The 92,700-nt window shown below is 48.6% G+C and carries 84 protein-coding genes, 3 tRNA genes, 3 pseudogenes and 1 riboswitch; of the genes and pseudogenes, 19 read left to right on the top strand and 71 right to left on the bottom strand.

The genetic code is table 11. The features are described 5' to 3' along the window. Positions 1 to 64 precede the first annotated feature (64 nt). From ACE99V_RS06800 to ACE99V_RS06690, 23 genes and pseudogenes are all read right to left on the bottom strand, one after another. Positions 65 to 202, bottom strand: a pseudogene (locus ACE99V_RS06800) (Zn-dependent hydrolase); the annotation flags it as partial. 45 nt (positions 203 to 247) lie between these two features. Continuing rightward, on the bottom strand, positions 248 to 754 hold the full coding sequence (locus ACE99V_RS06795; RefSeq protein WP_420998377.1) for an L-2-amino-thiazoline-4-carboxylic acid hydrolase: 507 nt from the start codon (positions 752 to 754) through the stop codon (positions 248 to 250). 16 nt (positions 755 to 770) lie between these two features. Then, a complete protein-coding gene (locus ACE99V_RS06790) occupies positions 771 to 1,478 on the bottom strand; it encodes an ABC transporter ATP-binding protein (protein WP_400490305.1) in 708 nt (235 codons plus the stop codon). Positions 1,479 to 1,501: 23 nt separating this feature from the next. Beyond that, positions 1,502 to 2,275 carry an ABC transporter ATP-binding protein gene (locus ACE99V_RS06785; protein ID WP_400490304.1) on the bottom strand — a complete coding sequence of 258 codons (774 nt, stop codon included), beginning with the start codon at positions 2,273 to 2,275 and terminating at the stop codon, positions 1,502 to 1,504. 8 nt (positions 2,276 to 2,283) lie between these two features. Further along, positions 2,284 to 3,234, bottom strand: coding sequence for a branched-chain amino acid ABC transporter permease (locus ACE99V_RS06780; RefSeq protein ID WP_400490303.1), 951 nt, complete (start codon positions 3,232 to 3,234; stop codon positions 2,284 to 2,286). A 9-nt stretch (positions 3,235 to 3,243) separates the two neighbouring features. After that, complete coding sequence (locus tag ACE99V_RS06775) at positions 3,244 to 4,116, bottom strand: branched-chain amino acid ABC transporter permease (RefSeq protein WP_400490302.1); 873 nt, start codon at positions 4,114 to 4,116, stop codon at positions 3,244 to 3,246. 69 nt (positions 4,117 to 4,185) lie between these two features. Further along, positions 4,186 to 5,328, bottom strand: a complete 1,143-nt coding sequence (locus tag ACE99V_RS06770; RefSeq protein ID WP_400490301.1) for an ABC transporter substrate-binding protein — start codon at positions 5,326 to 5,328, stop codon at positions 4,186 to 4,188. 238 nt (positions 5,329 to 5,566) lie between these two features. Next, the gene (locus ACE99V_RS06765; protein ID WP_400490300.1) at positions 5,567 to 7,255 is read right to left on the bottom strand and encodes a sigma-54 interaction domain-containing protein; all 1,689 of its coding nucleotides are present in this window, start codon (positions 7,253 to 7,255) and stop codon (positions 5,567 to 5,569) included. Positions 7,256 to 7,670: 415 nt separating this feature from the next. Further along, a complete protein-coding gene (locus ACE99V_RS06760; RefSeq protein ID WP_400490299.1) occupies positions 7,671 to 8,429 on the bottom strand; it encodes a LamB/YcsF family protein in 759 nt (252 codons plus the stop codon). A 16-nt stretch (positions 8,430 to 8,445) separates the two neighbouring features. Further along, positions 8,446 to 8,691, bottom strand: a complete 246-nt coding sequence (locus ACE99V_RS06755; RefSeq protein ID WP_400490298.1) for an acetyl-CoA carboxylase — start codon at positions 8,689 to 8,691, stop codon at positions 8,446 to 8,448. 28 nt (positions 8,692 to 8,719) lie between these two features. Beyond that, a complete protein-coding gene (locus ACE99V_RS06750) occupies positions 8,720 to 9,688 on the bottom strand; it encodes a 5-oxoprolinase subunit C family protein (RefSeq protein ID WP_400490297.1) in 969 nt (322 codons plus the stop codon). Next, the gene (locus tag ACE99V_RS06745; protein ID WP_400490296.1) at positions 9,681 to 10,568 is read right to left on the bottom strand and encodes a 5-oxoprolinase subunit B family protein; all 888 of its coding nucleotides are present in this window, start codon (positions 10,566 to 10,568) and stop codon (positions 9,681 to 9,683) included. The genes ACE99V_RS06750 and ACE99V_RS06745 overlap by 8 nt, the downstream gene beginning before the upstream one ends. Then, positions 10,528 to 11,202, bottom strand: coding sequence for a nucleotidyltransferase family protein (locus tag ACE99V_RS06740; protein ID WP_400490295.1), 675 nt, complete (start codon positions 11,200 to 11,202; stop codon positions 10,528 to 10,530). Before ACE99V_RS06740 ends, ACE99V_RS06745 begins: the two co-directional genes overlap by 41 nt. Continuing rightward, positions 11,199 to 12,353 (bottom strand): XdhC family protein, encoded by a 1,155-nt coding sequence (locus tag ACE99V_RS06735; protein WP_400490294.1) that lies wholly within the window; start codon positions 12,351 to 12,353, stop codon positions 11,199 to 11,201. The genes ACE99V_RS06740 and ACE99V_RS06735 overlap by 4 nt, the downstream gene beginning before the upstream one ends. 74 nt (positions 12,354 to 12,427) lie before the next feature. Continuing rightward, positions 12,428 to 13,285 (bottom strand): FAD binding domain-containing protein, encoded by an 858-nt coding sequence (locus ACE99V_RS06730; RefSeq protein ID WP_400490293.1) that lies wholly within the window; start codon positions 13,283 to 13,285, stop codon positions 12,428 to 12,430. After that, positions 13,282 to 15,630, bottom strand: a complete 2,349-nt coding sequence (locus tag ACE99V_RS06725; RefSeq protein ID WP_400490292.1) for a xanthine dehydrogenase family protein molybdopterin-binding subunit — start codon at positions 15,628 to 15,630, stop codon at positions 13,282 to 13,284. The genes ACE99V_RS06730 and ACE99V_RS06725 overlap by 4 nt, the downstream gene beginning before the upstream one ends. Before the next feature lie 2 nt (positions 15,631 to 15,632). Beyond that, positions 15,633 to 16,163 carry a (2Fe-2S)-binding protein gene (locus ACE99V_RS06720; protein ID WP_400490291.1) on the bottom strand — a complete coding sequence of 177 codons (531 nt, stop codon included), beginning with the start codon at positions 16,161 to 16,163 and terminating at the stop codon, positions 15,633 to 15,635. Between the two features lie 25 nt (positions 16,164 to 16,188). Beyond that, positions 16,189 to 16,641 carry an SRPBCC family protein gene (locus ACE99V_RS06715; protein ID WP_400490290.1) on the bottom strand — a complete coding sequence of 151 codons (453 nt, stop codon included), beginning with the start codon at positions 16,639 to 16,641 and terminating at the stop codon, positions 16,189 to 16,191. Positions 16,642 to 16,861: 220 nt separating this feature from the next. After that, on the bottom strand, positions 16,862 to 17,101 hold the full coding sequence (locus ACE99V_RS06710; protein WP_400490289.1) for a hypothetical protein: 240 nt from the start codon (positions 17,099 to 17,101) through the stop codon (positions 16,862 to 16,864). Then, the gene (locus ACE99V_RS06705; RefSeq protein ID WP_400490288.1) at positions 17,089 to 17,520 is read right to left on the bottom strand and encodes a hydantoinase/oxoprolinase family protein; all 432 of its coding nucleotides are present in this window, start codon (positions 17,518 to 17,520) and stop codon (positions 17,089 to 17,091) included. Before ACE99V_RS06705 ends, ACE99V_RS06710 begins: the two co-directional genes overlap by 13 nt. A gap of 15 nt (positions 17,521 to 17,535) precedes the next feature. After that, the gene (locus ACE99V_RS06700; RefSeq protein WP_400490287.1) at positions 17,536 to 18,318 is read right to left on the bottom strand and encodes an MBL fold metallo-hydrolase; all 783 of its coding nucleotides are present in this window, start codon (positions 18,316 to 18,318) and stop codon (positions 17,536 to 17,538) included. A 149-nt stretch (positions 18,319 to 18,467) separates the two neighbouring features. Then, a complete protein-coding gene (locus tag ACE99V_RS06695) occupies positions 18,468 to 19,241 on the bottom strand; it encodes an AMP-binding enzyme (RefSeq protein WP_400490286.1) in 774 nt (257 codons plus the stop codon). After that, positions 19,202 to 20,344, bottom strand: a complete 1,143-nt coding sequence (locus tag ACE99V_RS06690; protein WP_400490285.1) for an AMP-binding protein — start codon at positions 20,342 to 20,344, stop codon at positions 19,202 to 19,204. Before ACE99V_RS06690 ends, ACE99V_RS06695 begins: the two co-directional genes overlap by 40 nt. Between ACE99V_RS06690 and ACE99V_RS06685 the strand changes: the two genes are divergently transcribed. Beyond that, positions 20,308 to 21,330, top strand: coding sequence for a sigma-54 interaction domain-containing protein (locus ACE99V_RS06685; RefSeq protein ID WP_400490284.1), 1,023 nt, complete (start codon positions 20,308 to 20,310; stop codon positions 21,328 to 21,330). The genes ACE99V_RS06690 and ACE99V_RS06685 overlap by 37 nt on opposite strands. A gap of 163 nt (positions 21,331 to 21,493) precedes the next feature. Here ACE99V_RS06685 and ACE99V_RS06680 read toward each other — a convergent pair whose 3' ends face one another. The 18 genes from ACE99V_RS06680 to ACE99V_RS06595 form a co-directional block, all read right to left on the bottom strand. Next, entirely contained in the window at positions 21,494 to 22,330 is an 837-nt protein-coding gene (locus tag ACE99V_RS06680) for a 1,4-dihydroxy-6-naphtoate synthase (RefSeq protein ID WP_400490283.1), read from the bottom strand. After that, a complete protein-coding gene (locus tag ACE99V_RS06675; RefSeq protein WP_400490309.1) occupies positions 22,327 to 22,980 on the bottom strand; it encodes a futalosine hydrolase in 654 nt (217 codons plus the stop codon). Before ACE99V_RS06675 ends, ACE99V_RS06680 begins: the two co-directional genes overlap by 4 nt. A 192-nt stretch (positions 22,981 to 23,172) precedes the next feature. Beyond that, positions 23,173 to 24,789, bottom strand: coding sequence for an ATP-binding protein (locus ACE99V_RS06670; protein ID WP_400490282.1), 1,617 nt, complete (start codon positions 24,787 to 24,789; stop codon positions 23,173 to 23,175). 161 nt (positions 24,790 to 24,950) lie between these two features. Further along, positions 24,951 to 25,490 carry a 1,2-dihydroxy-3-keto-5-methylthiopentene dioxygenase gene (locus ACE99V_RS06665; RefSeq protein ID WP_400490281.1) on the bottom strand — a complete coding sequence of 180 codons (540 nt, stop codon included), beginning with the start codon at positions 25,488 to 25,490 and terminating at the stop codon, positions 24,951 to 24,953. A 175-nt stretch (positions 25,491 to 25,665) separates the two neighbouring features. Further along, a riboswitch (SAM riboswitch) is annotated at positions 25,666 to 25,774 on the bottom strand. A gap of 113 nt (positions 25,775 to 25,887) precedes the next feature. Then, positions 25,888 to 26,889, bottom strand: coding sequence for an MBL fold metallo-hydrolase (locus ACE99V_RS06660; RefSeq protein WP_400490280.1), 1,002 nt, complete (start codon positions 26,887 to 26,889; stop codon positions 25,888 to 25,890). A 68-nt stretch (positions 26,890 to 26,957) separates the two neighbouring features. Next, positions 26,958 to 27,848, bottom strand: a complete 891-nt coding sequence (locus ACE99V_RS06655) for a DMT family transporter (RefSeq protein WP_400490279.1) — start codon at positions 27,846 to 27,848, stop codon at positions 26,958 to 26,960. Positions 27,849 to 28,033: 185 nt separating this feature from the next. Next, positions 28,034 to 29,197: a tryptophan synthase subunit beta gene (gene trpB / locus ACE99V_RS06650; protein WP_400490278.1), complete on the bottom strand. Its 1,164-nt coding sequence runs from the start codon at positions 29,195 to 29,197 to the stop codon at positions 28,034 to 28,036. A 61-nt stretch (positions 29,198 to 29,258) separates the two neighbouring features. Next, positions 29,259 to 30,164 carry a putative beta-lysine N-acetyltransferase gene (gene ablB, locus ACE99V_RS06645; protein WP_400490277.1) on the bottom strand — a complete coding sequence of 302 codons (906 nt, stop codon included), beginning with the start codon at positions 30,162 to 30,164 and terminating at the stop codon, positions 29,259 to 29,261. 6 nt (positions 30,165 to 30,170) lie between these two features. After that, the gene (locus ACE99V_RS06640; RefSeq protein ID WP_400490276.1) at positions 30,171 to 31,007 is read right to left on the bottom strand and encodes a creatininase family protein; all 837 of its coding nucleotides are present in this window, start codon (positions 31,005 to 31,007) and stop codon (positions 30,171 to 30,173) included. Next, a complete protein-coding gene (locus ACE99V_RS06635) occupies positions 31,004 to 32,209 on the bottom strand; it encodes a M20 family metallopeptidase (RefSeq protein ID WP_400490275.1) in 1,206 nt (401 codons plus the stop codon). Before ACE99V_RS06635 ends, ACE99V_RS06640 begins: the two co-directional genes overlap by 4 nt. 16 nt (positions 32,210 to 32,225) lie before the next feature. Continuing rightward, a complete protein-coding gene (locus tag ACE99V_RS06630) occupies positions 32,226 to 33,218 on the bottom strand; it encodes an ABC transporter ATP-binding protein (RefSeq protein ID WP_400490274.1) in 993 nt (330 codons plus the stop codon). Next, positions 33,211 to 34,176 (bottom strand): ABC transporter ATP-binding protein, encoded by a 966-nt coding sequence (locus tag ACE99V_RS06625; protein ID WP_400490273.1) that lies wholly within the window; start codon positions 34,174 to 34,176, stop codon positions 33,211 to 33,213. The genes ACE99V_RS06630 and ACE99V_RS06625 overlap by 8 nt, the downstream gene beginning before the upstream one ends. 3 nt (positions 34,177 to 34,179) lie before the next feature. Continuing rightward, positions 34,180 to 35,097, bottom strand: a complete 918-nt coding sequence (locus tag ACE99V_RS06620) for an ABC transporter permease (protein WP_400490272.1) — start codon at positions 35,095 to 35,097, stop codon at positions 34,180 to 34,182. A 13-nt stretch (positions 35,098 to 35,110) separates the two neighbouring features. Beyond that, a complete protein-coding gene (locus ACE99V_RS06615) occupies positions 35,111 to 36,079 on the bottom strand; it encodes an ABC transporter permease (protein WP_400490271.1) in 969 nt (322 codons plus the stop codon). 7 nt (positions 36,080 to 36,086) lie between these two features. Next, positions 36,087 to 37,922: an ABC transporter substrate-binding protein gene (locus tag ACE99V_RS06610; RefSeq protein WP_400490270.1), complete on the bottom strand. Its 1,836-nt coding sequence runs from the start codon at positions 37,920 to 37,922 to the stop codon at positions 36,087 to 36,089. Positions 37,923 to 37,940: 18 nt separating this feature from the next. Continuing rightward, positions 37,941 to 38,897, bottom strand: a complete 957-nt coding sequence (locus ACE99V_RS06605) for a S66 peptidase family protein (RefSeq protein ID WP_400490269.1) — start codon at positions 38,895 to 38,897, stop codon at positions 37,941 to 37,943. 15 nt (positions 38,898 to 38,912) lie between these two features. Beyond that, the gene (locus ACE99V_RS06600; RefSeq protein ID WP_400490268.1) at positions 38,913 to 39,674 is read right to left on the bottom strand and encodes an IclR family transcriptional regulator; all 762 of its coding nucleotides are present in this window, start codon (positions 39,672 to 39,674) and stop codon (positions 38,913 to 38,915) included. 190 nt (positions 39,675 to 39,864) lie between these two features. Beyond that, positions 39,865 to 41,229, bottom strand: coding sequence for an aspartate kinase (locus ACE99V_RS06595; protein WP_400490267.1), 1,365 nt, complete (start codon positions 41,227 to 41,229; stop codon positions 39,865 to 39,867). Positions 41,230 to 41,447: 218 nt separating this feature from the next. Here ACE99V_RS06595 and ACE99V_RS06590 point away from each other — a divergent pair, with 218 nt between their 5' ends. Next, positions 41,448 to 42,677: an MFS transporter gene (locus tag ACE99V_RS06590; RefSeq protein WP_400490266.1), complete on the top strand. Its 1,230-nt coding sequence runs from the start codon at positions 41,448 to 41,450 to the stop codon at positions 42,675 to 42,677. Here the strand turns inward: ACE99V_RS06590 and ACE99V_RS06585 are convergent. Next, positions 42,631 to 43,326 carry an oxidoreductase gene (locus ACE99V_RS06585; protein WP_400490265.1) on the bottom strand — a complete coding sequence of 232 codons (696 nt, stop codon included), beginning with the start codon at positions 43,324 to 43,326 and terminating at the stop codon, positions 42,631 to 42,633. The two genes, ACE99V_RS06590 and ACE99V_RS06585, sit on opposite strands and share 47 nt — an antisense overlap. A 170-nt stretch (positions 43,327 to 43,496) precedes the next feature. Between ACE99V_RS06585 and ACE99V_RS06580 the strand changes: the two genes are divergently transcribed. Further along, positions 43,497 to 45,104 (top strand): SWIM zinc finger family protein, encoded by a 1,608-nt coding sequence (locus ACE99V_RS06580; RefSeq protein WP_400490264.1) that lies wholly within the window; start codon positions 43,497 to 43,499, stop codon positions 45,102 to 45,104. Then, on the top strand, positions 45,101 to 47,935 hold the full coding sequence (locus ACE99V_RS06575; protein ID WP_400490263.1) for a DEAD/DEAH box helicase: 2,835 nt from the start codon (positions 45,101 to 45,103) through the stop codon (positions 47,933 to 47,935). Before ACE99V_RS06580 ends, ACE99V_RS06575 begins: the two co-directional genes overlap by 4 nt. A gap of 179 nt (positions 47,936 to 48,114) precedes the next feature. Here the strand turns inward: ACE99V_RS06575 and ACE99V_RS06570 are convergent, their stop codons facing one another. After that, positions 48,115 to 48,303: a hypothetical protein gene (locus ACE99V_RS06570; RefSeq protein WP_400490262.1), complete on the bottom strand. Its 189-nt coding sequence runs from the start codon at positions 48,301 to 48,303 to the stop codon at positions 48,115 to 48,117. 200 nt (positions 48,304 to 48,503) lie between these two features. On the opposite strand from ACE99V_RS06570, the gene ytvI reads away from it, so the two are divergent. Continuing rightward, complete coding sequence (gene ytvI, locus ACE99V_RS06565; protein ID WP_400490261.1) at positions 48,504 to 49,535, top strand: sporulation integral membrane protein YtvI; 1,032 nt, start codon at positions 48,504 to 48,506, stop codon at positions 49,533 to 49,535. Positions 49,536 to 49,594: 59 nt separating this feature from the next. On the opposite strand, the gene ACE99V_RS06560 is transcribed toward ytvI, so the two are convergent. Together ACE99V_RS06560 and ACE99V_RS06555 are read right to left on the bottom strand one after the other, a co-directional pair. Continuing rightward, a complete protein-coding gene (locus tag ACE99V_RS06560) occupies positions 49,595 to 51,181 on the bottom strand; it encodes an S-layer homology domain-containing protein (RefSeq protein WP_420998357.1) in 1,587 nt (528 codons plus the stop codon). Between the two features lie 267 nt (positions 51,182 to 51,448). Continuing rightward, entirely contained in the window at positions 51,449 to 51,658 is a 210-nt protein-coding gene (locus ACE99V_RS06555) for a hypothetical protein (RefSeq protein WP_400490259.1), read from the bottom strand. A 135-nt stretch (positions 51,659 to 51,793) separates the two neighbouring features. On the opposite strand from ACE99V_RS06555, the gene ACE99V_RS06550 reads away from it, so the two are divergent. From ACE99V_RS06550 to ACE99V_RS06525, 6 genes are all read left to right on the top strand, one after another. Beyond that, on the top strand, positions 51,794 to 51,994 hold the full coding sequence (locus ACE99V_RS06550; protein ID WP_400490258.1) for a cold-shock protein: 201 nt from the start codon (positions 51,794 to 51,796) through the stop codon (positions 51,992 to 51,994). An 86-nt stretch (positions 51,995 to 52,080) separates the two neighbouring features. Further along, positions 52,081 to 52,278, top strand: a complete 198-nt coding sequence (locus ACE99V_RS06545; RefSeq protein WP_400490257.1) for a cold-shock protein — start codon at positions 52,081 to 52,083, stop codon at positions 52,276 to 52,278. A gap of 65 nt (positions 52,279 to 52,343) precedes the next feature. Next, on the top strand, positions 52,344 to 52,820 hold the full coding sequence (locus ACE99V_RS06540; RefSeq protein ID WP_400490256.1) for a hypothetical protein: 477 nt from the start codon (positions 52,344 to 52,346) through the stop codon (positions 52,818 to 52,820). Positions 52,821 to 52,980: 160 nt separating this feature from the next. Further along, the gene (locus tag ACE99V_RS06535; RefSeq protein ID WP_400490255.1) at positions 52,981 to 54,318 is read left to right on the top strand and encodes a cytochrome ubiquinol oxidase subunit I; all 1,338 of its coding nucleotides are present in this window, start codon (positions 52,981 to 52,983) and stop codon (positions 54,316 to 54,318) included. A 27-nt stretch (positions 54,319 to 54,345) separates the two neighbouring features. Next, the gene (locus ACE99V_RS06530; RefSeq protein ID WP_400490254.1) at positions 54,346 to 55,377 is read left to right on the top strand and encodes a cytochrome d ubiquinol oxidase subunit II; all 1,032 of its coding nucleotides are present in this window, start codon (positions 54,346 to 54,348) and stop codon (positions 55,375 to 55,377) included. Positions 55,378 to 55,454: 77 nt separating this feature from the next. Continuing rightward, positions 55,455 to 55,658 (top strand): hypothetical protein, encoded by a 204-nt coding sequence (locus ACE99V_RS06525; RefSeq protein ID WP_400490308.1) that lies wholly within the window; start codon positions 55,455 to 55,457, stop codon positions 55,656 to 55,658. Positions 55,659 to 55,859: 201 nt separating this feature from the next. Here ACE99V_RS06525 and ACE99V_RS06520 read toward each other — a convergent pair whose 3' ends face one another. The 8 genes from ACE99V_RS06520 to ACE99V_RS06485 form a co-directional block, all read right to left on the bottom strand. Next, on the bottom strand, positions 55,860 to 56,822 hold the full coding sequence (locus ACE99V_RS06520) for an L-threonine 3-dehydrogenase (RefSeq protein ID WP_400490253.1): 963 nt from the start codon (positions 56,820 to 56,822) through the stop codon (positions 55,860 to 55,862). After that, positions 56,819 to 58,012 carry a glycine C-acetyltransferase gene (locus tag ACE99V_RS06515; protein WP_400490252.1) on the bottom strand — a complete coding sequence of 398 codons (1,194 nt, stop codon included), beginning with the start codon at positions 58,010 to 58,012 and terminating at the stop codon, positions 56,819 to 56,821. Before ACE99V_RS06515 ends, ACE99V_RS06520 begins: the two co-directional genes overlap by 4 nt. Positions 58,013 to 58,457: 445 nt before the next feature. Continuing rightward, on the bottom strand, positions 58,458 to 60,557 hold the full coding sequence (locus tag ACE99V_RS06510) for a glycoside hydrolase family 3 protein (RefSeq protein ID WP_400490251.1): 2,100 nt from the start codon (positions 60,555 to 60,557) through the stop codon (positions 58,458 to 58,460). Positions 60,558 to 60,571: 14 nt separating this feature from the next. Then, entirely contained in the window at positions 60,572 to 62,278 is a 1,707-nt protein-coding gene (locus ACE99V_RS06505) for a serine hydrolase domain-containing protein (protein ID WP_400490250.1), read from the bottom strand. A 6-nt stretch (positions 62,279 to 62,284) separates the two neighbouring features. Next, positions 62,285 to 63,547 (bottom strand): exo-beta-N-acetylmuramidase NamZ family protein, encoded by a 1,263-nt coding sequence (locus tag ACE99V_RS06500; RefSeq protein WP_400490249.1) that lies wholly within the window; start codon positions 63,545 to 63,547, stop codon positions 62,285 to 62,287. Positions 63,548 to 63,836: 289 nt separating this feature from the next. Further along, positions 63,837 to 64,784 (bottom strand): DMT family transporter, encoded by a 948-nt coding sequence (locus ACE99V_RS06495; protein WP_400490248.1) that lies wholly within the window; start codon positions 64,782 to 64,784, stop codon positions 63,837 to 63,839. Then, the gene (locus tag ACE99V_RS06490; RefSeq protein WP_400490247.1) at positions 64,784 to 65,056 is read right to left on the bottom strand and encodes a GntR family transcriptional regulator; all 273 of its coding nucleotides are present in this window, start codon (positions 65,054 to 65,056) and stop codon (positions 64,784 to 64,786) included. Before ACE99V_RS06490 ends, ACE99V_RS06495 begins: the two co-directional genes overlap by 1 nt. 457 nt (positions 65,057 to 65,513) lie before the next feature. Further along, positions 65,514 to 66,419 (bottom strand): C40 family peptidase, encoded by a 906-nt coding sequence (locus ACE99V_RS06485; protein WP_400490246.1) that lies wholly within the window; start codon positions 66,417 to 66,419, stop codon positions 65,514 to 65,516. Positions 66,420 to 66,779: 360 nt separating this feature from the next. Here ACE99V_RS06485 and ACE99V_RS06480 point away from each other — a divergent pair, with 360 nt between their 5' ends. Further along, a complete protein-coding gene (locus ACE99V_RS06480) occupies positions 66,780 to 68,360 on the top strand; it encodes an ATP-binding protein (RefSeq protein ID WP_400490245.1) in 1,581 nt (526 codons plus the stop codon). 54 nt (positions 68,361 to 68,414) lie between these two features. On the opposite strand, the gene ACE99V_RS06475 is transcribed toward ACE99V_RS06480, so the two are convergent. The 9 genes and pseudogenes from ACE99V_RS06475 to ACE99V_RS06435 all read right to left on the bottom strand — a co-directional run bounded on the left by ACE99V_RS06475 (position 68,415) and on the right by ACE99V_RS06435 (position 72,275). Continuing rightward, positions 68,415 to 69,041 carry a fumarylacetoacetate hydrolase family protein gene (locus ACE99V_RS06475; RefSeq protein WP_400490244.1) on the bottom strand — a complete coding sequence of 209 codons (627 nt, stop codon included), beginning with the start codon at positions 69,039 to 69,041 and terminating at the stop codon, positions 68,415 to 68,417. Positions 69,042 to 69,062: 21 nt separating this feature from the next. Continuing rightward, entirely contained in the window at positions 69,063 to 69,422 is a 360-nt protein-coding gene (locus ACE99V_RS06470) for a winged helix-turn-helix transcriptional regulator (protein WP_400490243.1), read from the bottom strand. A 199-nt stretch (positions 69,423 to 69,621) separates the two neighbouring features. Further along, positions 69,622 to 70,134 carry a hypothetical protein gene (locus ACE99V_RS06465; RefSeq protein ID WP_400490242.1) on the bottom strand — a complete coding sequence of 171 codons (513 nt, stop codon included), beginning with the start codon at positions 70,132 to 70,134 and terminating at the stop codon, positions 69,622 to 69,624. A 75-nt stretch (positions 70,135 to 70,209) separates the two neighbouring features. Beyond that, positions 70,210 to 70,836, bottom strand: coding sequence for a DsbA family oxidoreductase (locus ACE99V_RS06460; protein WP_400490241.1), 627 nt, complete (start codon positions 70,834 to 70,836; stop codon positions 70,210 to 70,212). A gap of 84 nt (positions 70,837 to 70,920) precedes the next feature. Continuing rightward, positions 70,921 to 71,181, bottom strand: a complete 261-nt coding sequence (locus tag ACE99V_RS06455) for a GIY-YIG nuclease family protein (RefSeq protein ID WP_400490240.1) — start codon at positions 71,179 to 71,181, stop codon at positions 70,921 to 70,923. Positions 71,182 to 71,194: 13 nt separating this feature from the next. Further along, positions 71,195 to 71,592 (bottom strand): annotated as a pseudogene (locus tag ACE99V_RS06450) (DUF2087 domain-containing protein); the annotation flags it as partial. A 412-nt stretch (positions 71,593 to 72,004) separates the two neighbouring features. Beyond that, positions 72,005 to 72,091, bottom strand: a tRNA-Leu gene (locus tag ACE99V_RS06445). A 10-nt stretch (positions 72,092 to 72,101) separates the two neighbouring features. Next, a tRNA-Thr gene (locus ACE99V_RS06440) sits at positions 72,102 to 72,177 on the bottom strand. 21 nt (positions 72,178 to 72,198) lie between these two features. Continuing rightward, positions 72,199 to 72,275: transfer RNA gene (locus ACE99V_RS06435), tRNA-Asp, on the bottom strand. Between the two features lie 204 nt (positions 72,276 to 72,479). On the opposite strand from ACE99V_RS06435, the gene ACE99V_RS06430 reads away from it, so the two are divergent. Continuing rightward, entirely contained in the window at positions 72,480 to 73,397 is a 918-nt protein-coding gene (locus ACE99V_RS06430; protein ID WP_400490239.1) for a C40 family peptidase, read from the top strand. A gap of 159 nt (positions 73,398 to 73,556) precedes the next feature. Continuing rightward, the gene (locus ACE99V_RS06425; RefSeq protein ID WP_400490238.1) at positions 73,557 to 74,492 is read left to right on the top strand and encodes a hypothetical protein; all 936 of its coding nucleotides are present in this window, start codon (positions 73,557 to 73,559) and stop codon (positions 74,490 to 74,492) included. Here the strand turns inward: ACE99V_RS06425 and ACE99V_RS06420 are convergent. The 6 genes from ACE99V_RS06420 to ACE99V_RS06395 all read right to left on the bottom strand — a co-directional run bounded on the left by ACE99V_RS06420 (position 74,489) and on the right by ACE99V_RS06395 (position 82,093). After that, positions 74,489 to 75,847 carry a nucleotide sugar dehydrogenase gene (locus tag ACE99V_RS06420; RefSeq protein WP_400490237.1) on the bottom strand — a complete coding sequence of 453 codons (1,359 nt, stop codon included), beginning with the start codon at positions 75,845 to 75,847 and terminating at the stop codon, positions 74,489 to 74,491. The genes ACE99V_RS06425 and ACE99V_RS06420 overlap by 4 nt on opposite strands. Positions 75,848 to 75,879: 32 nt before the next feature. Continuing rightward, on the bottom strand, positions 75,880 to 76,704 hold the full coding sequence (locus tag ACE99V_RS06415) for a response regulator transcription factor (protein ID WP_400490236.1): 825 nt from the start codon (positions 76,702 to 76,704) through the stop codon (positions 75,880 to 75,882). Between the two features lie 19 nt (positions 76,705 to 76,723). Then, positions 76,724 to 78,145 (bottom strand): glycosyltransferase family 2 protein, encoded by a 1,422-nt coding sequence (locus ACE99V_RS06410; protein WP_400490235.1) that lies wholly within the window; start codon positions 78,143 to 78,145, stop codon positions 76,724 to 76,726. Between the two features lie 25 nt (positions 78,146 to 78,170). Further along, positions 78,171 to 79,331, bottom strand: a complete 1,161-nt coding sequence (locus ACE99V_RS06405) for a HEAT repeat domain-containing protein (protein ID WP_400490234.1) — start codon at positions 79,329 to 79,331, stop codon at positions 78,171 to 78,173. Between the two features lie 31 nt (positions 79,332 to 79,362). Beyond that, positions 79,363 to 81,582, bottom strand: coding sequence for a hypothetical protein (locus ACE99V_RS06400; RefSeq protein ID WP_400490233.1), 2,220 nt, complete (start codon positions 81,580 to 81,582; stop codon positions 79,363 to 79,365). A 322-nt stretch (positions 81,583 to 81,904) separates the two neighbouring features. Further along, on the bottom strand, positions 81,905 to 82,093 hold the full coding sequence (locus ACE99V_RS06395) for a hypothetical protein (protein WP_400490307.1): 189 nt from the start codon (positions 82,091 to 82,093) through the stop codon (positions 81,905 to 81,907). A 1,102-nt stretch (positions 82,094 to 83,195) separates the two neighbouring features. On the opposite strand from ACE99V_RS06395, the gene ACE99V_RS06385 reads away from it, so the two are divergent. Continuing rightward, positions 83,196 to 83,525: a helix-turn-helix domain-containing protein gene (locus ACE99V_RS06385; RefSeq protein WP_400490232.1), complete on the top strand. Its 330-nt coding sequence runs from the start codon at positions 83,196 to 83,198 to the stop codon at positions 83,523 to 83,525. Between the two features lie 475 nt (positions 83,526 to 84,000). On the opposite strand, the gene ACE99V_RS06380 is transcribed toward ACE99V_RS06385, so the two are convergent. From ACE99V_RS06380 to ACE99V_RS06370, 3 genes are read right to left on the bottom strand one after another with little or no spacing between them, the layout of a single operon-like run. After that, complete coding sequence (locus tag ACE99V_RS06380; RefSeq protein ID WP_400490231.1) at positions 84,001 to 84,732, bottom strand: LolA family protein; 732 nt, start codon at positions 84,730 to 84,732, stop codon at positions 84,001 to 84,003. A 21-nt stretch (positions 84,733 to 84,753) separates the two neighbouring features. Beyond that, positions 84,754 to 85,764 (bottom strand): DUF4179 domain-containing protein, encoded by a 1,011-nt coding sequence (locus ACE99V_RS06375; RefSeq protein ID WP_400490230.1) that lies wholly within the window; start codon positions 85,762 to 85,764, stop codon positions 84,754 to 84,756. Then, positions 85,757 to 86,281, bottom strand: a complete 525-nt coding sequence (locus ACE99V_RS06370; protein WP_400490229.1) for a sigma-70 family RNA polymerase sigma factor — start codon at positions 86,279 to 86,281, stop codon at positions 85,757 to 85,759. The genes ACE99V_RS06375 and ACE99V_RS06370 overlap by 8 nt, the downstream gene beginning before the upstream one ends. A 734-nt stretch (positions 86,282 to 87,015) precedes the next feature. Here ACE99V_RS06370 and ACE99V_RS06365 point away from each other — a divergent pair. From ACE99V_RS06365 to ACE99V_RS06350, 4 genes and pseudogenes are all read left to right on the top strand, one after another. After that, positions 87,016 to 87,771: a hypothetical protein gene (locus tag ACE99V_RS06365; protein ID WP_400490228.1), complete on the top strand. Its 756-nt coding sequence runs from the start codon at positions 87,016 to 87,018 to the stop codon at positions 87,769 to 87,771. A gap of 51 nt (positions 87,772 to 87,822) precedes the next feature. Then, the gene (locus ACE99V_RS06360; protein WP_400490227.1) at positions 87,823 to 88,263 is read left to right on the top strand and encodes a hypothetical protein; all 441 of its coding nucleotides are present in this window, start codon (positions 87,823 to 87,825) and stop codon (positions 88,261 to 88,263) included. Between the two features lie 614 nt (positions 88,264 to 88,877). Then, a pseudogene (locus ACE99V_RS06355) lies at positions 88,878 to 91,844 on the top strand (Tn3 family transposase). Next, positions 91,841 to 92,548, top strand: coding sequence for a tyrosine-type recombinase/integrase (locus ACE99V_RS06350; RefSeq protein ID WP_400490226.1), 708 nt, complete (start codon positions 91,841 to 91,843; stop codon positions 92,546 to 92,548). The pseudogene ACE99V_RS06355 and the gene ACE99V_RS06350 overlap by 4 nt, the downstream one beginning before the upstream one ends. Positions 92,549 to 92,700 lie beyond the last annotated feature (152 nt).

Below are 92,700 nucleotides of genomic sequence, written 5' to 3'. Positions count from 1 at the left end.
AAAAACGAAGCAACGGGGGCTTAGTTTGCTATTGCCAAAAAGGCCTGTTCTAAGTCACTTAGATTTTCAGGGTAGAAGCTACCAAGTCCTTTGCCTGCCTCTCTTCTCTCGTGAAAGACAAGCGAGTAATCCCACCCTCTGCCTGCTTTCCAATGTGGCTTAACTGAAACAATCGGTCCCAGAGTCTTTCCTGGTTAATCACATCGTACCCCCCTGTCACATGGGACATGTCTATCTCTTGCAGAATTTACTTGCTTGTTTTTTCCCCGTCTTCTTTCATTTGAAAGCGAAAATGACAGGTTCCCTCACGCAAGATATATTGGTCATGTACCACTTCAAAATTTGGATTGAATCCTCGTGCAATCGCCGGATCAATCATGTGACAATAGAGAATTCCATACTCTTCCATTCCGTCTTTTTTCCATTGTTCAGCAAATGCGCATTTTGTGAACGTTTGTTCGATTTCTTTCGGATGATAGATGGTTTCGTATTCAAAAAGCTCGCTTCGTCCCATATCATAGTTTGGCAGATAGTTTTCTATTTCATTTGGTTCACCGACTGCTGCTGCACGTCGGGCAATATCGCGTCCGCGTTCTTCCCCGAACGTGCGAACCCCTTCCATTACTGCTTCACGTCCTTCATCGCCAAAACGATCAACTACCGCTTTGGAAACATGAGCAAACAGTTTTGCCATGATCGCATACATCGATACCGGTTCCAATCGTTCTTTTTCTTCTTTGACGTCATGACTCATTTGAATACCCCTCTCTTTAGTGAATTCCTAAATAAATTTTTTGAATCATATCGTTGTTCCGCAATTCCTCAACCAACCCATGAGCAACCATTTCACCTGTTTCCAGCACATACCCACGGTGAGAAACGGAGAGAGCCATTTTGGCGTTTTGCTCCACTAATAGAATCGTGGTCCCTTCTTCGTTGATCTTTTTAATAATCTTAAAAATTTCCTTAACCAGGATCGGAGCCAGGCCCATCGAAGGTTCGTCCAGCAGAAGGAGCTTTGGTCTGGACATGAGAGCGCGACCAATCGCCAACATTTGTTGTTCGCCTCCGCTTAGAGTCCCGGCAAGCTGGTTCTTCCGCTCCTCAAGACGTGGAAAATATCGAAATACTTCCTGTATGTCATGTTGAATGCCATCCTTGTCTTTGCGAATGAATGCCCCCAAGCGCAAATTTTCAAGTACGGTCAATTCAGTAAAAACGCCACGTCCTTCCGGGACATGGGAGATTCCCATCTCTACAATTTTATGTGGATCCACTTTTGTAATATCGATCCCGTCGAAAAAAATGCTCCCTTCGTTTGGCTTTACAATCCCCGAGATACCGCGAAGCGTAGTACTCTTCCCGGAACCGTTCGTTCCAATCAAACTCACGACTTCGCCTTTTTTTATATTCATGTTAAGATTTTTCACTGCAGGTATCATTCCGTAGTGAATGGACAACCCTTTTATTTCCAACATATCCCTTTTCTCCCGCTCTGCCGTTATGTTGCCAATTCCTCTCCAAGGTAAGCCCTGATTACGTTGGGGTCATTCTGCACTTCCGCTCCGGACCCTTCGGCTATTTTTTCCCCGTGATCCAAGACTACGACGCGATCCGCGATACTCATGACCAAACGGATATCGTGTTCAATCAAAACGATCTCAATTTGAAACAATTGAGATATATGGCGGATCAGGTTCACCAAGTTTTGCTTCTCTGTGGAGTTCATGCCAGCAGCAGGTTCGTCTAGCAGCAACAATTGGCATTTGGTAACCAATGCTCGGGCAATTTCCAATAGGCGTTGCTCACCGTATGGCAAGTTTTTGGCATATTCGTTACTCTTTTTTTCAAGCCCAATGATCTTGAGTATTTCCCTACTCTCTTCCACGATTTTCGCGCGCTTTTCGTAAACCTTTTTCGAAGGAAAGAGGGACTCCCAGAGTCTTTCGGAGTTACAATCCCGATGAGCAACCAAGACATTCTCCAATACCGTCAAATTTTTAATCAGGCGAATGTTTTGGAAGGTTCTTGCAATGCCCATCTTTACTCGATCAGATGCTTTTACCTGGTTTATCTTTTTTTGTTGATAGAAGATGCTTCCTGAAGTGGGAGCATAAATTCCTGTGAGCAAATTAAACAATGTGGTCTTTCCGGCTCCATTCGGGCCAATCAGTGCAACGATTTCGCCTTTGTTTACATGAAAGTCGACTTGTTTTACCGCTGACAGACCTCCAAATTGAACGGATACTCCCTCTAGTTTTAACACCGGTTCCACGTCTCGGATCACCTCCTTGCCATACCATACATGTTGCGGTGTCGACGATTTTCTCCCCAAAATCCCGACGGTTTAAAAACCATCATGAGGACGATGGCTAGCCCGAGCAGCATCATGCGATAATCACTAACAAAGCGAAGCAGTTCCGGGGTGATCGTTAATATTGTGGCGCCTAGAATGGAGCCGGCAACCGTCCCCATTCCCCCTAAAATCACCATGGAGAGGATGGTTACAGAATCGAGATACTGAAACGTATCCGGGCTGATAAACGAAATGTAGGATGCCCAAAATGCTCCGGCAATTCCGGCAAAGAAAGCCCCGATTGTAAATGCCAGCAATTTCAGTTTCGCTGGACGTAATCCCATTGATTCCGCCGCAATCTCATCTTCGCGGACAACCAAAAGGCTTAACCCGATCCCGGAATGAACGATTCGATGAATAGCAAAGACTGTGATGACTACCAGAACCAAAATCAAGTAGTAATAATCCAGCTTTTGATGAAAGCTGTAACCAAACAATTCGGGAGAAGGAATCCCCGGAATTCCCATCGGACCTTTGGTGACATCGACCCAGTTTACAAAAATCAAGCGGACAATTTCACCAAAGCCCAAAGTAACAATTCCCAGGTAATCTCCCTTTAAGCGCATAACGGGACTGCCCAACAAGAGACCGAACCCCCCCGTGACGATCGCCGATATGGGCAATGCCAACCAAAAAGAAATTCCATAATTAACCATAAGAATAGAGGCAACGTACGCTCCTATTCCGTAAAAAGCTGCGTGTCCCAGCGCGAACTGTCCTGCGTAACCAACGATCACGTTAAGACTGAGCGTCAAAATGATATAGACACCGATCGTAATCACGATATGAACAAGATAATCATTGAATGATTGCAACCACAAGGGCAGTAGCAACAAAAAGACGGCAACCAACAGTTTTGCAATACTTGTTATTTTCACTGCTACCACCTACACTTTGTTGATCTCTTTCTTTCCGAGAATTCCCCTTGGTCTGATCATTAACACAAGAACAAGAATACTGAATGCAATGATGTCCTGATAACTGGAGGAAATATACGCAACGCCCAGGTTTTCGGTGATTCCAAGGATAATGCCGCCCAACAGAGCGCCTGGAATGCTTCCGATTCCCCCAAGAACTGCGGCCGTAAAAGCCTTTAGCCCTGCGGTATATCCCATCGTTGGGTACACGGCGTCATAATAGATGCTAACCATGATACCGGCACATGCGGCGAGAGCAGAGCCAATGGCAAACGTCAGCATGATCATCTTGTTGGTATCAATTCCCATCAGAGTGGCATTTGTAATGCTCTGAGAAGTGGCGCGAATTCCCGTTCCGATACGAGTATGGTGAACGAACAGATGCAGTCCGATCATTAAAGCGACGGATAAAATCAAAATAAAAATCTGTATGGAAGAGATCGTGACTCCCCCAAAGTTGAACGTTTTCCCTTCAAAAGCTTTGGGAAACGAGTGAGTTTCGGTGCCCCACACTTTTTGGGCAAAACTGGTCAAAAAAATCGAGACACCTACCGCACTAATTAATGGTACGATCCGGTCACTCATGCGAAGAGGCCGATAGGCAAAGCGCTCTATGATAATCCCAAGGACTGCGGTGACGACGGCTGCGCAAATCAAAGAGACAAAAAATGGAAGTTGGACGTTGCGAACGAAAAACAACCCGAAAAAACTCCCCATCATCAATATGTCGCCATGGGCAAAATTGACGATTTTAAGGATGCCATACACCATCGTATAGCCAAGTGCGATTAGCGCATAGATCAGTCCAATCGTAATTCCATTCACAAGCTGTTGTGATAACACAGAATTCCCCCCCCTTGGTAAATAACTTCGGGTAAGAGGGGAAATGCCTGTCTCTTACCCGAAGGCTTCTTACTGCTTATACGGTTGGAATTTCCCATCCTTCACAACAAGTCTCTCTGGTTCTTTAAGGACATCCCCGTTTGGATCAAAGTCATGGACGCCAGTAGCGCCTTTGTATCCTTTCAAAGTCGTGAGGTATTCTTTAATCGTTTCACGATTTGCCCCTTTTTGCTTGATGGCTTCCAAGACAATGGTAGTGGCATCAAATGTGTAAGCGGCATACGTTCCAGGTTCCTCGTTGTAAACTTTTTTATAAGCTTCTACAAATTCTTTGGTCTTCTCGTTTTGGCTGTTCGGGTTAAAGAAGCCGGGCAGCATTACTCCTTCAACGGCATCCCCGCCCAGTTTAATCAAAGCGTCAGAATATAAGGAATCGACTCCGATGAAACGAACATCCAGACCAAGTTGTTTTGATTGTTTGGCGATCAAAGCAGCTTCATTGTACAAGCCGCCAATGAACAGAAGTTCCGGCTGCTTTTCTTTGATCTTGGTCAAGATGGATGCAAAGTCTTTTGTTTGGCCGGCAACATAAGCTTCGTTTGCAACGATCTCAATGCCGTTTTCTTTTGCAGCTTTGCTGTACACATCGGACAAGCCTAAGCCAAAATCCGTTTGTTCATAAATAATGGCTGCTTTCTTGAAGCCTTCTTCTTTTGTCCAATCGGCGACATATTGTGCTTGAAAGGCATCTGTTGTAATCACACGAAAAGTATATTCCCCCGCATCGGTAACCTTCGGAGAACTGGAAGATGGTGATATCTCTACCATCTTGTTCTTGTTGTATATGGGAGCAGCGGCCAAGGTAGCCGAACTGTTAAAATGTCCGACGACCGCAAGAATCGACTTGTCGGATGCGAATTTATTTGCTGTATTTGCTGCCTCCTTGGGATCTCCCTTGTCATCTTGGATATCCAACTCTACCTTTTTTCCATTGATTCCGCCTGCATCATTCACCAGTTTGACTGCAAGTTCGGCTCCTTTTTTGAATTGTTCACCATATTCAGCCGAAGATCCTGAAAGAGGAGCGGCTAACCCTATTTTTACTGATTCGTTGTTACTTGAACCTGTCGTTGATGACCCTCCATTTCCACAACCAGTCACCAAGGCCGTCATCAAAGAGAAGACGGCAAATCCTTGCATAAACTTTCTCATGGTTTTCCTCCCCTAAGATGTTCGCTACGTCATTTCTTTCTCGAGAAAAGTGTATAAACCCATTTACTTACTCGGAATAAAATGAATTCTAACACTTTATAATTTTCATTTCAATATTTTTTACACCTTGGCGAAGTCCGCTGATGCAAAAAAAAAATACTAACGATAAACAATGCATCGTTAGTACCAAATTCCATCCATACGGGATATGAAATACACCCCCCTTTCGTGTCCTCCCTTACTGCAAATGCTTCTGCAATCGACGGCTAACCGTGGCAGGGCTCACTCCCAGGATTTTTGCGACCTTGGCAGCCGTTCCGTACTTTTTCAAGGCAAGCGATATGAGTTGGCTTTCGACTTCTTCCACGGCTTCCTTAAGCGGCATGATCTCTTGAACCATCGGTTTTTTCTCTGTGATTTGCACGTCAGACCGATACAATTTTTCCCACACATCCTGGGCCGTAATACTGTCTCCTCTAATCGTCACCACGAGCCTCTCTATGACGTTGTGCAGCTCACGCACATTCCCCGGCCACGCATATCCTTCCAATATGTCCAAAGCCTCTCTGGTAATGGTTTTATTCAGTTTGTACATGTGATTGAAATGCTGTAAGAAGTGGATCGTCAGGGGAACAATATCCAACGTTCGCTTTCGCAGTGGAGGGATTTCAATCGGGATCACATGAAGCCGATAATACAAGTCCTCACGGAACTTGTGCTGACTGACAAGCTCACGAATATTCCGATTGGTTGCGGCTATGACACGGATGTCAACGGGTGTGGTTCGTACACCTCCGACCCGCATGATTTCTTTTTCCTGCAGGACCCGAAGAAGTTTGACCTGCATGTTGTACTGCAGCTCGGTTACTTCATCCAGAAAAATGGTGCCTTTATGAGCCAATTCAAAAAGTCCCGGTTTCCCTTTTTGATCCGCTCCCGTAAAGGCTCCTTTTTCATAGCCAAAAAATTCGCTTTCCATCAGGTTTTCAGGAATGGCACCACAGTTCACGCGGATAAAGGGCTCGTTTTTTCGCAGGCTAAAGTCATGAAGGGTCTGAGCAAATACTTCCTTTCCCACCCCGGACTCTCCCATGAAGAGGACGGTTGAATCTACCTTGGCAACATATTTCAGCTCATCAACCAAACGCTCCATGATGGTTGAACGATAGATCAATTTATTGGAAGCATCCTTTTTGTTGATCTTTTCACCCGGTTCAACCTTGGATTCTTCCGTTTTTCGCAGATCATAGACGGATCTTCCCAGCTGTTCACGCAGAGTAAAGAGATGCACCATTCCCATGATCTTCTCATTCTCGAACAGCGGAGAAAAATGGCCGCAAATCGGTTTTACATGAAGCGAGCTGTTTACACTGATGAGATGCTTTCCGGTCAACACCTCTTCCAAATCATGCTCCATGTCCAGCATGGTCCTGTAGTTTTGATACAGCATCGTATGTTTTGGAACGCCTGCGATGCGCTCTGCAGCTTCATTCATAAACGTGATAGAAAAGTCAGAGTCTGTGGTAATCAGACCGATACCAGACGTATTCAAAATGTCGTTGAGTTTTTGCAACTTGTACTTGCTAAGCTGGGATTTCGCTTCCTTGGTTGTCGTAAAACCTGCAATCGTGCCATCCTCTTCCAGAGCAAGAACGACGGTGATATTGTGAAAAAAAGAAATGGGGGTATGGGCGGGTACTTGTATGAAATCTGTTTTGTAATCAATCGGATGATGGAGGTCCTGAACATGCTTGATCTGTTGCAAGAGCGAGTGGCGGTCCAGATAGCCAACGATTCTCCTCTCAGGATCCTTGACCCATAATAATGCAAAGTCACTTTCTACGAAGGAAGTCAATGCCTCCAGTAAGGTGCTTCCCTTTGGCAAGTAAACAGACACCGGTTGCAATATGTCTTTCCATACGAGCAAGGTCCCTCCCTCCTTCGGCGAACGAAATCAATTTTTAATTTTCTAACAATTTTATTTTACCATAATTTATCTGATTTGGAAAAGCACACTGTCCTTAGAAAACTCGGCGACCTCCGCGCTTCTGGCGATGGCGGAGCCGTAGTTGCGACGCACAGGATGTGCTAGTGTCGTCGATGCCTCAGGACGAGGTGTTATCGTCGACCACTTATGCAGATAGGTACAATTTTATAAATTCCTATCTGCTAAGAAAACCCACCCGGCATTAGCTAACGCTTCGCCGGGCGGGGCCCCGAACACTTTTCTAGCGGCTGTATGGGATGTCCAAATTTATAAATTCTTATACACCAAAGAAAAGCTGACCGCTCTCACAACGGTCAGCTTTCTTTCTATCTTCCCCTGCTTTTTACAACAAATTTCAGATTTTCTGAACCGGCGCCACCGTAATTCCCGCCGACTGGAAAGCTGCATGGATCGCCTTCGTCAATTCGACCGCTCCCGGTGTGTCTCCATGAATACATATCGTATCCGCGCGCACCACAGCATCCCGGCCATCCGGTGTACGAACCTTTCCTTCCCTTACCATGCGTACGACCCGCTCTGCCATTTCATGAACATTCGCAATCGTAGGACCAGACCTGGTAAGGACAATAGAGCCATCTTCCGTGTGTTCCCGATCGGCGTATACCTCTCTTGCCACCGGGATCCCCATTTGTTGTCCAACAGCCTCAACTGCCGACCCATTTAAGGCAAATACGATCATCTTTTCCGATATCATCGCCAAACCTTCCAATATCACGCGAGCAATCTTTTCATCCGACATTGCCATCATATACAAGGCACCATGAGGTTTACAATGCTGCAGCTCCATCTGATAGGCTTTGGCAAACTCCCGCAAGGCTCCGGTTTGATACAGGATATAATCTCTAATCTCTTCCGGCGTACAGGTCATGAATCTTCGCCCGAAGCCCATCATGTCCGGGAATCCAGGATGGGCGCCGATACGAACGCCATGCTCTTTTGCAAGCTGGACTGTTCGACGCATCACATGAGGGTCCCCTGCGTGAAAGCCGCAGGCGATGTTGGCAGAAGAGATGAGTTTCATCATTTCTTCATCATTTCCCATTTGATAGAGTCCGAAGCTTTCTCCCATATCGCAATTAATATCGACTCTCATGGTTCCTCCCTGCCCATCATTTTTTCAGCATGATGATCTCTTGGCCGGCATCGACGAGCTCTTCATTATTTGCTAGAAACTGATCGACAATCCCATCTTCTTCTGCCTTGATCTCGTAAAAATTTTTCATGACTTCAATTAACCCGACCACATCACCCGCGTGAATAGAGTCGCCCTCTTGTACATATTCCGGCATTTCAGGGCTTGGTCTGCGATAAAAGATCCCCGGCAGCGGGGAGTGAATTGCTTTTTTCTCAGCCATTTCCTGCTCCTCCTTCATCCTCCATGTTTTAGATGGCCTCAGCGATCCTACTCAGTCTTTGCTGCACTTCTCGTCTGGCTTGCAGGGCATCATTCAGCGTAACCGGGACAAAACGTACTTTTTCATTGGTCTTAATTTGCGCCATGCGATCCAGGTCTGAGCTGATCACGGTTGCAATCGTTGCATACCCGCCTCCTGTAACGGCATCATGAAGGAGCACGATCGGTTCCACCCCGTCCGGAACTTGGATTGAGCCGATTGGATAACCCAGATCCGTGACGTTGGACGGATTGCTTCCTGCGCCAAAGGGCTGTTCACGCTCGACAAACTGCAACCGTTCCCCCCTGTGGCGATACCCGATCCGATTGGCCTCCGGGGTAACTGTCCATTCCGTTCCAAGGAATGTCTGTTTACTTTCCTCCGTCAATCTATAGCTGCACAGCCCCACCACGACCCGAATCTCATGCGTTTTGCTGTACGTTGGAACCAAGCTGGTGTCTATCCGGGTTCCGACTGGTACGTTTTTTTCCTTCATGTCCGCGAGGGGGAGAACATCTCCTTCTGTTAACGCCCTTCCCTGGTAACCTCCGATTCCAATCAGGGTGTAGGTAGAGCGGGAATTCATCACGAGAGGCACGTCAATGCCGCCCTCCACCGCCAGATAGACCCTGGCTCCAAGCTGTACGAAATCAAATGAAAGTTGGTCCCCTTCCTGAACCTCAAGTGTTGTCCACATCGGCACTGCCTGACCGTTGATCCGCGGCGGGATCTGCCCTCCTGTCAGACTGATCCGCATCCTTCTGCCAAACTGAAGCACCGGCCCAAGATAGGTAATCTCCAGTGCAGCGGCATTCGGATGATTGCCGACCAGGAGATTGGCTGCGGTAAAGGCATACTTGTCCATGGCACCTGAAGGAGGCATGCCGATTTCGTAATATCCGATACGGCCCCTGTCCTGAACGGTCGTCTGCAAGCCCGGTTTAATCACCTTAATCATGGTACAACCTCCTTAGTGCCTTCTCCGCAAAGGATTCCAGGTCCGCCAAGACCTCTCCGGGTGTAAAATGAATTTCTTTTTTATGATAGACAAAACTTCCATTCTCCACCTGCTCCCGGATCTCATCGTATTCATCAGACGAGATACTGCGGTAACGGAATATGTCCCCCTGCTGCGGGAAAACAATGGATTGCTGAAAATCCGGCAGTGTCTGCTCCTTTTGGTAAATCGGTGCAGGTGCAATTCCATAGAGCTGATATCCGCCTGCTCCTTGTACAGGATAAATGACCGCAAACGCGCCGCCAAAACCGAACGCGCGCTCCGGCGTATACGTGCGGGGACGAACATATTTTGGAACCTCAATCTGTTTGGTGCGGGGCACCATTTGGAAACACCAGGGCAATCCGGGAACGAATCCGATCATCGACACGAGAAACGGAGCGCTTGTCATCGCTTCGATAAAGTCTTCCTTACTGGAATACCCGTTGATTTTCGCGGAATATTCCAGGTCCGTCGAGTCAGGTGCCTGATGACGATCACGAAAACGCATCAAGGCCTCATGAGTCCATGGATCATCGAAATACACAGGCACATCAACCAGACGGGACGTGATCACGATGTCGTCCAGTCCCTGAACGGAGTTTTCAATGTGCTGAAGCTCCTTGAGCAACACATCCGCCGATAGCACATCAGGGTCGAAGCGCACCATATAGGAGGCATTAGAAGGACAGATATCGAGAATCCCTTCCATCTCTTTTTCCTTCAGCTTGCGCGTAATGGCCATTCCTTTGAAGTTGGCTTCCAGACTCATTTCTTCGGAAAGCTGCACAAAAATAAATTCATCTCCGCCGTACTCGTATCGTGTCTGTAAATGGCTCACTTCCTTCACCTCCATCAGCATGCGAAAACCCGTTTTTCTTCAAATCCTCATAGATTTGAGGCGTATCGATATCGAGAACAATCCCTTCATCTTCCACAGCGATCCGAATTTGATGATTCATGGTTCGGATAATCGGCTTCATCCCCTGATCACCGTCCAGTCTATCGTACAGCCCTTTCTGAACATTTCCAAAAAAGACAGGATGCCCCGGTTTTTCTCGAAAGACAGGCTGTACGACAAAAGGGCTCGGTACAGTCTCAAGCAGGTCTTTTCCTGAATGCAAAATGGTTTTGACCGTCTCCTCCTTCCACAGGGGAAGATCTCCCGGAAATACCATGACAGCCGCTTGCTGATCGACTGCCCGATCGAGGCCGAGTCTCACCGAAGTGCTCTGCCCGGATAAATACGATTCATTGCGTACCCACTGAAAACGCGGATCGCGAATCCGGATGAGATCTTGAATCCGTTCAGCATCATGGCCGATTATCGCGAAAACATGGCTGAAGTCATAAAGTAATACGCGATGGACGACGTGCTCCAGCAGATAGCTGCCATTCCAATCCAACAGTTGCTTACTTTTGCCCATTCTGGTCGACATGCCTGCTGCGAGGATGCATGCGCATACCGGCTTCATCCACTGTGACTCCGAAGCAACGGTTGTTTTGACAATCCTTGATGGATGCTTCCTCTCTCCCGCAAAAAGCCTCCGTCATGTTGGTTTCGAACTGCCAGGATTTCTGCCATGATGCTGAGGGCGATCTCCTCCGGGGAGTCGGCGCCGATGTCCAGCCCGATAGGATTGTACAAGCGGGCTAACTGGTCATCAGTAAACAATATTCCCTCCGCTAGAATCGCATTCATGATCCGATCCTGACGTTTTCGCGGTCCCAACATGCCCACATATGGAGCTCTCGAACATAAAGCCAGCTTGAGTGCCTCCTTGTCCCGTTCCAAATGATGGTTCATGATCACTACATACGTTCGGCGCCCGATTTGGAGTTGCTCTGCCAGCCCACAGGTTGGATCAAGCAGAACGTGTTTTGCTCCGGGAAAACGATCCTCTGTGTTATACGCCTGGCGCGGATCGACGAGCGTAGCGGAAAATCCGAGTGATTGGCTTATTCTGGCAAGCGGCAATGCATCATGCCCTGCGCCAAAGATCATCAGTTCAACCGGTGGCACATAGGCATCCAGGAAAACGCATTGGGTACTTCCATGTACCGCCCGGGCCATTGATTTTGGATGCTGGGCCGTAAACAAATCACGGGACCACTCAATGGCTTGTCGATTCCAGCGATGATCGCCAAGATGTCCAATAGGTTGACCTTCCTCAGGAATAAACAACCTTCCCGGTGGTGTATCATATACGTCGGACTCTTGATTGATCATCGTGCAGAGAATCCCGGCACGACCTTCCTTAATCGCTGACATCCAGCTATGAAAAACATCGCCTTCCAGCACTCGTCCCGGCAAAGGCTCAATATAAATGTCGACCGTGCCCGGACAACCAAGTCCAAGCCCCCAAACCAGTTCTTCATCCATCACATATCGTTTTCGCACCGGTTTCCCCGTATGGATCACATGACTGGCTACCTCTGCCACATCTGCTTCCAGACACCCCCCGGAGATCATTCCTGCCGTGTTCCCCTCTTCATCAATGAACATCTTGGCTCCTTCACGTCGATAAGCGGAGCCGATAACCCCTACGACAGTGGCAAGTGCGCCTCTTCTATAAGTCTGTTGAGCTAGCTCGATCGCTCTTACGATATCAACCTGTTCCCGCATCCACTCACCTCCATTAGGTAGGAAAAGGACCCATTCTTTCCCCAAGAGTGGGTCCTGTATGTGGTGTTATCTGATTAGAGCAGGATTTCTTTTAATGCTTTTTCGGTATAGACGCTGCAGATATGACGGCGATATTCCTCCGATGCGAATAGATCGCTTCCGATCTGCCCATCATCCGCAGCGCAGGCAGCAGCTTCTCTAATTCGGTCTGGGGTAAGGATCTGCCCGAGCAGTTTTTCCTCCACGCTTCTTGCCCGATATGCAGTGTCCCCGACCCCGTTGATTCCGATGCGAATATAGGAGACACGCCCGTCCGGACCTTTTGCGGCAATGGCACAAATGCCAACAACCGCATATCCGGAAGCGGGATGAGCATATTTCAGATAAATGCTCTTTGCATCAACGGGAGGGATGAGAAACGAAACGGATGTCAGGACACTTGTTTCCGGCAGTGCCGTAACAAGCGGTCCTAAAAAGAATCCGTCTGCCTCGATCAGCTCGGCTCCGTCCTCTCCATGTATTTCCAGCATGGCGTCAAGGGCAAGCGCTACACCAGGGAGATCTGCTGCAGGATCTGCGTGGGCAAGATTTCCTCCAATGGTTCCGCGATTGCGCACTTGTATGTCTCCAATCTGCCGTGCAGCCTCTGCGAGGACGGGAATATGCTCCTGCACAAGGGGATCACTCAACACCTGCCGATGAGTAGTTAACGCTCCCACTACCAAGCGATTCCCCTCTTTCCGAACGCCGCGCAGCTCGGAAAGATGGCCGATATCGATCAATGTTCCTGGCGTTGTCAAACGGAATTTCATGAGCGGAACCAAGCTATGGCCGCCGGCGAGCAATTTCCCTTCCCCATTGCTTGCTTGCAATAGATGGATTGCTTCGTCCACGGATTGCGCCCGTACGTATGAAAATGTGCTTGGAATCATCCGTTATCCCTCCCGCTACGAATGGCCCGCCATACCTTTTCGGGCGTGAGGGGCATATCAAGATCTTTGACACCAAACGGTTTCAATGCATCCATAACGGCATTCACGACAGCCGGCGGAGCGGCAGTGGTCCCTGTTTCTCCAATTCCCTTGGCCCCCAGCGGGTTGACAGGCGAGAGGGTTTCCGTAAATGCGGTTTCAATGGTGGGAAAGAATCGCGCTTTCGGCATGGTGTAATCCATAAACGTGCCCGACAGCAGCTGCCCATTTTCGTTATAGACGGCCTCTTCCCACAGGGCCTGACCGACTCCCTGTGCGATGCCGCCATGCACCTGCCCTTCGGCAAGCAGCGGATTAATGACACGTCCCACATCGTCAACTGCCACATATCGCTTCAACATGACTTCCCCTGTCTCTGCTTCAACCTCAACGACACAGATATGAGTGCCAAACGGATAGACGAAGTTGGGCGGATCGAAGAACGATTGTCCCTCCAGTGACGGCTCGACACCTGCAGGCAAATTCCACGCAAAGTTGGCTGACCTGGCGATTTCCTGGAAGGTCCTGCGTCTTTCCAAATCTCCTTTTACGTGAAAGACGCCAGAGACGAACTCCACTTCATCGACGGTCGTTTCCAATTCATGTGCGGCTATTTTTTGCGCTTTTTCAATCACTCGATCAGTGGCAAGAGACACGGCGGCACCGCCAACAGCCGTAGCCCGCGAGCCGTATGTACCCCAGCCCATCGAAACGATTTGTGTGTCCCCATGCACGACTTCGATGTCATCAATCGGAATTCCCAGTTTATCCGCTACCACTTGGGAAAAAGAAGTGACCGTTCCTTGGCCGTGAGGTGAAGTTCCCGTAAAGACGGTTACTTTTCCGCTTGGATGTACTCGGACCGTGCTGTTTTCCCATACCCCTCCCTGGAACCCGATCGCCCCAGCCACGGCAGACGGTCCGAATCCGCACAACTCCACATAGCTGGAAAAACCGATGCCGATCAGCCGTCCTTGTTTTCTCAGCTCTTCCTGTTCTTTTCGAAAAGCCTGGTAATCCAGCATTTCCAATGCTTTGTCAAGCGTCAAATGGTAATCACCGCTGTCGTACGATACTCCCATGGCACTGCCATAAGGGAATGACTCCTTCGGCACAAAGTTTTTTCGGCGAACCTCCACAGGGTCCATCCCGATTTCATTTGCAAACAGATCGACGGCGCGCTCGATTTGGAAGGTTGCTTCCGGCTTCCCCGCCCCACGATAGGCATCTGTCGGGGTGGTATTGGTGTACACTCCGTAGGTGACAACTGATGCCTGAGGAATTGCATACGCTCCGGTGACCATCAGACCGAAGTCAATCGTGGGGCACCCTGCTCCAAACGTCGACAAGTACGCTCCGAGGTTCGCGGTATTCTTGACCCGAAGCGCTGTCATCGTACCATCTTTATTGCCAGCCAGTTCCACTTCGATTACCTCATCACGAGCGTGGGTGGTCGCCATAAAATGCTCTTTTCGCTCTTCCACCCATTTCACCGGTTGCTTCAATTCTCGGGCTGCGCAGGCAATGACTGCTTCTTCGGAATAGGTGGCAATTTTTGAGCCGAATCCCCCGCCAACATCAGGCGCGATGATTCGGAGCTTGGATTCCGGGATCCCTAACACATCGGCATAGATCATTCGATGAATATGCGGATTCTGTGAGGTGCACCAGATCGTCATCTCCTCGCTGCCGGGATTATACTGGGCGACAGCGCCACGTGTTTCCATCGGATTGGGAATGACTCGTTGATTATAAAGGCGCTGTTTGACGACTACTTCTGCATTTGAAAATACCTCATCCGGTATTTCCCCAGCTTTCCATAACAAGGCGAGATTGTTCGGTACGTCGTCATGCAGCAGGGGAGCCCCCTCTTTAAGGGCAGCTTCTTGATGAACAACCGCAGGCAGCACGTCATATTCCACCTCGATTGCATCAAGAGCGTCTCTGGCTGCATAACGATCCACAGCCACGACAAGCGCGACGGCTTCGCCCGCATAGCGGACCTTGTCGATTGCCAATGCCGGTCGATCTTTCGGCTTCAAATCGCAGCCCGGCAAAAACCACATAGCTGGAACCGCTTTCATTTTTCCCGTTAACTCTTTACCCGTGAATACAGCTACCACTCCGGGCCATTGTCGAGCTCTGCTCACATCCAATCGCTTTAGTACGGCATGGGCATGCGGGCTGCGTAAAAATGCCGCATGCAGCATACCGGGGAGCTTGATATCATCGGTGAAGCAGCCGTTACCTGTAATCAGGCGCGGGTCTTCCTTTCGTTTGACAGGACTTCCAATCAGGCTGGCCATTGTTACCGTCCCTCCCCTACCTTCAACGCATCGGCATCCGACGCTTTCTCTTCAGCAGCTTCCGCCATAACTTGAGCCGCATGTTTGACTGCGTCTACGATGAACTGGTATCCCGTACAGCGGCAAATCACACCTTCAAGGGCATCGCGGATTTCTTCGTCGGAAGGGTTTGGATTCTCGTTCAGCAATGCAATGGATGCGATCATTACGCCAGGCGTGCAAAAACCGCACTGCAAGCCATGCTTTTCCCAAAAGCTTTGCTGGATGGGATGCAGATCTCCTACTTCTCCAATTCCTTCGACAGTGGTGATAGCGCTGCCATCTGCTTGCACCGCCAATACCGTGCAGGATTTCACTGCTTCCCCGTTCAACAACACGGTACAGGCACCGCATTGACTGGTATCACATCCAATATGTGTCCCCGTCAGATTCAGTTCGTCACGCAGACAATGGACCAACAGCATTCGTGGTTCGATCTGAATGCTCCTGTCAGTGCCGTTGATCGTCATAGACACATTCACTTTATTCGTCATCGTCACACCTCCTAAAATCGAAAGCCTACAACCGCGATGCCAACTGCCTCATTTCTGTGTCTGCCGACTTGAAGAATTGTCCCAAAACGAGTTTGGCCACCCCACCCATTACCCTTTGTCCAACCGATGCAAGAACGCCTGTCACCATCACCTCCGTTCTGCAGTTAACGATGACACCGCCGTTTGACTCTTCCAGATTCATATGGGCAGTGGCGTCGATTTCTCCCGGCATTCCTTTTCCTTTCATCAGAAGTCGATAGTAGGAGGGCTCCATTTGATGTTCCATCCGAACCTGACCGGTAAATACACCTTTGACGGGTCCAACGCTTAGCCCCATCTCTACATGATAGATATCATCGTCTCCGCGAATAAATGACTTGCACCCAGGTATGGACTTTTTCAACACTTCTTCTTCCTGAATCAGCTTCCACACCGTCTCTCGAGGAATATGGAACTTATGTGAATACTCAATTTGCACGAACATCTCCCCTTTGCCTCGAAGTGAACACGGAATATTTGAAAAAATATTCAGAAAACCAAATTTATGAAAAAGCAATTTTTGTGCCATATCATTCATGCTTGATATTCAGAGATACGCTTGCCAATGTTTCAATATTGAACAGAGACCTTTCATTTTTGAAATAAAACCTCTATTTAAAAAGAAAAAAGGGCAGCCATATTCGACTGCCTTTCGATCATCAGCTGGGTTGACTCATCGGGCATTTCAACGGGATTTCCTCCGCTTCAATCTTGAGGGTACCAGCTGCCTTTGCTTTCATCCGAATCACATTTGAGGGTACATAGGCAATCGGAACTTCCTCCAGATTGATTAGTTCTACCGTAGAAGGATCCGCTCCCGCATCAATTGCCTTTTGTTTGGCTTCTTGACTCGCTTCCGAAATCACCTCGTCTCTATTTCGTCCTTCTACCGAAAACATCTTGTCAACCTCATCGCTCCTCCTCCCACAAGAACAACAGGAATATCTCGGCTGCTCGTTTTTATTTTATCGATAACAGAAGTTACTTCCTGATGAATCACTTTGATTGCGTTTTGCCAAATTTCTGGTTTCACTGATTGAACTCTTGTTGGATCGCATTTCGGGTTATCGATCGTTACGAGTCCTGCCGCAAGCAAACAATCCGTCGCAGTTAATGTGTTTCCACCAAACGCGATGCTCTCGTGTACAATACTATAACCCACGCTATCAGGTCCTACCGTAATCTCACCATCCCGTTCTCTAACAATGCTTCCTCCTCCGATACCAATTGAAACGATATCCGGCATTCGAAAATTCGTTCGCACCCCGCCAATATTTACTGCGACCGCGGATTCCGCCTCTTTTACCAAAATGCCCATGAATCCATCCCCTCGTTACCCCATCTCCGTCACAACGGAGCGTACAATATGTTCGGAGTCAAATTGGCCTTCTGAAACAGAAATGATCGGAAGGTCCTTGGGGAACAGTTGGTTCTTGATCTCTGAAATGGAATACCCTTGCTGATGAAGGTGCAAAATCTCACCACATACATTTTCCAAATAATCCAGCTTCATGTGCAGCAGGCGTTTTCCGTCAGGAACGTGGCCCGCATGACAGCAAAACATCGATTGAAAATCATACGTAAGAACACTGCGGATGGAATCCATGATCTTCGGGACGGACTCGTGGCTCATGATAACCTTGGGCTTTGGCGTAAGAAATAAATCCCCTGAAAACAACTGGCCCGTCTCTTCATTGAGCAGTACGACATGATCATCCGCATGACCTGGCGTCTCGATGATCTTCCACACATAATGATTCGAATGGATGGAATCTGGAAGCGGCTCTGCGGCAAATGGCTCTCGTATCCCCCAATAGATCTGGCGATACATGTGATAGGTAATGGGCTTCGAACAAAACTCGATCGAAGTGGGATGAATGTAAATGGGAACATTTTTGTTCTTTTCCAACCAGGCAGCTGTCCCGACATGATCTTCGTGACTGTGGGTCAGAACAACGGACTCGATCGTACTCGACTGATAAAATGGAATAAGGTCCTGCTGCATGTTTTGGGAACAAGTATCGACAAGCATGCCATCAACCAAAAAAAGATAGACTTGCAGGGATTGTCCTCCTTTGACACATACAACGTCTTCGACGGTAGAAACTTCAATCATACTGCCCAGCTCCTCTTTTAAACCGAAATTTTACAATATCGGTAACATCTGTTTTGCTTTCGACTACAGTATACCTTAGAATCGAAAAGCCGCCCTATCGAAAAATGGATAAGGCGGTCTTTCGTTTCCCGTTTCTTCATCTGTTTTTGTTATTCAATCTTCTCCAGACATTGTTGTTGAATTTTCTCAAGAGAGTCCGGATTCTCCAGCGAACTTAAATCTCCCGGATCCTCTCTCAAATAGGCAGCTCGTATCGCCCGACGCATGATTTTCGCACTCCTGGTCTTTGGTAAGTCGGCAACAAAATGGATTTCTTTTGGGCGAAGGGATTTTCCCAGACGAGTTGCTACCATCTGCATCAACTCTGCACCCAAGTCTGGACTGGGAATATATCCTTGATTTAGAACCACAAAGCAAACGGCTGACTCGCCTTTTACTTCATCGGGAACCCCAATCACCCCTACCTCGAGGACAGCCGGGTTGTCAGAAAGAATCGATTCGATTTCGGCAGGTCCCATTCGTTTGCCGGCGACATTCAATGTGTCATCGGATCTTCCAATAATCTCCCAAAAATGATCCTCATCCCTCATCACTGCATCGCCATGAATCCAGGTGTCTTCCCAGACATTCCAGTAGGCGGCTTCATATCGGTCCGGCTCTTTCCAGAATCCGTAAGTCATCCCCAGCCACGGTTTCTTCAAAACCAATTCCCCTGTTTTCCCATAAACGGATTGCTTCTGCGCATCGTACACATCTGCATCCATACCAAGCAAAGCAGTGTTGAATCCTGCCGGTGCAATTGGTTTGAGCAAGGTATTGCTGAGGATGCCGCCGCCAATTTCGGTGCCACCGGAAATATTTAGAATCGGGATTCGCCTGTTCCCTACCTTTTCAAACGACCAGTTCCACGCTCCGGATTCCATGGTTCCCCTGTAGACGCAATGCTCCTCAAGCTGGAAAGTTCGTGTTGGAGAGCCAATCTTTCTCCATGCTGCATGACAGATCTGATTAAGGTAGGAGATATCCCCAACAAGGAAACACGATGATCCTCCACCATCTTCCACAAGCGATTGGGATGAGGATAATCCGGAGATCCTTCGTATAACAGCATGGTAGCCCCATTGAGCAAGGTGCCAAAGAGAACGAGAGGCCCCATAATCCATCCCATATCCGTGACCCAAAACAGCACTTCGCCGGGATGTAAGTCCAGATGAAATCCTGTTTCAAAAGCCGCTCTGATTGGAAAGCTTCCATGGGTGTGAACGGCTCCTTTTGGACGCCCTGTGGTTCCAGAGGTATACGCGATCAGGAAAGGATCCATGCTGCTCATCCCATCACTTGGCATGTCGCGCCTGTCTGTCTCCAACATCAGCCAATCTACGTCCCTGTTCTCCTTCCAGGGAATATCCCTTCCCAAGCGTCGAACGACAACCATTTTTTCGACACATGAGACCATCTCAACCGCTTTATCGGCCTCTTCCTTCATTGGGATCACTTTTCCTCGACGAAGATGTCCGTCTGCCGTAATCAGCATCTTGGCTTGCGCGCTTTCCAAACGCTTGGAGATCGGATCAGCCCCAAATCCTGAATAAGCCGGAGTAAAAATAGCGCCAATTTTGGTAATGGCGAGAACGGCTGCTACGGTTTCCGGAATCATGGGGAGATAAATCCCGACGCAATCCCCCTTCTTAATTCCCTGACCGATTAAACCATGAGCAACTTGATTCACCCAGACCGCTAACTCCCGGTACGTCACCTTCCTGACTTCTCCGTCCTCTCTTTCCCAGATGATCGCCAGCCGTTCCGAACTTGCAGGATCGTGAATCCATTTGTCCAGTGCATTGTGGACCGCATTTAGTTTTCCATGGACAAACCATTCCGGCCACTTCGTCCCTTTGGAGAGGTCAACAACCTGCGTATAAGGTTCAAACCATTCGATTCCGACAACCTTTTCAACTTCGCCCCAGAACCATTCCATATCGCGAATCGATGCAGCATAGAAATCGTCGTAGCTCTCAAAGCCCAACTTCTTCATCCATTGAAACAATCGTGATTTTTGAAAGGTATCTGCTGAGGGAAACCACACCGCTTTTGACATTGCTTTACATCTCTCTCGCATCCAGATTTGCCAAGAATGACTCACCTGTACTTCTTTTGGGAGAATCCGGTGTAGGCAAAGACGTCCTTGCACACTACATCCATAAGCAGAGTGAACGAACAGGTAACTTCATCAAGATAAACTGTGGAGCGATACCCGATCATCTGCTGGAATCTGAATTGTTTGGCTATGAAAAAGGGGCTTTTACCGGAGCGAACAGATCAAAAGAAGGGCTGTTCGAACTGGCTCATGACGGGACCATTTTTCTTGACGAAATTGGAGATCTTCCCTTTGCATTGCAAGTGAAACTGTTAACGGTCCTGCAGGATACGACCATAAGGAGATTAGGCGGAACGGAAGCCCGTGAAGTCAATATGCGAATCATTGCGGCTACAAACAGTGATTTGGAAACCCTGGTTCAACAGAAGAAATTCCGCCATGATCTCTTCTACCGGCTAAATGTATTGACGATCACGATTCCTCCCTTGCGAGAAAGGAGAGAAGATATCCCTACTCTTCTTTTTTACTATCTAAAAAAATTAGAGCAGAAGTACAAGATCGAGAAACGAATGGATCCACATGCACTGGAAAAATGTATGGAGTATGACTGGCCCGGCAATATTCGCGAGTTAAAAAATATAACCGAACGCCTCTATCACATGAGTGAAAACGGCAAAATTTCACTCGATCAATTGCCATCCTCGATCAGAAACTCACAGCGGAACCAGGAACAAAAAATCTGCTCGGTTGCGTATGATAAACCGCTGTCACTTAAACAAGCCGTTGAGGTGTTTGAAAAAGAGTATATTGCAAATGTACTTGCTCGAACTTCGACATTGAGGGAATGCGCGGATAAGCTGGGGGTGAACATCTCTACTCTGGTACGAAAAAAAAGAAGCATGGGAATCAAATAACATGAACTTTGGCTCCATGGCAAGGGCCCTTGCAATCTTCTGCTCGTTTGATCCAATGAATCATGGGAACACCCTCTCCTGAATAAAGAAGGAAGGCTCTTACTGATGTGGGTAACAACACATCGCAAGAGCCTTCTGTTGGATCGTCTATCCGCCGAACGTGTCAGCGCAGTGCCGCCAGATCCACCTTCGGCACTAACCCTTCTTCCGAAGCCCGGCCAAGCAGGGCGGTTATCGCCGCATACCCTTCCTCGCCCAAATTCGCGGAGAACTCGTTCACGTACAGGTCAATGTGCGCTTTCGCAACCTCCGGATCCAGCTCTTGAGCATGTTGCAGCACGTACTCTCGAGATGCCTCCGGGTTTGCCCAGGCGTATTCAACCGACGCGCGAATCCACCCGGCAATCGCCGCCAGATCAAGTGACCGGTGAGCGATGATTGCCCCCAACGGTATCGGCAGGTTGGTGTCGGATTCCCACCAGCTGCCTAAATCCGTCAGGAGGTTTAGCCCATACAAGGGATATGTGAAGCGAGCTTCGTGGATGACCAATCCGGCATCGACAAGACCATCACGCACCGCCGGCATGATTTCGTGAAATGGCATAATGACAATTTCGCCCACGCCCCCTGGCACATTCTGGGCTGCCCACAGCCGGAACAACAGGTAGGCGGTTGATCGCTCACTGGGTACCGCGACCCGTCTTCCGGCCAGTACTGCCGGATCCTTTTCGGTCGTACTGCTTTTTGTCAGAACCAGTGGACCACATCCTCTGCCCAACGCCCCTCCGCAGGGAAGCAGCGCATACTCGGAGAGCACCCAAGGCAGTGCCGCATACGAAATCTTCAGCACTTCCGGTCCGTTGGGGCTAGCTGCCAGACTATTGGTGACGTCGATGTCCGCGTAAGTAACATCAAGTTTAGGCGCGCCCGGGATCAATCCGTGTACCCAGGCATGGAAAATAAAAGTGTCGTTAGGACATGGTGAGAAGGCAATCCTCATTGCAAGACCTCCCGTAATACTGAGCTCGCAGTTTCCAGTACATGCAGAGCCTCTTCAATTCGCCACGAGGCCCGGTCTCGTGGGCCTACCGTGTTCGAGACAGCGCGGATTTCCATGATGGGCACACTTCGAGCATGGGCAGCGGTAGCCACGCCGTACCCTTCCATCGCTTCGGCGGTCGCCCCTGGCACCCGTGCGGCCAGCTCCAAGGCGGCAGCAGCGGTACCCGTTACAGTCGATACGGTAAGCACGGGTCCAGTCGTGACCGGCAGTCCAGCTTCTTGCAGTGCCTGTGTCACCCGGGTTACCAGTTCTGCGTCAACTGGAATACGGGTGGAGCCGAAACCCAGCTCGTCCAGACTGCAGAAACCTTCCGGGGTCTGTGCTCCCAGGTCGGCGGCGACAATCTCGTTTGCCACCACGAGAGAGCCCACTTCAGCTTTTCCGGCAAAACCGCCGCCAATTCCCGCGCTCACCACCAAGCCGTAATCGGCTGCTGCCAACGCTGATGCCGTGCTGGCTGCGGCGGCTGCCGGGCCGACGCCAGCCGCCAGGACGTCAAAATTGCCGGTGCTGCCGACTCCACGCAATACTGCGTCCCTCTCTGCTGCGACAGAGGTAACGACGAGTACTCGCGTTCCTGATTTCAGCGGACCCGTGTTTCTAGGTGATGTTCCCGTGCTTGCATGAAATGTCACTGTACAATCTCCTTCATTTGTTATCCATGATGCTTATCGTTCGAAGCCCTTATTCAAAGGTAACTTGATCTTTACTCTATGTAAAGAGCATAAAAAAGAAGGCACGTCAATGACGTGCGATTCAGGCGATCGATTCGATAAGAATCACGGCGTTAAGGGCAGTACAATATCGACGATCGTCCCTTGCCCGACCTTACTCGTTATTTCGATCTTCCCCTTGTGATTTTGAATGATCCTGTAGCTAACCATTAACCCAAGACCAGTTCCTTTTTCCTTTGTGGTATAAAAAGGTTCTCCAATGGAACGCATCCTTTCTTCCGGGATCCCGCAGCCGTTATCCTTTATTCGTATTCGAATCTGTTGTTGGTTCCACTGCTTTACTTCTATGGTGACCTTTCCGCCGTTTGGCATGGCATCCATGGCATTTTTAATGATGTTTAGGAAGACTTGTTTAACATGATTTTCTTCACACTCAATAAAATACTGTTCACAATCAAACGTATGTTCCATGTTTATGTTGCGTAGATGACAAATGGATTCCATCAGGAAAATCACATGTCGAAGAATGGCACAAATATCTTTTTTCATATAGTTCGACGCTGTTGGTTTTGCCAGCACTAAAAAATCCCCGACAATTTCATTAATCCGATTGATTTCGGAAAGCATGATGTCCGTAAAGATGGCGTTTTGCACTTCTGGCTGTTTCTGCAAGAGCTGTACAAATCCTCTGAGAGAGGTCAACGGGTTTCGAATCTCATGTGCGATTCCTGCAGCTAATTCGCCTAACACAGCCAACTTTTCCGATTTGATGAGGAACTCCTCGCTGTCGCGAATATCTGTAATATCCTCGGCAATGCCCACGATCCGATGAAGTTTCCCATCAACGATTACGGGAAATCCCCGATCTCTGATCCAACGAACCGTTCCATTCGGACGTATGATTCGATATTCCTGGTGAAAAGTTCCCATTGCCAGTTCTTCCTGAGCCTTTACGATTCGCTCTCGATCCTCCGGATGAATGACATTGAACATCTTGTTCGGATCTTGAAAAAACTCTTTACACGATAATCCCCATACTTTTTCATAGGCGGGACTCAGATATAGAAACTTTTGAGTGACAGGATCTGCAATCCAAAACACCTCATCAATGTTCTCAGCAATTTGTCGAAAGCGTTCCTCACTTTCGTGCAGGGCTGACAATGTTTGTTTCAGGGTTGTAATATCGATACACGATGATATGACCTGCACGACCTGCCCATGCTTATAAACGGGGCGAAGCGTTGCCAAATATACGATGTCGTTCATGCATCCTTCATACGCAACATCTTCTTGGCCGTTCCAAGCTCTTTGATAGAAGATTTCTTTTTGGGAAGCAATATGCTGTGGTAAAAAATCGTATAATTCCTTTCCGACTACATCCTCTGGCTTTAAACCGAGTCGATATAGCAGCTTGCCATCGCAAACGGTATGTATAAATCGGTTATTGTCTTTCACAAATGCAAACGTCATTCCTTGCTGTTGGCGCAACAAATTGGAGTAGTCTTCTTTGGTTAATTCCGATACGGCTTTTGTTTTTTTGTAAAGCGGCCTTATGGCCAAAGTAAAACTTGTTGCGTTCGATGCGAAAAGCGTGCCAATGAACAAAAAGAAAAAGAAACAGAATTCTATTATATAGTGATCATGACTCTTTAAAACCGTTAAAATGGAGACAACATATGCTAGAGAAAGAACCAAATAATAGATGTAGGAATTGGTTATCATAATTGCCCCCAAAAAAACAGGAATGTTGAACTACATATTCTTTTCTTTTGTTTCAATTCCTGTGCAACTTTTTGCAAAAATTTTGTTTATTGCCACTGTATCCTGAAAAAATGCAAAAAACGCCCACGATTCGGGCGTTTTGCCGATTCTACGGATGAATGTTACTTTGTAAAAGCAGGGTCCTCATATGGATGAGCAATCCAGCCCTCCGTTTCAATAAACAAACGGACAGCCACTACTCTGCGATTTTCCATCAATGTAAAGAAATGCGGATTGTTTTCCGGCACGGAAATGACATCACCCGCTTCCAGTTCGACGTCGAAATAGCCGACATCGTCTGATCCCTTGATGATGAAGATTCCATTTCCTGCAGTGATCGCACGCACTTCGTCTTCCGTATGTGTATGGACCGCTTCAAACTTTTTGAGCAACTCATCAAGATTGGGGGTTTCCTCGGATAACGCTACGATATCCCAAGTACGGTATCCCCTGCGTTTTGCCAAATCTCGAATTTCTGCATCAAAGGTGGAAAGAATTTGATTTTTTTCTTCGTCGGTTAAAGTAAATTTCTCCCGCAATTCGGCAGGGAGCTTGTTTGCATCCCAGTGCTCGTAAAGAACCCCATGTTTTTCCAAAAACGCCTTCACATTTTCATTCCCCGTAATCCGTTCATTCGTATTGCGAATTCGAACTTGAGCCATTTGTCATCCCTCTTTCTCATGTGGTTGTTATCGGAATATTACTAATACATATTGTAGCAAAGTATCACAAATGTACGCGACTCTCCCCAATCTCACTCCCTTCATGAGTAAAGAAAAAACTCCTTCTGACAGATAGAAGGAGCACACCATATATGCATCAAAGCATGGGGAACACTTCTTATCTGTCAGGATCTCTCCTGTAGGAATTGGCACCTTCACCTGACCGGTCAGAATGGGTTGCCGAGGTTTCATTGGGCCTTTCCCTCCACCTCTCTCGATAAGAAAGAACTGTATTTCATTCACTCATAAATGAATACCTTTTGAATGTTCACATTTTAATATTCAATTCCGACTTTGTCAATAGGATTATCGTTTTAAAAGGATCAACGAGTTCCTATCAGGAAAGGCACCAATGAACAATGGATTCGCGATCGTTCATGCGGGAAGCATTTTCGTGCGCGTCTCGCTTCACTTTCCCTTCAAATTCGAGAAACACGAGATGAGCGAGTGTCTCCGCCATCGCAAAGCGAAGCTGATGAAGATCCAACTGACGCGAGTGGAAAAGTTTCCGGCATATTTGATAGGCTGTTTGTCTGCCATCCTGTTTCAAATACGAAACAATCTCTTCCAATCGCTCATGGTGATGCTGGAGCAACTGTTCGATTCTCATCTGCGCTTGGGTAATGATGGGACCGTGACCCGGAAAAATTCTGTGAATCGGCAATGGTTTCAAAGCCTGCAAGGAATCGATAAACGATTGAAGCGGATTCGGATCAAAGGTTGGCCATAAACTGATATTGGGTGAAATTTTGTCCAGGATCTGATCTCCGCCGATAAGGAAACCGAAGTTTTCGTCATAGAAGACAAAATGTCCGTCACAGTGTCCGCGAGTGTGGATGGCACGATATGTGCCTCCCTTCAGTTCCAACAGATATCCTTCCTCAATCTCAGACATATCAGGCAAAGGTGATAGGTATTTCATGAAGTCTTCCATATGCGTTTTGATCTCATTCCCGTCATGGAGAGGCATTCCGTGAGTAATGAAGAAACTGCTGATCGTCTCTGCGTTTTGCCGATGATTCAGCCACACTTTCTCTGACGCTCTTTTTCCCTCCGAGGAAATCATCACCTCAGCGCCGGTTATTTGATGCAGCCATCCGGCCAATCCTATGTGATCAGGATGGTAATGAGTGATAACGATCTGGCGTACCTCGTTCGTAAAATCGATGTTGTTTTCCCTAAAGGCATTCATCCAGGTCTCTCTTGCTGAAGGCGTATCCAGGCCTGTATCAATGATGACCCATCCATCATGGGTCTGACACAGATACGTGTTGACCGTTTTAAGCGGGATTGGAATGGGAATCTTCACCTGAATCATGGATTCTGCCTGTGCAACCATAAGTACCTCCTGATCAAAAAGTTCTTTCTCGATTTCTTACCCTATGTACAAACACGAAACAAGGGTCCTTACCCAGCAAATTCTGTTGTTTCGTACTCTTTCTGTGAACGAACCGTTGCCACGATCACTCCAGCCACTATCAGCAGTGATCCTGACGCTTGGATATGAGTCACCTGTGAACCAAGCAGAAGGAACCCCACCAACATGGCAACAAACGGCTGCAAATTGAGAAAGATCGCGGCTCTCCCCGTTCCCACTATCATTAACTGCTGATTCCACACAATTCCGCATACACCCTGCATCAGAATCGCAGTCGCAATCAACAGCAACCAAGCCCAAACATCGCGACTTATGGCTGATGATGAGTCAACTGTGAAGAATGCGGCGGGCGTCATGAAAAGAGCACCGACAACGGTCGCATATACGGTTGCGATAAACGGATCCATGCTTTCCGTCCGTTTTCTGATGATAATCATCGATGACGAAAATGTTACCATCGCGATGAAAATAAACAATACACCGAAGGAAACAGTCAAACCTGCGCCGCTGCCAACAACGAAGAATGTACCGATCAGTGCCAACAACGATCCAACGATCATTCTCAGAGTAAACTTTTCCTTTAAAAAAAAGGAGGCCAGTACAGCCGTTACGATCGGGGATAGCGAAAGGATCAAAGAGGCAGTGGTAGCGTCGGTGGTCATCAATCCGGTGAAAAACGCAGTCTGGTTTGCAAGCGTTCCAATCAGGCCGAGTAATAGTAACAATCCCCACTCTCTTCGCCTGATTTTAACAAATTTTTTTGTATACCAGGCATATCCCAGTAAAAACAGAGAGGTAAATAGCAATCGAACATCTGCCAGGAACAAAGGAGGAAATTCCTTGACGAGGATACTGCCGAATACGAAATTGCTCCCCCACAACGTAACGCAAAAAAGGAGCAGCAGGTATGATCGAATCATGGCACAGCCTTCTTTCGCCCAATCCGAAATTGTTCTCAATACATGCGTTATCGTACATGAGGTCCGCGGAAAAGTCCATAAGCTGAAGCTTCATAACGTTGTATGTCATATAGGGTCAAGAAAAAAACCTCTGTTCCGTTCGTTCGGAAGAGAGGTTACCGTCCCCAGTGAATGTGGAAACAAGTCTACTTTTTCAACATGTGAAACACTTGTTCTACGTCCTTATCTCCTCTGCCAGAGAGATTCACAATGATGATTTGGTCCTTGTTCATGGTGGGAGCCAGCTTACATGCATAAGCGATTGCGTGTGAGCTCTCCAAGGCAGGCAGTATGCCTTCCGTTTTAGACAGAACCTGGAAAGCCTCCAAGACTTCTTCATTTGTTACCGTATAATACTCAGCCCGTCCCGATTCTTTTAAAAAGCTGTGCTCTGGTCCCACTCCGGGATAATCCAATCCGGCTGCAATGGAGTAGGTTGGCTGCGGGTTTCCCTCTTCGTCAAGCAGCACCAAACACTTAAAACCATGGATGACAGCGGGAACACCATGTGTCAGCGTAGCCGCTTGATCTGGTTCCACACCAATCAGACGGACCTTTTCTTCGTGCAAATAGTGAGCGAATGCTCCAATCGCATTGCTGCCACCGCCTGTGCATGCTATGACCGCATCCGGCAAACGACCTTCCTTTTCGAGAATCTGACGCTTCGATTCCTCACTGATTACGGACTGAAAGTGTTTTACCATCGTGGGAAACGGATGGGGGCCTACAGCAGAACCGAGAAGGTAGAAGGTATTTTTGTAATTCGCGACCAGGTCGTTTAACGCTTCATCTACAGCCTCTTTCAGTCTGCCCTGTCCCTTTGATACAGCAACGACCTTTGCCCCTAACAGTTCCATCCGAAATACATTCAACGCTTGTCGTCTCGTATCTTCTGCTCCCATATAAATCGTGCAATCCATATTGAACATCGCACATGCCGTTGCGGTTGCCACCCCATGCTGACCGGCACCTGTCTCGGCGATCACCCGCTTTACCCCCATACGCTTTGCCAGCAGGATTTGTCCGATGACGTTGTTGATCTTATGGGCTCCGGTATGATTTAAATCTTCCCGTTTCAAATAGATTTTGGCACCGTTTAACTTCTCAGTCAGGTTTCTGGCGAAAGTGAGTGGATTTTCCCGACCAATGTATTCTTTCAAATAGTAAACATATTCATTTTGAAAGTCCGGATCCTCTTTATACCTTTCGAATTGCTCTGCCAAATAATCCAATACCTCTTGTAATGCCGGCGGAACAAAACTCCCCCCAAACTGACCAAAATAGCCTTTCTCAAACTCCGCATGACTCATACCGGTTCCCCCTCGGATCAGCTTTGTGAAACCCTTCTTTACAGTACATTTTATAGACGGCTCATCCCAAACATGTCATTGTGTTTTTTCGATCCGATAAGTCTTTTATCCAGAGTGACATGTCCTCGTACTTGTCATAGATGATACAGTTCCTGGTCAATCGTCCGCCGTACGTGTATCCCAATTGATGGAACACAGCGTTCATGCCAAATGACAGGGATCGGGCGTGGGAAAAAACACAATAGATTCTCTGTTGGAACAACTCCTTTTCCAGGCATAGAATCAAATGTTTCATGAGCCCCTTTTTCTGATGTTCGGCATCGGTCGCGCAATCCGCGATTTCTGCATGGTGAAGCGCCTGGTTTACGTGCGCGGCGGCCGCGCTGACGATCTGCCCATCCGTTTCAACCGCATGGATGATCACGCCGTCCTTCATCAACTTTGCCAGATACGCAGGCTGGCTGACCGGGGTTGGATAGACAGGAAATGTCGCGGCATACAGCGCGGCCAGTTGTTCGACATCTTCTTTCGTTGCTCTGCGCAAGGAATAATTTGGGGGAAATCCTCTGTCTTCTGCTGATTCCGGCAGTGTCAGCACATGCCGAAGAATATGATCCTCCTTAAGCCAGAGGTCACTGTTTCTTCTCTCAACGGAGTGATATCTGGTCATTGCATAGGCGTCGCTGCCGTTGTAGTATGCGCGATACACACCCTCTATTTCATAGCCCCGGGAAAGGAAGCGATCCACATGTTCCGCCCGCACTCTGACAATCGTTTTGGTATAGGAGAATTGCTGAGCAAGCTCTTCGAGTCGCTCTATCATCCCTTCTACACTGCCTCGATAGTCATCTACCCGGATTCTGCTGCTGACACCGTCCAATCGAACCTGCATTTCGAATCCACGGCCAGTTTCCACGCGGTCCATGACTCTGTCTTCCAAACTCGTGAAGCGGCTCTCGTCTGTCATGATCGTTCACCTGCCTGTAGAGGAACGTTCGTGATGGTTCACACGCGGATGATGCTGCCTTTCTTTGAAAATGCGGATAAATTCTACGAGCCCCTCTACGGCCGCAGCAAGCAGCTTTTCTCCTTTTTCCTTGGTGGCGACAGTCGGATCTCCCAATGTACCTGTTTCCGAGATGGCGCTCCAATAAGGCATCATAATCACCGGTCTGCCTTCTCCACGACCGACCAGATCCAGCCAAAAATACTTGGAGGTTTTGAACTTATCCAAGTCCCGCACCGCTTTATCCATTTGGACCAATTCTTCCTTTATGGCAAGGTACATGGAGGTTTCCAGTTCACAGGCGTGGTTGATCCCCCCGGGGTTCTCTGATTCCCGGATTTGTTCGGCTAGCTCGATGACAGGCTGAAGATCCCAGTGAGAGATGGTTGCACACATGACATCCGGATATTCCAGAATGGTTTGTCGGGCCACTACCTGCAGCAGCGATACGTTGCTTCCGTGCCCATTTAACAGGAGAATCCGTTTAAACCCCTGATGCGCCAAGCTTCTGCACACATCTGTGACGTAATGGATGAATGTTTGCGAACCGATGGAAATGACGCCGGGAAAGTCCATTTGATGCGGAGCGTAGCCGTGGTTGATGGGTGGGATAACGATCATTTCGGACGGAATTTGTTGAGCGGCCCGGATGCAAACTTCATTGGCCAAAACCAGGTCGGTATCTACGGGCAGATGGTGACCATGTTCCTCAATCATGGCTACTGGAACAACTGCAACCCGCTCTTCGTGGATGGCTTGCTGAACTTCCGGCCAGGTCATTTCGGCAAACAGATACTTTTTCATGCGCGTTCCCCCGATTGCGATTGTTTGGTAGATCGGCTTTCTTCAAACTCCTGTTTGATTCTCTTCTGCAAGACCGGACTCTGAATCACCTTATAGGCGGTCAATGCCATCGCTTTGCCTGCCAAAAGCATTACTTCGTATGCATGCTCCGTGTTGCACATGGCTGCAAATTCCGGTGTATGGCCGGGAACCATTTGCTCCGTCAGCGAGAGAACGGGATGAATCGCCGGTACGACGTTGCTAACGTTTCCCATATCGATTGATCCTTTTCCCTCTTGAAACCGTGTTGGATCTGAATATTTCGTCTCTGCCAAAGATTCCTCGAATACCTCCCCCAAAGCCCGATTGCTGTTCATCGCGTCGTAAAAATGGCCAATCGGTTTGATTTCCAGGTCGGTACCCGTACTTACTGCTGCACCTCGTGCACAATTCAGGACGCGCTCGACGACCTCCTCCAAAGTCGTGTTATCTTCGGATCGGATGCAAAACTCTGCAACAGCGCGTTCTGGAACAATGTTTGTAGCAAGTCCTCCTTCCTTGATAATTCCGTGGATTCGCACATCCGGTTTTACATGCTGACGCAAGGCATTTACCGCGTTGAACGTCTGGATGACACCGTCGAGAGCATTTTTACCCTCCCAGGGCTCTGAGGCAGCATGCGCAGGTTTCCCGTGAAAAATAAACTCATAGGAATGAAAAGCCAGAGACTCCACGTGGATGATCGTTTCGTAGCCAGGGTGAAACATCATGCAAATATCCACATCGCGGAATACCCCGGCGTTGATGAGGTCAATCTTGCCGCCGGTGCCTTCCTCATCGGGCGTTCCAATCACAGATACCTTGAACGGAATATCTTCGCCCAAGAGGGTTTTTCCTAACGCAATGCCGGCTGTCACGCTGGCCATGCCGATCAGGTTGTGTCCGCAGGCATGGCCGATTTCCGGAAGGGCGTCATACTCGGCACAGAAGGCGACATGAAATCCACCGGTACCCCTTTCGAGCTGCGCCACGTACGCAGTATCCAGACCGCCTGCTCCTCTCGTCACACTAAAGCCGTTCTGTTCCAGGTACTCACACATGATCGTTGAAGCGAATCTTTCCTGCAAGCCCAGTTCCGGATTGTCAAAAATCCGCTTGCTGATAGAGACAAGGGCTTCTCTTTCTTTTTCGATGATGTCATTCATCTGTTCCAATACTCGCAAAGTCATTCTCCTTTCGTTACACCAAATGACAGGAGACGAGATGGTCTGGATTCACTTCGCGCAAAACGGGTGCTTCCGTACGGCAACGATCCACGGCCATCGGACAGCGGGGATGAAAACGGCAGCCGGCCGGGATTCGGCTGGGATCCGGCGTTTCTCCCGTCAAAACCATCCGTTTTCGGTCTGTTCTCTTTTTCGGTGCAGGCATGACGCTGACCAGCGCCTTGGTGTAGGGATGAAGACACTCGCCGGCTATCAGTTCGGCTGGCCCAATCTCCATGATTTTTCCCAGGTACATGATCGCAATCCGGTCAGAAATCAGCCATGCCAGGGAAAGATCGTGCGTAATGAACAGATAGGATATGTCTTTCTCGTCTCTGAGCTTCACCATCAGATTCAAGATGTCGGCCCGAACGGAAACGTCAAGCATCGAAACCGGCTCGTCGGCAACGATAAAATGCGGATGTAAAACCAAAGCGGCCGCAATCACCACACGCTGGCGCTGTCCGCCGCTCAGCTCGTGCGGGTACCGGTACAGATACTGCTCTCCCGGTTTCAAACCTGCCGATTCCAGAGCCTCCGTTACTTTTTTCAGCTTCTCCTCCTCAGAAGAAAGCAGTCCGTGTACCAGAAGCGGTTCGGCGACGATGTCGATGATCATGTGCTTTGGATTCAGGGATTGGTACGGATCCTGAAAAATCATCTGGGCGCGTTGACGAAACTTCCTCATTTCTTTTTGTGTGATGATCTGATCTTCAAAGGTGATCTCTCCCGCACTCGGAATAACCAGATGCAGCAATGCTTTGCCAAAAGTCGTTTTGCCGCTGCCGCTTTCTCCAACCAGCGAGACAATTTCCCCATTTCGAATGGTCAAATCGATCCCATCAACGGCGGTCACTTTTGTTTGGCTGTTGGAAAACAAGTCTTTTATCAGGCCTTGATGCTTATCGAATGTTACCTGTAGTCCCTTTGCCTGGATCACGACATCTTCTTTTGATGGTTTATTCACTGGTTTCCCCCCTCAGGTGGCAAGCGACAACCTGTCCAGAATCAATCTGCCGTAAAGGGGGCTCACTTATCCGACATGTGTCACTCGCATGCTCACAGCGCGGATGAAAACGGCAGCCGCTGGGAGGCGTCAACAGATTGGGGGGGACTCCGGGAATGGAGGATACCATTTCTCTGCTGCCGTAAGGGTTGGGGAAAGATGTAACCAATTTTTGCGTATAAGGGTGAGCAGGTTGTTCAAGAATTTGTTCGACGGTTCCATACTCTACGATCTTTCCGCCGTACATGACGGCCGCCTTATCGCATGTTTCCCCCATCACAGAAAGATCATGGGTGATCAGAATCATGGCCATCTGCAGGTCTCGGCGCAGTCTTTCCAGCAAGTCCAATATTTGCGCCTGCACCATCACATCCAATGCGGTTGTCGGTTCATCTCCGATGATTAACCGCGGACGGCATGCCAGGGCCATGGCAATCATCACGCGCTGTTTCATGCCGCCGCTGAACTCATGCGGATACTGATCGATTCGCTCAGGATTTATCTCTACGAGTTCCAGCAGGTCTTTGACCCTCTTTCTGGCAGCGTCGTAGGCAGTTTTCTCGTGCAGCATGACTGCTTCCGCAATCTGATCGCCGATCTTCATGACAGGATTCAACGCGTTCATGGCTCCTTGAAAAACGATGGAGATGTCCTTCCAACGGGTTCGCCTTATCTTCTGTGTGCTTTCCTTGGCGAGATCAAGCCCGCGAAAAAGGACCTCGCCGCCGACGACTTCTCCTTCAGGCGGCAGCAAACGGGTGATGGACAGGGCCGTGGTGGTTTTCCCGCATCCTGACTCTCCTACCAGGGCCAAGACTTCTCCTTCCTGTAAAGAAAAGCTTACCCCGTCCACTGCTTTGACGACTCCTTCCTTGGTTCGAAAATACGTCTTCAAATCACGAACTTCCAGCAGACTCATCGCTTACCTCCGTTGCAGCTTGGGATTGAACAGTTCATCAAAGGCGTAACCCAAAAAGGTAAAGCCGAGAACGACGGCCACCACGCATAAGCCGGGAGGGAGAAGAAACCAATACGCTCCCATACTGCCGGCCCCGGATGTAAATGCATAGTGAAGCATCATCCCCCAGCTGGGATGCGTGGGATCTCCCATGCCCAGAAAACTAAGGGATGTTTCCGACAAGATGGCAACGGCCGATACGAGGATGGTGTTTGCGAAAATCAGCGGAAACACATTGGGAAAAATGTGCCTGCGCATGATGGTAAAGTGACTGGCGCCAATTGCGCGGGCGCGCTCAACAAATTGCCGCTCCTTGATGGACAGGGCCTGAGCCCGAACGATTCGAGCCGTGCTGGACCAGCTGGTGATGCCGATGACCAGAATGATGTTCCAGATGCTGGTTCCCAAGAGAGCGGCAAGCACCAGCATCAAGGGAAGCCAGGGCAAAACGAGGAAAATTTCTGTAAACCGCATCAGCAGCGTATCAATCTTTCCGCCAAAGTATCCGGCACAGATGCCGACCAATGTTCCGATCAGCATGGTGATGCCGGTGGCCAGAACTCCAACACCCAGAGACGTCCGCGAACCGGAAATCAAAGCGCCCAGCACATCACGCCCCATATCATCCGTTCCCAGCCAATGCTCCGCACTGGGAGGCTGAAGCACGGCGCCTCCACTGCCAAATTCCATGGGATCGTACGGATAGACAATGGGCCCGATGGTCGAGATGAGCGCGAACAGAAAAAAGAGAAACGCTCCCAGCATGCCGATGCGATTCTCGCGGAAAACCGTCAGCCATCGATGAACCTTGTGCCGCTTTACACTTTTCCTGGAGGACGGATTCGTCTCCAGTGCTGACTGATTCAAGACAGGTTCGTTCATAGCGGTCTCCTTTCTAGGCTTTTATGCGGGGATCCAGGTATCCGTAGAGAACATCAGCCAACAAATTCGCAAAGACCACACAGACACTGATGAAAAAAAAGATCCCCTGCAAAAGCGGATAATCCCGGTTCATCAACGCCTCAAACATCAAGCGGCCAATGCCCGGCCAGGAAAAGACGGTCTCCACCTCAATGGCGCCCGCAATAATGAAGCCAAAATTAATGGAGACGAGGGTAATCAGGGGAAGCATGGCGTTCGGCACGGCATGCCGGCGCAATACATATTTATCCGAGAAGCCCTTTGCTTTGGCCGTCTGGATGTAATCTTCCGTCAGCACATCCAGCAAGGTATTTCGCATGATCAATACATATTGACCAATCAGCACCAGACTGAGTGAGAGCACGGGCAAGAAAAGATGCTTTCCCATATCCAGGAAAAGAGCCGCGGTGTTTTCAAAGCTTTTGCCTGCTGTCACCATCCCTGTTGTGGGAAATGCCATCAAATAGACGCTGAAAAACGCGACAAGCACCACACCCAGCCAAAAGGTTGGCATTGAATAGGTGAGCAGGGAGAAGCCAAGTGCGAAAACATCCACTTTTGTGCCCCGTTTTCGTGCAGACAATATCCCTAACAGTGTCCCGCCCACCAAGGCAATGATGCTTGCCGTCCCCACGAGAAGAATCGTGGGGAGCAGCTTGCCGGCAATGATGTCCATGACGGGTTGTTTGAACATAAAGGATGTCCCCAGGTTCCCTTGGAGCAGTTCCTTCACGTACGTGAAAAATTGAATATACCACGGTTGATCAAGCCCGAACATTTGCTTCATCTGTTCGATGGCTTCAGGTGACATTTTGGGATCGCGGAGAAGCATGGCCAAGGGATCACCCGGCATCACGCGAAACAGAAAGAAATTGATTACAAGCACGAATAACACGGTGATAGCGGCATGAAACGTCTTTTTCAGCAGATAGGCAGTTTTCATCGCGTTATCACTTCTGGTCGAAATCGTCAATGGTCTTTCTTTTCCGGGCAATCAAGACGCCAATCACGGCCATTGCCACGATGGCGAGTCCAGCCCAAATCAATCCGGATTGACCTGAACTTTGTTGCGCCGTTTGAGAGGCAGCAGGCGCAGCATTGGAAGCCGGTGTTTCTGAAGCGGAGGGGTTGCTCGCGGGTGTCGATTTCGGGCTGACAGAGAGATAATTGTAGTGGTTATAACCCTGGAACAAAGCTCCGCCGATCGGTTTCCACCCGTCCCATTTGTCTGTGCGGACCGCCTGCATGCCATGATCCTCCAACAGAATAATGTACGGCACGTCTTCATACACCATTTTCTGCATGTCCTTGATCATCTGTTCTCTCGCGGCCTGGTCGACAATGGTTCCCTGCTCGATCAACATCTTGTCGTATTGTGGATTGGAGTAATAGGTTTCACTCAAGTTGCCAATTTGGTCCGTGCTGACGACGCTCAGAATGGTGGTCGGGTCTACGTCTGTGCCCCATCCCCAAATGAACAGGTCAAAGTCAGCATTGTCGTAAATTTTATCGGTCAAGAGTCCGTCGTCCATGGTTTCTACTTTGGTGCCGATCCCTACTTCCTTGAACATGCCGCTGATCATTTGCCCAGCCTTGACCTCTTCTGCTGTTTCCCCGCGGAGGAAAAGCCGGAACTCCAGCTTCTTTCCCTTTGCATCCTCCCGAATCCCGTCTCCGTCCCGATCGGAAAAGCCGGCTGCTTCGAGCAATTGTTTGGCCTTTTCCGGATTGTACGAGCGCATCTCCTCTCCCTGCGGCTCATAATGCCAGTTGGCAAAGACGGAGGGCACCAGCGTCGTTCCGATCCGGGCCTGACCGGAGTAGGCCACATCGATGACCTGTTGTTTATGAATGGCGTACTCCATCGCTTTTCGCACTTCCTTCATCAAGAGCAACGGATTGCCTTTCGAGTTGGGATCTTTCCACACGTTGATGGCCAGATCGGTAAAATGATTCCCTGGATTGGACACGACCTGAATGTTCTTTTCCGATTGAAGCAGTTTGACCTGGTTCGGGTTGATATTGATGGCGCCGTCAATCTCCCCGATCTTCAAGGACTGGACCATCGTATCGTTGTTGGCGTAAAGCGGGAAAATGAGCTGCTCGATCTTGGGTGCCCCCAAAAAGTAATCCTTGTTTGCTTCCAGCTTCACATACTCGCCTTTTTTCCATTCGACAAACTTGAAAGCGCCAGTCCCAATCGGCTTGTCATTGGGCCACGTTTTCAAATCTTCGAATTTGACGCTGCTCCAGATGTGCTTGGGCAGAATGGGAGCTGTTACCTGAAGCATGTTCGCCTTTGGCTTCTCCGTTTTGATCACGACCGTCAACGGGTCAGGCGTTTCAATGGCTGTAATTCCCTTCAAAAAGTCTGCGTACATCCCTGTTTGGGCTTTCATCAGGGATTCGTATGTAAACTTCACGTCCTCGGAAGTGAATGGCTGGCCATCATGCCACTTTACGCCCTCCGCCAATTTGAACGTCCAGGTGAGATGATCGTCGCTAACCTTCCACTCCTTTGCCAATCGGCCAACCGGCTTGACATCATTGTCATACGCAATGAGGGTATCATACAGCAACAAGTGCAGTTCAAAGGTCACGATCCGGTTGGATATAAATGGACTCAAGCTGTCAGGCTCTGCAGTCCAGCCTACGCGCAACGTCACTGGTTCCTCTGCGGCTTGAGCAGCCCCGATGGTGAAGAAAGGAAAAATGAACAGCGCGACAGACATGCAAAAGGCAAGAAGCGTGAACCTGCTTTTTTTCTCGAAGCGAACCTTGCTCATTTCTTTATCCCCCTTTTTCTATTCAATCGTTGCGCATTCTTCCACGTAAAACTTCCCTCGCGTGGCGTCCAAACGCGCTTGGACGCCGATCGGAAGAGTAGCTAACTCCCGCGTATGACCCAAAGGCAAGCCGTAGAGAACGGGGATGTCCAGTGGCGCCAAACGATCTTCCAGTACGTCCTCGAGGCTGAACGTGACGGGAAAGCCTGGATTGTGCTTGTACGGAACACAATCCTTGCACTCTCCGATGACAATGCCTGCTGCCTTTTGAAGTTTTCCGGCGTTGAACAAGTGTGTCAGCATATGATCGATGACCCACGGTTCCGTGTCCAATTCTTCGAGAAACAGAATCTTGCCTTCCGTTTCGACTTCGTATGGCGTTCCGAGGGATGCGCACAGCAGAGTCAGATTGCCGCCAATCAGTTCACCGCTTGCTTCCCCAGCCTGAATGGTGTGAATGTACTTTTTTTCGTTCTCTTTTTTTATTTCCCCGATTGGTTCGGGGGAAGTTAACGCTTTGAAAAGATATTCTTTCCTGTAATCAGAAAGGTCTTCGGCATTATACCCAGCCATGCCTGGACCATGAAACGTTACCAATCCGGTTCGTTTGTGGATGGCCAGATGCAGGGAAGTAATGTCGCTGTACCCGATCAGAATTTTTGGGTTTTGGCGAATGGCATCAAAATCAAGCAAATGCAGAATTCTGGCACTGCCATATCCGCCCTGGGTAACGAATATGGCATCAATGGAGTCATTTTGAAACATGGCATTCAGATCGGCGGCCCGTTGTGCGTCCGTTCCCGCCAAATATTCATGCCGCTCGTTGACATGTTCACCAACCACAACGCGATAGCCCCACTCTTCCAACGTGCTGATCCCGCGTTTTAGATCACTTCTGTTGTAAAGAGGGCTGGCAGGGGCTATGATTCCGATCGTGTCCCCCTGCTTTAGCCGGCGAGGCTTACATTTGTCCACATTCACTCCCCCTTTTTACAGGCTCCTGTAACCCAGTTCACGGGATATTTGACTTGCAGCTGCAAGCAGTTCTTCAATGAACCTGCCCGTATTTTCTTCAGAAAAATCAGACTTCGGCCCCGAAAGAGAGATGCCTGCGACAGCCCGATTTCCGTGATCAAACAAGGGGGCGGCCAGAGCGGATACGCCAACCGCCAATTCTCCATTGGATACGGCATAGCCTCGCGAACGAATGGTATCCAGTTCTTGTTGCAATGTGTCTTTGTTTGCGATGGTGTGTGGTGTGAAGGGTTCCAAATTACCGAGTAAGGCAGGAATTTGTTCGGGAGGAAGGTTAGCCAGGATTACTTTGGACAGCGCACCAGCATGAATGGGAAGCCGCTGCCCCACTTTGATGCCCATCATAAAGTCTTGCATCGTTTCAATGTTGACCAAACAGAGGGCCTTTCCGTTGTCAAAAATGCTTAAATTCACATTGAGACCGGTTCGTTTCGAAAGGTCTTGCAGATGAGGCGTGGCAACACGGATAACATCAATCCGACTGACAGCCTGTCCGCTGAGGCGCACGATCTGCATGCCTAGGCGGTATTTCCCAGTCCGCGCGTCTTGATCGATATACCCGCGAGAAACCATGGTCTGGACGGAACGATAGGCGGTTGCAAGGGCGAGTCCTGTTCGCACAGAGATTTCCCCTAATGTCAGCTCTGCTTCAGCCGCTAGTGCTTCCAAGATATCGAATGCCCTATCCAGAACCCGAATGCCTTGATGTTTCTCCACGATCGTTATCACTCTCCTTTATTTTCATCCAGTGAAAATGTATTTTCATTTTATGATTTCAGTTTAGCCAGTAAATAGACTGAAAGTCAACAATATTCTTACGATTTCATGCAACATGAAAAAACACAGAACCTCTCTTTCCTGTAAAGGATGAGAGGTTCTTTCGAATAGTCTGGATTTTTGTTTTCTCTTACACGAGAGCTTCGGCAAAAAATTCGTGATAGAGCGCGAGAACCGCACGGTCGGCATCTACCTCCTTCACCCCAAACATCATGCTTACTTCCGATGACCCTTGATTGATCATTTCCAAATTTACTTTTGCTTTCGCCAGGGCGGAAGTAGCTCTCGCCGAAGTCCCGACAGAACGCCTCATCCCTTCCCCGACAATCATCACAAGGGCAAGATCCTGCTCGACAACCACATCTTCCGCATGCAGTTCACGCTGAATTCGTTGAACGACACGTGCCTGGATTTCCTCTGTGAAATCTTTTTTGCGCAAGATCACGGAAATGTTGTCAATACCCGAAGGAGTGTGCTCGTACGACAACCCTTCTTCTTCGAGGATTTGCAGAAGCTTCCGTCCAAACCCTACTTCTCTGTTCATTAAGTATTTGCTGACATAAATGCTGCAAAATCCCTTGTCACTTGCAATACCTGCCACGCGATTTTCGTAGGACTCTCTTTCCGACACGATGATCGTACCCGGCGCACTCGGATTGTTGGTATTTTTGATACATACGGGAATGCCTGCCTGATAGGCCGGAAGCAGCGCCTCCTCATGAAAGACCGAAAATCCGGAATAAGAGAGTTCCCGCATCTCGCGGTAGGTAATGACACTGATTTCCTTTGGCTTCTCGACCAAGCTCGGATTCACCACGTAGACAGAGTCCACATCGGTGAAATTTTCGTACATGTCCGCTTTGAGCGCGGCTGCGAGAATAGAACCCGTAATATCTGATCCGCCACGAGAAAACGTGACCAGAACCCCTTCTTTCGTATATCCGAAAAATCCCGGAAAAACAACAATTCCTTTTCGGTCTTGCAACGTGCGAAGATTTTCATATGCTTCTGGAAGCACTTGGGCGTTTCCCGCTTCATCGGTGACAAACAGCCCGGCTTCAAAAGGATTTACATAGTGGGCCTCTACCCCCAGATTTCGCAAGTAATGAGCAACCAGTTTGGCGCAAGTGTCCTCTCCAGCCGCTTTCGCCTGATCGAGAAAACGGGATGGGTCTGCTCCATGTTTGATCGTCAGCGCTTCGGCAAGGTCAGCCTTCAATTGTTCCATGATCTCTTGTGAGAGGCCAAGGTCCTCTGCGATGTCGATATATCGTTGAAAAATGGCATCCTGTATCTCGCTTGCGTTGCCGCCACTAAGCATTTTCTCTGCGTACATGATCAACAGATCCGTAACCTTGATGTCCTCCTTGAATCGCTTTCCCGGTGCAGACACCACAATGACCCGTCGTTCTGCATCTGACCTGATGATCGCACATACTTTCTTGATCTGCTCAGCACTGGCTAATGATGTTCCCCCGAATTTTGCAACTTTCATCTCCGACTCCTCCAACGGTTTTCTGTCTATTCATGGATATAGGTTAAAATAGTTTCCCTAAAAAGACAAGTGTCCTTTTCAGGAGGACAAAAGCTGTTCTTATTTAAAATCTTCAATATACCTATGTAATTTATCAATTAGTCAAATCATGAAAAGCAGTGTTAGAATCAAAATTGCTAAAATGGTCAGTTTTTTTCTTGCAAAGGTTGTGTCTCTCAATGTCCTTCTCTTGGAAACGAAATCTCATCGTGCTATGGATCGGGGTCTTTTTTTGCAGCACCGCATATTCCATCTCCATCCCCTTTTTACCTATTTTTCTTAACACCTCTCTAGGAGTGGAGGAACATCTGGAAGCGTGGTCAGGAATCTCGTTTGGCATTACGTTTCTGGTAAGCGCGCTGATTTCGCCCTACTGGGGGTCTCTTGCAGACAAGTACGGACGAAAGCCCATGCTGATACGGTCCGGTTTCAGCCTGGCCGCCTTGTATTATTTGAACTACCTGGTTACAGACCCTTACCTGTTTCTCGTGATTCGTGTTCTCCAAGGACTGCTGGCCGGCTTTGTGCCCGCTTCCATCGCGCTGGTCGCAACCAATACGCCGGAAAAGCACGTCGGTTATGCCCTGGGAGTCATGGCGACTGCTGGTGCCACAGGCGGAATTGTTGGACCGTTGGTTGGCGGTTTTGTAAGCCATATGTGGGGGAACCGGGAAGCATTTCTCATTTCTTCCTTTGTCGTATTGATAGCGGCACTGATCGCCACGTTTTTCGCCAAAGAAACAAAGGTGAACCGTACCGCCACTCGCTCGTCCATACGAGAGGACCTGCGAACGGCGATGAAGAACGGTCCCTTTGTCAGGGTGTTGGGGCTTGCCATGATGGTTACCGTATCGGTCATGCTTCTGGAACCGCTGTTGACCGTTTACGTGCTGCAGCTGGGAGCCTCCCAAAAGGATGCGGCCCTGAGTTCGGGGATCATTTTCTCCGCGGTCGGGATTGCCACCGTTCTGGCAGCTCCGCGGTGGGGCGCTCTGGGAACCAAAGTAGGATACTCAAAAATCCTGCTGATCGGCTTGTTGGGCGGAGGAATCGGCAACCTTTTGCAGTTCTTTTTTACCGATCTGTATGGGTTTGGCATCCTTCGATTTTTCTACGGTCTGTTCTTCGCCGCTGTCTATCCATCTATCAATGCCATGATCGTAAAAGTGACCGAACCGGAATTCAGGGGCAGGGCGTTCAGCCTCAACCAGTCAGCTACACAGCTTGCAACCATGATCGGCCCGGTACTGGGGGGGTTACTGGGGGGCTGGATTCCGATTCGATATGTGTTTGTCATCAATGGAGCGGCACTTTTGATAACCGCTGTAATCATGATACGAAGGAGACAGGATGATACAGATGTCAGTCAGAGAAGCCTCCTGACTGATGACAAGCTGGCAGTGAAGTAAGCATTTGATCGGATTCCAGCACAATGATTGCCTGACTCCATTCTTTCACAGCACTTCGATACATGGCATACGCGACCTGTTCCGCGTCAATCGCACGATATTTTTGTAACGGTCCGATCAAGAATAGCGAAAGAACGGACGAAAGAAGGATGGCACTTTTCTCACCCAAGCGAAATTCCTTGCGATCCCCAAGCAGCAGTGACGGCCGGAATATCAACAGCTGCGGGAATCCAATTTCCGCCAATTTCTCTTCCAACTCCCCCTTCACACGGTTGTAAAAGAATGGGGAGTGTTTATTTGCACCGATGGCGGAGACCAGCAAAAACTTTTGGGCACCATTTCTCTTCGCGATGCGGGCGATTTGAAGCGGATAATCAAAATCCACCCTGCGAAATGCTTCTTTGGTTTTCGCCTTCCTCATAGTGGTTCCCAAACAACAAAAGATATCGTCTCCTGCCATCAAATCCGAGTACTTCTCCAATTGATCAAAATCGGCAACCACTTCCTGCAGGTTGGGATGTCGCAGGTGTAGCGGCCTTCTTACAACGGCCGTCACTCTTGAATATTCGGGGCTTTCCAACAAATACCGTACCAGTTGTTTCCCGATCAATCCTGTAGCACCATAGAGAACTGCCGTTCTTTTCTGCATGGTCATCACCTTTTCTCTTCGAGGTAGGATCATTTCCAGGACTCGTCACGACGAGTCTCTTTTTCTTGGGTCCTTCCGCTGATTTGCATTCCTTTTACATAGTTTTTTTCTATTCTGCATGATTTTCGATATAATGAAAGGATAACACTTCGTACGGAGGATTCCACACCATGTTACAACGGGAATTAATGCGGGAACAAGTCATGCGGTTAAGCGAGCAAATTCTTGTTAACATGGAGGAGCCTATTATTGAGCGCGGCTATGCCTATTTTTCGGACGGTCTGGTCTTTAACATTCAAGTCGAAAAAGGTAGACGCCTCACAAGTGATGTGCAAGGCTCTCAGGTGTATCGTGTGGTCCTTATTCTGGACAATTTTCTCAATAGCACCTGCTCCTGTCCCTACTCGCGTTTTTGCAAACACATCGCGGCTACTTTCTTTCAAGTATACAGCGTGTTTGAAAACCCAAGAAACTTCCTTGCCAAGGTGAAACAACCAAGATCCGCAACCTTTTCTCCTTCGCTGCTGTACCCTGCCTACAAAAAGCCGACAAAAGACACCCGCCCAAGTACCTTCATGCACGCGACAGGTGTTGCCTTAACCGAGAAAAGCTCGGTAAACGAATGGTGGTCATTTTTGGAGAGTTGGACCCGGAATTTAACGTCCGCGATGGAAACCTACCGAGCCTCATCCGAGCTTCTTTCCAGCTATCAGAGCGTGACTGCCGTTGCAGATACCTGGTCTGAAGAACTGGGGGATCTGTTCACCATTCACTCATGCCTCTTCCATTTGCTGAAATTGCAAACCTTTGTAGACAAACATCGCTCCTCTTACTGGTCGGAGGAATTGAATCAGACGGCGGCAAGGCTTCTCGAACACCTGGAAGGAACACTCTTGTATCTCAACGCGTCAGAGGTAAGGAAACATCATCGCCCCCACCTGGAAGCAACCCTGGACATCGTAAAAGATTTGAAGCACAGTGAGTCTTCGCCGATGCACGGACTTTTTGCGTATCGTATGCTTTGGTGGTATTTATTGGATGAAGCTGAGTGGATTCAAGCCGAAGCAACTGAGTTGGAGCAACTGATTCACGATCCCGGCTTGCCCGCTTCCGCAAGGGAAAGATACCAACTGCTTCAGCCGCATTTCTTTGTGATGGAAGAAAAAGATGAAGCCGCCCTTCAGATATGGAGGAGGCGGGAGCACCTCTCCCTCCCTTTTTACCTCATGTATGTAAAAGCCTTCGCTCGCCGCAGCGAATGGCAGCGCGTGTTAGCCTGGATTGATTGGCTGGAGGGATTGATCGGCAGCGCGGATGAACCCGACTACCGTTTGGCAACGGCGATCTGGCAGCAAGCCATGGAAAGGACCGGCCGCGCAGACGAGTGCGGAGCGATGCTCAGGAGATTTTTGCCCAGAAGCTTTCATGCGTATGCTGCCTATCTTTTTGAGCAAAAACAGTATAAACAATGGCTGGATTTGCAAATGTCCTATAAGGTCTCACCTGCAGACGTCAATCAGCTGCAAGCCAAAGCCATTGAGGAGATCGATCCTGTCTTGCTTCTGCCTTTCTATGTGCGTCAAATCGATGGATTGATCCATGAACGGAATCGGGCTTCCTACAAGGAAGCGGTAAGGCTCCTGAAAAAAGCGCGCTCCTGCTACCAGAAAGCAAACCGGGAAGATCGCTGGGAACAGTTTATTCATCAACTGGCCGTTTCGTATAACCGTTTGCGGGCTTTCCAAGAGGAGCTAAGGAGAGGAAATCTGATTACATGAGTGTAGTGGCAAACTTATATCTCACAGCAGAACGATTGTCAGACGGGCATTTTCTTGTCAAAGGCACCCGCCCAAATGGAGCCGTGATCGCGCCCGAAGAGTTGGCAGGCGCTCTTTTTGCCTGGGATGAGAGTTCTTTTTACGGAACGTTTCTCAACAAAACGGAGGATGGGATCCGGTTGCGTCCTTGCGAGGCACTCTCCTTTTTCTCCAGACCCCAATGGCTCGAACACATCGCTTTCACTCTTGATGAGCAGATGGTGCAGTTTCAAAAAACGGCTGTGATGATCCAGGAAGCTCTGGCTGCGGGAAATTTTGCTCCCCATTTTGAAGACTGGAAAGACGGTCGGATGGGTTTTAAGCTTATTGGATCACAGCACTCTATGCCCCCGTATGCGAACAGCTGGCTGACCCTCGTGTTGAGTGAATTTCTCTCCGGTCAGGGGGGCGTACGTTCCGCTTGGAATCATCTCTGTAAACTCTACCCTGCTCTTTCTGTGATGGGAGAGGATTTGTCACCGCACTTGCAGGAGACGGAATGGCTGCAATCAATCGGATGGCTGCCGGACGACACCCCGTTTCGCACTTGCCTGCAAGTAGCGGAAGCAGAAAACAGTGAGAGTGATTGGCACCTGCAGTTTTTCCTGCAAGACAAAGAGCGGCCTGATCAGGTTTATCAAATTTCTCCCGCAGGAGTTTCCCATGACCAAGCGCTTCCTTCTGAATGGCTAGAACATCAAGAGCGCTTTTTACGCGATGTGCAGAAATGTTCCGAGATCCTCCCCTGGCTAACCGGGAGCGATGGCGAATCTCCAATCCGTACCCGACTGACCAATGAGCAGGCATGGTCGTTTTTGACAGAGGGCAGCTTGCAGCTGGTTCAAGCGGGCATCCACGTCTTTTTGCCCGCTTGGTGGGAAAAGGTCAGACGAGCAAGACCAAAAATCAAGGCAAAGGTTCTCTCTTCTGTCGGCTCGGGGAAACAGTCCTATTTGGGAATATCACAAGTCATGGAGTTTGAGTGGAAGCTGGCGAACGGCTCAGTTGAACTTGACGAGGAAGAATTTCGTCGTCTTCTGGAGCATAATCAGAGACTGGTCAAGGTAAAAGGTCAGTGGATTCAATTGACCCCGGATTTGGTCTCGCAAATACAAAAGACGTTGAAGAAATCAAAGGGAAAACATGCTTTCACTCTGCGGGATGCGATGAGACTGCACCTGCTTGGTGCTTTGGAGGAAGAGGTTGCAAAGACTGAGGAATCCGATGTGTCTTCTTCCCTTCAGGTAGAGGTCGAACTAAACCAGCATCTGCTCCACTTCATAACCAAGCTTCAGGAGATGCGGGAAATTCCGATCCTGGATCAACCCTCCGCCTTTCGGGGAACGCTGCGACAATACCAGTTGGAAGGGAGTTCCTGGCTTCTCTTTTTGCGGCAGTTTGGTCTGGGTGCGTGTTTGGCCGACGATATGGGGTTGGGAAAAACGGTTCAGTTTATCAGCTATTTGTTACACCTGAAAGAAACCGAGTCCTTTGACACCCCATCCCTGCTCATCTGTCCGACTTCGGTGATCGGAAACTGGCAAAAGGAATTGGAGCGATTCGCCCCTTCCCTCAAGATTTATGTCCACTACGGCAATGCACGGAAGAAACAAGACGAGTTTCCCTCATCCATACAGGGAGCAGACCTGGTGATAACCTCTTACGCTCTGTCTCATTTGGATGGGCAGGAGCTATCATCTGTGAGGTGGAATACGCTCTGTCTGGATGAGGCCCAGCACATCAAGAATGCCTATACCAAACAAGCATCGGCAATCCGCAACTTGCATGCCCGTCACCGTATCGCTTTAACGGGAACCCCCATCGAAAACCGGTTAACCGAACTATGGTCGATTTTTGATTTTCTCAATCCGGGGTATTTGGGCAGTCTGGGCGAATTTACTCAGCGTTTTGTCCTCCCCATTGAGCGAAGTCAGGACCAGAAACTGATTCTGCAAGTCCAGCGTCTGATTCAACCCTTCCTGTTACGACGTGTAAAAACCGACCCAAGGATTCAATTGGATTTGCCCGAGAAAAATGAAGGGAAGGAATATGTTCCGCTCACAGCTGAACAGGGGGCCCTCTATGAATCCACGATCCATGACATGTTTGCCCGTCTTGACGATGCCTCCCCTATGGAAAGGCGGGGACTCATCCTCACAACGCTGACTCGATTAAAGCAGCTATGTGATCATCCGGGGCTCGTCCTGCACGATACGTCCTCACCCGACGAAAAACGGCGCTCAAACAAGATCGAACGTCTGCTGGAGCTGGTTGAGGACATCCGCCGCAAAGGAGAACGCTGTCTGATCTTTACGCAGTATATTGAAATGGGGAACTTGCTGCGGCGAATCCTTGAAAGCGAAGGTCATGGTCCCGTCTTCTTTTTAAACGGGTCAACTCCAAAAGACAAGCGTGACGAAATGATTGAGAAGTTCCAGGACACTTCCCTTCCTGACCATCTGCGTGCCGGCATCTTCATCCTGTCTCTGCGTGCTGGAGGAACCGGCTTGAATTTGACAGAGGCCAATCACGTCTTCCACATGGATCGCTGGTGGAACCCGGCTGTAGAGAACCAGGCAACCGATCGAGCCTATCGAATCGGGCAGCAGCGTCATGTGCAGGTCTACAAGTTTATTGCCCTCGGAACAATCGAAGAGCGCATCGATGAGATGATGGAGAACAAGCTTTCCCTCAGCCATAAGATTGTAGGCAGTGGCGAAAGCTGGATCACCGAACTGTCTACCTCCGAGCTGCGGGAACTGTTTACGCTTCGTCACGATTGGCTTGATTAGAAAGGATCGGTGGCTGCATGGAAAAGGAATCGAAAAAGCAAACGTCAAGGGAGAGTAAGGAGAAAAAGCTTACCCATTCAAAACTGCCAGAGGCCTGGCGACGATTTTATGAGGAGATAAAAAATAAGGTAACGGTCCGATCATGAAGGAGATCGGACCGTTACTTACGATACAGCGGGTTAAAGGGCATACCACAGGAAGAGTGAGCCAGATACTGCGCTTAGCAAGAACAAAATGATGCCTGCTCGAACCCGCTCTTGAAACAATCGGAGCATCCCCAGACTGAACAAGATGCCGGTCATGGAGATAAAAGCGACTCCAAACCAGAACTGCTCCCACGTTAAACTGGCCAAATCCACGTTACCCATATATGATACACCTTCCTTGTTCTCAAATCCCTGGTTGATTTACCTCTATCTCGGACAATACCAGATTATCCGTTTTCGCACTAGCCATTTTGAGGCCTCGTCACAAAAATGTGCTCAATGGATGAAAATCTTCCATACAAAATGGTAAAATAAAGCTTAGTCTCATACTTTCTTACTCCCTTGGTGATAGGAGCCCTTTGATGACGATTCGAAAAATCCTCTTGTTGGTAATACTGCTCGCCATTGGCTTACTTCTTTTGCCTTACAGCGTTCCGTTCTTGCTTGCCTTACTGACGGCAATGCTCTTGGAACCGTTCGTTTTGTTTATTCTCCAAACGTTTCGTCTGAATCGTTCAGGCGCGGTAACCGTATCCTTTTTGCTGTTCCTGCTTGTATTTGGTGCAAGTGCATACTGGCTGGGAACGCAGCTGTTGGTTCAAGGTGTAGAAATGGCACAGCGTTTGCCCGCTTTTTCTCAACACGTGTTTGAACTGGTGGAGTCTTCCATCTGGAAATGGGAAGCCTACTACGCCTCTTTGCCAGCTGATATCGAATTCCAGCTGCAGCAGCTGTTTACCGGATTAAAAAGCTCCGCTGTCAATGCCGCTTCCGGCATTGCAAAATGGGTCATTGGCGCCGTTGCTTCCATTCCAATATTCCTCCTTACCTCCATAATCTACCTCGTAGCCTTGTTTTTAATCAGCCTTGACCTGCCGAGATTGCGGGCGGGCTTTATGAGAATGTTCACTTCTTCTGCAAGAGAGAAGGTGGAGGTTGTACTTTCTCAGCTAAACCGTGCAACCGTTGGCTTTTTGCGTGCGCAAGTGATCCTGAGTCTGCTTACATTCGCCCTGTCTTTCATTGGCCTGCTGATCTTACAGGTCAAGTATGCCGCACTCATTGCCCTGTTGATTGTGCTTGTGGATATTCTTCCGATCTTGGGAACGGGCTCTTTTCTCGTTCCCTGGGCCGTCTACAATTTTATTGCCGGCAATTCACACTTGGCCATCGGTTTGATCGTTCTCTTTATCGTAATCACCGTGGTCCGACGCACCATTGAACCCAAAATACTTGGTTCCAGCCTTGGAATCAGCGCGTTGGCCGCTTTGGTCAGTCTCTATCTCGGCTTTCAGCTGATGGGTTTTTTTGGACTGATCCTGGGTCCCGCAATGGTTATTATCTATGAAGCGTTGCGTAAAGCCGGCTTCCTAAAATTCAAGATTGATTTTTAATGGACAACCAAGGTAAAAGACCCAGGACTCTCGGCAGAGCCTGGGTCTTTCACGTAGGGTTACCTGTTTTCCATTTTCCCGATGTTTTCAATGGCCGTCCAAACGTCTGTTGTCCCTCCCCCGATATGCCAGTAAGCTGCGCCGGAGATGCCCAACTCGTAGACTTTCCTCATTTTTTCGGAGATGGAGCGACTTTCTTCCAGCCAAATGGAATGCTTCACGCCGTCTTTTGTATACGTGGCTATGTACTGACCCTTGACCGAATCCCATACCATGCGCGGTTTTTTCTCGGCGAGCAGACTGTACAATTCAGGGATCAACAAATCCTTGGACAGAACTTTTCCATTCATGGTGTACCAGTCTCGCGTGTACAGCGGGATTCCGGCGATTACCTTCTTCGCTGGAACAGCCGATGTCATTTTTTGCAGGTTCTGTGTAAACCAAGGCAGGGAAGCAACTGAACCCGCTTTTGGACCGCCGCTCCAATGCTCGTCATACGACATGACAACCATATAATCGACCAGACTGCCCAGTGCCTTATAGTCGTACGCCGCACTCCATGAATTTCCCAAATCGGGTGGAACATCGATGGACAGGATGACGTGATTTGCCTTCAGTGCAGCAGACAGTTCGCGTATGAACGAGGTGTAGTTGTTTTTGTCGCTCGGCTGTACATTTTCAAAATCGATGTTGACGCCATCCAGCTGGTACTTTTTACTGTAGCTGACGATCTGGTTGATGATCGCCTTTCGCTTCGCTTCCTGTGAGATCGCTTGATGCGTCAGAGCCGCATCAAAACGATTTCCAACCATCGCCCACACTTGCTTTCCATTTTGATGGGCCCACTTTACCAACGCTCCGTCTCCGTTGTCAGTGATGTTGCCAGAATCATTGAGGAAGAACCATCGCGGCGACAATACATTGACGGTTGAATTTTGAACGTTTTGAATAAAATCCGTACTGGTCCCGCCGTATTGCCATGCCAACTGGATGGGCTTGCTTTTGTTTCCTGGATTTGCGACCGGAACGCTTAGCAATCGGTTTAAAACAACTGCCATTTCCTGACGTGTCATATGGCTCTTGGGACGAAATTGCCCCTGGTACCCGGACATGTAGCCGGAACGAATGGCTTCCTTGACATACGGTGCGGCCCAGTCAGCGATTTCTTCTGCATCAGATACCGCAACATCGGCATTCTCTATGTATCTCGGCTTTTGGGATCGGACCAAAATGGCAGCAGCCTCCTGCCTGCTTATGTACCGGGAAGGGTCAAACGTGGAAGGACTGGTGCCGCCAATCAACCCCAGTTGTGCGCCTGCATGAATCCAGCCATTTCCCCAATGTCTCTGCGGAACATCCCGAAACGCCTGTATCGGGCTATTGACAGGCTTGATCCCTAGCGTCCGCCCCAACATGGTAACGAATTCAGCACGTGTGACCGGTTGGTTCGGATAAAACCGGCCCTTTCCGTCCCCCATCACAATGCCTTGCTTATGTAAGAGAGATATTTCCGTTCGAGCGTAGCTGTTCGATATGTCGGTAAAAGGATAAAATTGTGCTTCTGTAAAGGATGAAAAAATGCTCAGTTGTAACAATGTGATCAGTGCGAGTTGGAATCGAAACTTTTTCAAATTGTACCTCTCCATGTGCGTTGTTGGAAAAAGTGAAACAAGTTATGTTAAGTATAACTTTGGTAAACGATTGGTTTCATTTCAAACATTTTGGCAATGAAGGAAGATCCTGTTCCAAATATAAGAAAACCCAGCCGACTTTAGCTAACGCTGGTGTCGGCTGGGGCCCCGAACCCTTTCCTTGTGGCTGAATTCGATGTCCCCATGTTATAAATTTCTTATATACAAACAAAAACGGAGTCCCCCACTCTTTTGGGGGACTCCGTCATGGAGAGAAATGGCCTATACTCCGGTACGTCTTCGCTGATTGTTTGGTTTTTTCGTTTGCTGGCTCTTCATCATTTGATTGCCGGATTTCTGATTGGCAAACGAATGTTGGTTCGTTTGTGCTTGCTTTTTTTCAGCAAGCTTTCGTTTCATTGCTTCCTGCAGGCTGATCTTTCCAGGTTTGCTTGCCGCGGTTTCCGTTTCATTGTGGTTATGTTCCGTCATGTTCCATACATCTCCATTCATTTTCTATCCATTTTTCTCGTATAAAACAAAGCCTTCTTTCACATATTATATAGAGTGCTGTTTAAAGCGCAAACGATACTTGAAAATCTGTCTATTTTTTGGAGGTCTTCGCAAATGGGAACCGGTACAGTGAAATGGTTCAACGCAGAAAAAGGTTATGGATTTATAGAAATGGAAGGCGGCAATGACGTGTTTGTTCACTACAGTGCGATCGCCGGTGATGGCTTCAAGTCCCTCGAAGAAGGGCAACGCGTTCAATGTAACGTTGTTCAAGGAAACCGCGGCCCCCAAGCCGAAAATGTTGTGAAAATGTAGGTTTGTTTAGGTTAAAAGAATTGTCCGTGCTTGGGCAGTTCTTTTTCTATTCCATCCCGTACATACGCTCCGGAGGTGTTCGCCAAATGTATCATGCAAAACGAAATCAGGAACCGGTTCAAGATGAAGAGACGTCTGTTTGGACGTGCAGCAATGAAAGCTGTTCGTGTTGGATGAGAGAGAACCTGACGTTTGATAAAAAACCGCTCTGCCCCATTTGCAGCTCCAACATGGTAATGGAAACGAAAATGCTGCCTCCGCTCACCTGGAACTATACGAAGTAGGCTGACACCTGTAATCTGTGGTATAATCGTCGGGCAATCCATTACGAGAGACATGCGGAGGAACCATGTTGACTTTTGAAGAAAAACTGGCGATTATCGAATCGTTCCCGCAATTGCAGCGAAAACAGGTTTCGCTCGGGCGGGTAAATTTTCATTATGAAGGCAGCGTCCATGACAAAAAAATTGTCGTACAGCACTTGCATCCGAACGGGAACGGCTACGTGTACGCTGGACATTTGCCCAAGACGGCCACAGATGATAAAGGGATGGTCAATATTCGCGATTACTCGGAGAACGAGCTTCGCTCTTTGATTGAGGCGTCGATTCGGTACCTCTCCCGCAAACCGGAACCCAAAGCAGAAACAGACGCTGGCGCAGAGGTCCACGAAGACCGTTGGATCGGCCCGGGACAACAAACGCTTCTGCTCGTAAACGAACATGATCTGTGGAATGTTTATGCCGGTCTAAACCTGGAAGAATCTTTTGAATCCTATAAGGAAGCCGAGCAATACCTTTTGGAAGAAGGTTTTACACGTACATAAACATCCTTGTCGACGATGGACGCTCTTTCCCTTGAGGAAAGAGCGTTGCTGTATGATGGGGATTCTCCGATGATCGTTTGCACGTATGCATAATGACACGATCCAATCGGCAAGCTAAGCAGGAAAAGTTTGGCGTTATTGCCTGAAAGGATGTTTTTGCATGGACGACATCATGCTAGCCCGGGCGACGTTCGGCACGACGATGGCATTTCATATCATCTTTGCCACGCTTGGAGTGGGGCTCCCCCTGATGATCCTGCTCGCCGAACTGCTCTTCCAGCGCACGAAGGACAAAGACTACGAGCTGATGGCCAAACGGTGGACAAAAGGACAAGCCATTTTGCTTGGAGTCGCCATCCCTTCAGGCACGATCGCCGGTGTGCAGCTCTCTTTATTGTGGCCGGGTTTCATGGAGGTGGTGGGCAAAGTCATTTCTCTGCCGTTTCAAATTGAAATCTTTGCGTTCTTCCTAGAGGCTTTGTTCATGTCCATCTACGTATACGCGGCCGATCGCCTGACACCGTGGATGAGAATCATGAGTGTGTTTTTTGTCCTGCTCGGAGCGACTGCCTCTGCCGTCCTGATTACCAATGTACATGCGTTTGAGGGCACTCCTGCCGGGTTTCAAATCGTCAATGGCAGCATTGTGAACGTAAATCCGTGGGCCGCCTTTTTTAATCCGAGTTTTTTTGTCACGGCTCTCCACGTGACGGTATCGGCCTATATGACCGGGGCCTTCGTCATTGCTTCCATCGCCGCCTTGAAAATGCTGAAGGCAAAAAAAGCGAGCCGGGAGTATTTGTTTCACCAAAAAGCGTTGTTGATGGGTCTCATTATGGGGGGGGCCTTTTCCCTGCTCACTGCCCTAAACGGGCATGAGTCGGCACAATATCTTCATCGCTACCAGCCGGAGAAACTGGCCGCCGCCGAAGGCCTGTTCGAAACGCAGCCGTACGCTCCGCTGGCGATCGGGGGATTTACCGATCCGGTAACCAAAGAGGTAAAGTACGCCATTGAGATTCCTTGGCTGCTCAGCTTTTTGGCCGGCAACCGTTTTGACGAGGTGGTGGTCGGACTGAATGATTTTCCGGAAGAATACTGGCCGCCCTTGTTTGTTCACACCTTGTTTAACGCGATGGTCGGAATCGGTTCGATGCTGATTTTCGTAGGATTTCTCGGGTTTGCCTGGAAAAAGCTGCTGAAGCGGGAGTCATTTCCCCGCTGGGTGATGTGGATCTTCGTCTTAAGCGGCCCGCTCTCCATGCTGGGAATTGAATTTGGATGGGTATTCGCCTGCACAGGGAGACAGCCGTGGGTGATTTACCGAACCATGAGGACCGCTGAAGCCGCAACCCGGGCAGAGGGTCTGGCCGTCCTGTTTGGTGTGTTTCTCGTGTTTTACCTCCTGCTCGCCGTCATCACGGTATTCGTATTCCGGCATTATTTCCGGCGTCATCCTCTGAAACTGGATGGAGGTGAGCCTGAGTCTGTACAATAAACCTTGCGCAAAAAGGATTGGTGTGAAGTGACAGATACGATTATTGCGGTGACGCTGCTCTGGATCTTTGTCATGATCTACTCTGTGGCCGCCTCCATCGACTTTGGCGCCGGGTTTTGGTCGATGGTGTATGTGAATCATGAAAAGACCCGTGCGACCAACATCGCCAACCGGTATCTCTCCCCTTCCTGGGAAGTGACCAATGTGTTTATCGTGCTGATCGTCGTCGCTCTCGTCACCTTTTTCCCGGGCGCCATCTACACCCTGGGAACCGTCCTCCTGATTCCGGGAAGCCTGGTCGTTCTGCTTCTGCTCATCCGCAGCGCGTTTTTGGTGTACGCCCATATGGTTCCCAAGTACAACAAAATGCTAAGTATCGTATCCGGCATTACCGGCATTCTCATCCCCGCTCTGTTGATCGCCGTGCTGCCGATCACCCAGGGAGGATTTGTCAAACGGACAGAAGGGGTTCCGATGCTCGATTGGAAAGAGCTGTTGACCAGTCCGCATGTCCTGTCCTACATCGGCCTGGCCATCGCCAGTACGCTGTTTCTCTCGTCGCTCTTGTTAAGCGATTATTCCTTCGTATCGAACGAAAAACAGGCGTTTGAGATCTACCGGCGTGATGCGGTACTGCTTGGACCCGTCACCCTGTTGATGGCGCTGTTGACGCTGCAAACCATGAGATGGGAAGCGGCTTGGCTGTATGACAAACTGTTCGGCTATCTGCCCTGGCTGATTGTGTCGGCCCTCTGCTTTTTTCTTGGGTACATTTTGCTGTTGCTCCCGCAGCAGGTCAAACTGGGACTTCATCTTCCCAGACTCGCCGTCATCAGCGTCACCGTGCAATACCTGCTGGCCAGCTATGCCTACGGAGCTGCCCATCTGCCTTATATCGTGTACCCGGATATTACGATCCAGTCCGGCTTTACCGATCCCGCTACCTTTCGCGCCCTGTTCGTCAGTTATCTGGTCGGCTTTGCCATCTTGATTCCGGGATTTATCTTTTTTTGGCGGATGTTTATGAAGGATGAAGCCTACCTCAGGCAAAAACAGTAGAACGATGAAAAACGGGCAATAAATTTTCCGCTTGTGGACAATTACTAAAGAAGAAGGAGGGATTTCGCGTGAATGGAATGGATTGGGTAGAATTTCTCAGGCAGACGGAAAACAAAATGGCGCATCTCCATAAAGCGATGGATGAGATCAGTTTGAAACCGGAGTATACCGAAACGCTCAGCGCGATGACAGAGGTATTGCGGGATTATCAAACGCTGCTTGAGAAGGCCAGAGAAGAATTGAACGAATCGGAAATAGGTCACCGCAGAGAAGAGCAATAGCAACTCTGCTTATAAAAACAAGCCCATGCGTCACTGGGCTTGTTTTTTGTTCGTGTATAAGAATTTATAAATTTGGACATCCCAGCCGCTAGAAAAGGGTTCGGGGCCCCGCCCGGCGAAGAAAGGGACCCCACTCGGCTCAGCGATAGCTACCGCCGAGTGGGTTGAGGATAGCGAATGCCGGGTGGGTTTTCTTAACCATTATCCAATTTGTTGAAAGAACTTCTCACGCAATTTCGTAAGCATATCGCTCGTCATTTTTTGCAGGTCAAATTCCGCTTGAAAGCCCCACTCTTCTTTGGCTGCCGTCGCGTCAATGGAATTTGGCCAACTGTCGGCTATAGCTTGCCTTACGGGATCGACAGCATAATCCATGGTAAACTCCGGAATGTGTTTTTGAATGGCCGCTCGGAAGTCCTCCGGTTCCACACTCATCGCTGTGACATTGAACGCATTGCGGTGTTTCAGCTTGGACGGATCGGCTTCCATCAACTGAATAATGGCGTTCAGTGCATCCGGCATATACATCATGTCCATATAGGTGCCTTGGGCAATATACGAGGTGTATGTGCCCTTTTTGATCGCATCGTAATAAATTTCCACTGCGTAGTCCGTGGTGCCTCCCCCCGGCGGCGTTACGTAGGAGATCAGCCCCGGAAAGCGCAGTCCGCGCGTATCAACGCCAAATTTGTGATAGTAATAATCGCAAAGCAGTTCACCGGATACTTTGTTGACTCCATACATGGTGGTCGGGCGCTGAATGGTATCTTGCGGCGTATTTTCTTTTGGTGTGGACGGCCCGAATGCTCCGATGGAACTTGGCGTAAAGAACTGACACTTGAGCTCTCTGGCGACTTCGAGCGCGTTGAGCAGTCCGCCCATGTTCAGATTCCACGCCAAAAGCGGTTTTGCTTCCGCCGTTGCAGACAACAGGGCAGCCAGGTGAATAATGGTATCAACCTGGTAACTTCGGGCGATGTCAGCCATGGCTTTTGCATCAGTGACATCCAGGATCTCGAAGGGCCCGGATTGAACGACCTTATTATCCTCGATTCGTCTGATGTCGGTTGCGATGACGTTGTCCGCACCGTAGCTGTCTCTCATTTTCATCACAAGCTCGGAACCAATTTGTCCAAGCGCACCGGTTACCAGGATTTTTTTCATGACAGGATCCCCATTTCTTTGCCAACTTTTTCATAGATGTTCAATGCGCGGTCCAGCATTTCTTTTGTATGTGCAGCTGTCGGCATGTTGCGTACCCGTCCCGTTCCCTTCGGAACCGTCGGGAAAACGATTGCTTTGGCGTATACGCCCTCTTCATACAGACGCTTGCTGAACTCCTGGGTTTGGCTCTCGTCTCCGATCATGCAGGGAGTGATCGGCGTTTCGCTTTCCCCGATGTTGAATCCCAATTCTTTCAAGCCTTTTTTCAGGTAATTTCCATTGTTCCACAGCCTGTCATGAAGATCGGTGCTGCTCATGAGGATGTCGATGGCTTTGGTAGCGGCTGCTACATCCGCCGGTGTCAAAGCAGTGGAGAACAGGAACGGTCTGCTCCGTACTTTTAGCCAGTCAATCAGATCTTTCTTGCCGGCTACATATCCGCCGACAACACCAATCGCTTTGGACAAAGTGCCAATTTGGAAATCAATCTTGTCGGATAGACCAAAATGCTTTACGGTGCCGGCGCCTTTCCCCATTACACCAGAACCATGGGCATCATCCACGTAGGTAATCAAATCAAATTCCTCAGCTACTTCCACGATCTCCGGCAGTTTTGCCACATCGCCGTCCATGGAGAAAACCCCGTCGGTAATGACCATGATTTTTTTGTAACGGCCGGACTCCTTGGCTTCTTTCGCTTTGGCTCGCAAATCGTCGATGTCGGAGTGATTGAAGCGAATGATTTGGGCTTTGGACAAACGACAGCCATCAATGATGGAGGCGTGATTCAGTTCATCGGAGAGAATCGCATCGTCTTTGTCCATCACGGCAGAGATGGCAGCCATGTTGCAGTTAAATCCCGATTGATAGGCAATGGCTGCTTCTGTTTGTTTGAATTCGGCCAGCTTTTCTTCCAGCTTGACGTGCAGTTCCAGCGTACCGTTGATGGTGCGTACGGCTCCTGCCCCCACACCGTATTTTTTGGTCGCTTCGACGGCCGCCTCGATCAAACGCGGATCTGTTGCCAAACCCAAATAGTTATTGGAGGATAAGTTGATCAGTTCTTTCCCCGCAATGGTAATCATCGGTCCGTTTGCGCTCTGCAACGGATCAATGACATTGTACAATCCTTTGCTTTTCAAGTCGGCCAGATGCTCTTGCAGGAATTGGTCCAGGACTTTACTTGCCATAAAGTACCCCTCCTATGTAGGATCTAAAGGTTTAGGCAGGCTTTTCCGCGCACACAACTGTCCTTGTCACATAGACGGAGAAGGACGAGCTAAACCCTTGTTAAATCTCATCTTTTCATTATTAGATTATCATCTTGTTTCAATAATGTCCATTTGGAGAGGACATAAAAATAACTTTTTTCTTCCCATCCTTAGATAAGTTCCCCTCTTTTGATTCAAATTAGCCCCGGGAGCGACTTTCGCATACGTAAGAAAACCCAGCCGACTTTAGCTAACGCTGGTGTCGGCTGGGGCCCCGAACACTTTTCTAGCGGCTGTATGGGATGTCCAAATTTATAAATTCTTATACACTAAAAAAACCCACCCGGCATGAGCTAACGCTTCGCCGGGTGGGGCCCCGAACCCTTTCCTTGTGGCTGTATGGGATGTCTACTCTTTTCTCCCTTTAACGGCTATACTCCAATCCATGGCCGTACGTAAACATTGTCCCGCCTTGACCATCCGGGATCGTGACAGGAAGCTTTCCAACAGGTTGCAGCTTCCCGAACAGAACTGCTGCCGCCGCCTGGAAGTTCGCAGTGCGGAAACCGTATTGTGTCAGGTAGGCATCCACTTCCGGGTAGGCCATGATGTCATACGGATTTCGAATCGCTACGGTAATAACCGGATGGTTGGTTTTTTCGATAATCTGATTGTACACTTTCATGGTCGGGTTGTCTGGCAGTCTCCCCTTTACGTCAAAGGTATAGGAACCGATTATCACGGTGTCTGCCTCGGTTACCTGTTTCCACTGCTCTTCGGTAAGAGCGCCGTTCTCCACTTTGATTGCGCTTACTTGGGGATGATGCTTTTTTACTGCATCAACCAAACTATCCAAATAGGTCGTGCCGACTACTGCGATGGTTTTCGTGTCATCGACCTTAAGAGGCAGAACCCCTTCGTTTTTCACCAGAGTGATGGCTCCTTCTGCGGCGTCCCCTTCCACCTGCTTGTTTTGGGTGGAGCCGAGCACGGCTTTTGCCCGATCGATCTGTTCCTCTACATCTGCTGGATTCTCCGTTTTGAAAATACCCCGTTTTACTTTGAGGGTAAGAATGCGTTTAACGGAAACATCGATCCGTTTTTCATCTATTTCCCCTGATTTTACCGCCTGTAGAACACCCGCTGTCACTGATTCCAGTCCAATCGGCATCAAGACGATGTCTACCCCTGCCTTGACGGCTCTGACGGCAGCATCAACCGGTCCGAAGTGGTCGGCAATCGCCTGCATGTTCATGGCGTCAGTCGACACCACTCCGTCGAACCCGAGATCGTCGCGAATCAATCCGGTAATCACCTTCGGCGACAAGGTAGCCGGAAGAGCGATCTGTGTACGGTCTTTCCTTGAGATGACCTTGGTGTCATCTATCTTCGGAAACGTGACATGTGCCGTCATGATAGCATCCACTCCGGCGTCGATCGCCTGTTGAAACGGGTAAAGCTCTACTCTTTTCAAGCGTTCCATGTCATGCGGAACTTCAGGCAATCCCAGATGGGAATCGACAGCTGTGTCTCCATGACCTGGAAAATGCTTGGCGGTTGCGGCAATCCCGTTGTTTTGAAGCCCTTTGATGTAGGCAACGCCCAGATCCGCAACGAGCTGCGGATCTTCGCCAAACGATCTCACACCGATCACCGGATTATCCGGATTGTTGTTGACGTCCATGACCGGAGCAAAGTTGGTGTTAATGCCAAGCGCAGCAAGCTCTCTGCCGATGGCGTCTCCCACTTTCCACGCCATTTCCGCAGAACGGGCAGCCCCAAGCGCCATGTTTCCCGGCATATCGGTTCCCTTTTGAATTCTGGTTACGATTCCCCCTTCCTGGTCGATCGTGACCAACAAACCATACTTTTCAGCAGCTCGCTGATAGTCGTTGACAAGCCGAATGGTCTGCTCTGTGTCGACCACGTTCTCTCTGAACAAGATGACGCCGCCGATATGGTATTTCTTGACCTGTTCTACAATTTCAGGCAGCATCCTGGTTACGTCTGCCCCGTTCCACTTTCGATAATCCGGCATCATCATCTGGCCGATCTTTTCTTCCAGCGTCATACCGGCAACGGCTTTATCGATTACCTGGTAGCGGTCCCCGCTTTGTTTGACGACAGATACCTTCTGCTCGTTTTTTTGATGGAGATCAAAGGCGATGCGGTCCTGAAACGTCCCGTCTGAAACCGTGATAAATGTTCTTCCGTTGTGCTCGTGAAAATGTACGTTCCCATAGTCGTCAACAGACGCTACGTTCTTGTTGGATGACTGCCAGCTCAGGTTGTTTCCCGCCCTCGCAAAGTGTCCGTCCGCATACACGTGAAGAGCCTGGAGCTGCAGGGTATCGCCTGCAACTCGCGCCTCTGCTTCCGGGATGTTCAGACTGATGATCAAATCGACAATCTGCTGCTGTTCCGCAGCGCCTGCCTGTTGAATGGTTGTCACACCGAACAACTGGCCAAACAGAAAAACCAACAGAAAACAGAACGTGTATATCCTCTTTCTGTGCGAGTTCATCCTCTTTCCCCCTTTTACTTGCCATCTCGTGACCATCCCTGCGGGCTCCACGTCACGTCCATCGGATTACCGGTGTTATCCATGATCGACGGATGATGAACGAACCATCCCCGTCCGTTTACGATCGAATCCGTACTGTAACGGAATCGAATGTATTTGGTGTCCGCGGGAAGATTCCAGGTGTATGTATGCCAGTCACTCTCACCGGTCAAGGCAGAGCCGACCGGCATCCAGCTTTCACCATTTGAAGAGGCTTCCACATATCCGAAATCGGCTTCATTTTCGATCCGATACCAGGTGTCGAAATGCACGGTACCGCCCTCCCGCAAATCCACTTGGGCGCTTAAGGTATGCTGAAGCTGGTCACCGGTACCCGCAAACCAGCTCGCGTCTTTCCAAGGCTGCTCAACTGGAATGGCGAGCGCCGCCAATCGGGCGACACCTCTGCGAACCGGGTTGGTGGAGACGGTTTTCCGCGTGGGATGCACGCGATTGGTGAGCACGATGCAGATCGTGTCATTATTCGGACTGACAACCAAGGACGTACCCGTATAGCCTGTATGTCCCATGGTGAACGCATCGCCAAGCGCATCCATATACCAGCCCTGATTCAGCTCCCAGCCCAGTCCATGATCGTCTCCGGGGAACTGCGGCAGTTGATTTTCCATCATCAACGCGACGGCTTTCTTGGACAAAATGGTTTTCCCGCCGTAGGTTCCGCCGTTCAGCATCATCTGCGCAAAGACGGCCAAATCCTGTGCGGTACTGAACACGCCGGCGTGGCCAGCTACTCCATCCAGTGACCATGCTTTTTCATCGTGGACTTGCCCCCAGACGAGATCCCTGTTTGTCCAGGGTTGGTATTCGGTTGCAGCGATTCGTTCCCTCAACGCTTCCGGCGGGTTGTACATCGTATCCGACATTCCCAAGGGTTTTGTAATGTGCTCTTCCACGTATTCGTCCAGACGCTGTTCGGACAGCCTCTCCACCAGAGATCCCAGGACAATCAGGTTCAAATCACTGTACACGTATTCGGTGCCCGGCCGGTTGACGAGGGGATGCCGGTAAACGGCTTGCAGTCGTTCTTCTCGATTGCTTCCGATTTGTTCCAGGCGTATCGACGGTTCAAACCCGGACGTGTGTGTAAGAAGCTGCCGGATGGTCACCTCTTCTTTTTCATTCTCCGCAAACTCGGGAATATACCTGGCAACAGGGTCATCCAGCTGAAAGCGCCCTTGATCGTAGAGCTGCATGACAGCTGCTGTCGTAAACAGCTTGCTGACCGAAGCCACATCGAAAATGGTATCCGGCTTCATGGCGATCGGCTGTTCAAGCAGTGTAAACTTGTCGTCTGCGTATTTGGCAGCATGACCGTACGCCTGCTCCTTTACGATGACACCCCGTCGTGCTATCAAGACAACGGCCCCAGGCATCACGTTCTCTTCGATCGCGGTTTGGATAAAGGAATCGATTTCATTGAGCGGTGCCTTATTCATGCCGGCGGCTGCGGGGTCACCGGGATGCAGTTTTTTCGATGAAGAACCCGGCTGATCCCAAGGATGAGCCAACGGATGTGCAACTGGTTTTGCTTTCTTTTCTTTTCCCTCGATTGACGTCAAGCCTTCGCCAGCCTGATCAGCGACCGCGACGGGCAACGTCGACGAACCGAGTGTCAAACAAAGGATCCATCCCAGCATCATGGTCCGTTTTTTCACGTTCATCCTCCCCTAGTGGTAAAGGTAATATTTCTCTCGCATCTTTTTAAACTGGTCGAGCGGTTCCTGCCAGTCCGCGACAATCTCATCCACCTGTCTCCCGGAATCGATGGCTTTACGCACGCTGTCCGTGCCCATCAGTTTGTCAATCCAGTTGTCGCTCCGCCAGGCAAATTCTGCGGGATAGAGTGCCTTCACTTCCGCGATCAGGGAAAGCGCGGTGCGAATTGGATCGTATTCGTTTCGATCCGTCACGTATACCTGAACTCCGCCGACATTTTTTCCAGAGTATTTTGAAAAAGTCGGGGAGAAGTACGCTTCGCGAAACACGACTCCCGGCAATTGGAGGCGGTTCATTCGCTCTGCCAGTTCCCAACCCTTGATGTACGGAGCGCCGAGCAGTTCAAACGGCCTTGTGGTCCCTCTCCCCTCGGAAAGGTTGGTTCCTTCAAACAAACAGGTTCCGGGGTAGACTGCAGCGGTGTCGACCGTGGGCATGTTGGGGGAAGGCAGCACCCAGGGCAACCCCGTTTCCTCGAACCACATGTCCCGTTTCCAGCCCTTCATTTTTATCACGTGCAGATCAGCTTTCTTTCCGATTTCCTGCTCCAGGAATTGCTCGTTGAATAAAGCTGCCAGTTCCCCTACCGTCATTCCGTGTCGGACGGGAATCGGAAATATGCCGACAAACGACTTGTAATCAGGCTCTAGGACGGGGCCTTCCACTTTTTCCCCTCCGATCGGATTTGGCCGATCCAGTACGACAAACGGCTTGTCTCGCAAGGCTGCCGCTTCCATGGCATACGCCATCGTCGAGATGTACGTGTAGAAGCGGGAACCTACATCCTGGATATCAAACAACACGACATCCACCTGGTCAAACAAGGGCGCGATTTCTTCCGGTTTTTTTCCGTACAGGTTGTAAAACGGCAATCCGGTTTTGGGGTCTTCGTAGGAGCCGGGAACGGAACCGGCCTCTTCGGTTCCGCGAATGCCGTGTTCCGGCCCGTAGACCGCGACCAGATCGATCCCTTTTTCCAGGAGCGCATCCACATCATGAATCAAATCGCTGGTGATGCCCGTCGGATTGGTAATCAATCCGACTTTCTTGCCCGATACCACACCGGGATCATCCAGCAGCACTTCGATTCCCGGCTTTACAGCAGGACGCTTTTCCTTTGCCAGTACCGAATGGGAATGGTCCATGCCGGCAAGCGGCAGCATACAGAGCAAAGCAAGAAACGGCAGGTAAAACAGCCAGCGCGATCTTCGCAAATACAACCACCTCTCCTTCACGGGTTTGATAAGAAGTGCAGGTTTGTCATGGAAGCCCTTACCATTGAATATAAAGGCTAGTCCTTTTCTTTTCGCGGGAAAAAATTACCAAAATTTAAGAATATTTATGAAATTTTACGACATTCCGTGGTGCTTTTTTCCTATTTTTTCCTTTCCATGAATTAGTATTCGCAAATGTATTTTTTCCATTCATCGAAAATTCTTTTTCACAGCGCATAGGAAAACGCCCGTCACAAATGCGACGGGCGTAATCGGGCAATCTTTTTACTTAGGACTGTGCCGGCAAGGCGGCTTTCTCTCTGTTCTTCGCTTTTTCCGGCGGGCTGAAGGTCGAGACGAAAACGCCGAGTATCACCAGAACGATACCGATCACCTGCTGCCAACCGATTGAGGAGTCGTAAAACAAAACGGCGATCCACGCCGCATTGATGGGCACCAAATTCATGTACATGCTGGCCTTGCTCGCGCCAATTTGGTGAATACCCCTGTTCCAGAGGAAAAAGGCAACGACAGTCGCACAAACGACCATGTAGACCATCTCCATCCACGACTGTCCAGACATGGCAAGGACGTTCCCCCATCCTCCTTCCCAAACGGACCAAAAGAGGAGCGGGATGGAACCGACGGTTGTCGTTACGGTCGTGGCAAAAAGGGGGGAAACACCTTTCATCACGACTTTCCCGATCAAGCTGTGCACCACCCAGCTGATAAGCGCAACCGAGAACAGCAGGTCTCCAAGGTTAAAGGTAAGGGAGAATAACGTATGCAAAGAGCCCTTTAAAATAACAAGGATCACGCCCGCCAGTGACAGCGCAAGACCCAACCCCAGGCGTTTGTTCCACGGCTCCTGCAGGAACAGCACCGCCCCTACTGTCATAAAAACCGGTGTGGTGGCCATGATTAAAGACCCGTTGATTGCCGAAGTGTAACGGAGAGCGAGAAAGAAAAACGCGTTATACGCAAATATACCGGTTAGCGCCATCAGCAATAAGCCCCGCCAGCGCAGCCGCAAAGACGCTAAATTCCATTCCGATTTGAAGAGAGCGACAGCCAAGAGGATCAATCCTGCCAAACCAAACCGAAGTGCCGCCGCTGTAATGGAAGGAATCTCCGTGATCACGTGTTTCGCTGCCCCAAACGCACCTCCCCAAAACAATGGCACCAACAATAGCAACAAGGAGATTCTTGTCTGCTGCCGGGACGACTGGGTCTCCACTAGACTCCCTCCTTTCCTTGAAGGTAATGACGCAACTCGTTCATCGGCCGCAGCCAGTTTTGCTTCATGAGCACAGCAGCCGTTTCTGCGTCGCGTGAAACAAACGCCTTGATGATTTCCTCATGCTCACGTATCGAATCCGCCTTCGATGTGATCTGTTCTTTTAGAAACAAGTATTTCAGACGGCGGATATGCAGCTGCAAGATGGATCTTTTTCTTTGGCAGACATTCGCAGCGGAGGGCGAAAGTCTTTCGGTATGGGCATGGCTCAACAATGCCTCCTCTATTTTGATTTATCAGAAATATATCGCATATGTATTTACCAGTCAAAACAAAAAAAGTTTCTTCCCATGGAAGAAGCAGGCTGTCGAGAAAGTATCGACAGCCTGAGGACATCGGCAGATGTCCTCGTTCATTCGTTTGAGACTTAGAATTGACCATGTTCAATTGACGGGGAATGCACATGAGCCTGTATTCCGTAGGGGTTGCGCACAGCCCTCAAGGGAGTATTGCTCGTTTTTTCAGGAGCGTTTGGGACACATATGGATCAACGAGCGAAATCATCATTGGACAAGATTGACCGCTTCCTGTTCGTTCGGATACATGATTGCCTAATCTCCTCCCCTTTGGTTTTCGCCCTAGCTTATGAGCGAGACGCCCATCAGGTGAAACTCCCCTATGCAAAAAACTCCCCCGCCTGATGCGAGGGAGCCTGACGATTGCCTCAGATTATTCCGGAATGACACGCTTTACTTTCACAACGCGTTTTTCCCAGTTGGTGTCCCAGAACTTGGAGTACGTTACGCCAGGTCTTCCGTAGGTGTGAAGGATCTTACCGTTGCCGGCGTAGATGGCCACGTGCGTAATCCGTTCAGAAGAAGTGTTCACGCTTGCCTTCATGAAGACCAGATCACCTTTTTTCAGGTTTTTCAGCGATACCGTCTTCCCTACAGTCGATTGCTGGCGAGAGTCGCGCGGCAGGGTGATTCCAGCTTCCTTGAACACACGCTGGGTGAAGGAGGAGCAGTCGAATGTCTTGGTTGTATACTTGCTGGAGCCGTATTTGTACGGAGTACCCAAGTATTTTTCGCCAATTTTGATAACTTTATCGGCCAATGCGCTGGAATCAGGCTTTACCGTTGCTGGTTTTGTTACGGTCTCCTGGAGGATACGACGAGCACCAACGAACTTGTTTTCGTAATCTTTAAAAGATTTCAGCACCACTTCGTCTTCACGCATGGAAGAATACACGAAGCTGCCGTTCCCGATGTATACGCCCATAAAATTCGGCGCACCGGAACCGTAAGAATTGAAGAAAACCAAGTCGCCTGCTTTCAGATCGCGCTTCTCAACCTTTGCGCCTTTCTTGTACAGGGCAGCAATGGTATCGTCAATCTTGATACCTACCTTACCGTATATGTAGGTCGCAAGATTGGCGGAACCGAAAGAATTTGGACCGTTCGCTTGGAATTGATAATCTTTTCCAATCAACGATTTGGTTATTTTGACAATCTGTTCAGCTTTTGCAGAGTCTTGCGAAGATGCGGCTGCTTGTCCAACCTGACCACCCATTAACAGGGACGTACTTAGCATGACGGCAAGGGCAGATTTCAACATCCAATCTCGTTTCGTCACGATCTTTTCCTCCTCGTAATGTTGTGTCGTGGTGTCCCCCTACGCGGGGCACAATCAAAGCGTACCCCATAAGGGAAAGGGAGGATAAGACTGAAAAAAATTCCAATAGGCAAATTGGTAACATGGAACTAAATGAAAAACCCATGCGAATTGTTGGCGCTCTTGACTTATAGTTCGATAGTATCATAAGGGATTGAGAGTGATTCTCACAAGCGAAAGAAGTAAAATATTGTAGAATTTCGTCATATATTGTCATTATTCTAATGCCATTCTGGTTAACCTTGGAAGGAATATGAAGGTTACACGCGAATGTATAAAATGAAAACATTTTATAGCAGGACGCATTGGAGTTGGTTATTTTTGCTAATTAGAGTGTTTATCGTCATCTATGTCCTGTTCATATCCGCAGCTACCGTTCTACTGGAAAAAACCGAACAACCGATTCTGACGTTTGGCGCGGGGTTTCTCCTGATTTTGTTCACTAATCTTGAACAAAAGAACGAGCGTCTGCGGATGCTGACTTTGCTTACGCTGGCCCTGTTTCATTGGTTGAGTCAGATCAATTGGTGCTTGCCGCTGTATATCATCTTCGCGGCTCAGGAGTTTTTACGTTTGAAGACGATAAAAAAAACAATCGTTGCAGCCCTGCTGTATGCCTCTCTTTATACGCTGATCCGCCTTTCCTACACTCCTGCGGGTCTCTACCACAAGCTGGTGAGTATCTCTGATTTCCTCGGGTTCATCGCGATAGCATTTGGTGTCTCCCATATTCTGAAAGTGGAGATGGAGAAGCGTCAGTTGATGGAAACCAACCAGCACCTGATAACCCGCGACCCCTTGACCGGTTTGCTCAATTTTCGCGAGTGCCATCGACAACTGGAAATGCTGATGCTGCAAAAGCGTCAATTCGTCTTCTTTCTCATTGATTGCAATAATTTAAAGTCCCAAAATTTCGAACTTGGGTACGTGGGGGGAAACCAAATTCTCGTTCGCGTTGCGGAGTATTTGCAGGATGCGTTTTCGGAATGTTTCCTGCTTAGCCGATATGGAGGCGATGAATTTGCCGTTTGTCTACCCCTTGACCAAGACTCCTGTCTATTGGAACACTACATCGAAACCTTGGAAAGCGATTTTCACCGAAAGTTGGGGGTTCATGCAAGTTACGGTTACGGGATCTTTCCTGTTCACGGGAGTTCAAAGGACGAGATTGTCAAGTACGCGGAGAACATGCTGTACACCATGAAGCGGGAACGGTGGCTCGAACGTGAACAACAGCTTCTCAGCTCGGAAAAACTGCGTGTCGTCGGGGAACTGGCAGCCGGTTTGGCTCACGAAATTCGCAATCCGATGACGACCATTAAAGGATTCCTGCAAATCTCCAAGTCCCGCGAGTACAATATCCAGCCCTGGTACGACCTGATGATGGACGAGATTTCCAGAGTCAATGAGTTAACCTCCGAGCTTCTGCAGTTTTCCAAGCCAACCATTACACAGTTTACTCGACAGTCGCTGCAAGAACTGACGAAACGGGTCCTATCGCTGATGGAATCACAGGCGTTGTTCCAAGGTCACCAAATCATATTGGATTCCGCTGAAGCCCCGATGTACGCTTTTCTGGAGCGGGATAAAATGGTACAAGTATTGCTCAACTTGGTAAAAAACGCCTTTGAAGCGATGAAACAGCCTGGAATAATAACCATCCGCCTTTACGTTGACGATGCCTGGGGAGTCATCGAGATTCAGGATACGGGTGAGGGCATACCCAATGACAAACTCATTGACATCTTTGTTCCGTTTTACACGACGAAAGAAAATGGTACGGGTCTGGGTCTGGTCATAAGCCAAAAAATTGTTCAAGATCAAGGAGGTATCATTGAAGTGGAAAGCGTCGAGCACGCGGGCTCCACCTTCCGGATCAGGCTCCCCCTTCAACACAGCTAATCACAAAACAACCCGCACAACGATGTGCAGGCTGTTTCCCTTTTTGCTATCACGTTATGTCAGCTTGGCGGTAAATTCACCCCAAACCTGATCTCCCCAGAGCATGGTTAATCTGTCTCCATTTGCTACCGGTCCCACTCCAGCAGGTGTACCGGTGTACAAAATGTCGCCTTTAGACAGGCCAAAGTGCTCTGTCGCAAAGCGGATCACGGTCAACAGATCAAAGATAACGTCTCCGATATTACCGCGCTGTACCTGCTCGCTGTTTTTTAACAAGGAAAAGTCAGTCTGCTTGCACGCTTCCAGTCCCGGGAACGGATGAAACGGAGTAATGACTGCAGAATTGCGGAAGCCTTTTGCGAGCAACCACGGATGCCCTTTCTTTTTCAGCTCACTTTGCACGTCGCGCAAGGTAAAGTCGATTCCAACTGCCATACGGTCAATCACATCTTCCACCTGCATGCCTTCCTGATAGGATCGTGCGATGTGAAAGACCAATTCCGTTTCATAATGCAGCTCTCCGCGATCGCCCGGCAGCTCAATCGCACTGCCGTCAGCCAGCGCAAGCGCGTGGGTTGGCTTATTAAATAGAAACGGTGTGGTAGGAACCTCGTTTCCCAGTTCAGCCGCATGCAATCGATAATTTCTTCCCACGCAAAAGATGTTCCGAATGTGATCCATTTGTTTTTCTCTCCCTCTCTATCAGCCCTTGTTGTGATGCAGCCACGCCTTGCCCCAGTTTCGCATCTCATTAAAAATCGGACGAAGCTGCTCTCCCTTTTCCGTCAGAGAATACTCAACCCGCGGCGGTATTTCCGGATACAGAACGCGGAGGATGATTCCTTCCTCTTCCAACTGTTTCAGCCGAAGTGTCAAAGTCTTCGGACTTACCCCTTCAAAAGCCCGCAACAGCTCTCCGAAGCGCTTGGGACCCGTCAACAGCTCACGCAAAATCCAGAGAGTCCACTTGCCGTCAATAATGCTAAGCGTGGACTTGATGGCGCAAAAATCCTCCAGATTTTCCATGTCGTTCAAAACCTTAGGCTCTCGGTCCTGTTGCATGGTTCGCATCACTTCCCTTTTTGAATGTAACCAACCTGAGTGAAATGAGATTGCATAAACCCAATTATAGGATAAAAAAGTCATGACTATCAAATCAATACGAACATAGGAAAGATTGCAAATACAATTGCAAATAAACGTTCCAAAAAAGCGCCCGCCCAGCCTTGCGCTGCCTGGTCGGGCACTTGATATTCAAGATTCAGATTTGCCATCTTCCGAACAACAGCTGTTCGTTTCCTTTCTCTTCCACCCATCGCACTTTGTCGCAAATCTCTTCCAATGCGGTCTCCAAATCATTCTGAACGGGACGTGCAAAGCAGTAGGAGATGCGCCAGCATTCGCAATCGTCGCCGCAATAACGGAGTTCGTATTCGGTGCTGTTATCAATGACGCAGCGGCGTGAGTCCATGGTGGCCTGCAGAGGAAACAGTCCGTCCCATTGGCGGGAATCATACACAGAGGTGACTTCCACCGAGAGCTCGTTTCGATCCGGCAAACGGGAAAAAATGACCGTGTCTTCACGAAAAAAACGAATCCCTGAGGGCAGCTGATCCAACAAGGTAAAACGGATGCCTGAAGGCAAGTCGTCGGTCTTCAATCCAACAATCAGCCTCCCGGGCAATAGGTAATTGCCTTCGCTGTCGCTGCACAGTGTTTCGCCCAACACGACAATTTCTGATTCGCCATTGCCTTCTTTCTTTTCAATGATCATCGTAAACACACCTCCTGTACGCTCATTATTGACGGAACGTCCAACATGCAAACAGAAGGGGAAGTGTTTTACCTGTTATTCCATTTCTTGCGCTTTTTCAAACGCTTTGAGAATGTTTTCAGCAGGATGGGCACCAGACAAACCTAGCTTTCCATCGACGACAAAGAAGGGAACGCCGGTGATCTGCAGATCGCGGGCATAGGCCAAATCCTCTTCAATCTCATCCTGTTTTGCGCCGGCCAATATCTGCGAACGGATTTCTTCCGGTTGCAACCCCTGCTCCTCGGCAATGGAGACCAAAACATCGAGATCGCCGATGTCCCGTCCTTCTTCAAAATACGCTTTATACACCGCTTCCACCATTTCTCCTGTTTTCTCGGGTGGAGCCAGTTTCACCAATGCATGGGAAGCCAGGGTATTTGGACGATATTGGACACGGTCAAAATGGAAAACAATTCCGGCTGCCTGCCCTGCCTGCGTCGCGTGCTGCAGCATCTGCTCCACCACCTGCGGACCACCCTTTAACGCCGCCATCGTTTCGCGAAACGGAAGACCTTCTTTCGGCACCGTCGGATCAAGCAGAAAGGTTCGATAACGGATGGTTACCGGTTCACCTTCCCACCGCGCGATCGCTTCCATCAGATGCTTTTTGCCGATTCGGCACCACGGACAAATTGTGTCCTGAAACACTTCAATCAACATAAGGTTCTGTGCTCCCTTCGGATAGGCTTCCATTATTGTACCTGAAAGAAGTTCCTCTTGTAAGTCAATGAACTTTTGTAAGTGTCACTGTGGTCTCCGGTTATATCCGTGCTCGCCAAACGGCTGCAGCTTTGCAATCCATTTCTCCTTTAGCGCTTTTAACTGCTCGTAGACGGCCGGTGTCAACTCGTCGATGTCCTCCAGCTTCTCCAGCACTTCGAAGGAAAAGCGGTCCTCTCCCCAGCGATTCCAATCAAGCTGCAGTTCCTGATTACGGTGTACCCCCAAACGCAGTTGAAACTGGTGGCGGTTGTAAATAACATCTACATTCACGTTGCTGTCCACGCCCTCTCCCTTTCTATCCTTTTACCCAATACTGGCTGCCGTCTGCCTTGCGATCGAGAAACCCATACTCGATCAAATAGCGACGCAGCGTGACGTAATCGTGAAAAACAGATTTCAACTGCTCGTTCACTTCCTTTTCCGAGTAGGTCCGATGGGGCACAAATCGCTTGCTGATGTGCTTCAAAATCGCTGCCTTGCGTTTTTCCTTGCGGGGAAACTCCAGGAGCGGTCCATCCAATCCCTCAGGGAAGTACTGAGACAGGATTTCGTCATTCTCTTCCTCCGTAATGGCAAATCGTTCATCCGGCATCGCGGCGTTTTTCGGAACAGTGATAAAGCGCGTTTTTTCGTATCTTTTCCCTCCAGCAAACCCATGATGGCGAGAAAGACTTTCGCCTGCTTCTCCTTCTCCCACCCGGCATTAGCTATCCTCACCCCACTCGGCGGTAGCTATCGCTGAGCCGAGTGGGGTCCCTTTTCTCGCCGGGCGGGGCCCCGAACACTTTTCTAGCGGCTGTATGGGATGTCCAAATTTATAAATTATATACTAAAAAAAGCCCGACATTCGTCGGGCCCTACTATTTGAGGAAAGGTAATCCTACTAGAGTTGGAGTGGAGCGGACGACGGGTCTCGCTTCCACTGGCGCCACTACCTCGAAAGAGCTTCATTGGCAAGCCAGATCTGCAGTACACGAGTGTTCCTTCATTGCTTCTCACCGAGGGTGAACCCGCGACCTTCGCCTTGGCAAGGCGACGCTCTACCAATTGAGCTACGTCCGTAATTGTATCGTAGCGCGACACTTATTTGATGAGGTTACCATATTGGTGCGGTCAAGAGGACTTGAACCTCCACGGTGTTGCCACCACTAGAACCTGAATCTAGCGCGTCTGCCAATTCCGCCATGACCGCACATATTTTGTGGTGCCGGCGATAGGACTTGAACCCACAACCCCCTGATTACAAGTCAGGTGCTCTACCAATTGAGCTACACCGGCAATATTTATTTGGTTGTAAAATGGCGGAGCTGACGGGACTCGAACCCGCGACCTCCGGTGTGACAGACCGGCGTGAACTCCAACTTCACCACAGCTCCATTTTCTGCTCTCGCCTCTCGATTATCTTCTCTCGAAGCGACTCTTGTAATATAGCATGACTACAATTCAAAAATCAAGCGTTTTTCTATTATTTTTTTCAAATGATTTGGTCCCATTTCATCATATTTTCATAGATTTACCAGCCAAAATCAGGTAAAATTTTGACTACTACTGTAGAATGACGAAGAACTGTGGTGACTAACATGACGAAACGTTCAAACAAGCTATTCACAATCTTCTTCCTATTCTCCCTTTTGCCGACTACCGCACATGCTGCCCCTGCTCTGTATGTGGTATCGAAGGGTGACACGCTGAGTAAAATTGCCAGACAGCATCAAACGACGGTTGAACAATTGATGCAGGTCAATCAATTGACCTCTGACCGCCTGGCGATTGGACAAACCCTTGCTTTGTCCGCACAGACTCAGGGCCATCAAGCACAGGAACAGCCGGTTCCAGTCGATGTGACTGCCGTCAACGATTCGCCGTCGACTATCTCTGCGGTCGCTTCGGCCACAAACGCAATGGTTACGGCAGACGTGTTGAACGTACGCCAGAGCCCTTCCCTAGACGGCCAGATTCTGGCCAAACTGCCGTACGGAACAGTTCTTGAGGTAGTGGAGCCCGGCGATGAATGGACAAAAGTACTGTATCAGCAGTCGGAAGCGTATGTCGCTACGCGGTTCCTTACCATGAATGCGAGTGTGTCCGCTGCCCCTCCGATAACAGCAGATCATCAATGGATGGCCCGCCTGCAGGAAATCGTTCAGCCTTTGCTCCATACCCGGTATATTTTGGGAGGCACCACTCCTGACGGCTTTGACTGCAGCGGTTTTACCTCGTACGTCTACCAGCAGCTCGGCCTCACGCTGCCCCGCACTTCGGAGGAACAGTTCGAAGTCGGGCAAGCTGTCGCACTTGAACAGGCCGTTCCCGGCGATTTGCTCTTTTACGACTCGCTGCGAAAAGGTCGAGTTTCTCACGTAGCGATGTATCTCGGTAACGGAATGATCGTCCATGCCAACGGCAGCGAGGTTCGCTACGAAAAGGTGGAAAACATGCACAAGTTGTATCCTTTCTATGGCGTCAAGCGCTATATCAGTCTTGATTCGCCGCAATAAGAAACGAATTGTCGAGCCCGTGTCCCTGATTTCAGGAAATGCGGGCTCTTTTTCGATCAGGTGGCAATGAAAAATAAGTCTTCCTGCATAGGCAGTTCCTTTCGAAAATGTGGTAATAATATCCTGTACCCTTTCACCAATTCTCGACAGGAGTCCTTCATGATGAAACCTTTATCCATCCCTATGTTTCGGGCTGTATTCATCACCGCAGCCTGTACACAGCTTCTCCTCCATTCCGCAGGGCAAATACAGTCCAAGGAGGTGTTTCCTGTAAACACCCCAACTCACCCCGTCGCGATGACGAAAGCGACATGGTTGTGGGATACCGGAAAAATTGCAACCGAGCCGGAAGAGGTCCTCTCGTTCTTGCGGCAAAATGACATGAATCTGCTCTATCTGCAAGTGAAACAGGACCAAATTTCCCAGACAGACTACCGATCCTTTCTCCGACTCGCCCATGAAAACGGGGTTGAGGTGCATGCCCTTGACGGAAGGCCCGAATGGGCTTTGCTCGAACATTATCCGAAGCTTCAATCATTCGTTGACTGGGTGCACCAGTACAACCGCTCCGTTGAAGAGCACGAACGTTTTTCCGGCATTCATCTTGATATTGAGCCCTACCTACTGCCTCAATGGAAACGCCATCGAAATGATGTGGTTCACGAGTGGATGGAAGTAACATCCCGTATCGTTCCTTATATCAAGACAAGCGTCGGGTTGACTGCCGGAGCAGATCTGCCGTTCTGGCTTGATATCATCCCTGGCGAAAAATTCTCTACTCCGCTTAGCACCTGGATGATCAACGAGTTTGATCACGTGACCGTAATGGCGTACCGCAACAAGGCGACGGACACAGATGGGATTGTCACTCACGTAAAGCAAGAGTTGGAAGCGGCCTCTGCACGAAACAAAAAAGTCATCGTCGCGGTCAATATCCGTCAAACGAATGAATCAGAGAAAGTAAGCTTTGCCAAAAAAGGAAAAGCCGAGATGCAGCGTCAGCTGGATATTGCTGACACACACCTGCGGCCGTACCCGTCCTATGCAGGACAAGCGATTCATGACTACGAGTCATGGAAACATGCTCTGGACTAGATCGCCATTGACGGTTCTTTGGCTTGTTTGGGAGTGACAGCTGCCCCCAATTTGTAAACATGGGGAGCCTTGATGCCATCAAACGCATTCCGCGTATCGAGGATGGCTACCCCCAGGCTCGCAAGCTCGCGGTAGTCAAACGCGCTGTGATTGGTGAGAAGCACCATGCAGTCGTACTCGCGCCATTTTCCTGGGTCCATATCTATGCTGCGAACCACATTCCCCCGTTTGTCGACGAACGAACGGGCATGGGGATCATAGTAATCGACGAGAGCGCCCGCTTCTTTAAACATTTCGTATACCTGAAGTCCCGGCGATTCACGCAAGTCGTCAATATCCGGCTTGTAGGCCATCCCCAAAAGCAATACACGCGAGTTTCGAATGGATCTGGAATAGGTATTGAGAATCGTAGATGCCTTGTGCACCACGTAATCAGGCATGTTGTTGTTGATGGACTGGGCCAGATCGATAAACTTGCTGTAGAAACGGAACCCTTTTGCTTTCCAAGACAAGTACATCGGGTCCAACGGAATGCAGTGTCCCCCTATTCCCGGTCCGGGATAAAACGGCATAAACCCGAACGGCTTGGTCGCGGAAGCTTTAATCACTTCCCAAACATCGATGCCCATCTTTTCACACATCAGCGCCATTTCGTTAATAAACGCGATATTTACGCTTCGGAAAGTATTTTCCAGCAGTTTGGACATCTCCGCCACTTTTGTTGAAGAAACCGGTACGATGCTGTCGATGAACTGACTGTAGAGCAAGACTCCCAACTCCAGACATTTGTCTGTCGTACCGCCAATCACCTTCGGCGTGTTTTTCGTATGAAACTTCCTGTTACCGGGATCCACCCGTTCAGGGGAGAAGCAGAGGAAGAAATCGTGTCCAGCCCGGTAACCCAGTTTTTCCAGCTCCCATTGAATCAGCTCTTCCGTTGTACCCGGATACGTCGTGCTCTCCAGTGTAATCAACGGGCCGTTCTCCATGTAGTTTTTGATTTGGTCGACCACTTGCGAAATATAGGAAGTATCAGGATCCTGGTTGGCACTTAACGGCGTGGGCACGCAAATGCTGATGGCATCCAGCTCCTTTAACACACGGTAATCCGTTGTTGGGATCAGATTTCCGCCCGCGAGTGACTGTTCCACGAGTGAGTCCGGCACATCGCGGATATAGGATACGCCCTTTCGCAGGGATTCCACTTTGTGCAAATCCAGATCAATTCCAAAAACCGTAAAACCGCAATTCGCCATTTCAATCGCGAGCGGAAGACCAACATACCCCAGGCCGATAACGCCGACTCTGGCCGTTCTGGTTTCAATTTTTTGCTGCAATGCCAAAGATCTGTCCATCCGATATCCCTCCGTACCTTTCTGTCTCATTTTCAGGAGACGAGCAGGCGCCTTATGCGCAACTCCAGTTCGACTGGGGAGAACGGCTTGGTGATGTAATCCGCCACCCCTCGTTGAAAGCACTTCGCCATGTCTTCCTCCAGACGTTTGTCTGTTAACACCACAATTTTGCATGAACTTTGGGCTCCCTGGTGCTTCTGAAGCCAATCGATCAGCTGATAGCCGTCGACTATCGGCAGGTTTAGCTCGGTAATAACCACGTCCGGCTGCTGCCGGATGTACTGATCCATTCCTTCCTGCCCGTCCTGAGCGAGATGGACGTCAAATCCGTAGCGCTCAAATCGAATTCTCAGCATTCGGCGTACGATTGGATCGTTTTCAATTAGCAGCAGGCATGGCTTTCGCTCGAAATCCGAATCTGGCCGTACCACGATCTGAATCAGGTCTGGCTGATGCGCCGGGGTTTCCAGTCGATCTTTCAGCTCCTGCAGGATATCATCCATCGTCTCGCCGCTTTCCGGAAAACTGGCGATGCAGACATTCCCTTTGAGCTGGTGGTGGGTTTGCAGAAGCGCTTTGATCGGCAAAGCAAAATAGTGCGTATCCGACAAATTGGTGTCATCCAAGAGGACAACCAACAGTTTGGCACTGTCATCATAGAAAAATTGGGCAGCTCGGTCGGGATCGGACTCCTGCAGTCTGTCCTGAAGCCTGGTCCACTCCGGATCGTTGTTTTTCTCGCAGCGGGCAAAAATCATCCCGCAAGACAGTCTGCTTGCCTCGTAGTACCTCAGGAAATAGGATAGTTTATCTGTAAAACGATTTCGCAGGGTCTCCTGCTTCCCATTGTGATTCATCTCATCGACACCTCACCATTCATGTTTTGGAATTTGCCGTCTCTACCTGCCAGCTTTGACGTGTCATGACACCCCAGGAATTGTTGTTTCGCAGAAATTCGATATGGCCGAGAAAACGCCAGATCACCCCCAACTGGTAGTAGCCAAAAAACATCAGGAACGAATAGCCTAGCAGCTTGGCCAGGTCGCTCATCTTCGGATATCGACGGAAAGCCATCTCTTCCAGCAAAATGGCACTGACACTGAGCAGATATCCGTACAGCAAATTGATGGCCATGAAAATGAGCACAATGTACGCGTCTGTCATGTTCAGCCAGCTGTAGCCAATCAATGCGAGCAGGCCGGTCAGCTTGAAGTAGGGATTGAGAGTTTCAAACAAAACGTTGTAAGGCATGGTAAACAGTCCCATGATTTTGTATCGTGGGTTGAACAGCATATGGCGATACTCCAGCATGTTCTTCAAATTTCCCCTGCCCCAACGTTTTCGCTGACTCGCCAGAATCCGCAGGGTATCGGGGGCCTGTGTCCAGCAGACTGCTTCCGGGCAAAACGCAATCCGGTAGGGCCGCTTGTTTTCCAGCATGTGTTTGTGCAGCTTGATGATGATGTTCATGTCTTCCCCCGGATAGCCTTCACGATATCCCCCGACTTGAATGACGCAGTCTTTGCGAAACAATCCAAAGGCACCCGAAACAATAATCAACCCGTTAATGGCGCTCCACCCAATTCGCCCGCCAAGAAACGCCTTCATGTATTCGATGGTTTGAAACATCGGCAGAAGCTTTTTCGGAAGCTTCACTTCCTTGACTATACCGTCTTCAATCCGGCATCCGTTGGCAATACGGACATTGCCGCCAACGGCAACCGTCTCTTCCGGACTCTCCATGTATACCTGAGCCATGCGGATGAGCGCATCCTTTTCCAGAAGCGAGTCGGCGTCAATGGATGCGATCAGCGGATAATGGGAAAGATTGATCCCGGCATTCAGTGAGTCGGCCTTCCCTCCGTTTTTCTTGTCGATTACGTACAGCTGCGGGTACTGCGGGTTGTGGTAAATCCCTTTGACTGGCGTCGAATGTACGACGTTCCGAATGTTCATGTGCGGCTGTAAATCCAGCTGAAATTCCCCAATCAGCACCTCCAGTGTCTTATCCCTCGAGCCGTCATTAATGACAATCACCTCGTACTGGGGGTAATGCAACGCCAAAAGGGAACGAACATTTTCAATAATGGTCAGCTCTTCATTGAAGGCAGGAACCAGAATGGAAACAGGCGGAACCCGCTCTGACCCTGACAGCGTCTGATATCGCGTATACCGCGATCGCTTCATGATAGAAGAAATGTTGAGATGCGAGAGAATTGTAATAACCAAGTAGATGGAATTGACGACCATCACGTAGTACATGGCAAACATACCGTATTGAAGCAAGAATTCCCGCATGATCTCCTCCCCTCCGGCCTCTACTTTAGATGGCCTGATGTTTCCTCGCAGCAAAGTACGCTTGATAGATGGCTAGCCGCTGTTTCTTCAGTCTTTTCTCTTCCAGGCTGTACCCCGCCTCGCCATAACGGAGCGCCTCTTGAATTGTTTGCATGGCCAGGTCCACGGATTCTTCCTTTCGCGAGTGAACTGCGATCTCGCAAAGCGCACGGAACCCTGCTTCTCCAAATGACAACAGGCTGCGGGCAGCGTTTCGACGGACCCACCATTTGGAATCTTCCATCACCTGGACCAGTAAGGAAAGGTATGCCTCCTCTCTCCATCTGCCAATGGCTTTTGCCGTGATGGCCCGAATTTCCCAATCGTCATCCGCCATCAGGGATTCCACCTGAGCCGGAGTTACCCACAAATTGGTCTGCAAGAACAATTTGGTCGCCTTGATGCGGAGCTCTTTCTCTTCTGAGCGTTGAAGCTTCCTCAGGAAATGGGCCAGTTCCTCGTCCAGGTGATGCGACAAACCGGCAACCGCCACATGAACCAGCCGTAGGTCGGAATGATTCAACCATTCCTTCAACAGCGGAGACAAATCCAGCCTGGATTCCAGGAGCAGCTCAGCAATCAGTCGGGGGGAATCGGGAGAGAATGAGACCATTTTCGTCACCATTTCGCGCAGATCTCCTACATCCCGCGCACACCTGACAATCGCTCTGGCTACGATAAATCGTCCCGAATCGTCCCGCTCTTTTTCCAGCAGCGAAAAAAGCGCGGGAACTGCTTGCCCGGATCCCATCGCCCCCAGCTTGTAGGCGGCATCAATCCGGGTCGCGCTGAGTGGTTTGGCAAGCCGGGTCATTTCCCGCGAAGGCAGTCCCAATTGTTCAAACAGAATGGACAGCCGTTCGCGATGCCCGCCCTTCACTCGCTCCGCCAGTTCTATCAACTGTTCCTGCAGAAAGATGAGATCCCATTTGCTGAGCGATGTGGCAGGAATCTTCAAGGGCTCGTTCGAATCAAGATAAGCCATCACATAGGCAAAATAATCCTGGTGCTTCTCCAAAAATTGAGCCCTTTTCCTTGCGATCCGCATGTTCCGCCATTTGTACAGGATCAGACTCACCAATCCGAAGAGGATCAGTACGGAGGTTGCAAAAATGAATCCGATCGCCACCTGCAGGTGATGAAACATGGTTTTCAACTCCTCTCTTGTCCCATGTTTTTTACCGATACGTCGGAATGGACTGAAGGGCCTTTTGGTACGTGTGATAACTCTGTTTGATCCGTTCCACATAGCCCGGCTGACTCCACTCCGGCCACGAATAACGCTGCCACGTGGAGAATGGAATCAGCTTTCCGGTTTCCACGCCTTCCATCCGACCCGATTGCTTGTCCACTCGCATGGGGATCATGCGGATGCCGTTTGTCTGTATGGAGTGAAACTTGTTTGTTTCACCGCTGTAACTCATTACGTGTCTCGTGCTGGGATCGGTAAAGCCAAGCAGCATCCACGGTATACGCAGCTCCACCCACTTGCCGTCTGTCTGCCAGTGCGCGTGTGAGTTGTATTCCGGATGGCCGGGTTCGGTATTGCCGCGGTACAACCTGCCTGCCACAACTTCTTCAAACGGATGGGACTGTTTGGTATCCGGCGGTTCCATTTTCAGGCTGACGGCCAGTTTCCACGGAACGAACAAACCCGAATTGTCCTTCATTTCATTCTCATGAACAGGTAGCATCCCGTACCGAATCCCGTACAACCGTCGGTGGAAGTCGTAGTTGGAGGCTATCTTCACTTCGCTCTCCTGCCGGTTTCCAAGAATGACGAGCGCTTCCAATCCTTCATCCAGAGTCAAGCCAGGAAGTTCCTTCGTCTGGCGATTTCCGCCCGGAATGGTATCCACGCCAAACATCAGCTTCTCACGCTCGGGGATAAACGGCTTGTCCAATCGTGCTCCCAGGTAGAGATACCCTTCATCATGCGTCACCCAGATTTCTTCAAATCCAGGAACCTTCACAGAGATCCTTTGCTTTTCTTTTGGCGATATCTTGTGCCAGTCGCTGCTGTTTCCGTCGATGATAATGTCGTCTTCCTTGCTGGAATGCATGGCCAGCAATCCAAAAAAGGATTCGTTCGTCAACACATTCATCCAGGCGGAGCGCCTCTCTTCAGGTATTTCGTACCGCATGGTATTCCACGTACGCTTAAACCACTCGTCCTGCCACTCGAACAACACTGCCCCGGAATAGCCCTCGTCTGCAATTTCCCGCAGGAGTTCCGCGTTGATTCGACCTTGCTCCTGCTCCCTATGCCCCCCTTGATCGCGCCCCAGGTGGCCGAGGTGAGCCACCCCCAGTGATGAAGGCACTCCAAATTCCGTTACCATGATTGGCATTCCGGCATGATATTTTTTTAATTCGCGAAGATACGCCTTGTAGGTATCAATCTCACCGTCCCGATTTTTTACGGTCTTTAGCGTCGCATCCAAACGGAAAAAGTCAGGATAATACGGGTAGACATGGTAGGCGGCAAAGGTTCCTGCTTCCCACTGAACCGCTTTGATATGGGTCGGATCCACGCTGACCATGTCCTCATGAATGATCGGTTCTCCCGGGTGTTTGATTGGATCAGTCGTTACCCAGTTGGTAAACGCAATCGGATGCTGCCATCCCCTTTCCGCTTCCAGCTGTGCCGTATAGTCCATCATTTCCGCCAGCCATTTCTCAAAGGAAGACGCGTTCTTCTCCACTTGAATATGCTTGCTATCATAGGGAGGTACCTTCTGTCGCAAGCGGTTTGTCTGTTTCACCATCTCCGGATTCCATTCCGTGCCGATATGCCACCCCAAGAGATACGGGCCGGCGTTAACCGTATATTTTCCGTATGCTTTCCCCGGCTTTTCCGGAATCGAGATATCTCCGTACACAGCCCCTACTGCATGTTCAATTTCTTGGCGAAATTCCTGTCTGATTTCCGGGAGGTAGGCGTCCAGTTTCTCGTTCAATGCTTCTTCGGGAGACCAGATGCCTTGAATCAGGTACAGCGGATCATCGGGGCGATCACGGTTGTATTCCACCAATGCCTCATAAAAGACAGGCTGATGGATGGTGTATATCCTGACGGCTTTAACCCCCAGTTCGCTGATTTGGGCGAACCAGCGGAGGTAATCCTCTTTTTGAATGGGAAATTCCCCAGGATAATACCCGGGCAGGGATGCTCCCAAATTGATGCCTTTCACAAAGTAGGACTTCCATTGTCCGTCTTCGTAAATCTGCAGTTCCTCCCCTTTCGTGCGAAATTTGAGCTGGTAGCCCTCCGCCGATTGCGCCGTTTCGACACGGGCCATCGTCGGCATGAGCCAACTGACATACCCGAATACAACGCCAGCAATGACTGTCAGCATCAGCCAGCTGATCCGTTTCCGGTTTTTTGCCCTCACCATTTCGACACTCCTACCAACAAAAATTTCCTTTTGTTGACACTATTTTGGGTCATTATAAACAAGAAAAAACCGAGACGACCATAGTCTCGGTTTCCTGATTCCACAATTTTCCTGTTGTAATCAAACTGTAATGTTTCGATGGAATAACCCGTTCTACCTATCAATATCAATAGAGAGTCCTGAAACCTTTCAAATGGGTTCCGACTCAACTCCTACTTTTCTGGGACCCGGTTTTTTCGCAAATAGGACGACTTCCCTTGAAAAAAATGGTAGGTTGCACCTAAAAAATTTGGTCTGTGAAATTGCTGATCCACCACTCACATTATTGCTGGGTGCCATACGCTTGAGATTGTGATTGCTGTTGATTGCCGATTTCAATGCGGCCCAATGCGCCTTTTACCTTGTCCAATTGCATCTGGTAATCGCGGATCACCTCAGTCAGGACGCTGACTGACTCTTTAAAGTCAGGCTCGCTGCTGACTCGATCGATTGCTCTATGTAGATGCAGCATTTTGTTCTCCGTCTCGCGAAGAATGTCTAGGAGTTGCAAACCGTTCACCTGTCCATCACCTCATTATTTTCTCTTAGATTTCCCAACTCCACAGGTGTGTATGCGCTAAAGATACCCAAAAAACCCACCCGGCATGAGCTGTGCTCAACCCCAAAAAGTGACGTTGGCCTACGAAGATTAATCCTAGTACTTTTCGGGGACCCCTGAACAAGCTTCGCCGGACGGGGGCTGGTTTCGTCATCTCCACTTACGGATTTGTTATACATTCCTCACTTATTACCTGGTTCCCATTCGTTGGTATCTTTCTTGGTTTTAACCAGTTACGATACTGGCTTAAGCCACCAGTATTGAAGATGAGTTGGTTTTTTGAACATATGACAAATATGATGGGGTGCTGCATTGCTACCATTACAGCTTTTACTGTGTTTGGTGCACCACGCTTATTGAATTTGTCTTCTTCGAGTCCCCTTCTATGGTTTAGTCCTACAATAGTTATGGTCCCAATAATCATTGGATTTGTAAGTCATTATAAGAAAAAAATGTTGAACGTTTAGCCTATGTCCGGTTGTATTCCGGACTTTTTTGTGTTCCATACTAAATATCCATTAACTTAAACCCATCCCGGTATTGTAGACGCCTTGTGTCTTTAGAAACGTGTAAGTCACGGCCAACGGCGCTGTATTCAAGGGATCAACGTGTGGAGACCAATTTCTCTCCAAGCTTGTTCAAACGGGTAACGCCAGCCAAGTAGCCCGCCGTAATGGGATCGTTGTGAAAATGTTGTACCGGTGGATACGAGATTCCAAACACGCAGATTGGCTAAACACTTCTCCGGAAGCCAAGGCGGTTACAAGTAATATACCATCTCCAGGGGAATTCCGTGAGTTGGAAACCGAGAATGAAAAACTCAAGAAACTGCTTGGAGAGAAGGATCTAGAGATAGCGATCCTCCGTGATCTTGTAAAAAAGGTGAACCCAGCTTATTGAACAAAATGGAAATAGCCGACAAGTGGATAAAGCTGGGGTACACAACCCAAAACGGTGTTGCATATTGTCGGCATAAACGAAGCTGCGTACTACTACCGAAAATACAAGGCATCCGGTGAATCACGAATTTATAACGGAGGGCGACCCATACCCGGTATTTTCCCTAACGCAGGATGGAAAGCCTGTCTCGGATGAACAGATCAAGGAATGGTTATCCGAACTGATTTCCTGTGAAGAATCGGCCTACGGCTATCGAAAACTTACGGTATGTCTACAACGGGATTACCAACTGATCATTAACAAGAAAAAGGTCTACCGCTTGATGAAAGAAAGTGATCTGCGAGATTACAGCACCGAATCAACTGTGGGAAATGGACGTAAAATAAGGGTTCATTGCTGGAGAACATCGTTTCTTTTTCCTGCTATGTCTCATCGACGTCTATGATCGAGTCATCGTGGACTACCATATCGGCCTGACATGCGAAGGAAAACATGCCGCTCAGATTCTTCAACGAGCTTTGTGGAAACGACCGGTTACGAATTATCTTCACTTTTATAACCAACGGAGAATTCACGGTAGTCTGTATGACCTTTAACCAGCAGAATTCACGAAAGCTTTAGCACTGCAACGGGTAAAACCATTTGTTGTAAAAGTGTAAAGTGGCAATACACTCCTAACTGGTTGAAGAACAGTGAAAAATTACAGCAAAACGAGAATAAGGGAGATCGGCTCCAATTTTAAGGGGTTGAACCGAATTCAGTTGAAATTAAACAAGCTGCCCCCGGTTGAGTACCGGAGTCAGCTTGCAGTCTAGGGTGTTTTTTTAGTGTCTACAAAATGGGGTCTTGACCACCTCTTACCGGTTGTTTTTGGCTCATGTCCAAGCTACACGCACAAAAAGCACTGCCCCTGATGATCTTTACTTTGTTTCAATGATTGTAACCCCTTTGGGGACATTTAATACGAACAGGGATTGATCAAAGGAAGATTGAAACTCAACCTTGTTCACCGTATAAATGGATGTATCACCATTTAATGTCGATATCTTTTTCAATAACAGGCCGGTCTCGCTATCAATCCATAGTTCTACATCTGGTTGTTTTTGAAGTAACTTTTCTTGCTTTCCGCCTACATTGATGATTCTTTCCAAGGTTTTTCCTTTTCCGCTCAAATGATAGGCCGTTCGATTCAATACTTCTTCTTCATCCACTCTGGTTGAATTTGTCGTCAATTGAAGCCTTTTTAATTCCTCGACTGTACGATTAAGCTGATTGTCCTTTACAGAAACCCCCGAGTTATACAAAGAGGCGGATGCCTGCCCCCTCACATAGAGTAAAGCTTTTCCCTCTTGGCTTTTGTACACGTGCATGGGTTCTTGATTTCTTTGCTCTTCTCGTCTTAGTTTTCCGTTTAAGGTATTGTCCCAAACTTTAATCAGGGTTTGATTCTGTGTACTTGCATTTTGGAAGGTATAAGTCGCTTCCAAATAACTGGAAAAAGCTACTTTTGACTGAACGTGTGCCATCACTTGTTCGATCGAGCTTTTTATTGGTGCCGCCGCTTCAACCCTGTTCCCGGACTCATCTGCTGCAGAAATACTTACTATCATTCCAGCGATCAGCACACTTTTCCATAACCAGCGATTTTTCATGGTTCACTTCTCCTTTTATCGTTATTTTACAGGGATTTTGATTTGAAAATCTTTTACTTCCGGTGTTTTCACATGCAGTATCAGGACTGACGTTTTTGGGCTTACAGGGGTAAAAAGGAAATTACTCTTAAAAGTAACTCGCTTGTCATCGTGGGCGCTTACTGGATAACCGCTTCCTTCTAAAAGTTCCAAGAAACGACCTTGCTCATCAGAAACTGTAAAGGTGGTATTGATTACATCCGATTCATTCACGTCCATAGTCCGTATATTTAGTTCTGTGCCGCGTGGCGAAAACGTAACGGTATCGATCAGCACAATGGTATCTCCAATATGTTCCACAATTTTGGGTTGAATGAATTTCGTTTTCGAGTCATTCTTTTTTACGGGAATAGTGAAATCCCACTCTCCCTGAATATCTCCAATTTGGGTAATTTTCAGTTCAAGATGAAATGGATCGGGCATACTGTCCGGTGCTTCTAATGGCCTTAAATTCATCACGCCAATATGATGATTTTGGTCTATCACCGCTTCTGAGGTTAATTGAACGTCCCAGCCGTCTATCACATACTTAAAACGTGGTTTCTTTTTGTCTATGGCAGGCAAAGGCTGAGAGGATTCCTCCATGTAGCCCAGTGAAAGTCGTGTACCGTCGTAAAGAACCTCCGAAATATTCAACGTGATTCCTTGACTGGAAGTACTCATTTGGACAGAAGACGCTAATCCCTGTTTGCTTGCCTCTTTCAAGCCTAGATCTCCTATGGATTTAAAAATTTTTCCAAGTAAAGGAGTGTTTGATAACGCTTCTGCCCAGGAAGTTGAAATGAATCCGGGTCCGATCATGCACGCCATCAAGACAGCCGCTGAACTTGCAAAAAATAAGAACGTACGGATTGGTTTTTTATAATTGGGACGGCGGATTTTATTTTTCTCCTGTTTCGCTTTTTGGATCGCTTGATCGATGGCAATATCCAGCTCTTTTGGCGCTTCCATCTTTTGAATATGAGCGGCCCATTGTTTTAACTCGTTACTCATTGACGCATCCCTCCTTCATCTCAAGGCGGAGTAACTGTAAAGCCTTGTGCAACTGTGTCTTTACTGTACCGATGGGGATCTCAAGCATTTCTGCAATTTGCCGCATGGTGAGGTCATGTAAGTACTTTAAGATAATGATGGTCTTATACTTCTCCTCCAGATGATCAATGAGATCATGGAAGTTATCCGTATTTTGGTAAACCAGTTGTTTCAATGACCTATCTTTCTCAATGGTTAAAAAGCAGATGATTGATTGATGCTTTTTTCTTTTTCGTAGATGGTCAATGGCACAGTTAATGACGATTCTTATCATCCATGATTGAAAATGTGTGGACTTTTTTAAGCTATCTAGAGATACATATGCCTTATAAACAGCCTCTTGTACGATATCAATTGCTTCCTGTTCATTTCGGGTATACGAATAAGCTGTTCGATACAATATCGTTTTGTATTGCTGAATTAACTGTCCAAAAGCGTCATCATCACCCTGCTGTGCTCTGGTGACCAGATCATTCATTGAAATCACCTCCCTTTTTCAGATGTTATACTTATAAGACTAAAGAAAAGGGTCATTTGGTTTTTCAAAATGGCAATTTTTTATCAGTGAGCCTTTTGCAGATTTCTGGGGGGAGTACCAGCGTAGCTGTTACCAAGTGCCAACTTGGAGCGCCACCGAGATACCGCCAGCAAAACTCGGATTTACAACACTAAGGAGTTCTGACCATAAAAACAGCAGGTTTTCACCACGGGTAAGGGTGTAACCGGCTTTATTGCTATCCTTGATTCAAGGGCCGCAAGGTGTCTAAGGTGGTAACTCCTTTTGGGTCAAAACGATACTCGCCAAGGAAATTGATATGTTCCCATCCCAATGGAGACATATGCATTAATAAGTCCTCTCGTAAATCGAAATTATCTTCATCGTCGGGTTTTGTAATGAACCGGTCCTGTTTCCGTTAACTACTACGTTTGGTCCGAAATCCATGAGTAGCTCTTCGTTGCCCCCAAACAATTTCCTGTCTTGCTGCAAACGTATCCCCGATCTCCAGACCGCGACCTCCGGCGGCCGTAAAGTAAGTTATCGCTTCAGATCTTTTTTTCTATGATGACTCAAAAGCGATCAACCATTAGTCCCGAGACAGAGCAAAAGGAGTGGGTCTTTATCCCTTTATTACCTTTTTCTTGAAATAAAGAAAGGGTAATGGTCATAGTGTGAAGAAGTAATGAATCATTAAAATCAAAGGAGGTTTCAAAGTGAAAAAGTTTCTTTCAATATTGACAATGCTGCTTCTTTTGTTCTCATCTCTTACATCTGCGTTTGCCTATTCAGGTAACAATGAAGTTGATGATGATCTAGAAATCGTTTATGAAGCTCAACAAATCACAGACGACAATGAGGTTCTTGAAAGAGCAAAAAAAGGCGTAAATGAGGGGCCTGTCACATTAATAAAAAAAGTAAAAGGTTCTGATAACAGCTCTACCGTTGTATATGAAACAACCCAAAAGCTGAAAGAGAAAAAATCCAAAAAAGAAAATGAAAACAAAACAGTTACATCTTACGTAACAACCATAGTGGCCGAAAGCACCTATAAATCAGATAACAATTACGATAACACTTACAGCGCGAGAGTCTACATTGAGTATCACTACGATATGATCACAACAGATAATGTACAATGGGTTGAAGCAGTCAAATATCGATACAAATATGTTAATCTTGATTCTCAAGTGACTGCCACTCAAATGAAAAATTATTATGGTTGTGGCGGCCAACAATATGAAAATAAATCAAAATACTGGGTTAACGCAGCTGGGAGTGCTACTGCTTCTAATCCTACCTCTGGAATATGGTATTATAATACACCCTCTACGGATTGGGGGCATGTAAATGTCTCAACCTATGATGGATACAATGGTATGAATGTGCGTACAGATCTAAAAAGATCTACAAGCACTTGGTACTTTCAAATCGATGCTGGGTTTGGATCCATGCAGCCTTTAATTCAATAGGAAGAAAACCCTCCGAACGGAGGGTCATTTTATTCAAGGGAGGTTGAATGAATGTTGAAATTAAAAACCTTATTAGTGATTTTTCTTGCGTTTCTGGTTTTATATGGTTGTACGAATCAAAAAGAACAAACAATTGAATTGACTGGCCAATCAAATAGTTGGCTTGGTCGCATGATAATAACCAAAGTAGGTGAACGATATAAGAAAGAGACAATCATTAAACCTAAACAAACTCTGAAAATATCACAATTAGACTATTCTTCCGTAACTAACAATTCGGAATTAGGGGAATCAACACACCATATAACAAACAAGTCGGAGTTACAATCTAATGCCTATGGCGAAAATAGTGTTAGTGGTGGAGATATTCATACCGATTGGACTTCAATTGTGCAAAATACAACATCAGGACAGATAACGATAGAATGGATTGAGGAAGGCGGCAATCATAACCCAAAAGTAGAGGTAGTGACTTTACAAAGAAGTGAATGATATTTCATATGTATCCTATGGTTTTGGTCATCGCTGTGGACAGGTTCACTTTTGGGGCTCCGGAGATTCTGAAGGTATCCTTCCCTCCTGCGCTTTCAAGTGCGTTGCCACCCTTTCGTCAGGGTGCGAGTAATAAAGAAGCCAACTAGAACAAATAGGCGCTTGGAAAGCACAATACGCTTTCTTAGCACCTGCTTGTTATCAGGGGGACTCCGCTACCTCCGGCCGCTGCAATAAAAAATCGATTTTCCTACGCTAAGGGATCACCGGCCATTTATATATCTCAAGAATGACCGTTTTTGAGATAAGTCATTTCCTCTTCGAAACCATTCCATTTTCCTCCTCTCTTCCATAACAAAACTTGTATCAAAATCAAGGGTCATAACTGGAAGTATAATCCAGCCTATGACCCATTTTTTCTCGTATCTTGGTAATACCCCAATTTGGAATGATAACCGCATACAAACTGTTAAGTTCCGATTTTAGATTAGTATTTGGAACTTCGGGCATTTCATGCCCTTTATTGTATATTTCTACCACGAAAGTTATACTAATCCTATTGAATTTGTTCCGGTACTGGTGTTTTTAGGAACTTTATAGATAGGAGGATTTCAATGAAACGAAATTGGGAATTAGATGAGTTAATTGAGCATTTTACCTTGCTACCACACGAACTTGCTTTAATTGAAAACAAATTAGGCGAGTCAAAACTTGGTTTTGCAGCCCTTCTCAAGTTTTTTCAATATGAGGCACGTTTTCCAAACAATAAGTTCGAAATTCCCAAAGTAGTCCTGGCTTACATTGCAAAACAGCTTTCATTGGAACCTGGAGTATATGCACAGTATGACTGGAACGGCCGGACCATTAAACGTCACCGCGTGCAAATTCGGTAGTACTATGGTTTTCGAGAAGCAACGGTCGAGGATATACCAAAAGCCACGGATTGGCTATGCCAACATGTTCTTCATCATAATCAAGAGTTTGAATATCTCAAAGAGGCTGCATATGGGTATTTCCGGGACCAGAAAGTAGAACCGCCCACTCCAGATCGGATCGAACGGTTGATTCGTTCAGCTATACACACATACGAGGAACAATTCTTCCAAACAACTTTTCAAAAGTTACCATCGTCCTCATTAGCTAAATTGGATGCGTTGATTGAAAGCATTACTGTATTTGACGACGAAGAAGAACTAGCGCAACAAGAAAATCGGCAGATTTCTTTTAACGAACTAAAAGCTGATCCCGGACGAGCAGGGCTTGAGAGTGTATTAAAAGAAATCAATAAGTTGCGCACGATTCGAAATTTGGAACTTCCGGACAACCTGTTTAAAGAGATCCCCCTTAAAGTTCTGAAGAAATATCGGCAGCGTGTGTCCACAGAAGACATTCGGGAACTTCGCCGTCATCCCTCACCGATTCGGTATACGCTGTTGTCGGTTTTCTTCTGGCTTCGGAGCATGGAAATATCGGATAACCTGGTCGATCTCCTTATTCAGATCATTCATCGTATTGGGGTTCGAGCAGAACGTAAGGTAGAAAAGGAAATCCTGAAGGATTTACGACGAGTCAGCAACAAATACGGAATCTTGTTCAATCTAGCACAAACAGCTATCCACCATCCAAATGGAATCATTAAAGAAGTATTATTCCCAGTGGTCAATGAACAAACCTTGAAGGATCTTGTCAAAGAATTTAAACATACCGGACCGGCTTACCGCGAAAAAATCCATACTGTCATCCGTGCCTCCTATGGTAGCCACTACCGTCGAATGGTTCCGGAAATTCTCAGCATTCTTGATTTTCGTTCCAATAACGAGGTTCATCAACCGGTGATCCGTGCATTGGAGCTGATCAAAAAGTATGCGAACACCGGTCTGCATTATTTCCCTTTAGCCAATGACATTCCGATCGATGGTGTCATTAGAACGGCATACAGAGAAATCATTATCGAAAAAGACGACAAAGGCCAGGAACGGATTAACCGAATCAATTACGAGATTAGCGCTTTGCAGATGCTTCGCGATAAATTACGTTGTAAAGAAATCTGGGTACCGGGGGCCAACCGATACCGGAATCCGGACAAGGATCTTCCAGCCGATTTTGAGGAACGCCGTGAAGAAAACTACAAGGCATTGAATCAGCCGTTAGATGCGGATTCGTTTATTGCTGCACTTAAACAAGAGATGAACCAAGGACTAGAAAAGCTGAGTGCTGGTATGCCAAAGAACTCGAAAGTACGGATTACGGAAAAAGGCAACGGATGGATCTCTGTCTCCCCATTGGAGCCACAGGCAGAACCGGTGAATTTAGCACGGGTGAAAGCTGAAATTGCCCGTCGCTGGCCGATGACCAGCCTGCTGGATATTTTGAAGGAGGCAGACTTACGCGTTTCATTTACGGAACAATTCAAGACGGTAGCCAACCGTGAGATTTTGGATCGAGAGACGCTGCAAAAGCGTTTGATTCTTTCCCTTTACGGTTTAGGAACCAATACCGGCTTAAAACGGGTCAGTGCCGGTGATCATGGCGAAAGCTATAAGGATCTGCTGTATATTCGACGTAAGTTCATTCACAAAGACAACCTGCGTAATGCGATTGCTGAAGTGGTAAATGCGATCTTTCGAGTGCGGATGCAGGAGATATGGGGGGAAGGAACAACTTCTTGCGCTTCAGACTCGAAGAAGTTCGGGGCCTGGGACCAAAACCTTATGACAGAGTGGCATATCCGGTACCGCGGTCGAGGTGTCATGATTTACTGGCATGTCGAGAAAAATTCAACGTGTATCTATTCTCAGCTCAAGTCATGTTCTTCTTCCGAGATTGCCGCTATGATCGAAGGGCTACTCCGACATTGTACCGATATGGAAGTGGAGAAAAACTATGTGGATTCTCATGGCCAAAGTGAAGTCGCCTTTGCTTTTTGTCATCTGCTGGGTTTTCAGCTCATGCCGCGATTAAAAGCGATCCATTCACAAAAGCTGTATCGTCCAGAGGCAGGAATGACAGATGCTTATCCTCATCTGCAACCGGTACTGACACGCCCGATCAACTGGGAGCTGATTCGGCAGCAGTATGACCAAATGATGAAATATGCGACAGCTCTACGCTTGGGTACCGCAGAAACCGAAGCCATCCTAAAGCGATTCACACGGAATAACCTGAAGCATCCTACATATCAAGCTTTAGGAGAGTTGGGAAAGGCCGTAAAAACTATCTTCCTCTGTAACTATTTACACTCCGAGGAGCTGCGCCGCGAAATTAATGAAGGATTAAATGTCGTAGAGAACTGGAACTCGGCCAACAGCTTTATCTTCTATGGCAAGGGCGGGGAAATTGCTACGAATCGAATGGAAGATCAGGAAATGGCCGTTCTATCCCTGCATTTGTTACAAAACTGCCTGGTGTACATCAACACCATCATGTTTCAAAATATTTTAGCCGAGAAGAAATGGTTTGACCTGATGACCCTAGAAGATTTCCGGGCTTTAACCCCGTTAATCTATACCCACGTGAATCCTTATGGTACATTCCGTTTAGACATGAAGGAGCGAATTCCACTAGAAGGTGAATTGGTATGAATGAAAAACGTGTATCTGCAAAAAAGAAAGCCCGCGAACTGGCAAAATACCTGCGGGCAGAACGACCTGACTATGCTTACCTAAAAAGATTGTTTCAGCACCTAAGAGACGAGCTTGAAATAGAGGTACCGAAAGCATCAAAAAAATTACCCTATGTCCCAACCGAAGAAGAGTTAAAACGGTACTACGAAGTGGTCTGGAAAGCAAAGAATTTTCAGGACATGATGATCGTGAAAACTCTGATGTATACCGGTGTTCGCGTCAGCGAATTAATCAATATCAAACTGACGGATATTGATTTCCATTACTGCCAGATCCGGATCAACAAAGGTAAAGGCAGTAAAGATCGGATTGTTCCTTTCCCACAGACCTTTAAAGAGCTGTTGGCCATTCACGCGGATTCGATGAAAAAGAAGCATGCCGTGTATTTATTTGAATCATCCTGGAAGAAGAAATACACGGATCGGGGAATCCGCAAGATTTTGGCCAAATATTCTGTGGAAGCCGGACTCGCTCAAAATTTATCACCGCATATGCTCCGTCACTTTCTACTGACCTGGTTGAAAAAGCAAGGGATCGATGATGCGCTGATTCAACCTTATTCTGGTCATGAAAGTCGGAAATCACTGGAAGTATATTCAAAGCTAGCGATCACTGATGCACAGTTTGAGTATAACGAGGTGATCAATAAATTTCCGGTTTAACGAGTTGGCACTTGGTAACAGCTACGCTGGAACTACCCCTTCTGAGCGCTTTAGTATCAAGCACTAGAAAAGCATAAAAAAGGACTTCACCCCAAGAAGGAGAAGTTTTCAAGCAACCACGCACGAAAACTTTTCGAGGAAGGTGAAGTCAC

Source organism: Brevibacillus soli (assembly GCF_044759095.2).
Lineage (GTDB): Bacteria > Bacillota > Bacilli > Brevibacillales > Brevibacillaceae > JBIYSM02.
Note: the sequence above shows the minus strand (reverse complement) of the source record. Positions and strands in the feature narration are given on the sequence as shown.

Excerpts from the sequence above, each read along its gene's own strand:
- ACE99V_RS06795 (WP_420998377.1), bottom strand. The coding sequence starts at position 754 with ATGAGTCATGACGTCAAAGAAGAAAAAGAACGATTGGAACCGGTATCG.
- ACE99V_RS06790 (WP_400490305.1), bottom strand. The coding sequence starts at position 1,478 with ATGTTGGAAATAAAAGGGTTGTCCATTCACTACGGAATGATACCTGCA.
- ACE99V_RS06770 (WP_400490301.1), bottom strand. The coding sequence starts at position 5,328 with ATGAGAAAGTTTATGCAAGGATTTGCCGTCTTCTCTTTGATGACGGCC.
- ACE99V_RS06760 (WP_400490299.1), bottom strand. The coding sequence starts at position 8,429 with ATGAGAGTCGATATTAATTGCGATATGGGAGAAAGCTTCGGACTCTAT.
- ACE99V_RS06755 (WP_400490298.1), bottom strand. The coding sequence starts at position 8,691 with ATGGCTGAGAAAAAAGCAATTCACTCCCCGCTGCCGGGGATCTTTTAT.
- ACE99V_RS06750 (WP_400490297.1), bottom strand. The coding sequence starts at position 9,688 with ATGATTAAGGTGATTAAACCGGGCTTGCAGACGACCGTTCAGGACAGG.
- ACE99V_RS06740 (WP_400490295.1), bottom strand. The coding sequence starts at position 11,202 with ATGAAGCCGGTATGCGCATGCATCCTCGCAGCAGGCATGTCGACCAGA.
- ACE99V_RS06735 (WP_400490294.1), bottom strand. The coding sequence starts at position 12,353 with ATGCGGGAACAGGTTGATATCGTAAGAGCGATCGAGCTAGCTCAACAG.
- ACE99V_RS06730 (WP_400490293.1), bottom strand. The coding sequence starts at position 13,285 with ATGATTCCAAGCACATTTTCATACGTACGGGCGCAATCCGTGGACGAA.
- ACE99V_RS06725 (WP_400490292.1), bottom strand. The coding sequence starts at position 15,630 with ATGGCCAGCCTGATTGGAAGTCCTGTCAAACGAAAGGAAGACCCGCGC.
- ACE99V_RS06720 (WP_400490291.1), bottom strand. The coding sequence starts at position 16,163 with ATGACGAATAAAGTGAATGTGTCTATGACGATCAACGGCACTGACAGG.
- ACE99V_RS06710 (WP_400490289.1), bottom strand. The coding sequence starts at position 17,101 with ATGTTTTCGGTAGAAGGACGAAATAGAGACGAGGTGATTTCGGAAGCG.
- ACE99V_RS06705 (WP_400490288.1), bottom strand. The coding sequence starts at position 17,520 with ATGGGCATTTTGGTAAAAGAGGCGGAATCCGCGGTCGCAGTAAATATT.
- ACE99V_RS06700 (WP_400490287.1), bottom strand. The coding sequence starts at position 18,318 with ATGATTGAAGTTTCTACCGTCGAAGACGTTGTATGTGTCAAAGGAGGA.
- ACE99V_RS06695 (WP_400490286.1), bottom strand. The coding sequence starts at position 19,241 with ATGGAATCCGGAGCGTGGAACTGGTCGTTTGAAAAGGTAGGGAACAGG.
- ACE99V_RS06685 (WP_400490284.1), top strand. The coding sequence starts at position 20,308 with ATGCAGCATAGAAATCGTCGTAGCTCTCAAAGCCCAACTTCTTCATCC.
- ACE99V_RS06680 (WP_400490283.1), bottom strand. The coding sequence starts at position 22,330 with ATGAGGATTGCCTTCTCACCATGTCCTAACGACACTTTTATTTTCCAT.
- ACE99V_RS06670 (WP_400490282.1), bottom strand. The coding sequence starts at position 24,789 with ATGATAACCAATTCCTACATCTATTATTTGGTTCTTTCTCTAGCATAT.
- ACE99V_RS06665 (WP_400490281.1), bottom strand. The coding sequence starts at position 25,490 with ATGGCTCAAGTTCGAATTCGCAATACGAATGAACGGATTACGGGGAAT.
- ACE99V_RS06660 (WP_400490280.1), bottom strand. The coding sequence starts at position 26,889 with ATGGTTGCACAGGCAGAATCCATGATTCAGGTGAAGATTCCCATTCCA.
- ACE99V_RS06655 (WP_400490279.1), bottom strand. The coding sequence starts at position 27,848 with ATGATTCGATCATACCTGCTGCTCCTTTTTTGCGTTACGTTGTGGGGG.
- trpB (WP_400490278.1), bottom strand. The coding sequence starts at position 29,197 with ATGAGTCATGCGGAGTTTGAGAAAGGCTATTTTGGTCAGTTTGGGGGG.
- ablB (WP_400490277.1), bottom strand. The coding sequence starts at position 30,164 with ATGACAGACGAGAGCCGCTTCACGAGTTTGGAAGACAGAGTCATGGAC.
- ACE99V_RS06640 (WP_400490276.1), bottom strand. The coding sequence starts at position 31,007 with ATGAAAAAGTATCTGTTTGCCGAAATGACCTGGCCGGAAGTTCAGCAA.
- ACE99V_RS06625 (WP_400490273.1), bottom strand. The coding sequence starts at position 34,176 with ATGAGTCTGCTGGAAGTTCGTGATTTGAAGACGTATTTTCGAACCAAG.
- ACE99V_RS06620 (WP_400490272.1), bottom strand. The coding sequence starts at position 35,097 with ATGAACGAACCTGTCTTGAATCAGTCAGCACTGGAGACGAATCCGTCC.
- ACE99V_RS06615 (WP_400490271.1), bottom strand. The coding sequence starts at position 36,079 with ATGAAAACTGCCTATCTGCTGAAAAAGACGTTTCATGCCGCTATCACC.
- ACE99V_RS06610 (WP_400490270.1), bottom strand. The coding sequence starts at position 37,922 with ATGAGCAAGGTTCGCTTCGAGAAAAAAAGCAGGTTCACGCTTCTTGCC.
- ACE99V_RS06595 (WP_400490267.1), bottom strand. The coding sequence starts at position 41,229 with ATGAAAGTTGCAAAATTCGGGGGAACATCATTAGCCAGTGCTGAGCAG.
- ACE99V_RS06590 (WP_400490266.1), top strand. The coding sequence starts at position 41,448 with ATGTCCTTCTCTTGGAAACGAAATCTCATCGTGCTATGGATCGGGGTC.
- ACE99V_RS06585 (WP_400490265.1), bottom strand. The coding sequence starts at position 43,326 with ATGCAGAAAAGAACGGCAGTTCTCTATGGTGCTACAGGATTGATCGGG.
- ACE99V_RS06580 (WP_400490264.1), top strand. The coding sequence starts at position 43,497 with ATGTTACAACGGGAATTAATGCGGGAACAAGTCATGCGGTTAAGCGAG.
- ACE99V_RS06575 (WP_400490263.1), top strand. The coding sequence starts at position 45,101 with ATGAGTGTAGTGGCAAACTTATATCTCACAGCAGAACGATTGTCAGAC.
- ACE99V_RS06570 (WP_400490262.1), bottom strand. The coding sequence starts at position 48,303 with ATGGGTAACGTGGATTTGGCCAGTTTAACGTGGGAGCAGTTCTGGTTT.
- ytvI (WP_400490261.1), top strand. The coding sequence starts at position 48,504 with ATGACGATTCGAAAAATCCTCTTGTTGGTAATACTGCTCGCCATTGGC.
- ACE99V_RS06560 (WP_420998357.1), bottom strand. The coding sequence starts at position 51,181 with ATGGAGAGGTACAATTTGAAAAAGTTTCGATTCCAACTCGCACTGATC.
- ACE99V_RS06555 (WP_400490259.1), bottom strand. The coding sequence starts at position 51,658 with ATGACGGAACATAACCACAATGAAACGGAAACCGCGGCAAGCAAACCT.
- ACE99V_RS06550 (WP_400490258.1), top strand. The coding sequence starts at position 51,794 with ATGGGAACCGGTACAGTGAAATGGTTCAACGCAGAAAAAGGTTATGGA.
- ACE99V_RS06545 (WP_400490257.1), top strand. The coding sequence starts at position 52,081 with ATGTATCATGCAAAACGAAATCAGGAACCGGTTCAAGATGAAGAGACG.
- ACE99V_RS06540 (WP_400490256.1), top strand. The coding sequence starts at position 52,344 with ATGTTGACTTTTGAAGAAAAACTGGCGATTATCGAATCGTTCCCGCAA.
- ACE99V_RS06535 (WP_400490255.1), top strand. The coding sequence starts at position 52,981 with ATGGACGACATCATGCTAGCCCGGGCGACGTTCGGCACGACGATGGCA.
- ACE99V_RS06525 (WP_400490308.1), top strand. The coding sequence starts at position 55,455 with ATGGATTGGGTAGAATTTCTCAGGCAGACGGAAAACAAAATGGCGCAT.
- ACE99V_RS06520 (WP_400490253.1), bottom strand. The coding sequence starts at position 56,822 with ATGAAAAAAATCCTGGTAACCGGTGCGCTTGGACAAATTGGTTCCGAG.
- ACE99V_RS06515 (WP_400490252.1), bottom strand. The coding sequence starts at position 58,012 with ATGGCAAGTAAAGTCCTGGACCAATTCCTGCAAGAGCATCTGGCCGAC.
- ACE99V_RS06510 (WP_400490251.1), bottom strand. The coding sequence starts at position 60,557 with ATGAACTCGCACAGAAAGAGGATATACACGTTCTGTTTTCTGTTGGTT.
- ACE99V_RS06505 (WP_400490250.1), bottom strand. The coding sequence starts at position 62,278 with ATGAACGTGAAAAAACGGACCATGATGCTGGGATGGATCCTTTGTTTG.
- ACE99V_RS06475 (WP_400490244.1), bottom strand. The coding sequence starts at position 69,041 with ATGGATCACATTCGGAACATCTTTTGCGTGGGAAGAAATTATCGATTG.
- ACE99V_RS06470 (WP_400490243.1), bottom strand. The coding sequence starts at position 69,422 with ATGCAACAGGACCGAGAGCCTAAGGTTTTGAACGACATGGAAAATCTG.
- ACE99V_RS06465 (WP_400490242.1), bottom strand. The coding sequence starts at position 70,134 with ATGATCATTGAAAAGAAAGAAGGCAATGGCGAATCAGAAATTGTCGTG.
- ACE99V_RS06460 (WP_400490241.1), bottom strand. The coding sequence starts at position 70,836 with ATGTTGATTGAAGTGTTTCAGGACACAATTTGTCCGTGGTGCCGAATC.
- ACE99V_RS06430 (WP_400490239.1), top strand. The coding sequence starts at position 72,480 with ATGACGAAACGTTCAAACAAGCTATTCACAATCTTCTTCCTATTCTCC.
- ACE99V_RS06425 (WP_400490238.1), top strand. The coding sequence starts at position 73,557 with ATGATGAAACCTTTATCCATCCCTATGTTTCGGGCTGTATTCATCACC.
- ACE99V_RS06420 (WP_400490237.1), bottom strand. The coding sequence starts at position 75,847 with ATGGACAGATCTTTGGCATTGCAGCAAAAAATTGAAACCAGAACGGCC.
- ACE99V_RS06415 (WP_400490236.1), bottom strand. The coding sequence starts at position 76,704 with ATGAATCACAATGGGAAGCAGGAGACCCTGCGAAATCGTTTTACAGAT.
- ACE99V_RS06410 (WP_400490235.1), bottom strand. The coding sequence starts at position 78,145 with ATGCGGGAATTCTTGCTTCAATACGGTATGTTTGCCATGTACTACGTG.
- ACE99V_RS06405 (WP_400490234.1), bottom strand. The coding sequence starts at position 79,331 with ATGTTTCATCACCTGCAGGTGGCGATCGGATTCATTTTTGCAACCTCC.
- ACE99V_RS06400 (WP_400490233.1), bottom strand. The coding sequence starts at position 81,582 with ATGGTGAGGGCAAAAAACCGGAAACGGATCAGCTGGCTGATGCTGACA.
- ACE99V_RS06395 (WP_400490307.1), bottom strand. The coding sequence starts at position 82,093 with ATGCTGCATCTACATAGAGCAATCGATCGAGTCAGCAGCGAGCCTGAC.
- ACE99V_RS06380 (WP_400490231.1), bottom strand. The coding sequence starts at position 84,732 with ATGAAAAATCGCTGGTTATGGAAAAGTGTGCTGATCGCTGGAATGATA.
- ACE99V_RS06375 (WP_400490230.1), bottom strand. The coding sequence starts at position 85,764 with ATGAGTAACGAGTTAAAACAATGGGCCGCTCATATTCAAAAGATGGAA.
- ACE99V_RS06370 (WP_400490229.1), bottom strand. The coding sequence starts at position 86,281 with ATGAATGATCTGGTCACCAGAGCACAGCAGGGTGATGATGACGCTTTT.
- ACE99V_RS06360 (WP_400490227.1), top strand. The coding sequence starts at position 87,823 with ATGTTGAAATTAAAAACCTTATTAGTGATTTTTCTTGCGTTTCTGGTT.
- ACE99V_RS06350 (WP_400490226.1), top strand. The coding sequence starts at position 91,841 with ATGAATGAAAAACGTGTATCTGCAAAAAAGAAAGCCCGCGAACTGGCA.